The sequence below is a fragment of the Sphingobacterium phlebotomi genome, from assembly GCF_008180195.1.
Taxonomy (GTDB): domain Bacteria; phylum Bacteroidota; class Bacteroidia; order Sphingobacteriales; family Sphingobacteriaceae; genus Sphingobacterium; species Sphingobacterium phlebotomi.
Window position 1 is genome coordinate 403,701 of record NZ_VTAV01000001.1, and the last position, 115,343, is coordinate 519,043.

Genomic DNA, 115,343 nt, shown 5'->3' on the forward strand with positions numbered 1-115,343 from the left:
TAATTATTTATCTAAGCAAGGTTACGATTTGCGAAAGGCGACGGAAGATTTGGAAGATCGTAGAAAGAGCATGATCCCCTAATTGTTTCAAATAGCGTTTTTAGACGCACGTCCTGATATAGTTCTAACGAACAAGAAACATCTCCTTATAAATAGGTAGATGTTTTTTTTTGTTATTGCTTGATTGATAAGTCAATAAGTTGCATAAACACGATAAAATACTACAAAATTTATTTTTTTAGTTTCTGTAGTTTTGATATGTAAACCTAGGATACGCATATAAATTGCTGATAACATTCGGACTGCCAAAGCGGATACGTGTTTAAAGCCAGTATTTACAGTTATAAACGAAATTCTACATGAAAACATTTTTTTCTTGGAAAGGATATTTGCCTTTTTTCTTGATGATGGTGGGGTTAGTGGGGTGTCAAAAGGACGAAACCGGAGACAACACCTTACCACAACCTATTGACAACTTGCGACACGTCGTCCAAGGTGAACATGCGAAAGTAGCATGGGATACCCCTGCAAACTTATTTTCCCACTACATTGTTGAGCTATCGAGATTGTCAAATTTTTCGATTATCAACCAGTCAACGACAGTGGATAACAGTGCGCAAGAATATGTGTTTTGGAAGCTTGATCCAGGGGAAGATTATTATTGTCGTATTAAAGTCGTTAATGAAGATCGAGAATCAGATTGGACAAGCATTCATTTCAATACCAGTCAAAGCAATATTCTGTTGCCTATTCAAAAAGATGATATTGCGGGAGATAAAGTGCAAATTCGCTGGGATCCTATTTCAACGGAGATAAATCTTTCCAAAATTTCATTAAAGCCGGTGTTGGGTGTCAGTCAAGAACATATGTTGACCACTAACCATGTAGAGAATAAATCCATAAGCATTGAAGGTCTAGAAACTGATATGGCGTACGAAGTCAGTTTGTACGATGGAGATTTTGTGGTAGGACGAACCTCATTCGTTACGCTCGCTGTTCCGGTTAATGGTGTCTGGAATTTATTTCCGCATAGTGATTTGCTAACAGCCATTGAGACGAGTACGACGGGAGATCGATTGGTTTTAAACCCAGGGGTGTATGATTTGAGCATAGTAAACCCGCAAATTGCTAATAAATCGATTGTGCTGGAGGGGGTGGATGAAAATGATATACCTCTTCTATACGCACGTAACTTTCGTCTTACAGGAGAACGATCTGGTATATCCTTTAAGAATCTTAATATTTCAGGATCCCGTATCGATGAATATAACCAGGAGCTGACCAACAGTCAAGATCACTTATGGAATACTTGGCTGGTGTCGCTGGATGAAACATCAGCCAATTTCGAGGCAGTCGTTTTTGAAAATTGTGTGATCCGCAACTATAATGCTGGTCTTTTTCACCTGAATGACAATAATAGACCACCGCATAAAGTGGGTAATTCGGTCGAAATTAATAATTGTATTGTGTACGATTTAGGTGTTGATAACGAATCCCCCACGCTACGTGTCAATGCAGCCCAAATATTGAAAATAGATGTCGTTAACTCGACTTTTTACAGAACAAATAGATTGTTTGTGAAAATCGATGCAGAGCGAAATCCTGCTAATGTCGTTGAATTCACGTTTCGGAATAATACCGTGCACGATAGTTGGGCGGGTGGCTCGTTCGATTTTCTCGCTGTCAAGGCCCCTTCGAAGTTTTTGTTCGAAAATAACAACCTGTCCAGTATGACATCAAGCGGAAACTTCTTTCCCAATTTTGCGTACGTAGCCAACGATTTCGATAAACGGATTATTAATTCCAACTTTTTTAATATACTTTCCAAATCAACGATTTATGGGAGCAACATGTCCAATATGCCGGTCCATAGCTGGGAATTGCGACATCCAAACACCATATGGAATGATGTTGTCCCCGCATTTATCATGAATGACGCCAACCATGAGAATCCCAATTCCATATCCTCTTACCCCGTGTCTATAGACCCCGGATTTGCAGACCCGGAAAATGGAGATTTCACGGTGTCGACAGGTAGTGCATTAAGAACAGTAGACGGCGGAAGTCCGATAGGAGATCCACGGTGGTGGTAGAACAGAAGGTATAAAGATTTAGATAAAATAAGATGAAAGACTATATCGCAAAAATAGTATGGATAGTGTGTATGTTTTGTACCGTACTGTCCGGTTGTAAAAAAGATCCTCAAGAAGTTGATGAACCGTTAACAGAATCACCTGCCCAGTTGGTGTATATCTTGCAGGGATCGAATATTCAGATAAGTTGGAAGAAGCCAGCTGAAGTTTTTGACTATTATCTTATAGAACTTTCCAAAGTGCCGGATTTTTCTGTTCTGGACAGGCAAGAGCAAGTTACGGCAGATAATGAGGCTGTCATTTTGAGAGGTTTAGATTTGGCTGAAAATTATTACGCGCGTATTCGAACAGCCAGGACTACACCAGAATCTTTTTCCGGGTGGGTAGATTTAACGATCGTGACTAATCCTTCGGATATTTTGTTGCCTATAAAAAGAGAAAGTATAGATGGAGACCGTGTTACGGTTTCATGGGCGTATCCGCAAACCGACGAGGGAACAAGTAATTTGGTGACGCATATCACTATGATTCCGACTTTTGGACTCGCTCGTGAAATACGTTTGTCCGAGGAGCATAAACAAGCGCAAACCTTGACGATAGACGACCTGGAAAAAGATATGGAATACGAAGTTCGCATTTATAACGATTCTTTCTTGCGAGGAAGCCAGTTTTTCGCTACGCCTGCTTCGCCCATAAACGGCGTTTGGACCTTAAATCCGCATAGCGATTTGAAAGATGCGGTGGAGAGAAGTGCGGAGGGTGACCAAATATTGCTGAATCCGGGGATCTATAACTTTTGGAATGAAGAAATCTATGTAGATAGTAAAACGCTAACCATCAGGTCGGCGGATGAACGTGAGGGAGCAACCGTATATGTTAAGGCTTTCGTTATACAGGGCGGAAATGCCGGCGTATATTTTTCCAGATTGGATATTTCTGGATCCCGAATAGACCGATTTAAACAGGAGATCCCCAATACACCAGATACACGGTGGAACAGTTGGTTGATCGAATTAGCGAGTGAAGCAACAGGGTTCGGCCATGTTTCATTCGAATCCTGTACGATAAGAAACTATTATACAGGATTGCTGAACATGTCAGAAGGACAGCTAGGCGAAGAGCTTACGATCGAAAATACCCTCGTCAGCGCAATGGGAAATGATGGTTTACATCCGTTTATTAACGTTGGTGCTGCACGGATAAAGAAAGGCGTGTTTACCAATTCGACTTTCTATAACACCAACAAAATGTTTATCAATGTGGACCGTGAGAAAAATTTAGAAAACGATATCGATTTCTTATTTAAAAATAATACAGTCGATAATAGTTGGAGTGCTTCTGCATTTGATTTCAAGGCATCTAAACTGCCGACAAAGGTCAGATTGGAAAATAACATTTTTTCGAATATCAATTGTGCTGCAAACTTTTTTAACAACTTTGCACATGTGGCGAATGATTTTGATAAGCGTTTAATAAACTGCAACTTTTTCAACGTAACATCGAAATCAACTATTTATGGTAGTAATTCATCTAACATGCCTGTCGATAATTGGGAGTTAAGGCATCCAAACAATAGGTGGAATGAAGTGGTCCCCGCTTTCGTAATGAATGATGAAAACCATGAAAACCCCAATTCTATACAGGAATACCCACTCGCATTCGACCCTAAATATACCGATGCAGACAATGGTGACTTCACCATTGGACAAGATAGCGAATTAAGAAACCATGCTGCAGCACACCCAATTGGGGATCCACGCTGGTGGTAACACACTTATGAAAAAGCGTGTATTGCCAGGTTTGGGAAATGTAAATGTTAAAGACAATATTGTATAATAGTTGGTGAAGATAATATATGTATATGATGTTTTATATCGTGAATTTTGACATCTAAATATTTTATTGTAATGTATTATCATCTCATTTACATATGAAAAAGAAAGCAATAGTACTATTTGCGACGATTTTTAGCTTAGTCGCTATAGAAACAGCGAAGGCACAATACCCCAAGATTCCAGCGGATGTTCAAAAGGCTTCCAATGAAATGATGGAGAAAGCGCGTCTGCAATCTGATATCGCTTGGAGCAAAGCGCTTCCGGTCATTGAAGCGTATGCAAAACAAGGTAAGCCTTACATTCCTTGGGCATCCCGTCCTTCTGATTTGCCACAAGCAGAGATTGCTGCTTTTCCTGGTGCAGAGGGTGGTGGAGCATATGCTTTCGGAGGTCGTGGCGGAAAGGTCTACGTGGTCACGAGTTTAGAAGACAGTGGTCCGGGGACATTGCGAGAGGCCTGCGAACAAGGAGGCCCGCGCATTATTGTGTTCAATGTTGCTGGAATCGTTAAGCTAAAAACGCCCCTGATTATCCGTGCTCCGTATATTACCATTGCAGGTCAATCTGCTCCGGGTGATGGCGTATGTGTCGCTGGCGAATCGGTATGGATCGATACGCACGATGTGGTTATCCGACATATGCGCTTCCGCAGAGGGGAAACCTATGTAGGTCGTCGCGACGATGCGATTGGTGGCAATCCCGTTGGAAATATTATGATTGATCACGTGTCTGCCAGTTGGGGTTTGGATGAAAATATGTCGATGTACCGCCACATGTACAACGACAGCACCGGGTCGCAGGAAAAGAAATTTGGAACAGTAAACATCACGATTCAAAATTCAATCTTTTCAGAAGCCCTCGATACCTGGAATCACGCGTTTGGTAGTACCTTAGGAGGAGAGAATTGTACTTTTATGCGTAATCTATGGGCAAACAACGCGGCAAGAAACCCATCTATCGGATGGAACGGCGTGTTTAATTTTGCCAATAACGTCGTCTACAATTGGGTGCATAGAGCAATCGATGGGGGGGATTATACCGCCCAATATAATATCATCAACAATTACTTTAAACCCGGACCAGCGACGCCGTCAGGCGAGCCCATCGGTTATCGTTTGTTAAAACCGGAATCTGGACGTAGTAAATTGCCATATGTCGTATTCGGAAGAGCACACGTGAACGGAAATATTGTAGAAGGTAATGCCAACGTCACAACAGATAACTGGAACGGGGGCGTGCAGATTGAAAACAAGGAAGGGAATCTCATGTCTTTTGAAGAAGCAGAACCTTATTTTGCGGCTATGAAGGTAAATAAACCAATTCCCCATGCCCCATTTCAGCTTACTTCAGCTGAAGATGCGTACGCACATGTTCTGGCAAATGCCGGTGCTACCTTGCCTCAGCGCGACCCTGTAGATCAACGTATTGTAAAGGAAGTGCGGGATGGAAAGCCTACGCCACTGAAAAATGTGACATTACCAGAGAAGGATTTCGAACATAGAAGATTACCAAAAGACTCGTATAAAATCGGGATCATCACCGATATTGCACAGGTAGGTGGTTATCCTGAATACAAAGGTAAGTCCTATAAAGATTCGGACAACGATGGCATTCCGGATAAGGAAGAGGTCAAAATGGGACTTAATCCCAATAATGCAAATGATTCGGCGGAAATTACCGAATCGGGCTATGCAAATATCGAGATCTATTTGAACAAACTAGCGGCAAAGTAAACTTGGGCGTATCTATGTATATCCCCCTATGGTTGTTGCAGACAATCATAGGGGGATATTTCGTTCAGATAATATGATACAATCAATCGTGAAGATATTATAGATAAAGTGTTTTCTATATCCCTAATTTTGAGAAAGCTAATATCGATTAATAGGTTATCTGCCTGATATTATCATAAAACTTATGTGTATGAACAAAAGATTATCATCGTTATTTGTGGCTCTTTTGAGCCTATTCATTATAGAGCACGTACAAGCTCAATACCCCAAAATCCCAGCGGATGTCAAAAAAGCTTCCAATGACATGATGGAAAAAGCACGTCAGCAATCTGATATTGCATGGGGTAAAGCGCTTCCAGTTATCGAAGAATATGCAAAGCAGGGTAAACCTTACATTCCTTGGGCTTCAAGACCAACGGATTTACCGCAAGCAGAGATTGCTGCTTTTCCAGGCGCAGCGGGTGGCGGAGCATATGCTTTCGGCGGTCGTGGCGGCAAAGTCTACGTCGTCACGAGTTTAGAAGACAATGGTCCCGGCACATTGCGAGAGGCTTGCGAACAAGGAGGCCCACGTATTATTGTGTTCAATGTTGCTGGAATCATCAAGCTCAAAACACCATTGATTATTCGAGCACCTTATGTCACGATTGCAGGTCAATCAGCGCCGGGGGACGGTGTCTGTGTGGCTGGTGAGACAGTATGGATCGACACGCACGATGTAATCATCCGACACATGCGTTTCCGAAGAGGAGAAACCTATGTGGGGCGTCGCGATGATGCGATTGGTGGTAATCCGGTAGGAAATATAATGATTGATCATGTTTCCGCAAGCTGGGGGTTAGATGAAAACATGTCGATGTACCGACATATGTACAACGATAGTACCGGCTCACAAGAAAAGAAATTTGGAACAGTGAATATCACGATCCAGAACTCTATTTTTTCAGAAGCATTAGATACGTGGAACCACTCCTTGGGAAGTACACTAGGGGGAGAAAACTGTACGTTTATGCGGAATCTATGGGCAAATAATGCGGGAAGAAATCCGTCTATCGGATGGAACGGGATCTTTAATTTTGCAAATAACGTAATTTATAATTGGGCGCATCGTTCAATTGATGGCGGTGATTATACTGCGCAATACAATATCATCAATAATTATTTTAAACCAGGACCAGCGACTCCGCAGGATGCACCGATACGATACCGTATTCTTAAACCAGAAACTGGACGTAGCAATTTGGATTACAAAGTTTTCGGACGTGCGCACGTGACCGGAAATATCATCTCCGATAATCCCGAAGTAACGGACGATAACTGGGCAGGCGGTGTACAGTTTTATGAACAAGTGGACTACCAACAAAAATTGGTAACCGGGGAGGCCTATAAAAACTATATGCTGAAATCGAAAGCTGATAAACCTTTTCCCATGGCAGAAATGCATATTATGCCGGCAGACCAAGCTTACGAACATGTGTTGACCAATGCAGGAGCAACTTTACCAAGACGGGATCCCGTGGATGTACGTGTTATAAAAGAAGTTCGCGACGGCAAGCCGACACCGTTACAAAATGTACAATTGCCGGAAACTGAATTTAAGCACAGGAGATTACCGAAAGACTCCTATAAAATGGGAATCATCACGGATGTATCACAGGTAGGAGGATACCCGGAGTATACGGGGACACCTTATAAAGACACCGACAATGACGGTATTCCTGACGATGTTGAAGTAAAAATGGGATTAGACCCCAATAACCCTGACGACTCCGCAGTGATTACCGAATCTGGATATGCAAACATCGAGATTTATTTAAACGAATTAGCTTCAAAAGGATAATATTATGCATACGAAAATAAAAGTACTTATTCCTGCGCTGTTCCTGTTTCTCCCGTTTTTGTCCTTTGCGCAATACCCGGTTATTCCTGATTCTTTGCAAAAGATAGCCGATGCACGGGATAAAGCAGAAGAACAACGGTTGGAGAAAGCATGGGAAGCGGCGAAAGCCGTTATGGATCAAGAGGGAAAACCGTATATTCCCTGGGCAGCAAAGCCAGAAGATTTGCCACAAGCGGATATACTGGCGTTTCCTGGTGCAGAGGGCGGAGGAGCCTATACGCCGGGGGGAAGAGGTGGTCGCATATTTGTGGTGACTAGTTTAGCCGATAGCGGACCAGGCACATTGCGCGAAGCCTGTGAAGCAGGTGGTGCGCGGATTATTGTATTCAACGTGGCGGGAATCATCCAGTTGGAGAAACCTATTATTGTGAAAGCACCGTATGTGACGATTGCGGGACAAACTGCTCCTGGAGATGGTGTTTGCGTGGCAGGTGAATCTTTTTTGATTGACACGCACGATGTCATCGTACGATTTATGCGCTTTCGTAGAGGTGTAAATGAAGTCACGCGGAGGGACGATGCATTAGGTGGAAATGGCGTAGGCAATATTATATTAGATCATGTTTCTGCAAGTTGGGGACTGGATGAAAATATGTCAATGTACCGTCATGTCTATGACAGAGGGGGTAAAGATTTAAAGTTGCCAACTGTAAACATCACGATACAGAATTCTATCTTTTCCGAAGCGCTGGATACTTATAATCATGCTTTTGGTAGTACCATAGGTGGTTTGAACAGTACATTTATGCGAAATTTATGGGCTTCGAATATCAGCCGTAACCCGTCTGTAGGGATGTATGGCGACTTTGGGTTTGTTAATAATGTGGTATGGAACTGGTGGAACCGGAGTGCGGATGGAGGCGATCACCGTTCCGAATATAATTTCATTAATAACTATTACAAACCAGGGCCGATAACGCCTTTGGATAAACCGATATCCTATCGTATCCTCAAGCCGGAATCTGGCAGAAGCAAAGAAAATGCAAATATGTTTGGAAAAGCGTATGTGCATGGAAATATCGTGGTAGGAAATAAGCGTGTAACGAAAAACAATTGGGATGGCGGTGTACAACCGGAGGCTGAAGGGGATCCAAGTGCGCTTTTAGCAAAAATAAAAGTGGATAAGCCGTTTTCACTTTCCAATTTCGGGAAAATATTAACCGCTCGAAAAGCATACGACTATGTGCTGAAAAATGTAGGAGCTACGCTACCGAAGCGTGATGCGGTAGACAAACGCATTGTCAAGCAAGTGAAAACCGGCAAAGTGTTTTATACAGAGCCTGCCGAGCCATTGGCACCATCACCCTATGTGAAACGCAGGTTACCGGTAGATTCTTATAAGCAGGGAATTATTACGGATGTTAACCAAGTGGGCGGCTATCCCATCTACGAAGGAACACCGTACAAAGATTCCGACAATGACGGAATTCCGGATGACGTGGAGGTAAAAATGCATTTAGATCCAAAGAATTCGGCTGATGCCGCTCAAATTAGTGACAACGGATATGCACATATAGAAAATTACCTGAACAGTGTCGTTCCAGAAAAGATTGTTAAGCCTTTTTAACCCCTTTAAAGGCTTTCTTTTATTAGTTTAGTTAGTTTGGTAGGCTGTTGCATAATTTCGTGCAACAGCCTTTTGGAAGCCGTTTACGTTCATTATAAGCCACCGTTTACACCTATTAATATTAAGAAAATACCATGCATCTGAAAAAATCAACGTATTTAGGTAGTTGTTTGCTAATTAGTATACTTTGTATCACGGTGGTTTTTGCTCAAGACAAGAAGCAATTAATCGTTAGCCACATTCATGAGGGTCCAGTGATTAATCATCACCATCCGGATGTGATAGCGAGTGGAAATAGATCAGGATTTGAAACAGGACAAATGGTAAAGGTGGCGGATACATATCATATGTTCATTAACGAGATGTTCGACCGCCCGCATCGCGATATGCGTGTCGCCCATTGGAGCAGTCCAGATGCTGTAAACTGGACGCGCGCATCGACAATTGTGGAGAGCATTCCAGGAAGAACGCCCTTCAACCCCCGCTCCGAGGTTTGGGTAACGGGTGTTGAATTCAATGAGGAAGAAAATGCATGGAATATTTTTTATGTGGCCTATCGGGCAGGAGACAAAGAAAAGGGTGAAATTGAAGCCAACGACTACGAAGGACGTATTTGGCGAGCGAAATCGGTTACGCCGGGAATGGACGGCATTGCGGGACCATATGCCGATATGACGATCGTTCTGCAGCCCGATGAAAACAGCCAAACTTGGGAAGGTCAACAGGCGGTAGCTGCCTTCAATCCTTATCGTGTAGGCGATAAATGGTATGCTTTTTATGATGGACACAACCATGTGCCCCAAGGAGATTGGCCACTAGGAATGGCAACCGCGCCTGCGCTAAACGGCCCTTGGACGCGTATGCCGGAAGGACATAACCCGGTTCCTATATCACCGGAATTCAATGAAAATGTACAGGTTACAGAATTGAAATCGGGAGGGTACCTGGCTATTTTTGATTCCTTTGGCGACCACGAAATAGCTTATAGTTTGTCCGATGATGGCATACATTGGGATAAGGAGACCCGCCTAAAAGTACAATCTGAAAATAATTTATGGGCGGATTTCGGCGATCATGCCACCCGTACACCTCTCGGTGCGGTAGAGGAAGAAGATGGCACCTTCACCGTTGTATACACCGCGCGGTATGACAACGACGGAAGAATCTTCTTTGGTCTGGGGCATGTGGTTTTATCCTGGAAATAAAAATCACTTGAAACTTCACTTTGCCTTGATAGCCAGTTTATTAATTCGGTAAGATATTAGAAGAAAGCGTAAAAATGATATAATAAATAATCTACAAAGCCTACTACATTTGAATAAACGTTATGTTCAAAGATGAAAAAATCTTTACTATTAATTTCGTTCATTATAGCGTCGTTGGCAGTTTTTGCCCAACATACACCCGTGGTAAAAATCGATCTTAACGAAAGTAGCCGCCGGGTTGCTGAAACAAATGAAAGTGGCTATTCCTCCTGGCAGATAAAAGCTGGTACCTCCGACTGCTTTAGTGAAGGTAATGTAAAAATTACCTTGACAAAAGTGGATTCGGATAACGGTGAACTTGCTTCTGAATGGTACAAAGCTGGTATGGGTTCACCTCATTTTGCCTATCTGATTTCCGACGGAGTAACGTTGAAAGACGGAGATGCAACAGGGAAAATTGAAATGCGTATCAGCGGGCTACCCGAAGGGGAGAACACTTTACTTACCTATCACAACATTCCCCATAGTCCGGAGGGCAATATATTTAGTCCTATTGTGATTTCGCACAACGGTAAAAAGCAAACGGTGCAACCTAGTGTAAGGGCACTCAAAACGGCAGACGCCGTAACAGCCTATACGCATTTAAACGTAAAACAAGGCGAGGATGCAATTGTGGTATTTGAAGCAGGAGATCAAACGGCTTCTGTTAGGAAAGATTTGGCGATCAATGCTTTTGAAATTAATACGCCTGATGCCGCAAAGCAGGCTCATTCACCATCACCCGGTAATGCCGATGAACATGTGGAGTCGCAAAACAAAGAACTTACTTTAACTTGGGAGGCAGCCCGCGGTGCAACAAGACACGAGGTCTATTTTGGCTTGGATTCGACCGCAGTTGCAGATGCTACGCCCTCCTCTCCCGAATTTAAAGGGGAACAACGTGCAACCGAATTTACAGCCACAGGTCTTTACAGCATGGATACATATTACTGGCGGGTAGACGAAAATACCAATAACGGTAAAACGAAAGGTGATGTTTGGTATTTCAGACCGGCGCAGTTGGCGTTTCCGGAAGCGGAAGGGTACGGACGCCACGCACGCGGCGGGCGTGGGGGAATCGTAATGGAAGTAACCAACTTAAACGATGACGGACCGGGAAGTCTGCGTGCAGCGGTGGAAAACCATACTGGTCCCCGGACCATTGTCTTTGCGGTTTCGGGCATTATCCATCTGAAATCCCGTCTGGTTGTAAACCAGCCTTATGTGACTATAGCGGGACAAACAGCACCGGGAGAAGGGATTTGTATTGCAGGAGCTCCTTTTGGATTTACGGGAAATGATGTGGTAGCGCAGCATCTGCGTGTTCGTTTAGGGGCTGGGAAAACGGCAGACGGCATGGGCTTAACAGGCGCGAATTATAGTATTGTCGACCATTGTTCTATCAGTTGGACGATAGATGAAGCGTTCAGTTCGCGTGGAGCAAAGAATATTACATTACAGCGCACCTTAATATCCGAGGCATTGAATTCGGCTGGTCATAGCAAGTATGGTAAAGGAAAGATGCACGGATATGCTGCAAGTATCGGTGGGGAGGTGGGAAGCTTCCACCACAACTTGCTCGCACATTGCTACGGCAGAAACTGGAGCCTAGCCGGAGGCTTGAATGGTGACGGGTTTTATAGCGGTAAACTGGATCTTCGTAACAATGTGGTTTATAATTGGGGAACCCGAGCAACAGACGGTGGAGCTCATGAAGTCAATTTTGTAAATAATTACTATAAACCCGGTGCGGGAACGACGCAGTTCTTTGCGTTCATCGGAGATCATGAAAATGTCGGAAAAGGGATGCAACGGTGTTATTTCGCTGGTAATGTGATGCCGGGGCATTTTGATGAACAAAACCAGGAAGAGGGTAGGAAAGCAAGGTATAGCAACGGAGATTCCGAAAAATATGAAACGTTTGTCGATCAGCCGTTTTTCGATTCGAAAGTGACAACCCATAGTGCACGGCTGGCTTATAAACTGGTGCTGTCTGATGTAGGTAATAACCGGCCTGGGTTGGATGAACACGATCAACGCATTATTCAAGAAACGATCGATAGCACGTATTCAGCAACAGGGAATATATCCGGTAAACCAGGTTTTCCCGATCATCAAGATGATGTGGGAGGTTACGATAATTATCCCGAAGTAAAACGTGCCGCGAATTGGGACAGCGACCATGACGGATTACCGGATTGGTGGGAAAACCATCGCGGGTTAAACCCAGATTCTCCGAAAGGTGATTTTTCCGATACTAATCTGGATAAAAATCGCGATGGTTACACGGAATTAGATGAATACCTGCAATGGATGTCTAAAGCATACTTTAGTGCTGCGGCGGGAGAACCCATAGAAATAGATCTTAGGACGTTGGCCAGAGGATTTACACAAAACCCGATGTTCAAGGCAAGTAACGTAGAGAACGGCATGGTATCGATAGAAAGTGGAAAAGCTATTTTCAAACCGGTTGCTACTGGCGTAGGTTCGTTTGAATTTACCGTTATGGATGTCGAAGGTGATAGTATGACTCGTACGGTTAATATTTTTAGTGGGAATATAATAGAATGACTAATCTAATGAACAGCCCTTTTACCTTTTATGACGCCGGAATAATCTAATTTTCTTTTTCCGAATATCGAATTGAGCGTATAGGAACCCACCATTTTTTTGATATATGGATTAAGTATATGGTCGAATGATAATATGTTATAATAAAAAGGTAATGCGATATAATATATGTGTAACGATTATTATCAATTTTGTTACAACGACTAGCGATTATATATTTAAGTACGGGATATTTCTTAGTTCTATGTTTAATATGAGAGGGTGACTAATAAAAATAAGATTTGAAATATCACGAATATTGCAAAAAATGTGAAAGCCGTAATGTGTACTTTGTACAATATTAACAGCGAGATAAGAGGGGTGGTTAATCATTTTTGCGGTATAAACTAACTGACAAATTACATCATAGTCTTTAACATTTCAAATAATGTAAAATTGCTTGCTGCTATATGATGATAGCGAAGCAGGAGAATATAGATGAATTTTTTATAACAGTTTACGTAGTAATTTAAATAGTAACAAATAACCTAAAAAGATGAGATTAAAAAAGTTTACAAGCCATGTCATTTCATTTAACCGAACAGGACTGCTGATGCTTTTGATAGCTTCGATCTATGCGTGTAATAAAGATAGCGTGACAGGACCTCCGACAAGTTTGACCGAAATGACGAGTGGTGTTGCCATTGCGCATGCGGATACATCCCTCGTCCTGAGTTGGACTCCCGGCATAGCTGCTTGGGAAGGCGACAGCCGTCAGGCGGTATTGTCCTACGAGGTGCAGGTTTCTTCTGACTCTACATTTAATGACGCTGCTCAAAATGTATTCGATTTTGTCACCGATTCTACCTCACTTTTCTTGAGTGATCAAGAGCTTACGCCGTTGGAGCCGTACTTTGCTCGGGTGCGCACCGTCTCGAGTACTGGAACAGGAGATTCCCCTTGGATGCGTACGTCACGCTTCCAAGTGAGGCCAATCGAGCTGTTTACGCCAATCAAAGTCTGGAACTTATCCCATGATGCGGTAGTACTGAACTTTGTAAGACATGGCGAACTGACAAAAATGGTGGTGGAAAAAGCAGACGGAACCGATTCCCAGGAGTTTGATGTGTCCCCTGATGACTTGATTACCATGCAATTGGATGGGTTGAATTCAAATACCGACTATGTAGCTCGGCTTTTCCGTCACGATGATCGATCATTGGGAAAACTTGAATTTAGTACAAAACCAACTGTAGAGGAGGCGGGATATATTGACCTCAGAGGGAATTCCGATCCGCAAATTCTGCAAAACACGTTGAATACGGTGCCTGATGGAAGTGTTATTGCGCTGAAGCGGGGTATGACCTATACCATGGGGGGCTTTACGTTGGATCGTGGCGTAACCTTGGTGTCTGAGCCGGGATTCGGGCCGCAGGCAACTATCGAAATGGAATCTTCCTTTAACGTGGAAGGAACCATGGCTTTGATCAAGTTTGAGGATGTACATTTTACCGGCGATATCGGTGGTAGTTACGTGTTTAACATTAGTAGAGAGGCTACGGTAGAAAAAATCGCGTTCGAAGCGTGTAGGATCTCCGAACTTCGGGGCGTGATGCGCCTACAATCCGCAGGGCCGAAAACGGTGAATGAGTATGTGATTAACAACTCCATCGTGCAGAATATCGGTAATTACAATGCCTTGACGGTTGACCATAACGATGTTACTATACGCGATGTGCGATTTACCAATTCTACCTTCATCAACCTGCAGTGGATAATCCGCCACGGTGGGGGGATAAGACCCACCCTGAACGCCGTACTCTTCGAAAATCTTACCCTTTATCATTCACCGTGGGATAATCGCTACATCATCGACGCGAGCACTGGCGAGCTTGGCAGTTTGACGGTTCGTAATACACTCATTGGTTACACATCGGGCGCACGGTCCTTTAATAGCCGGATGCCGAATTCGATTACCGTGTCGAATAGTTTTGCTACGTCTGACATTCGCTGGGGAACTTCAAATACGCAAAGGATGATACAGGGTGTCGTCGCTTATGGCGGTGCTTCTGAGCAGGTTTTTGCGGCGCCGGATAAGACAAACTTCGCCAATAGCGATTTGACAATTATCGATGAAACGTTGTTTACAGTTGGCGATCCACGTTGGAGACCGTAAGTGGAGGAGAGAACAAAGGAAAGAAACCTATTTTAGAATGAATAAACTTAAAATGAAGTATATGAAGAGTCATGCTGATATGCCCCAAGCTTTTCTAAGGGGAACGCGAAATGTGCTGCTGGCCTGTTTGTTAGTCACTCCTTTCACGGGAGTGGAAGCGGCCAAGACACCTGCTCGAGAGCTGACGAAAATCGAGAAACTTGTCAATATAACGGGTACAGTTATTGACCAGGATGGTAACCCAGTCGTTGGTGCTACCGTTTTGGTTAAGGGTACAAAGTCCGGGGTACAGACGGATGCAGACGGGGTTTTTAGGATAAATTTACCGGAAGGGAATACCGTTATTGTTGTAACTTATATAGGTTATAAAGTGCAAGAGGCCAATGTAGGAGGGATGACTAATATTACGATTACGTTGGAATCTAGCGATGCCATCGAAGAAGTTATTGTGACGGGATATGGCACACAAAAACGTTCCGAAATTGTAGGGTCTGTAGCGACGATAACGGGAGAGGAACTGATGGATATTCCGGCCCCGAATATCGCCGGGGCATTGCGGAATCAAATCGCAGGGGTAGGAGTGAGCGAAACCTCCGGGCGTCCTGGCGCACGGATTACGCTAAACATTCGTGGAGCTTCGACTAGCGAGCAGGGAGCCGCAATTAATGCAACATCCGAACCGCTCTATATTATTGACGGTATTACGGTATTAAGTGATGTGTTTGATGCGTTGGACCCTTCCATGGTCGAAAACATTACCTTTCTGAAAGATGCCTCAGCAGCGATATATGGTGCCGCTGGTGCAAAAGGGGTAGTACTTGTCACTACAAAACGGGGAAAACAGGGAAAGCCCAGTGTTTCCTATAATGGTTATTTAGGGGTTACGGATGCCGCGCGGAAGCCAGATTTTCTCTCGGCATACGAGTTGGCACAATTTCTTAATGAAAGTGCCTTCATGGGCAATAAGCCCGAAAGCGATATGTTCTCCGAAGCAGATCTGGCTTATCTGAAAGGGTTGGATACAGAAAGTTGGTATGATCAACTCTGGAAGCCGGCCGTCATGCAACGCCATAACCTGAGTATCTCCGGCGGGGGGGAACGTACAACTTTTTTTGTGGGCGGAAGCTTCCAAAATCAGAACGCCAATTACGCCGGCATGAAAGAAGATAAATATACATTGCGGAGCGGTCTGACAACCACCATCATTGATGGTCTTAAGGCAGATATCGCTTTTAATCTCAATCACAACCTCCGCGAAAGCCAGAATCAACTTGGTAACCAAACCGATGCTACTTTTTTTGAAACGATGATAGCTACACCAGACTGGGTTCCTATGTACATTGACGGACTTCCCGTAAATATTAATGGTAGAGGTAGCAATCCATTAGCTATACTAAATTCAGGCTACCTCGAAACGCGAAAGTCACAGGATTATAACATCAACGCTAGTCTGACCTATTCTCCTTCTTTTTTGAAAGGTTTTTCGGCGAAGGTTCAGGTTTCGCAGCGAGGAGGAAACAGCAGTAATGAGCAATATACAGCACCGTATCAACTCTGGGAATTCCAGCGGATGGGGAATAATAGGCAACTGTATTCAAACAGTTTGGCAGCAATGGATGATCCTTTCATTTGGGCAATCCCTGCATCAGGGGCCAACTTGACTTCAACCCTAGCGAATAATGGCGGTTACCAAGGATTTGTGACCTTAAGCTACAACGAGACCTTTGCGGATCACACGCTTGGAGTAATTGTGGGCGGCGAACAAACTGTTTCAAATAACGAAGATTTGGGGCTGCGATGGGAAAATCAGCTGATTCCGGGTTCGATGGACTACTGGGCTTTCGACCAAAATTTGATGCAACGCAACTCTCGTGACATATTCAAAACGACCAAGCGATCAGCTTTTGGACGCCTTAGCTATGATTATAAGAAAAGATATATCCTACAGGTCGTTACGCGTTTAGACGCTTCATCCAATTTTGCGCGGGGCGACCGTTGGGGATGGTCACCTAGTGTGGGAGCAGGTTGGATTGTGAGCCAGGAAAATTTCTTTAAAGATAATGTCTCGTTTATAAATCACCTGAAGTTGAAAGCCAATTGGGGTATTACTGGTGATGATCGGGTGGCAGCACGCCTATGGCAAGAACGCTTCGCTCTCGATATTAACAATGGTTATATGTTTGGCGATGGAAACTATGGTGTCGGTCTCAATCCGGCGTCGTATCCGAACCTATTTATTACCTGGGAGAAAAAGCGTTCCTTTAATTTCGGGGTCGAATCCACGATGTGGGACAACAAATTGAATGTGGGTATGGAATTCTTCCAAAACAAGACCTTCGATGGCTTCGACAAAGGGGCTAATGAAATGAATCCATTGTATTCGGGTTTAATCGCGCCGACAGTCAATTATCGGGAAGTATACAATTGGGGGTCAGAATTCACGATTGGTTACAATACCCGAATCACGGAGGATTGGCGTATAAATGCGGGAATGAACTTCGGCTGGGGAAATTCGGTTGTGTCAAAAATGCTCTATAATCCGAATGGTTTACTTGAAAAGGATCGTACAGATGGCGATTGGGCGGGAACGAAGTTTGGGGTGGATCCGCGTAAATACAATACGTCGAATATCGGCTATCACACGCAAGGGATGTTCCGTACGCAAGAACAGGTGGATGCTTTTTTAGCAGAAAATCCTAACTATACGATTAATGGTCAGGTGCCGCAAGTAGGTTGGATGATCTATGAAGATACGAATGGAGATGGCGTAATTAACCATTTTGACAAAGATATTCTGTTCAATCGTACAGAACCCGTGTTCTCAACCGGGATTAATCTAGGAGTGCAATACAAGGATTTTAATTTACGTACGAATATCATGGCGCGTTTCGGGGGGAAGGTCTTTGTGGATAGTAGAGCCCGAACAAAGCCCGATTATGATACGAATGTGCCGATTTTCTGGCGCGATCGTTGGACACCGGAAGATCCAATGAACGGAAAGTATCCGCGGGCGGATGATCCATACGTCAACGATGCAGCCGATATATGGGCGCTGAATGCGACAACGATCCGCGTTAACAATATGACATTGAGCTATTCATTACCTGCTAATGTGGCACGTCGCGCTGGTTTGGTCAATGCTCGCATTCTGTTGACGGGTAATAACCTTTGGACGTTGGTGAATCCGTTCAATTATAAGGATCCTTATACGTCGATCGTGTATGATTATCCAACAGTACGAACGATATCGGTAGGTTTAAGTGCTAGTTTATAAGATTAATAAGAATAGACATGAAGAAGAATATATATACAAGGATTAAAAATGGACTGTTTGTGACCGTGTTCTCCGCGATGTTATTTTCCTGTAATAACGATGATTTCTTTATCTTGCCCGATAGAGGAGGTATGGATGCAGAGGGGTTATGGAATACTGAAGGAGCTGTAAATATGCACCTGAATAAAGCCTATGAGTTGATTATTCCCAGATTTCCCTGGCAGACAGTTCCATCCCGTTTCGATATCCATTTGGTAAGTGATGAGCATTTTTTTGCATCAAACGGATCATACGGTGCTCAGGCATTGGGAATTGCTGGTAACCCCTTAATTAATCACGATGTGCGTTATACAGGAAATAGTTATAATCAAAATTACTTAGATAACCGTTATATGGATATTGCGCGTTGTAATAACGGGATTAAATATTTACCCGAAAGTACGATTCCTGATGACGTTAAATATCCGTTGTTAGGGCAGTTTTATGCCTTGCGGGCTATGGTTTATCTGGAAATGGTGAAAGTTTACGGAGGAGTGCCATTGGTGTTGGAACCGCAAGACCCCGATAACGTGATGACGGATGGTCGTTCGAGCGCTCGTGCTTGTTTTGCACAGATTGTGGACGACCTTAACCATGCTATGCAATATTTGGAAGGTGTGACGTGGGCGAGCGATAACTGGGGACGGATAACCTATGCGGCCGCCGCAGCTTTGAAAGGGAAGACGTTGTTGTATTGGGCGAGTCCACAATTTAACCCTTTAGATGACCCGAAACATCCTTATGATGCTTCACGTTGGGAAGAAGCCCTGGCTGCCAATAAAGAAGCTTATGATATTGGTCTGGCAGCGGGTCATCGTTTGATAGAAGATTATGGGAAGATCTTTCAAACTGATGGAATAGCCAATACGGAAGCGCTGATTTCTCGGCCATATTCTAGTACCGAGCCGCGTCGAGGTCATGATGAAGAAAGGAGATCACGTCCGCGTTCTGAAAATCAAAATGCGGGACCACATAATGCATATCGTGCTACCGTGAAGTTACTGCGCGCTTACCCTATGAAAGATGGTAACCGTATTGATGAAACTGGTGATTATACCTACGATGATGTGCTGTTTTGGAAAGATCGGGATCCACGTTTCGAAGCAACCATGGCGTATAATGGTAGTCTGTGGCCATTAAGTGGAAAGACGGATCGTCGGCAATGGAATTATGAAGGTGCGACGAACAACGGCCGAGCAGAAAGTGCGAATTGGGCGGTCTATTGCAAGAAGTTTAGCACACCTGGTTTAGCGGAATCGTCCGTGCCTTATTCCAATAACATTGGTGGTAGTGGTATGGATTGGATTGAAATGCGTTTCGCTGAGGTGATGTTAAACTATGCGGATTGCGCCAATGAAACTGGTGATATGGGAACCGCTAAGGAAATGGTACGTCAGATTCGTCAGCGTGCAGGCATTGAACAGGGAAGTAACGATTATGGCTTGGGCCGGATTGCCAGCATCGAGGAAATGCGGGAATTGTTGCTCAACGAACGAATGGTAGAATTTTCTTTTGAAAACAAACGTACTTCTGATCTGCGCCGTACCCGGAACTGGCACAAATTAACCGGAGAATTTCTGGAAGTCTACCAAGTCCAAGTAGTAGGTGAAACTGATCAAGAACGACAAACTACCATTGGCAAATTGGAAGCCATTGATCCGGGAACTGGCAAACCTTTTCGCGACGGTTTGGATCTGAATGATCGTGACACCTATCGGGAGTATTTTCGTCCACATGTTATCTTGCCACAACAGAACGGTTTCCGGGCGATGAATATCCCGGAGTACCACAATTTTTATACTTTCCATAACGATTTTGTGCGAAGAGGTGTAAACATTGAAACAACTATCGGATGGGAAGGTGGAACTTTTGATCCGTTGGACGACTAAGTATGGAGATGAAAACCAATGGAAAAAAACTATTAATAAGAAAAAAGATGAAAATAGCAAGATTGATCCCTCTTTTCGCGATATTGCTGGCGTTCAGCGCCTGTAAGAAGGAATCGGAAAATATATTTAACATGTTCGACGATGTGAAGGTTACTTTTCACAATAACAGCGAATATGCTATTGTGGAGGATGCAGTCGTCAACGATGGCGACAGTGTACATATCCATTTCACCGTTACGTCCGCTAAGGAAGAGATGATGGCCGTGGTTGTAGATAGTACAAATGGGACAGGGACCTGGTCTACGCGTCAAATACTGGTGACAGGCGCGGACCGCCATTCCTATTCTGGGGTCGTTAAGTTTAAAATGCAACGTGATGGGAAAATGACGTTCCGTTTTTATGCGCTGAACGATATGAATGTGTATATAGGCGATGGATATACGTCGATTACGGTGGAAGGCGCGCCGAGCTATACGCTTTTTGCAGACAGGAGACTATATGCGCCAGTTGAGGGAGAAGATAACCCTAGCTTCTTGTCATTGAGTACGGGTAAAACCTACAGCTATAGTGAGGCAGCTGCAGTTTCTGATCAGATTGACTTTGGGATTGACACGATATATGATACGCGTGATATTTACTCGACGTATTTGGTTTACAATTTATACGCACTGACTGTAGAAAATTATCCAGTACCTTATTACAATGTTTCAGGCTGGACTAAGCGCGAAACGAAGTTTAGCGCGCCAATCACTGCCTCGAATGCATATACTACTTTTACCCGCACGTTGGTGTCTTCGAGTAAAATCGAACAACAAGCTTCAAGTCAAGCCATCAACCGACAACAAACTGACGGAGTGATCTACACAGAAGGATTGGCTGCTGCACGTATGATCTATTTTCAGACTCCGGAAGGAAAATATGGGGCTATTTATGTAAATCAGGCTACTCGAGATCAACAAAATCGATACTACGTGAGCTTGGATGTCAAAATTCAGAAATAAATAAGATAGATTCGATAAACTTTATAAAAATCCGAGCATGTTTCTTCCATGCTCGGATTTTTTTTGAAACTTTAAAGAGATAACGAATTTCGACAAATGATTCCCGTTTGGAAAAGATATATTAATAGGGTGTGGTAATATGATATAATGATAAGGTAATGCGATATAATATTATCAGTCAGTTTTTTATCAATTTTGTGATAGAGGCTGACAGTTATAGATTAGTTTATGGTTTCTATCCATAATTGACCGATAAAGACAACGTAAATAAATAATGTTGATGTATAATATTAGCATGTTGGTTAACTAACTACTAACTAGGTTTCTAAAAAATGGATTTGGGCGACCTCATGTGCGTCGGCACTGCTTTTTACACTGCCTATGCCGGGGCAAGCGCGTGTCTCGACGGAGGAGTGCCAACAAACGGAGATCCAGGCCTTAGACGCCAATAAACATACGGTACGCCCGATTCCACAATCGTTCTTGGATGCTATTGCAAATCCACAAGAATTTGGACAGAATCTGAATTACTAGTTAATCACAACCACCGTCGCTAGCCGACCGATAAAATGATACAAGAGCCGGAGAATATATTATAAGTACGCTTCGGCTCTTTTACCTAGATTTGTCGATATAAATCGAATGCAAAAATAAATAGTATATGATGATGACCAATAAAACATTTCCACATAAATCGTTGAAAAAAAGTCTGCTTTTTATAGCGCTTTTGTTGGCGGGAACGGGTGTTGACGCACAGCAAACACAACCGGAGCGTGGACAGATTCCGCCTCATCCGCCGCGGTTGCCCGAGGGTGCTATCCCCGCATTTCCGGGAGCTTGGGGAGGTGGTATGTTTACCACCGGCGGACGCGGAGGTAAAGTGATAGCGGTGACTAATCTTAATGACAGTGGCGAGGGTAGTTTACGTGCCGCTTTAGAAGCGAAAGGACCGCGTATAGTTATATTCCGCGTAGCGGGCACAATCGATATTGAGGGCGACCTGAATATCAACCATCCCGATATCACCATCGCGGGACAGTCTGCACCCGGTGATGGTATTTGTATTGCCGGAACCTTGAACATCAATACGCACAATGTCATTGTACGGCATCTACGTGTACGTCGAGGTGTTCCGGTAGGTGGACAAGGTGATGATAATATCGGAGGAAATCCGCACCATCATATTATCATTGACCATTGTTCGACAAGTTGGGGTATGGACGAGAATATTTCCCTTTACAGACACATGAGGCCGTCGTTGGATGGAAGTACCCAAATAAAAGATCCCGCGGAACATATCACCATCCAATGGACAATTTCCAGTGAAGCACTCGATGCGAAAGGCCATGCTTTTGGCGGTACTTGGGGAGGCAATCCCTCTACATTCCATCACAATCTTTTCGCCAGCAACACGGCTCGAAATCCTTCCATCGGTATGTCGGGAGCTTTTGACTTTCGATACAATGTTATCTTCAATTGGCGCCATCGGACGATAGATGGTGGCGACGAAACGTCGCAGATTAACCTCATCAATAATTATTTCCGCCCGGGACCTGCTACGAATGAAAACATGCGCGACGTCTTCGCTCGCATCGAACAGCGTAGCATGTATTCACCTGGCAATGCTTGGGCAGCTGGCGATTGGTATGCTAAAGAACCAAACCGTCCCGGCAAGTGGTATGTTGCGGGCAACATCATGCACGATAATGAAGAAGTGACCAACAACAACTGGGCGGGTATGCGCGTCAAAGAAACGAAAGGATCGATCATTCCGGATGCCAGTGAAGCTGAAAAATACGCACGTGTGTATACGCCTTTTGAAGGTTGGCCGGTGGCACCACATCAGACAGCCGATGCTGTTTTCGAGTCGGTACTCGCAAAAGCCGGGGCAACATTACCGAAACGTGATGCTGTGGATACCCGCGTGGTAGAAACGGTGCGTACAGGTAAGCCAACAGTGGGAACGGGTATCATTAAGGACATCGCTGAGGTGGGCGGTTATCCGGATCTGACCTACGATCCTGCGAAGGTACTTGTCGATACGGATGGCGACGGTATGCCCGACGAATGGGAAATAAAGTACGGCTTGGATCCGAATGATCCTACGGATGGTGCAAAAGATGCTGACGGAGATGGTTATACAAATGTGGAAGAATATCTGAACGGAACGAATCCGCAAGAGAAAATTGATTACCGGAATCTGGGTAATAACGTTGATCAGATTAGTTAGTTTAGGCTAAATGCTGCCGATAAAATGATACAATAGCTAGAGAAAATACTACAAACATAGCCTGACCTGTTTGACTATGTTTGCATAAGGGATATGAACACTAAACATACATATAGTCCATTATTTCAAGGCAGATTCTTGTTTGTCGTTGTCTTGCTTGTTGCTGGCTATTTTGTAGGATATGCGCAAAAAGGACATGATCCACTGCTTTGGAAAGAAGGGAAATTAATTTATCAGGCAGATTCCCTGGGCAATCGTATTCCCGACTTTTCCTATGCGGGTTACGAAGGCGGTAATAAAGCCATCCCGGAAGCCTCTGTGAAAATCGTTGTACCGATAGAAGAGGGGGATGCCACGACTCGCATTCAAGCTGCTATTGATTATGTTTCGCAATTGCCTTTAGATAAACAAGGCTTGCGAGGTGCTGTGCTGTTGCAACCTGGCGAATATGTCCTGTCTGGATCCTTAAAATTGCATACTTCGGGTGTCGTGTTGAGAGGTTCGGGTTTTACAGAAAATGGTACCGTATTGATAGGTGAAGGCAAGACTCGAGAAACCTTGATTCGTATCGCAGGAAAACGTGATATGGTGCGGGAAGGGCAACGGCAGGTGCAGGAGGAATATGTCCCGGTGAATGCAAGAACTTTCCGTTTGAATAACACCAATGGTCTCCAAGTGGGTGATCGGATTATGGTCACGCGTCCGGCTACGGAGGAATGGATTAAAGCGTTGAAGGCAACCGAATTTGGCGGAGATATGTCATTTTTAGGTTGGAAACCAGATGGTTGGAACACGACTTGGGATCGTACTATCGTTCGAATAGTTGGTCATGAGATTGAAATAGATGCACCGCTCACGACGGCATTAGACCGACGTTTTGGTGGCGGGATCGTACAAAAATATACATGGAGTGGTAGAATTGAACAGGTTGGTATAGAAAATATACAGTTGGAATCTACCTTTGACGCGAAGAATCCGAAAGATGAAGATCACCGATGGATGGCGATCACTGTGGAAAATGCACAGAATGTTTGGGTTCGTCGTATGCAATTTCGCCATTTTGCCGGTTCGGCTGTATATGCGCAGGAAACGGCGAGTAAACTGACCGTGGAAGATTGTATCTCGCGAGATCCGGTGTCTGAAATCGGAGGACAGCGAAGATATACTTTTTTTACGCGTGGGCAGCAAACGTTGTTTCAACGTCTATATTCCGAGAAAGGATATCATGATTTTGCTGTCGGTTTTGTCGCAGCAGGGCCAAATGCCTTTGTGCAGTGCCAGGCAGTAGAACCGCACAGTTTTAGCGGGGCGATAGATAGCTGGGCCTCGGGTGTGTTGTTCGATGTTGTTGACATTGATGCGCAGGCATTGAGCTACAAAAACCGGGGCCAGGACGGAAAGGGTGCAGGCTGGACAGCGGCAAATAGCGTGTTTTGGCAGTGTACGGCAGCAATGATAGAAAGTGTTCAGCCTCCTACTGCGCAGAATTGGGGATTTGGTCTTTGGGCACAATTTCAAGGCGATGCTTACTGGACAGAGTCTAACAGTCACATCAATCCTAGAAGCTTATATTATGCGCAACTGGAGGAACGTATGGGAGATCATGCCAAAGAGAGGCGCATATTATTACCTATGTTAACCGATGCATCCAGTAGTCCGACGATAGCCGTAGCACAGAAATTGACGGAAATAGCAAAGGAATTACCTTTACAGTTGAAGGATTTTATCAGCCAAGCTGCACAACGCCAGCCTTTGGATATAGAAACGAAAGGTGTAAGGTTGTTGGCGGAGAAAGATATACCGAAGCCCGCAGCAATCATAAAAGCTCCGGATATGACGATCCTAAACGGTTGGCTGGTGCGAGGTAATGAGATCCTGGTTGGTTTTAAGAATGACGTGCAGTGGTGGAACGGTAATATCCGTCCGCTAGGTTTAAAAAATGCAAAGCCCCATATTACGCGTTATGTTCCGGGAGAAATAGGAACGGGGCTGACCGATGACCTCCACGAAGTGGTGGATAGTATGGTGGCAAAAAACGTATTGAGCATGGATCATAATTACGGGCTTTGGTACGATAGACGAAGAGATGACCACGAGCGTATTCGACGTATGGATGGCGATGTATGGCCACCATTTTACGAATTGCCTTTTGCGCGAAGCGGACAAGGGCTAGCGTACGATGGTCTATCGAAATATGATTTAACGAAATACAACCCTTTTTATTGGAGCCGTTTAAAGCAATTTGCGGATTTGGCGGACCAAAAAGGATTGGTATTGCTGCACCAAAACTATTTTCAGCACAATATTCTAGAGGCTGGTGCACATTACACCGATTTCCCTTGGCGTACAGCGAATAATATAAATAACGTCGGCTTTCCCGAACCTGTACCGTATGCTGGTGATAAGCGAATTTTTATGGCGGAACAATTTTATGATGTTTCCCATCCTGTACGGCGCGAGTTACATCGGGCGTATATCCGCCAATGTTTAGAAAACTTCAAAGAAAATACAGGTGTCATCCACTTGATCAGCGCGGAATACACGGGGCCTTTGCATTTTGTTGAATTTTGGATTGACGTAATTAAGGAATGGAAAGCGGAAACGGGTTACAGTCCCCTTATCGGACTGAGTGCCACGAAGGATGTGCAGGACGCTATATTAGCCGACACAGAAAGAGTAAAAGAGATCCAGGTAATTGATATCCGTTATTGGTATTACCAAGAAGATGATGAGGCCTATGCGCCGCCAGGAGGAGCGAACTTAGCACCGCGTCAACATGCGCGTCAGATGAAATCGAAAAGAACATCGGCGGAGCAGGTATATCGCGCGGTTTCTGAGTACCGGACGAAATTCCCAGACAAAGCGGTGATCTATAACAGCAATAGCTACCCCGAGCAAGCATGGTCGGTGTTTATGGCTGGCGGGTCGATGGCAAACCTGCCACAGATAGCACATGTCGATTTTTACAAAGAAGCCGCCGCTATGCAAACAGAAGTGCAACAGGGTGTATGGGCATTACAGGGAAAAGATGCCGCTATCTTTTATAACTCAGATAAGAAGCCTGTACAAGTGGATTTAACCGCATGGAAGGGAAATTACAATGTATACCATATTCATCCTAAAACCGGTGCTATTTTGGCATCAGAGAAAGTCAAAACGGGACAGAACGTAACGATAAAGAATTTTAAAAATGCCCCAGAGATTATCTGGATAACCAAGAAATAAAATAATAATATGAAGTCTATTCGTAAAAAATTATTGCCGTTTGTATTTGCAGGAGCCCTATTTTCTTCCTGTACTTCTACTTCTGATCAAGAAGCATCATCTACGGGAATGCCTGCATTGAAGGTGTCGGAAAACGGAAGATATTTGACCACCGATGAAGGGAAACCGTTCTTTTGGCTTGGCGACACAGGTTGGTTATTGTTCAATAAATTGGATAGGGAAGAAACAGAGCAGTACCTAGAAGACCGGAAACAAAAAGGATTCAATGTGGTACAGGCGATGGTGTTACATACGGTGCCCTCTGTCAATGTGTATGGCGATTCGTCTATGGTGAATAAGGATATTTCACGGCCATTGGTTACAGAAGGCAATAACCCCGAAGTAGCTGAGGAATATGATTACTGGGATCATATTGACTACATTATTGATAAAGCGGCCGAAAAAGGGATTTACATGGCGCTTGTACCTGTATGGGGATCGCCGGTAAAAGACGGTAAAGTTTCCGTTGAACAAACAACGAAATATGCTACTTTTCTAGCCGAGCGTTGGAAAGATAAACCCAATATCATCTGGTTGAATGGTGGTGATATTCCGGGATCCGATTCTACGGCTGTTTGGTTAGAAATGGGAAAAACCATTAAAGCCATCGATCCAGATCATCTAATGACATTCCATCCACGAGGTCGAACCGCTTCTTCGGATTGGTTCCATAACGAACCCTGGTTAGATTTTAACATGGTGCAGTCTGGTCACAGAAGATATGACCAGGACACATCGAGTAACGAAAAGAAACATTACGGTGAAGATAATTGGCGGTTTATGGAGGTAGACTGGGCGCTAGATCCCGTAAAACCTACCATCGATGGCGAACCGTCGTATGAAGGTATTCCGCAAGGTCTGCATGATATCAAAGAACCCCGTTGGCAGGACCACGATGTGCGCCGATACGGATATTGGTCCGTATTTGCCGGTGCTTTCGGATATACGTATGGACAAAATTCGGTGATGCAGATGCATTCCGCGACCGATTCTACCACCGCTTACGGATCAACGGAACTGTGGACAGAAGGGTTAAACGCATCGGGTGCGTCGCAAATGCAATACTTAAAAGATTTGATGTTGTCCAGAGATGCCTATTTTGACAGAATTCCAGACCAAACGCTGGTTGCGGAAAATGGAGAGAAATATAGCCGCTTGTTAGCGACGCGGACAGATAATTACGCCTTTATCTACAATTATAGCGGTAAGGAGATGAAAATCAATATGGGGAAAATTGAAGGTGATAAAGTAAAAGCCTCCTGGTTCAATCCGCGCAATGGAGAAGAAACGGTTATTGGTGAGGTAGAAAATACAGGTGTACAAACGTTTAAGCCCGAGGGTGAAGAGAAGGATGGAAACGATTGGGTGCTGATTTTAGATAGTTTGTAATGAAGGCGAATTTAAAACTTTTAGTTGTTGTGTTAGTAGCATCCCTATTGGCTTCATGCCAAAGGGATGTCTATATGTTTACTTCTTTTCGTGAGCCTGCAGATGAAGGACTGCGCTATCTGTACAGTGAAGATGGTTATTCCTGGAAAGCGATTGAGGGTATCTTTCTAAAGCCCGAATTGGGTGAGCAAAAAATCATGCGGGATCCTTCGATGGTGCGTGGTAAAGATGGAGTGTATCATCTGGTATGGACCATCGGCTGGCAGGGGAATGAAGGTATCGGATACGCTTCTTCTAAAGATCTTATCCATTGGGAAAATAAAAAGATCGTACCGGTTATGGAGCATGAAGCGACTACGGTTAATATATGGGCGCCGGAACTATTCTATGACGAGGACGAAGACCGGTTTATTATTATCTGGGCATCGACTATTCCGGAGCGCTTTCCGAAAGGGGAAGAAGAAGAAAGAAATAACCATCGGATGTATTACACCACAACCCAAGATTTCGAAACGTTTACGGAAACGAAACTTTTTGCAGATCCCGGATTCAGTATTATTGATGCGGTGATTGTTAAGAAAGATAAAGATGATTATGTACTGGTGCTAAAAGACAATACCCGGCCTAATCGAAATTTGAAAGTTGCTTTTGCCGATCATCCATTAGGACCCTACGAAAATGTTTCGGAGCCGTATTCTGACTTTAAAACAGAAGGACCTAGTGTCATCAAAGTAGACGATGAATGGTTAATCTATTTTGACTCGTATGGCAGCAAAAGCTATGAAGCTGTGTCGACCAAAGATTTTAAAACGTTCAAAAAAACGAACGATAAGATTAGCGTTCCGGAAGGACATAAACATGGAACGATCTTCAAAGCCTCCAAAAAGGATTTGAAAAGGTTGTTAAAGGAAAAAAAATAAGAAAATGAGATCAACGATATTAGGTATAACGCTATTATGTGCCTCCTATTACGCCACGGCGCAGGACACGATGATGTACGTCGGCAAGACCTTATCCAATGTAGACTATCACCATGGACAACTAAAACCTGCTGTCGGTACACACAATATACAGACCTTTCGGGCGAATAGAGCTTTTCCCGAACGTGCAGGCGGACTGAATTTTACCTATAATCACCAGCCGTTTTTGGCCTATTGGAATGATACTTATTATCTACAATTTCTGAGCAATCCGGTGGGTGAACACGTTGCCGAGGGCAAAACCTCGCTTCAAACCTCCAAAGATGGCTATACGTGGTCAAACCCGATAGAGCTATTCCCGCCTTATCTCGTGCCGGAAGGTTTTAGTAAACCGGGCAGAACCGATAAAGCTGGGAAAGATTTGTATGCGATTATGCACCAGCGGATGGGTTTTTACACCGCCAAAAACGGCAAATTGCTGACGATAGGGTACTACGGTGTTGCACTGGATGCGAAGGATGATCCGAACGATGGCAATGGTATTGGTCGGGTGGTTAGGGAAATAAAAAAAGACGGTTCGTTTGGTCCGATTTATTTTATTCGTTTCAATGCATCGTTTGATCAGAAGCTAGCAAAATTTCCATTTTATACCAAAAGCAAGGATAAGGCTTTTGTTGCAGCCTGTAACGAGTTGATGGAACAACCGTTAATGATGCAGCAATGGGTCGAGGAAGCGGATCGCAACGACCCCTTGATACCTTTCCAACGTCCTTTGAAAGCCTTCGCTTACTATACATTAGACAACGGTGATGTGGTCGGTATGTGGAAGCACGCATTGACATCGGTCAGTAAAGATAAAGGCAAAACTTGGGCATACGACCCCTTGCGTGCCCCCGGTTTTGTAAACAGTAATGCTAAAATATGGGGCCAACGGACAGCTGACAATCGCTTTGCCACCGTTTACAACCCGTCAGAGTTTCGTTGGCCTTTAGCGGTGTCGACAAGCGACAATGGCTTAACCTATACAGATTTGCTCTTGATTAACGGTGAAATCACCACGATGCGCTATGGCGGCAACTATAAATCATATGGTCCGCAATATCCAAGAGGCATACAGGAAGAAAACGGAGTGCCACCAGATAATAATATGTGGGTGACGTACAGTGTGAATAAGGAAGATATGTGGGTAGCAAAAGTGCCCGTTCCGATTACATCGACAGTAGCAGGAAATGTTCACGATGATTTTTCCGGCAATGCAACCGAAACATTTAATAAATGGAATATTTATAGCCCACTATGGGCGTCGGTCAAGTTGGAAAACAATGCCCTGATGTTAAGGGATAAGGATAAGTTTGATTATGCGAAAGCAGAACGGGTAATTGAGGCATCGGAGAAGGTTAAAATCGCTTTTACGGTTACACCACAGCAAGCTGACCACGGTAATCTGCAAATTGAATTGGTCAATGATGTAGGGCAGGCAGCAGCACGTCTTGTTTTCGATGCCGACGGGCAGATGAAGAATAAAGCCGGTTACCGGATGTCTGGAGTACAATCCTATGAAGCAGGAAAAACCTATGATATCGTGTTAACAGTAGATGTGCACACACGATCGTATCAAGTCAGCATCAATGGAACGAAAAAAGGAACACGGTTGTTTTTCCAGCCGGTCAGTGAGATCAGTCGTGTATCCTTCCGGACGGGAGATGTACGCCGATATCCGGATGCCGATACACCAACGGATCAAGATTTTGATGTGGAAGATGCGGATGGCGTAGATAAAGAAGCTGCGTATGCGATCTCACTATTTCAAGCAGATAAATTGAATTAACGGATAACCGAGAAAATGAAGAGTAATTTTAGATACGTATGGATGTTGTGCTTGTGGCTGATGGGTATTTCTTTTTTAAGTGCGCAAACAACACAAGTGAAATACCTGTCGGGAAAGGGAAAAGATGATGGGATATTATGGGACTTTTTCGTAACCGAAGGAATGAACGCGGGGAAATGGTCGAAAATTCCGGTGCCTTCCAACTGGGAATTGCAGGGCTTTGGCAAATACAACTACGGATTTGATAAAGAAGAAAAGAAAGGGAAAGAAAAAGGGCTGTATAAGTATACATTTACCGTTGATAAGGCTTGGAAAGGACAGGTTATAAACCTCGTGTTTGAAGGCGTGATGACAGATGCAGAAGTCAAAGTAAACGGGAAGTCCGCCGGAGAGATTCATCAAGGATCTTTCTATGTCTTTAAATACGATATTTCAAAGCTATTAAACTACAAAGGGAAAAACCTATTGGAAGTGACTGTCGCGAAGCATTCGGAAAATAAATCAGTGAATGCGGCAGAACGGGAAGCCGACTATTGGGTATTTGGGGGTATCTATCGCCCTGTATATCTGGAAGCGTTACCACAAAGCCATATTCATCGCGTATCAATCGATGCCAAAGCAGATGGTCAATTCAGATCTATCGTGGAAAAAAAAGGTGATGCAGACGAAATACAAGTGCAGCTTAGCCACGCTAATGGACAACCTTATGGCAACGTCCTATCCGCTCGTTTCCAGGGAAATAAAACGGAACTGAAAGGTCAGTTTTCTAATCCTGATTTATGGTCTTCCGAATTTCCACATCTTTATCAAGCACACATTTCTCTCTTAAAAAATGGAAAAAAAATACAGGAGAAGACACAGAAATTTGGTTTCAGGACGGTCGAAGTAAAGGAACGGGACGGCGTCTACATAAACGGGATGAAAATCAAATTTAAAGGTGTCAACAGACATTCTTTTCATCCGGAATCGGGACGTACAACCAGCAAAGAAATCAGTATCCACGATGTGAAGCTGATGAAGGAAATGAATATGAATGCTGTCCGAATGGCACATTACCCGCCGGACAACCATTTTCTGGAAGTGTGTGATTCTTTGGGTTTGTATGTGATGAATGAGCTTGGTGGATGGCATGGCTATTACGATACGCCAACAGGCACGAAACTTCTAAAAGAGATGATGGTGGTTTCAGAGAATCACCCGTCGATTATTTTCTGGGCGAACGGCAACGAAGGCGGACACAATCCAGAGCTAGATAGTATCTTTTTTGCTTACGATATGCAAAAACGCCCATTAATTTATCCTTGGGCAGTGTACGGCGGTTTTGAAACAACCCATTACCGGGAATATAATTACGGTATCGGTACGTATGACCACGGACATAATATTGTAATGCCAACCGAATTTTTACACGGTATGTGGGATGGTGGTCATGGTGCAGGAATCGAGGATTATTGGAAAGCCATGTGGGCAAATCCACTATCTGCCGGTGGCTTCCTTTGGGATTTTCAAGATCAAGGTCTGGTAAGAACGGATAAAAACAATATCATCGATACCGATGGTAATCACGGTGCCGACGGCATTGTCGGCCCTTATTATGAAAAAGAGGGTAGTTTCTATACAATTAAAGAGGTTTGGAGTCCTGTTTTCTTCGAGAAGAGAGAAATGACCGCCGGATTTGATGGCGCATTTCATATCGAAAACCGGTATGCCTTCACGAATATTAACCAATGTTCGTTCAGTTATGAGCTAAAGAAGCTAGGACAGTATGGGGAAGACAAGGGGAGTACAACCGGGACAATCAATGCACCTGCTATCGAACCCTATCACCCAGGTATTTTAAAAGTTGACTTTCCGACAGATTGGCAAGACTATGATGTATTGTATATCACTGCGAAGGACGTAAATGATCTGGAAATTTATACATGGAGCTTTCCGATCAGTCGCCCGAACCAAGTGGCAGAGCATCTTCTGCGAACAACGGGGGAAGCAGTAAACGTGGAAGAAACAGCTTCCAGTTATGTGGTTTCTGCAAACGGGATTACGGTAGACATTAACAAAGAAAACGGCTTATTGGAAGAGGCAAAAAATGCAAAAGGTGTTATCCCTTTTAACAATGGTCCGACGATACAGGAAGCCGTCACCAACTTCAAGAATTTTACACTCAAGCGGGAAGAGGATAAAGTCGTCATTGCTTCTACATTCGATAAAAAAGAAAGTTATAATACGTTGACGTGGGAGATCTACCCATCGGGACAGGTGAAAATGCATGTGCAATACTTCCCACAGGAATACTTCACCAAATTTGTCGGTGTCAACTTTTCTTTTCCGGAAGATAAAATGAAGGGTGTAGAATACATGGGCATGGGACCTTACCGGGTGTGGAAAAACCGGATGAAAGGAAATCAATTTGGTGTGTGGAAGAAAGATTATAACGACGCGGCAACGGGTGAAATTCCATTTGAATATCCAGAATTTAAGGGATATCACAGCAATATGTATTGGACGAAATTTATAACGGACGAGCAGTCGTTCTATGTGTTCACCGATAGGGAAGATGTGTTCTTGCGGTTGTTTACGCCGAGAGAACAACAGGACACCGACTGGAAAAATATGGAACCGACTTTTCCCAACGGCGATATTTCGTTTATGAATGGTATTTCCGCAATCGGTACAAAGACACAAAAACCGGAAACGACCGGGCCAATGGGTATGAAGCACGTGTATTATGATTTTGAGAAAGAACCAATCCGTGCACTGCACATGGTGCTGTATTTCGATTTTTCGGTGCAACAATAAAGAACAATGAAAAGTAAGGTGAAGATAACAGGATTGATCGTTTGGTTGTTTTTAAGCGTAACAGCTTTTGCACAGCCAAGTGTGGACGCTCTGCGATGTGAATTGCTAACCAATCCGTTGGGTATTGATAAAATGAACCCAAGGTTGAGTTGGCAAATACAGGCGGATGCCCGCAATGTGGTGCAAACCGCGTATCATATCCTCGTGGCGTCATCACCAGAAAAGCTGGCACAAAATGTAGGAGACCTATGGGATTCGGGTAAAACGGAATCCGATAATTCAATCGCCGTATTCTTTGATGGAAAAGCTTTAAAAAGTGATACGGAGGTCTTCTGGAAAGTAAAAGTCTATACCAATAAAGGGGAATCTGATTGGTCCGCATCAGCCTCGTGGCGGGTAGGTCTGCTCTATTACAAGGATTGGAATAGACGTTGGATTGGGTTTGATGGCTACTTTGATAGCGACGATAAAGAGGCCGGCTATCTCAGTGCGCGCTATTTCCGAAAGGAGATTTCCATCACAAAAGAAGTGCAGGAAGCAACTGCGTATATCATGGGTCTCGGTTTGTATGAGTTGTATATCGATGGCCATAAAGTGGGCGATCAAGTGTTGGCTCCCGGCTTAACCGATTATACCAAAAATGTAAAATACAATGTGTTTGATATCACCGAATTACTAAATGGAGAAAAACACACGTTGGGTGTGATCTTAGGTAATGGACGTTATTACGCCATACGGCAGGAAAAACCATACAAGGTGAAGAACTTCGGTTTTCCCAAAATGCAGATGCAGATCCGCATCACCTATACGGATGGCTCCCGACAAACCATTCATACGGACGATACGTGGAAAGGGACGACAAACGGCCCCATCATATCCAATAACGAATACGACGGGGAAATATATGATGCCCGTAAGGAATTGAAAGATTGGGCGAAGGTGGGATACGATGATGCTACATGGAAAAGAGCCGAGTATGTACAAGAGCCGGGAGGGAACTACGAAGCACAGATCAACAACAACATGAAAGTGATGCAAGACCTTAAACCGGTTTCCATCACACCGAAATACGGTAAGTATATTATTGATTATGGACAGAATTTTTCGGGTTGGGTGAAAATGCGTGTGCAGGGTGAACAAGGAACGAAAGTGACCTTGCGTTTTGCTGAATCCCTAAATGAAGATGGTACACTTTTTCGAGACAATCTACGCGCTGCGAAGGCGACAGATGTGTATGTTTTAAAAGGCGGTGGTGTAGAGGAATGGGAACCTCGCTTTACGTATCATGGGTTTCGGTATGTAGAGATAGAAGGTTATCCAGGAGAAGCGACCGTGAACAAATTTATCGGACGGTTAGTATATGATGAAATGGAGACTGTGGGGGCATTTACCTCCTCCAATGCGTTATTGAATCAGATTCATACGAATGCTTGGTGGGGAATTGCCTCGAACTACAAAAGTATTCCGGTGGATTGCCCGCAACGTAACGAGCGTCAAGCTTGGTTGGGTGACCGACCAGGTAGTGCCTATGGCGAAAACTTCCTGTTTGATAACGCAAATTTCTATAGCAAATGGTTGGAGGATATTCGCTTGTCCCAAAAGGAGGATGGGGCTATCCCCGATGTTGCACCGGCTTTTTGGCGGTATTATAGCGATAATATGACCTGGCCCGGTACATACTTGATTGTGGCGGATATGTTATACCAACAGACGGGGGACGTACGTGTACTGGAACAACATTATCCGGCCATGAAGAAATGGATGCAGTATATGCAGGCGCTCTACATGGATGATGAGGGTATCATCACCAAGGACAGCTATGGCGATTGGTGTGCGCCACCGGCAACGATTGAGGAAGGACGTGGTAAGAGTGCGGATGTCAAACGTCCGAATCCCCTCATATCCACAGCATACTACTATCATTTGTTACAGGTAATGGCCCGTTTTTCCGAATATACAGGAAATAGCCAAGACCGCGTAGGATTTGAAAATCGTGCCGCCAAAATGAAGAAGGACTTTAATAAAAGATTCTATAATCAAGCTAGTTACTACGGTAAAAATACATTGACGGAGAATTTACTGGCGATGTATTTTGGTCTGGTTGAAGAAGATGAGAAAGAGAAGCTAGGGCATAGAATTGTCGAGATTATCGAAAAAGAAAATAACGATCATTTGAGTACCGGACTGGTGGGTACGCAATGGATTATGCGTACACTAACGGACATAGGACGTGCTGATTTGGCGTACAAATTGGCAACGAATACCACCTATCCCTCGTGGGGTTATATGCTGGAGAATGGTGCGACAACGATATGGGAATTGTGGAACGGGAATACAGCCCATCCGCGGATGAACTCTCAAAACCACGTCATGATGCTAGGCGATCTATTGGTGTGGTATTACGAGCATCTGGCGGGAATTAAATCGAAGGATAATGCATTCCGAACGATTGTTATGAAACCGGAATTGATCAATGGATTGGAACATGTGGATGCGAGCCATAAAAGTGTATACGGTATAATTACCTCTTCCTGGAAACGTAAAAAAGATACGTTTGAATGGGATATAACGATTCCGGTCAACGCAAATGCACAGGTATATATACCCGCTAAAGAGATCAAATCCATTCGCGAGCAAGGAAAACCGATTGTAGAAAATAAAGAAATAAAGGTGATAGGACAAGAGAACGGACGGGTACTGATAGAACTGGGCTCGGGGACATATCGGCTTTTATCTACATTTTAAATAACGAAGTATATGAATTTACATGTAACAGCTATACATACTTTTCTTCTATGTCTTGCACTTGTATCAAGTGCGTCAGCACAGCAAAAAAATGACTTGCATAAATGGCAGAAAGGTATCGTAAAAGATGAGTTTATTTACGATAAGGCCGCTTTCCCGTCTTGTCATTCTGCCAGCATCGTCGAAACAACGGCAGGAAACTTGGTGTACACATTCTTCGGCGGTACGCATGAACGCCATCCCGATGTAGAAATTTACATCTGTCGATATGAAAATGGGCAATGGACAGCACCGCAATCGGCTGCTGATGGTGTGCAGGAAGACGATAGCAGATTGCCGACATGGAATCCGGTATTGTATCAAATTCCAGATGGTGACTTATTGTTATTCTATAAAGTCGGGCCAAAGCCTTCTGAATGGTGGGGGATGTTAAAGCGCTCTACAGATGGTGGAAAAACCTGGTCGGAAGCCGAAAAACTTCCTGAAGGATTTTTGGGTCCCATCAAGAATAAACCTGTTTTGTTGAGCAATGGCAATTTGATTTGCCCAACCAGCACCGAAGGAAACGGTTGGAATATTCATTTTGAAATTACATCCGACTTCGGAAAGACCTGGCGTAAGGTTGGACCGATTGCGAGAGGAGAGGATGATATCAATGCGATTCAACCTAGTGTGTTGGATCATGGGAATGGTAAATTACAAATTTTGGCAAGGAGCCGTAATTGGGCTTTGGTGGAATCATGGTCGAATGACTACGGTGAAACCTGGACACCTCTACGTAAATCAACGTTACCAAACAATAATTCCGGTACCGACGCGGTGACGATGAAAAATGGGACGCATGTGTTGGTGTACAATCATGTTTTGCCTCCACCGGAGAATCCGAAAGGTCCACGTACACCGTTAAATGTTTCTATCTCGAAAGATGGAAAGAAATGGGATGCGGTATTGATCCTGGAAGACTCACCGATCAGTCAGTACTCCTATCCCGCAGTTATACAGACAAGCGATGGTCTGTTACATTTTGCTTATACCTGGCGAAGGGAAAAGATGAAGCATGTTGTTGTGAATCCTAAGAAATTAAAGAAAAGAGCAATAAAGAACGGTGTTTGGCCTCAAGTAAAAGGATATGAGCTGCCTACATTAGAAACCTATAAAGCAGAAGAAGAGTAAGTAGATTATCGAAATTAAAGTATGTCAATAGATCGGATATTACAGGTTAGCTTTCCAGGGAAATTGATTTTTGGAAATGGTGTGCTGCAGCAGTTAACCGAAGATGTTGTGGAACAGGGATACAAAACTGTCGTTATCATGACGATTAAGCCATTGTTGGATCAGTTAACTGATTTTACAGCAGCATTGGAAAGAAATAATATAGAAGTGGTTGTCGATACCAGTATCGAGCAGGAACCGTCGTTTTCGGATGTCAAACAACTGTTGCAAACACTGACGTCTTTCTCTGTAGAAGCGGTTATCGGTATCGGAGGTGGAAGTGTATTGGATGTGGCGAAATTGGTCGCTGCACAGTTGGATAATACACAATCGTTGGAGGAAATTGTAGGAAACGGTATGTTAAATGGACGAAATAAGGCGCTTATTTGCGTGCCGACGACATCCGGCACGGGAAGTGAAGTGTCTCCTAATGCTATTCTGGTAGACGACGAAAATCAGAAAAAGGGTGTCATCAGCCCTTACTTGGTTCCAGATAAGGTTTATGTAGACCCCTTGCTTACGATCGGTGTGCCACCTGCTATTACAGCCGCTACCGGTCTGGACGCGTTAACACATTGCTTGGAAGCTTACACCAATAAATTTTCACAGCCTTTTATCGATATGTATGCTTATGAGGGTATGCGTTTAATTGCAGCAAACTTGGAAGAAGTTGTTCGTAATGGGACGAATGAAGAAGCGAGATATCAAGTGGCGATGGGAAGTATGTTGGGCGGCTTCTGTTTAGGACCAGTGAACACGGCTGCTGTACACGCCCTGTCTTATCCGCTGGGAAGCATGTTTCACTTGGCACATGGGCTTTCCAATGCGTTATTATTGCCCTATGTGATGGAATATAACTATGTAGCATCACCAAAAAAGTATGCTGAAGTGGCTATTGCATTAGGGTGCGACCGTTTAGCTACCGACGAAGAAACTGCCCGGGCTGGTATTGCTAAAATAAGGGCTTTGATTAATGCCTGTGGTATCCCTGCTCGTTTACGCGATGTGGAGATCCCCAAAGAAGCTATCCCTCAAATGGCAGAGGATGCCATGAAAATTACACGGTTGTTGGTCAACAACCCCAGAGAAATTACATTGCAAGATGCCATATCGATATTTAATGCTGCTTACTAAAATGAAAGAGATAACAAGAAAGAAAGAGACTATTGTACCAGTCGTTGCGCCACTGAAAAAGGATTTGAGTTTGGACCAAGATGCTGTGGCTCGGATATTTTCGTATTTGTACGCTCAGGGTGCCACGCCCTTTATTTTAGGAACTACAGGCGAATCAGCATCCCTGTCCAATACCTTTAAAGAAGAATACCTAAGAGCAGCTGTCGTCAATAAGCCGGAAGGTGAAAAGCTATATGTGGGGATTTCATCCAATATTCTGGAAGATTCCATATCGTTTGCTAATTTGGCATTCAATTTAGGTATTTCCGAAGTGGCGGCTACGTTACCCACCTATTATAAACTATCGGATACACAGATAGAAAAGTACTACCTGGATTTAGCAGAGGCGATTGCACCTGATCTGATCGTATACAATATACCGGCGACCACACACATGTCTATACCGCTTAATCTGTTGGATAAACTGAGCCATCATACTAAAATTGTGGCTGTGAAAGATTCTGAACGTAACATGGAACGGTTGGACCAGTCGCTGGACTTATGGAAACACCGTACAGATTTTAAATATTATATGGGCTGGGCGGGAGCGTGTGCGCATTCGCTGATAAACGGTAGCGATGGAATTGTGCCGAGTTCAGCTAATTTTGCACCCGCAATATACCGGGATATGTGTCTTGCCGTAGAACAGGGGGATTTGGAAAGTGCTTACGCGTTACAAAAACAATCCGATGATTTAGGAGCGTTGTATCAATCCAACAAATCATTGGGCGAGTCATTATGGGCGCTTAAAGTATTGATGAAGCAATTGGGCTTGTGCGAATCATATATGATGCCACCTTTGTATGCATTGGGAAAACAGGAAGAAACGCATATTGTGGAGGCATTTCAAGCCTTGATAGTAAAGGACAATATTAAACTGAATTTAGTTAGTCATGTATAAACCGATTGTTGGTATTACCATGGGGGACCCGGCGAGTATTGGCCCCGAAATCGCATTAAAGGCATTGTTGGATACACGTGTGCAAGATATTTGCAGACCTATTTTAGTTGGGGATGCGGCGGTCTTTCAACAAATAGCATCGCTGCTGCAGATCCCTATCCGTATCCGTAGTATCGAGCAAGTAGCAGAAGCGGAGTTTATACCCGGAGAAGCAAATGTACTCGACCTGAAACATACGGATCTATCTAAAATAACATTTGGAGAGATATCTGCAGAAGCGGGGAATGTTTCTTTTGAAGCGGTTACAAAGGTGATAGACTTGGCCTTAAAAGGAGAAGTAGATGCCACGGTAACGGGACCGATAAATAAAAAATCGGTAAATGAAGCCGGACATCATTTCGCAGGGCATACGGAAATCTATGCACATTATACGCAAACAAAGAAATACGCTATGCTTCTTGTGGAAGAAAATATGAAAGTTATTCATGTGTCTACTCATGTATCGTTGCGCCAGGCTTGTGATTTAGTGAAGAAAGATCGTATTGTAGAAGTGACGGAATTACTACACCAAGGACTGGTTAGTTTGGGGGAAACCAATCTTAAAATAGGCATAGCGGGTCTTAATCCACATGCCGGAGATTCGGGATTATTTGGTACGGAAGATGACGAAGAGATTGTTCCCGCGGTAGAAGAAGCGCGACAACGTGGTTACGATGTAGAAGGGCCTGTACCGGCTGATACACTTTTCTCAAAAGCCGCTACAGGGTATTATGGAGGGATTGTTGCGATGTATCATGACCAAGGGCATATTCCGTTTAAGCTCACAGGCTTTAAATGGAATGCGGAGAAAAAACAAATGGATAGTGTGAAAGGGGTGAACATCACGATGGGTTTGCCTATTATCCGGACGTCTGTAGATCACGGAACGGCGTTTGAAATAGCAGGGAAAGGTGTGGCAAGTCCGGATGCAATGGTATTAGCCATTGAATCGGCTGTACAATTGGCTTTGAATAAATAATGTGCATGGCGATATTGGTAATTGCAGATGATTTGACAGGAGCCGCCGAAATAGGCGGAATAATCTTGCGTCACGGATTATCGGTAGAGATCGTACATACGTTGGAAACATCAACAAATAAAGATGTTCGGATTCTGAATACAAATACACGGTCGTTGAAAGAGAAGGAGGCGCTTTCCCATCTGAAAGAACTGTTCTCGACAAACCCAATACTCAAATGGGATTGGATATACCTGAAATTTGATTCAGCTCTTCGTGGACATATTGCAGCGGAGATTTCGTTTTATTGCAGGGCTTTTCAAAAAGATAATGTTGTGTTTTGTCCTGTAAATCCTACGTTGGGGCGTGTGATTGAGGATAATGGATGGTATTGGGTAGACGGTAAGCCGATTGCAGAAACGGATTTTGCCCAGGACCCGGAGTTTCCCATAGAGAAAAGTGGTGTATTGGAGGTACTTGGAGGTGATTATTGGCATTTGGTAAAAGATGTACAAGGATTATCGACAGAAAAATCACCTTATATCGTTGCTGCGGTCAACGATCTAGAAGGTTTACATAAATGGGCATCTACAGCTACATCGTTTGGAATCTACGCGGGAGCAGCAGCTTTTTTTGAGGCTTTGCTTCTTCAACGGAAAAAGGCGCTTCCTATGACGAAAGATCTGGAACCCTGGCCACAATCACCCATTTTATATGTTTGCGGTTCCAATCACGAAAACAGTATCAAGCGTATTGCTAAAGTTGATGCTAATAAAGTGGTATATTGGCAATCTATTGGCGAGGAAAATAAAGTGGCCATGGATGTACTCGGTAAAATAGAGAAATTTGGTAAAGTGATATTGACGGTAGCACGAACAGTCTCCCATGATGCGCAGACGATTAGAGCGTGCATGGCAGAAATAGTAGGTATAGTTCAACAAACTTGCCCATTGCAGGAGCTCGTCATTGAGGGAGGAGCGACAGCAAGAGCGGTGTTGGAAGTATTGGATATTGATACGCTCCTGCCCGTACGGGAATATGGGCCGGGCGTGATTCGGAACCATGTACCAGGAGTAACACTAGCAGTAACATTAAAACCGGGGAGTTATCCTTGGACAGAAAATTTATGGGTATTTTAGCCCAGCCGGGCTGACGACCAAATAACGAGAGAGAAACCTTATGTTAAGTATACTTGATTACGGAATAATTATAGCCGTTTTATTGATTACGTTATACTTTGGACTTCGATATGCGAAAAACCAGAAGTCTACCGAAGCCTATTTTTCTGCGAAAGGACGTGTTCCATCTTGGGCAATAGGGATGTCGCTATTGGCGACCTTAATTAGTAGCGTTACCTTTCTGGGATACCCAGCCGAAGGATATGCCAATAACTGGATATTGCTGGTTCAAGGATTGATGGTGCCTATTGTACTGCTCGGTACTGTGTGGTTTATTGTACCACTTTATCGAAAAGTGATTGGACTGAGTACCTACGAATACTTTGAAAAGCGTTTCGGCAATTTTGCGCGCTATTATAGTTCCATTGCATTTGTACTGCGTCAGTTCTCAGGAATGGGAACAGTATTGTATCTCTTGGCGGTGGCATTATCGAGTATGACTAATATCAATACCTATTGGATTATACTCGTTGTGGGAAGTATTATTGTTATTGTCAATCTGTTAGGAGGGATAGAGGCAGTTATTTGGTTAGATGTATTTCAGGGATTTATGCTCTTTGCCAGTGGGATTTTATGTTTGCTCGTTATTATCTTCTCTGTAAATGGTGGACTCCCGGAGGTATGGCGTGTCGCATCCGAGAACGGGCGGACCGGGTTTGGACCATATGATCTGGATTTTACACGATTGACTTTCGTGGTCATGGCCATCAACGGGATGTTTTATGCTATTCAAAAGTATGGTACAGACCAGACAGTCATTCAGCGTTACCTGACTGCACGCTCGGACAAATCGGCGATTCGTGCTTCGTTAATGGGAATTTTATTAACAGTTCCTGTATGGTCACTTTTTATGTTTATTGGTACAGCGCTTTTCGTATACTACACGCAGCAGCCGCTCCCAGATAATATCGGGCCGAATAGTGTGTTTCCTTATTTTATTATGACGCAATTGCCCGTGGGGGTAGTGGGATTTATCCTGGCAGCAATGATTTCTGCAGCAATTTGTAGCCTCAGCGCCGACCTCAACTCGCTGGCAGCGGTGGGAATTGAAGATTATTATAAAAAGTTCCGTCCGGAGAAAGTAGACAACGAATACCTGCGTGCAAGCCGTTGGATGGTCGCAATTGCTGGGGTTATCTCGATGCTTATCGGCTTCATATATGTAGAGTTAGGTAGTGAAAGCATCCTGGGCATTATCTTCACATTGTACGCTATATTCTCGGGAGGAATTGTAGGTGTCTTCTTGCTGGGGATTTTCACTGAACGTGCAAATCGGCAAGGGATCAATATTGCTATCATCGTGTGTGTCCTCTTTACGGCTTATGCGTTTTTAACGAGCACGGAAATTGAATTTCGGGGGAATACATTTTTTCTGTTGGATTTAGGAGAATATAATTTTACACATCATAAAATGATGCTCGGGGTATATAGCCATTTAGTCGTTATCGGTGTTGGCTATCTGGCCAGTTTATTCTTTCCAAAACCCACATTGGATCCTAATTTATACTATAAAGGTTGGAAAAGAAACCGCAGACTTGATCGAGAAAGGGGAATAGAATCATGAATAGAATCTTTGTTATTACCATGGTATGCTTATGCTGTTTTGTCCATTTCAGCCGGGCGCAAGATTCGGACGACCGGTATCGAATGCCGTTAAAGGACGTGATTGGTATCTTGGAAGAGCGATACCATATCCATATCAAATACGATGAAAATCAAGTGGAGGGCAAATGGTTACATTATGCTGCTTGGCGGTTCCGTACGGATGTGGATGAAACTCTTCGGAATATATTGGCTCCGCTAGATCTGAAAGTAAATAAAGAAGGCGAGGGGAAATATAAGCTAAAAGAATATGAATATTACCGATGGGAACCACAGGACGGTTGGGATTATCTGAACAAGTTGGCATCGCAATATCATGATAAGGACAGTTGGGAACAGCGGAAGGAGCAGATTCGTCCGGATTTGTACAAGGCGGTGAAATTGTCGCCCATGCCTGCAGTGCCACAATCGGCCCCCTTAGTAACGAAAAAACGGAAATTTAAGGATTATACAGTAGAGAATTTCGCGCTGGAGATTATGCCCGGGCTGTATGTTAACGGCTCTATTTACAGACCGTTAAAATCAAAAGACAAAACACCGCTGATGTTGAGTCCGGATGGGCATTGGGGGGGGCATCGTTTTCGGAAAGATGCACAAATCCGTTGTGCTATGACCGCGCAAATGGGAGCTGTTGCGGTAAGCTACGATCTTTTTGGTTGGGGCGAATCGACCTTGCAGTTTGATTCGAAAGACCATCGTAGAAGCTTGGCATTGACTGTGCAGACGTTGGGCGCTATCCGGATATTGGACTGGATGTTGCAAGATAAAACGATCGATGTACAGCGTGTGGGTATTTGTGGTGGTTCTGGTGGGGGAAGCCACGCGGTGCTCCTGACGGCATTGGACGATCGCATTACATTGAGCATACCTGTGGTGTCTTTGTCTTCCTATTTCTACGGCGGCTGTCCTTGTGAAAGTGGGTTGCCGATTCATGGGAGCGCGGGAGGAACGAACAATGTGGAATTGGCGGCTATGGCAGCACCTCGACCGCAGTTAGTTATCTCCGATGGTAAAGATTGGACGGCTCACATGCCGCAACATGATTTTCCTTACCTCCAGAAAGTGTATGGCTACTATGGAAAAACGGAGTTGGTGGAAAACGTACATCTCCCTGAGGACGGTCACGATTTTGGCTACTCCAAGCGCAAACCGGTTTATGATTTTATCGCGAAGCATTTTGGCTTAGATACCAGTGGATTAAAAAATGCAGCAGGTGATTACGACGAGTCAGGCTGTGTCATCGAAGACGAAAAGACGTTATATGCTTTTGGACCCAATGGAGAGCTTTTGCCGTCCAATGCAATACAAGGCTATGAAAATTTGGAAAAACTATTTAAAGATTAACACCATATGAAACCATTAAATAGAAGAGAATTTATAACGGCAACTGTTTTAGGTGCGACAACCCTGATGCTGCCAAAATCAACTTGGGCGTTTGCTCCAAAAAAACAACGTTATAAAGTGGCGGTCATCGATTTGATGATTTTGAAAAGACAGAAACTTGGAGCCGTTAAATTGACTAGTGAAATCGGTGCCGACGGGCTGGAAGTGGATATGGGAGGCTTAGGCAATCGAGATACGTTTGATAACAATTTTTTCGACGAAGCATTTAGAACAAATTATAGCAACGAGTTAAAGGAATACGGTATAGAAGTGGCCTCGGTCGCGATGACGGGTTTCTATGCGCAATCTTTTGCAACGCGACCTACATACAAGCAAATGGTAGGTGATTGTTTGAAGACCTGTCAGCTACTGGGCGCTAAGGTGGCGTTTTTGCCTTTAGGCGTACAGGGTGATTTAGTGAAGAATCCAGAATTAAGACCGGCGATTGTGGAGCGTTTGAGAGACGTTGGTGCAATGGCAAAAAAAGCTGGAGTTATCATCGGTATTGAAACCGCTTTAGACGCCCGTGGTGAAGTCGAATTGTTAAAGGAAATTGGCGCTAAGAATATACAGATATACTTTAATTTTTCTGATCCGTTAAAAGAAGGTCGGGATTTGATTGAGGAGTTGAATATTTTAGGAAAAAAACGTATTTGCCAGATTCACTGTACGGATGAGGACGGGGTTTGGTTAGAAAACAACACTCGTCTCGATATGGCAAAAGTGAAAGAAACCTTAGACAAAATGGGCTGGAGAGGGTGGTTGGTGATTGAACGGTCCAGAGATGCAAATCTATCGCCCCGTATGGTGAAAGAGAATTTCGGAGCAAATACCAGATATGTAAAATCTATTTTTCAAAAATAAAAAGGCCTTATCGCCATTTAAAAAACTATAATTGTATGAAAACGATATGGATTGGTTTGATGGCGCTTTTGTGTGCTGCTTGTGCCTCGACCTCTTTGCAGGAAAGATTAGATAGCAACTTGCCACAATATGACGAAGTCGGTGCTGCTGTGATGCCGGATGTAATTGCGCCTGTACAATCACCCTATTTTGAGTACGACTTCAATCGTCCCAGCTTTCCGGAACGTATCGATTCGCTATCCCCTGGCGAGGACGTTATCCAGAAAGGCATCGAGCAATTGGCATCTGCAGGAGGTGGAACATTAGTGTTGACCGAAGGCGACTACCTGTCGGGGAGAATTGAATTAAAATCAAATATCAACCTACATTTACAAGAGGGGGCTGTGATCACGTTCAAAAGTGAAATCGCAGATTTCTTGCCGGTGGTATATACGCGAAATGAGGGGATAGAGTTATACTCGCTGGGGGCATGTATCTATGCGAACGACGCGGTGAATATTGCCATTACAGGCAAGGGAAAACTGGTTGGCCCAGGGGAAGGATCAGTACGCGAGCAGACGATGACGCACGACGTAATAGAAAATATTGTAAGTAGCGATATACCTATCGAACAGCGAATATACGATGGTAAAACGACAGATTTTATTTTTCCGCCAGCGATGATCGCGCCGATCAACTGTAAACAAGTCTTTATTGAAGGACTCACCTTGGAACGCTCTGCTTTTTGGAATGTCGTACCGACCTTTTGCGAGGATGTGATTATTCGCGGGGTACAGGTGTATTCTAAGGGTATTCCACGCGGCGATGGGATAGATATTGAATCGTCCAAGAATGTATTGGTCGAGTATTGTAGTCTGTATACGGGCGACGATTGTATCGCTATCAAAGCAGGTCGGGGATATGACGGGCTTCGTGCAGGCAAGCCTTCAGAAAATATTGTTGTACGTTACTGTTTAGCCGGCGAAGGGCACGGTGGTATCACTTTGGGCAGTGAAACAGCGGGTATGATTAAAAATCTATATGTCCACGACTGTGCGTTTGATGGCACGGATGTGGGGATACGCTTTAAGACCCGCCGTCCGCGAGGGGGTGGCGGACATGATATCGCGTTTGAAAATATCCGGATGAATGTCATCCATTCCGCTTTACGTTGGGATATGTTGGGAAGTGCGACGCACGTCGGGCAGCAGGCAAGTCGAGACTTTGCTGTGGAGGTCAATGCATTGACACCGGCGTTTTCTGATGTTAACATAAACAATATATTGATCGAGTCGGCTACACATTGCATCAATGTGGAAGGTATTCCCGAATCGAGATTGAAGAATGTGGAGATTTCTAATCTATACGCCAAGGGCAAACATTATCTAGCAATAAAAGACGCAGAACACTTCGTGGTTAAAAACAGTGAAGTGCTCTGCGAGGAATGTGCTATCGACAGTGTACACGTGGCGGGGTTAAAACAAGAGCATGTACAGGTAACACGACGGTAGAATAACAATCTTCGGAACTTTCCAGCCGGTCACTACGTCCATATGTTTAATGTCCCGAGGAAATTGGCCCCGTATTATCCCCTCCGAGATTTCTTTTCAGACAGTAGTAGCCGAAAAAGGCAATATACAGGTAACAAAGTACCGGAAGTAAGAAAGACTCCTGTAATCCGATTTGATCAGCAAGGGCACCTTGCAACAAGGGGATGACTGCTCCTCCGAGAATCGCCATCACCAGTAGGGATGATCCTTGGCTGGTATATTCTTTCAGTCCTGATATGGCTAGCGTGAAAATATTAGACCACATCACGGAATTAAATAATCCGATAGCCAGTAGCGACCATATCGCGATGGTGCCGGAACTGAATACAGCGACTAAGACCAACAGAATATTGATCATCGCAAAGAGCAAGAGTTTTTGTGAGGCAATGGATTTGCCGATATGGAATGCGATTACATTACCGAGGACGAGCAAGGCAAATATCCACATCTGGGAGAAGGAAAGATCAACTACGCCAAAGATGAGTAGGTAGATGGCTGCCGCTACGAGCAACATGTAGCTGGATTTTTTGAATGCCCCCAATTGGCTGCTGGCGGAGATTGCACCTAAAAACCGCCCAATCATGGAACCGCCCCAGTAGAGCGAAAGGTAATTCTTTGCCAAATTTTCGGAGATACCCATGGTTTCGGGAAGCATCATGAAATTAATCAGAAAACTACCAATGGCGACTTCCGCGCCTACGTAGCAAAAGATGCCTAGTGCACCTAACTTGAGCTGCGGGAATTGCAGTGCACCTAAACCACCACGGTGATCTTCATCATTTTTAAATATCGGCAACTTGACGAGTCTGACGATCACAAACAGCAATAGGAAGATAATGCCGAAGACCAGGTAAGGGATTTTCGTTTCCTCACCCGATATTTCATGTCCATGTGCAAAGAGATCAAATATCAGGTAGCCGCCTACCACCGGTGCCAAGGTCGTTCCGAGCGAATTAAAACCTTGCACCATGTTTAAACGAGCCGATGCGGTATTGTCGCTACCAAGCAACGCCACGAAAGGGTTGGCTGTGATTTGCAGCAGGGTGAAGCCTAAACCTAGAATAAAAAAGGCTGATAGAAACAAACCATATTGTGCGGATTCCGCTGCCGGATAAAACAGAAAACAACCTAAAGCGGAAACCAGTAACCCCATTAGGATACCATTTTTATACCCCAATCGGTTGATCGGATCGGAATAGAAGTAGGAAATCAGGAAGTACACCAACGAGCCGATAAAATAAGCCCCGAAAAAACAAAACTGTACCAACATTGCCTGCAGGTAATTTAGGCTAAACATTTCTTTGAGATGTGGGATGAGTATATCATTCATACAAGTGATAAATCCCCACATAAAGAATAGCGATGTTAATGTCACCAAAGGAATGGTATTGTTTTTCTGACTTTGATTCGCATTCATATGATATTGATAATTAATTTGAAATATTTAATAATGTCACGAAAGGAGTTTAGGGTTGTTCTGATAGACTTTCCACAGGAGCTCCGCGAAGATGGTATTTGCCCAAGCAAACCATGACCTTGTGAATTCTGACGGATCGTCTTTATGAAAAGATTCGTGCATGAAACCGGTTCCTGCATGTGTATTTTGCAATGTTTTTATACAGAATCGTATTTCATCGTCATCTTGGCTCGTCAGTCCTTGCGCTACCAGCGCAATAGGCCAAATTCTGTCGAAACCCGTATGTGGACTTCCGATTCCTTTACCGGCAGAACCATCAAAATAAAACGGATTGGACTCCGATAGTACAAATCTGCGGGTATTTTGATAAATAGGGTCATCCACTCGAACAGCGTCCAGATAGGGTAGAGCCAGCAGACTAGGGACATTTGCATCGTCCATTAGATTATAGCTCCCAAATCCGTTTACTTCATATGCATAAATATCGCCAAACGCTGCATGGTGGACTACCGCATGTTTTTGTAACGCTTGCTCTACTTCTAATGCCAAAGCCATGAGTTCGTCCGCTGTTGTGTGGTCTTTATTGATCGATTTGATCATTTCTGAAGCTTGCTTTAGGCTGACGACGGCGAAGAAGTTTGACGGAATTAAAAAAGGAAAAATAGTAGCATCATCGCTGGGTCTAAACATGGAACAGATTAGACCTACCGGTTTGACTGGGTAGCCATATCCTTCCAAAGGAATACCGTCTGTTGCCCAGAACGTATTCCGTTGAAAACGATAGGGACCTAGGTTTTCTTTACGTTGTTGCTCTCTGAATGTTTTTAAGATAGCCTTAATCGATCCCACCCAATCCTGGTCGAAACAACGGGTATCGCCCGTCTCTTTCCAATAGTGATATGCCAAGCGGATAGGATAGCATAAAGAGTCGATTTCCCATTTTCTTTCATGTATACCGGGTTGCATATCGGTAATGTCGTCTTTCCATTTTCCTAATTTATTGGGATCATTATAAAAGGCATTAGCGTAAGGGTCTTGGAGGATATAAGCGGTTTGCCTGTTGATAACGCCAGCGATGAGCTGGCGGAGCTTGCTGTCCTTTTTCATAAAAGGAAGATAGGGCCAGACTTGGGCTGTACTGTCTCGCAACCACATGGCATCGATGTCACCCGTGATAACATACGTATCTTCCTTTCCATTTTTTAAAGTGAAATTTACAGTGGTATCCAAGGTATTCGGAAGGCAGTTGCCGAATAACCAAGCAAGTTCCTTGTTTTTTACCTTTTTACTAAATTCTAAGATAGCCTGTTCGATTGCCGGACTGGTAAAATGACGTTCAGCAAGTGGAGTCCTTACGTCTTTAAAAGTCGGTCCCGGAGTATAGGCTAAGATATCACCCACATATAGCGCCCCACTGACCAGCCCCATATTTTTAATAAATGTTCTTCGCTGCATAATTTCGTAATTTTAGGTAAAATAGTTGTATAATGATAATTATTTGATATAAAAATTAATAGGGTTTCCCTGGTACCTCCCGTTCTCATAATATTTTTTCATATTTTTTCTTTTTTCTTTGTTTGTTTCGTTTTATTTTCGATATTTAACACTGATAAGAATATCAGATTGCTAAATAATTATGCTGCCAATACAACGAAGGGAAAAAATATTAGGCTTACTGAAAGAAGACGGAGCGGCGAAAGTCATAGACTTAGCGAGTCTTTTTAAGGTAACAGAAGCGACTATCCGCCAGGATTTGGAGAAACTGGAAAAAGAAGGGCTCATCTCGCGAGATCATGGGGGAGCCTATTTGCGCAATATAGAAGATCAAGTTCGTAATTTTTCATTAGCGCATCAACACGAAAATGTGGGTAAAAAAGAACAAATCGCGTTAAAATGTGCGGAGCTTATCGAAGATGGGGATACCATCATCCTGGATTCGGGTTCTACCACCACAGAGATTGCTCGCAAAATAAAGGGAATCAAGAATTTGACTGTTATAACGAATGCCCTGAACATAGCACTTATGCTCGGTGCCGAACCGGGTATAGAGGTAATTATGACGGGTGGCGAATTTAAGCCGCCAACATTGTCACTCACGGGACAGAAAGCAGCAGATTTTTTCAAGGGTATCAATGTCCAAAAGCTTTTTCTGGCAACCGCTGGCGTGTCGTTGAAGGCCGGACTTACCTACCCGAGTATCAGTGATATTGTGGTCAAGAAAGCGATGGTTGACGCAGCGGAGATCACATGCCTAGTAGCAGACTCCACGAAGATAGGAAAGACATCCTTTGCCAGCTTAGGGGCGATGTCACTTATTGATGTTCTGGTGACGGATGCTGAAATTGAGGAAGTGCACAAAAATGTATTTCGGGATCATGAAATTGAGATTATTATAGCGGGTTGAGGAACGCTGTAGTATAGGCAGATTATAAAACTACATAGAGAGAGAAAACAATGAATACAGGAGTGCTAGGTGTAATTTTTGGGAACAGGGATTTTTTTCCTGACCATTTGGTGGGAACTGCACGAAAAGAAGTGATGCGTGCGTTAGACAAGTTGGGCCTGGGGTATCGCATGCTGGAGGAGTCTGATACCAAATTGGGTGGTGTGGAGACTTTTGCAGATGCCCAAAAATGTGCCAACCTTTTCAAGGCGCACCGAGAAGAGATGATGGGCATATTGGTCGTGTTGCCGAATTTCGGAGATGAAAGAGGTATAGCAGAAACGATTCGATTATCGGGACTGGACTTGCCGGTTCTCGTACAGGCTTACCCCGACGACCTAGATAAACTGGACGTTGCCCGCCGGCGTGACGCTTGGTGTGGCAAGATATCTGTCTGCAATAATTTATACCAATATGGTATCAAATACAGTCTTACTGAGCAACACGTTATCCGACCGGATAATGATGGTTTTGTGCAGGAAGTGAAGGACTTTGCAGCGGTGTGTCGTGTTGTTCGTGGACTTAAAGGTATGCGGATAGGCGCTATTGGTGCCCGTCCGGGCGGTTTTAACACCGTACGATACAGTGAAAAGATCTTGCAGCGACAGGGTATTACGGTTGTGACCGCAGACCTTTCCGAGATTTTAGGGCGTGCAAACCGTATCAAGAACGATGATACTATCGTAAAAGAACGTATTGAAAACATGTTGAACTATGCCAAACGTGGATTAACCCCGGATGATGCATTGATTCAGATGGCGAAATTGGATTTGGTGTTGCAGGAATTTGTGGAAGAACATGCGCTGGATGCTACGGCATTACAATGTTGGACGTCTTTGCAAGAAAACTACGGATGTAACGTCTGTACCTCCATGAGCATAATGAGCGAAAATATGCTCCCTAGTGCATGCGAAGTGGATGTTACGGGCACTTTGACCATGTACGCTATGCAACTGGCATCAGGATCGCCAAGTGCATTGGTGGATTGGAATAATAACTACGCCGAAGATCCGAATAAAACGGTGTTGTTTCATTGTGGGAATTGGGCAAAAGCTTTCTTACCCGATATAGAGATTAGCAATGCGCCTATTCTGGGGTCATCGCTGGGCGTGGAAAATACTTGGGGAGCTTTAGACGGACGAACACCGGCATCACCATTGACTTACGGTAGAATTAGCACAGACGATGTGCAAGGCAAGGTAAAAGTGTATTTAGGAGAGGGAGAGCTTACAGACGACGAGCTACATACATTTGGTAATCGTGCTGTCGCTCAGATACCGAATTTGCAAGGACTTATGAAGTATATATGTCGGAATGGCTTTGAGCATCATGTCGTTATGAATGCTTCCAAGACCAGTAAGATATTGGAAGAGGCATTAGGGAACTACTTCTCTTGGGAAGTGTATAATCATGATAAAGAGTGATGGAAGAATCTTTAGTAAAAAAATCTATTGCATACCGCAAAAGTATTTTAAAATATATCTATAAGGCGAAAGCAGGGCATACGGGAGGAAGTTTATCGTGTGTGGATGTATTGAATGTGCTGTACAATAGGATTATGAATGTAGGTCCGACAAACTTTGATAGCCCCGATAGGGATCGTTATGTTCAAAGTAAAGGACATTGTGTAGAAGCGTTGTTTGTTGTATTGGCGGATCAGGGATTCTTCCCTGAATCCGAATTGGAAACACTTTGCCAATACGACTCTCACTTTATAGGGCATCCTACGCGAAAGGTTAGGGGAGTAGAGCAAAATACAGGCGCACTGGGACACGGTCTTTCGCTCAGTGTAGGGATGGCTATCGCTGCAAAACTAGACAATAAAGATTATAAGGTTTTTACGTTAATGGGCGATGGTGAATTGGCCGAAGGATCCAATTGGGAAGCAGCGCTGACGGCGTCGCACTATAAACTGGATAACTTATGTGCTATTATAGATTATAATAAATTGCAGATTTCTGCCCCGACGCGGGATGTATGTAATACAGATCCAATAGCGGATAAATTTAAGAGTTTTGGCTGGGAGGTGATTGAGGTGGATGGACATGATGTTGATGTTTTGGAAGAAACATTTCGCTCGCTCCCGCTGGCAGCGGGTAAACCTAGTCTGGTTGTCGCTCATACGGTCAAGGGGAAAGGTATCAGTTATATGGAAAATGTACTAAAGTGGCATCACGGTGTTCCTAGCGAAGAACAATATGCGCAAGCGCAAAAGGAACTGGATGAAGCTCTTTTGATGATTTAATTTAGCATAGGGGTTGGATATGGATAAAGATATGAACATGGGGAACGCAAATTTAGAGGTCTTTTCAGAAACCTTACAGGAAATTGCGGAGACGAATCGTAATTTGTTAGTTGTTACCAGTGATTCCAGGGGGTCTGGTAAATTGGTGCCTTTTGCACAGCGTTTTCCGAATCAGCTTGTTGAGGTTGGGATTGCCGAACAGAATTTGGTTGGCATATCAGCAGGTTTGGCATCCACCGGAAAGCAGGTGTTTGCGGTGTCACCAGCTTGCTTTCTGACAGCGAGGTCGCTTGAGCAAATAAAAAATGATGTTGCTTACTCGAATAATCCAGTGACATTGGTGGGTATTAGTGCTGGTGTGAGCTACGGTGCCTTAGGTTCTACACATCATAGCTTACATGACTATGCTGCGCTACGTGCTATCCATAATATTATTATATGTGCACCGGCAGATAACTTTGAGACACGGGAAGCTGTTCGATTGGCGGCGGCAACGGATCATCCTGTATATTTGCGTTTTGGGAAGCGTCCGACGCCATTGCTCCGGGAAGATGTGCCGTTTGCATTCGGGAAAGCTCGCGTATTACGGGAAGGTAAGGACATCGCCATTTTAGCAACAGGCGAAACGTTGCACCCTGCATTGGAGGCAGCGACGTTGATGCACGAATCACTAGGTGTGGATGTTATGGTTATCAGTATGCATACGGTGAAGCCGTTAGATACCGAGTTATTAGCAAAAGTAGCTGCTACAGGTGTGCCCATATTAACCGTGGAAGAGCATCATGTGAATGGGGGAATGGGAGAGGCATGCGGCTCGTTTTTATTGCAGCAAGGGTTCCACAATCGCTTTCGCATCATAGGGATACCGGACGAATATACCGTAACGGGTTCACAACAAGAGATATTTGACCATTATGGTCTCCATGGACAGGGAATAATGGAAATTGCCCAACAATTATTGGGCATTTACCAAGAGAATAGATAAGGGTGTTTGCCTGCGCCCAATTATAAACAGATAAACCGATTTTATTATGCACATCATATACAGGTGTTTATGGGTAGGAGTGCTGTTATCGCTATGGATTGCATGCGGTGGCGAAAAATCGAACGAGGACAAGCCTAAACAGCTTGCCATCATCGTCTCCACGTTGAACAATCCCTGGTTTGTGTTCCTGGCAGAAACGGCTAAGGAAGAGGCACAAAACCGAGGTTATGTGGCACGTATTTTTGATTCGCAGAACAATACGTCGTTAGAATCGGACCATTTCGAGAATGCCGTTGCGTTAGGTTATGACGCGATCCTGCTCAATGCCACTGATTCCGATGGTTCTATAGCGAACGCCCGGAAAGCAATGGAAGCGGGTATTCCTGTTTTTTGTATGGACAGGGAGCTAAACAATCCTGATGCTGCTACCTCGCAGATTGTGTCCGATAGTTATTCGGGCTGTGTGGAATTGGGTGGTTTGTTTGTTCGGTCGTTGGGACAAAAAGGCAAATATGTAGAGTTGCTTGGGTTGGTTGGTGATAACAATACTTGGAATCGGTCCAAAGGATTCCATGCGGTGGTAGATCACTTTCCGGAAATCCAGATGGTGGCACAGCAAAGTGCGGATTTCGATCGAAATAAGGCGATGGAAGTACTGGAGTCCATCTTGCAGGCACATCCCGATGTGGATGCTGTGTTTTGTGGGAATGATGCGATGGCAATGGGTGCTTATCAAGCATTGGTGGCAGCGGGGAAGGCGAAGGATATCCAGGTTTTCGGGTTTGATGGGTCAGAGGATGCGGTGCGATCTATCCAATCCGGCGGTCTTTCCGCGACGGTGATGCAGTTTCCCCAAAAGATAGCAGAAACGGCCGTGGTGTTCGCAGGTGAATATTTTGAGGGAAACACCGAATTTTCCCCGAAAACCTTGGTCGACGTGGAAATGGTGACACCCGCAAATGTAAGTATATATTCAAGCTATGGCAAAGAGTGATAAAGGTATGCAGCCCCGAAAACGAAAAGCCCTAAAGTATGGGATTGTTGGACTGATCGGTATTTTTTTAATGTACCATTTTTTCTATGTGGTATCGCTGGACTCGCGTGCGCGTGATACAGCTGATGAGGACATGACCCAGTTGGCAGCGTCATATTTTTCACAGACGTTGCCCGAGACGTTAGAAAATGCACCTGCTCCCTGCACATTGCTAAGTACATTATCGAGGCCGGAAGACAATGATTGGGCAGCTTACGGCAAACAAACCAATATCGGTAACCGATATTATTTCCTCGTTCGGGGAGAAGGGGTGATTGAGGAGATCGAAAAAGATTTTATAAGTGTGGCCTTTGGAAAGACAGAAGAAGCCTGTTTGTTGCGCATTTCCACGGTCTACATTTTCGGAAACGAGATTAGGGATGCATCCGGCAAACTGTTATTGCAAGATGTTGGTGAATTGTCGAAATTCAATGCTATTTCTGAATCGATTAACAAAAAAGTGCGGGATGAAATTGTGCCAGATTTTTTGAAACAGGCCCAAGTAGGTATGAAAGTACAGGTTGACGGTGCATTTGCACTAAATCGGCGCATAGGTGTGACGGATGATTTGGAAGTTATGCCGATACAATTGCAAATCATAGATTAAAAAAGCAATATGGTCTCCTTGAGGAATATAACAAAACAGTTTAACGGTGTTTATGCGCTTCGTGATGTCAGTATTGAATTTCCTGCGGCCAAAGTGATCGCATTGGTTGGGGAGAACGGCGCAGGCAAATCGACCTTGATGAATATATTGAGTGGTGTGTATGCTGATTATGAAGGAGAATTGGTTTATCAGAATGATGTCGTGCGGTTTCAAGGTCCGCGTGATGCTCAAGATTACGGTATTACGATTATACACCAGGAGCTTAATCTGATCCCCTATTTAAGTGTCGTCGAGAATATTTTTTTAGGTCGGGAACTGATTACGCCCTGGGGTGCTTTGGATACGCCGAAGATGAAGACTGTAGCGAAGCAGTTGCTCTCCCGTTTAAAACTGGAACTGGATTTGGATACACCGGTATCACAACTTAAAGTGGGCGAATGCCAGCTGATCGAAATAGCGAAAGCATTATTGGTGGAAAGTGAAGTGGTGATTATGGATGAACCGACCTCTGCAATCAGTGAATCGGAAGTGTATGCCCTATACGATATCATTCGTGATTTAAAAGCATCGGGAAAGACTGTGGTGTACATCTCCCACAAGATGAAGGAGCTTTTCACGCTTGCGGATGAGTATGTCGTATTACGGGATGGGCAGGTGGTTCAACAGGGGCTCATGGCAGAGGTAAACGAGCAACAGCTTGTGAACATGATGGTGGGTAGGACATTGGCGGAACGCGTCGAATGCGGGGAACGTGTGACAGATAAAGCGGTGCTACGGGTCAATCATTTGTCTTTACTGCATCCTCTGAAGGAGGATATGTTGCTGGAAGACCTCTCGTTTGAGCTTTGTAAAGGTGAGATATTGGGTATTTTTGGATTGATGGGCGCCGGAAGGACGGAATTATTGGAAACCCTGTTTGGTTTGCGGGGTAAACCAGCAACCGGAAGCTTTTCTTTCGATGAGGAGGAAGTATCTTTCTTCAGTTCCCCAAATGAGGCTCTCCGTTGGGGGTTGGCATTGGTGCCGGAAGATCGAAAGTCGGATGGTTTGGTATTGGGCATGGACGTACGTTCCAATCTAACACTTTCTGTATTGTCAAGCTTGGAAAAGCTGGGTGTACTGGCAGATGTGCAGGAGAAAGAGCTGTGTAGGCAATATGTGGAAAGATTGCGTATCAAAACCGCTACTGACCAACAATATGTAGGTCATTTAAGCGGCGGTAATCAACAAAAAGTAGTACTCGCCAAATACTTGGCAACCCAACCTAAAGTGTTGATGTTGGATGAACCGACCCGGGGGATAGATGTGTATGCGAAGGGGGAGATCTATGATTTAATACGGGAGCAAGCGGCAGCGGGCTTGGGGGTTATTGTGGTATCGTCTGAATTGCCCGAGTTATTCGCGGTTGCCGATCGTATCCTGGTGATGTGCGATGGTAGGATCACCAAACAGTTTAAAACAGAAGAAGCCACAGAAGAATCTATATTACAGGCAGCATTGCCGGATAAATAATATTGTATATGAATATGACCATCACATCATATAAAAAGCGGTTGCAACAATTGCAACCCTTGATTGCGTTGTTTTTATTGTGTTTGATCATCGCCATTTTTTCCGATCGGTTTATGACGGTGACGAACCTCTGGAATGTGATGCGCCAAATTTCGGTGAATATCTGTATTGCGGTGGGAATGACCTTGGTTATCATCTCGGCAGGAATAGACTTGTCTGTGGGATCAATTTTGGCATTTGCCGGAGCTGTCACGGCATCTTTCCTGAGTATGGGTGCCGAGATTCCGTTTTTTGGCATCTATATAGGTTTTACGCCGCTGGGTGCGATCCTTGTCGGTATTACCATGGGTGGTGTGCTGGGACTGGTGAATGGGTGGGTGATTACCTATTTCAAGGTACAGCCATTTGTAGCCACATTAGCGATGCTGACGATCGCACGGGGATTGACCATGTTGTGGACGCAGGGTTACCCCATCAGCTCACTAGGAAAGGAATTTGCAAGTCTAGGTACGGGATGGTTCTTAGGCGTTCCGATTCCGGTGTGGATAGCTGCTATCGTTACCCTGTTGGCGGTCTTTGTGATGAAAAAAACAAGATTTGGCCGCTATATCTATGCTATTGGTGGAAATGAACGTGCCGCACGTTTATCAGGTATCAAGGTAAACCGCGTAAAGACATTGGTGTATATGCTTTCGGGGATGTTGGCAGCGGTCGGTGGTATATTGGTCACCTCCCGGTTGGATTCGGCACAACCCAATGCCGGGATGGGTTATGAGCTGGATGCGATTGCCGCGGTCGTTATTGGAGGCACTTCGTTGTCTGGCGGACGGGGCTTAATTATGGGGACGGTGCTTGGAGCGATTATTATCGGTGTGTTGAATAACGGTTTGGTGCTCTTAGGTGTTTCGCCGTTCTGGCAACAGGTGGTCAAGGGACTGGTGATTTTAATCGCCGTTATTATTGATCGTTCACAGCATAAAGACAAAAAGTAAGATGGGAAACGAACAGTATATTTTGGCTATAGACCAGGGTACCAGCAGTACAAAAACCCTCGCGTTTGATGAATCTGGTCGTGTGATAGCTCGAGGAAGTGCCAAGCTGGACATCCAGTATACAGGTAATTTTGTGGAACAAAACCCCGAAGATATATACCGAAGTGTACTGCAATCTGTTGCGGCATCTCTCTACGAGCTGGAACAACAAAGTATATTTCCCAGCCAGATCGTATCGGTGGGATTGACCAATCAACGAGAGACATTTGTGCTTTGGGATGGTGATGGAAAGGTGTTATATAATGCTATATCTTGGCAATGCAAGCGCTCTTCGGCTATTTGCGATCGCTTAAAAGAAGAAGGCATGGAGGAACTAGTAAAAGAGAAAACGGGCTTGCCGATAGATCCCTATTTTTCGGCAACCAAACTGATTTGGTTGGTCGAACATATTCCGGCCGTCGCGGCGGAACTGGAACGGGGGAATGTATTCTTTGGAACGGTAGATACCTGGATACTGTATCGGCTGACAGCGGGTAAATGCTACTTGACAGATCATACCAATGCATCCAGAACCATGTTATTCAATATTTATGAACTAGGATGGGATGAGATGTTGTTGAAAGAACTAGGTTTGCAGGGATTGAAGCTTCCGGAGGTACGTCCTTCGGCTTATGTATATGCGGCTTCCAACTTTGAAGGATTGTTTCCTGAGTCGTTGTCTATCTGTTCTGTTATTGGAGATTCCCAGGCCGCTGCATTGGGTGCTGGATGTTTCCAAAGAGGAGAGGCAAAAGCGACATTGGGAACTGGGAGCTCGATTATGATGGCTGTTGGACAAGACTTGGTATATAAGGGACAAAACACAGTCGATGCGATCTATTACAGCACCGAACAGGGCGTGGTTTATGCCGCCGAGGGGATCATTGTTTCCTGTGGTGCTACAATAACCTGGATGAAAGAACAATTAGGGTTATTCGGAAATGAGGATGAATTGGAGCGAATAGCCAGGGGAGTGCCGGCAAATCATGGCGTTACGGTAATACCGGCCTTTAGTGGTATGGGAACACCTTATTGGAAAAAAGACGCAAAAGCGGCTGTCATCGGTTTGACTTTTGCCAGTGATCGATCTCATTTAGTACGTGCAGCTTTAGAATCTGTCTGTTTTCAGATAAAGGACGTTATTACGGCAATCGAAAGTGAGCATCAGCTGTTCCTATCTCAATTAGTAGTCAATGGTGGAATGTCTGAAAATACCTTTGTGGTGCAGCTTCTTGCGAATGCACTGGACAAGCCTGTATCCTGTAGTGCAATGGCTGATGCGTCAGCATTGGGTTGTGCACGTCTGGCTGGCATAGGTGTGTGGGACAAACCGTTACATGAAATTTTATCGCAAGATCAGGTGGGGATGACGATATATTACCCGGATTCCTCACGAGCTGTGGTAGAAACAAGCTATAAACACTGGCTTAATACGATAAATCGTTATCTTTAATTTGTGTTTATTTTCGTAATTTTTTATTTTCTTTTGCTTTTTATTTTTGTTTGCTATATTTGAGTGTTAATCAGAAGTAAACAAAAATACAGCTATGTTATTTTTTATGTCTTGTAATTGACACAAAGTCCGAGATATACACCATAAATAATAGAATAGATATGAAGAAAATAGGACTGATCCATACGTCGGCTACGCTCGTACCCGTGTTTCAACAATTGTTTAATGATAAATTGATTCAGGCGGAGGTGTTTAATATTGTCGATGATAGTTTAATTAAAGATGTAATTGCTAAAGGTCGATTGGAAGATAATACGGCACAGCGTGTGATGAACTACGTCGCTTCAGCAGAAGATGCCGGTGCCGATTTAATCGTGGTCACATGTTCATCGATCGGTAGGGCGGTGGAAAAGGCGGCGGAAAAGGCGGGTGTGCCTGTTCTTCGTGTTGACCAGCCGATGGCTGATCGTGCCGTTGCGGAAGGCAAGCGGATAGGTGTGGTGGCGACATTGCCCACTACCTTAGAACCGACGAGCGATCTTGTTCTCCGCAGAGCGAAAAAGGCGGGAAAAGAAGTGGAATTAGTAAGCCGATTATGCGAAGGTGCTTTTGAAGCTCTTATGGGTGGCGACGCAACAAGGCATGATGAAATGGTGAAACAGGCGCTTCAAGAGTTGTCAGAACAAGTTGATGTGATTTTGTTGGCACAGGCATCGATGGCTCGTGTGGTAAGCCAGATGCCGGAAAGTGAGCGGAAAGTGCCCGTATTTAGCAGTCCGGGTATAGCGGTAGATTATGTTGCAACATTATGCAACGAATCTTCAATAGGTTAACGGAAGCGATATGAGCAAGTTGAGGTTATGGAGTTTAGGGTTGGCCGGTATCGGTTTTGTATTAGCTGGTGCAGGGCTTTTGATGGATGGATTTCCTTATTTTCGACAAGCATTACTGGCGGCAAGCATTTTTGGAGCTATTGGACTAGGGGCTTTTCAGGCGACCAAAGGTTATCAATATACAATGTGGATTATTGTCGCGGTGGTTGCAGGTATGACGTTTCCCGACCGTATACTGCATGTCGGTGAGTTCGATATGCGAAATAAGTGGCTCATCTTGGTAGTTATCCAGTTAGTGATGTTTGGTATGGGAATACAGATGAAGGTGCAGGATTTTACGCGGATTGGTGTGTCGGGAAAGGGCGTCGCCATTGGTTTGGTAACACAGTTTACCATTATGCCGCTGGTCGGTTTTCTGCTCACGAGGGTTTTTGATTTTGAGCCGGAGATTGCTGCGGGCGTCATTTTAATAGGCTGTTGTTCCAGCGGACTAGCATCTAACGTGATGGCATACATTGCCAAAGCTAATCTGGTGCTATCCGTAACGGTAACGGCATTAACCACGATAGCAGCCCCTATTATGACACCTTTCATGATGAAAGTGTACGCGGGTACGATGGTAGAGGTGGGCTTTATGGAGATGGCCATGGAAATTATAAAAATCATGATCGTACCCATCGGGGCGGGCTTATTGCACGATTATTTAAAGTCGGCTCCGCGTTCTGTTTATAAAGCTATAGGACGAGCATCTGCCATTCTTCTATTACTGCTGGCCGTGCTCGTCGGTGGTTTTTGGACATTTTTCACCAGCTCATTTACATCGGTGGGAATGGCTATCATGGAGGCGTTTTGTTTTATGTTAGGCGCTATACCGGTAGGTTTTGGTTATCATCTATTGACGCAAAAACTTCCGTCGTTGGATAAACGTATGCCCTATTTTTCTATGTTTGGAATTGTATACTTTACGGCGGTGACCACAGCGGCAGGTCAACAATATCTGTTGGAAATAGGTGCCGTATTGTTTCTTGCGGCGGTTATTCATAATGGAGCGGGGTACTTTTTTGGTTATTGGTTTAGTAAAATGTTTGGACTGAACGAATACTCTGCTCGCGCAATGGCACTAGAGATTGGACTGCAGAATGGCGGTATGGCAAGCGGATTGGCAGGAAGTATGGGTAAATTGGGTACCGTCGGCTTAGCGGCGGCAGTATTTAGTCCTTGGATGAATATTTCGGGGTCTATATTGGCTAATTATTGGAGGAGAAAACAAGAAAGAGAAGATCGGTTGAATAATCTCGTAAAGGAAGACCGAAGTAACGATAAAAAAATAGACGAAGAGCATGGATAGAATTGAAGCGACTTATTATGTAGAGACACCATACCCGCTGGCAGATGCCGCAGCGGTAATGGCAGGGGAACAGTCGTCGGGTACGTTTGTAACGATACCGGGTGAAACCGAAGAATTGAAAATGCACTATGCGGCGCGTGTCGAGCAGATCGAGGAATTAGAAGTGGTATCACAACCATCGCTATCGGGCGAACAGCTACATTTCGAAAAATATTACCGCGGTACCATTACGATTTCTTGGTCGTTGGCTAATTTTGGGACAAACCTACCCGTATTATGTTCAACGCTGATGGGTAACTTATATGAGCTGCGCCAGTTTACGGGCATTAAGTTGATCGATGTTCAATTGCCGGACAATTACACATCACATTTCCGCGGACCTAAATTTGGTATTCGTGGAACGGCGGAACTTATTTCAAATGAAGCAAAGACACCCTTGGTGGGGACCATTATCAAACCAAGTGTCGGTTTAACAATCGCTGACACCGCTGATTTGGTCAAAAAACTGACAGAGGCCGATATTGATTTTATCAAAGATGACGAATTGATGGGGTCTACTCTCAACTCTCCGTTTGCAGATCGCGTGCAAGCTATCATGGAAGTACTGAACAGACACCAAGATAAAACCGGCAAGAAAGTAATGTACGCGTTCAACATCAGTGATGAAATGGACAATATGCTCCGAAACTATGACACGATAGTCAAAGCAGGTGGAAGCTGTGCGATGGTAAGTTTATATAGCGTCGGACTGACTGCGGTAAAACGCATCGCAGATATCGGGCATCTCACTATCCACGGGCATCGCAACGGTTGGGGAATGTTAAATAGGCATCCGCTGCTGGGTGTGTCGTTTTCCGCTTATCAGAAGCTGTGGCGGCTGGCGGGAGTAGACCAACTACACGTAAATGGTATTCGTAATAAATTCTGGGAATCAGATGAATCGGTTGTAAGCTCGATAAAAGCATGTTTAACACCGATGGCAGGTGTATTACCGGCATTACCGGTGCTTTCTTCTGGGCAATGGGGTGGTCAAGCGATAGATACTTATAAACTGACACAGACTACGGATTACCTATACCTTGCGGGTGGTGGTATCATGGCACATCCAGGTGGCATCAGTGGCGGGGTTTCAGCCATTAAGCAAGCTTGGGGAGCTGCGGTAGCCGGATTGACGTTGGACGAAGCAACACAAAAATATCCCGCTGTACAACAGGCAGTAGAGAAATTTGGAAAATCCAAATAATAGAAGCGTTATGGCATATAGAATAGCTTTTTTTGGAGATGATTTTACAGGTTCTACTGATGCCCTAGAGACATTGGAAGAGATGGGTTTGAACACCGTGCTGTTTACGGAAGTCCCCACGGTGGATCAATTAAAGGCTTTTGGAAATAAACAGGCCGTCGGTATTGCTGGCATGACGCGGACGCTACCGACCGGAGAGATTGAAAAGCAGCTAAAGAAAGTGTTCGATTTATTTGCGACAATTGCAGTAAAACACTTCCATTATAAAGTATGTTCCACATTTGACTCTTCACCAGTGGTGGGAAGTATAGGCAAAGCTATCGATGTAGGAGTAGAGGCATTTTCTGTCGATGTTGTTCCGCTGGTTGTTGGAGCCCCTTATCTCGGTAGATTTTGTGCTTTTGGAAATCTATTTGCCCGGATGGGAACAGGAAAAACAGGGGAAGTCTTTCGATTGGATAGGCACCCCAGTATGTCCAAACATCCGGTTACGCCAGCAAAGGAAAGTGATCTTCGGCACCATTTGGCGCAGCAGACGAAAAAAAATATAACCGTAGTTGATGTAACGCAATTAGACGGTTCAGTGGAGGATATCGTTTCCCAAATGGATAGCGATAGGCGGGAGGACACAACGGTTGTTTTATTTGATGTGATGACGGAACAACATCTGGAGCGGATAGGAGAAGTGCTGGAGGAGTTATCCGGGCGGCACCAACCGCTTTTTTCGGTAGGATCGTCGGCCGTATCGAAAGCGCTATGCGCGGCATGGAAAAAGACGGGTGTGTTATCGTCACGTGCAGACTGGCCATCGCTTAAACCAGCGAAGCCTCTTTTGGTACTGTCGGGTAGTGGTGCAGTGGTTACGGGAAAGCAAATTAAGTATGCTTTTGAAAATGGGTTTAAGGGAGTAGCTATAGATGGAACAACGTTGGCGTCTAATCCAGATGCATACAGCATATCATCGGTGACGGAAGAAGCATTGCAATATATGCGTCAAGGACAGAGTGTTATTGTGCATACAAGTATTGGAGCAGATGATCCCCGGATGGAAAAGACGCGTGAAATTTTACGACAGCGGGGGTTGGATGCACTTGAAATCAATGCGTGTACGGCGACATTATATGGGAAAGTTTTGGCACAGATTGCGGATTATATAGCGCAATCATTTGTACTAGAGCGGTTGGTGATAGCAGGGGGGGACACATCGAGCTTGTTTGCCCGACACTTAGGTATTGAAGCTGTCGAAATGGTCGCTCCGATTGTGCCGGGCGCGCCGCTCTGTCGAATATATGCCCAAAAACCGCATATCCATGGTATGACGGTCAGTTTTAAAGGAGGACAGGTTGGTGATTTGGACTATTTTTTACGGATGGAAAGAGGAGGCTGAAGTTATGTAACAAACAGGATGCTACAGGACGGCAAATTATTCGCGTTTTAATACTTTCACCAGAATCTGACGTTTATTTTCCTAGTCTTCGGAAAGCGTGATAAGATGATATAAATAAATGAAAATTTCATATAAAATGAAGGATCTTAAAATTTATCAACGTGTATTTTTTCACATATTTATCACCTTTATTTTGATAGGACTATCCAATTGTTCCGCGTCAAAGAAATTACGTGTGGAACGTGTGTTGATAGAAGGACGTGAAAATCCGATGGGTACTAACACCCTGACACCTTCATTCAGTTGGCAGCTCCAAAGTGATGGACATGACATTATGCAGGCCGATTATAGAATCACGGTCAGCACAAATAAGGATCTGTCGAAGAAACAAGATTTTTTGTGGGATTCCGACTGGGTGTCTACAGATCAATCGTTATATAATATATACGCAGGACAGGAGTTGCAAGCAGGAACAACCTATTATGCCCGTGTTGAGGTAAAAGATAACCGCGGGAATGTCGCAGAGAGTGCGGTACAACGTTTTCATACGGGATTGCTAACAGGAGCGGATTGGGGAGATGCTCAATGGATTACGAAAGAAGTGTTGCCGGACTCGCTCGTGAACCCGTTGCCCCTAAGTTCTAGTAAACTCCGTATCGATAAAAATTACGACTTACCCGTTTTTCGGAAGAATATAGAGCTGGATAAAAAGTTGGTGTCTTCTATCGCCTATATTTCGGGACTTGGCCACTATGAATTGTTCTTAAACGGCCAACCAGTTGATGATGCTGTTTTGCAGCCCGGCTGGACCAAATATGACAAAGAAGCTTATTATGTCGTCTACGATTTGACCGAGCATTGGCACAAAGGAAAAAATACCGTTGGTGTCATGCTCGGGAATGGATTTTATTATATCCCACCCATTAAGGGACGCTATCAAAAACATAAAGTCGCTTTTGGATTACCAAAGCTAAAAATGAAGATAGTCAATCGGTATGCTGACGGCAGCGAAGAAGTAATCGATAGCAATACCAGTTGGAAAGTACATCAGTCGCCGATTACATTTTCGAGTATGTATGGCGGTGAAGACTATGATGAACATGTGTTACAGGGGAATTGGAGTGAACCAGACTTTGACGATAACGCATGGGATACCGCGTTGTTAGTGGATGGCCCTAGCCTCCGCCTGCAGGAAACAGAGCCTGTCCAGATTATGGAGCGATTTAAATCGCAGTACGTAAACCAGATTGATGAACGCTTGCAGGTATATGACTTTGGACAGAATGCTTCGGGTATTGTGCGTGTTAAGATGAAAGGTCAACAAGGGGATACCGTACGGATTTATCCTGCGGAGTTACTGAATGAGGAAGGGCGTGCGAATCAAAAGCATTCCGGAAGCCCTTACTATTATCAATATGTGTTTGCGAAAGATGGCGAAATTCATTGGCGTCCACGTTTTACCTATTACGGATTCCGCTATGCAGAAGTCCGGTTGATGCCTGCTCACAACCAAAAGATTACGATAGAAGAGATTACGGCGGAACATATTCGGAACGGCGCGCGCCAGATAGGAAGTTTTCAATCATCCGATACGCTGTTCAATCAAATACACACCTTGATTAACTGGGGAATAAAAAGCAATATGGTCAGTGTGTTCACGGATTGTCCACATCGTGAAAAACTAGGTTGGCTGGAACAATTACATCTCATGGGACCTTCTGTTCAGTACAACTTTGATGTGGAACGTTTATTTGCCAAGTCTCTGGGCGATATGCGTCAGTCACAAACCGAAGAGGGGTTGGTACCGGAAACTGCACCGGAATATGTGCATTTTGATTGGGGGGGCGATGTGTTCCGTGATTCACCGGAATGGGGTTCCAGTTCAATTATATTAGCATGGTATGCCTATCGATGGTATGGAAACAAAACGTTCCTCACCGATAATTACGACATGATGAAAAAATATATGCATTACCTCCAAGGTAAAGCAAAAGATAATATCCTTTATCAAGGATTGGGGGATTGGTACGATCTCGGACCGGAACGCCCGGGCTTTTCTCAACTGACAACACCGGGTATTACAGCAACGGCAACATACTATTATGATTTGGAGATAATGGCTAAGATTGCCGAACTGTTGGAGGACAACGAAAAGAAAATCTATTATGATTCGCTGCGAAATGAAGTCTATCGGGCGTTCAACGAGAAATTCTATCAGGAAGATAATGCGGTGTACGGATCAGGAAGCCAAACTGCCCTCTCCATGGCGTTGTACATGGGGTTGGTAGATAAAGCTAATAAAGATAAAGTACGGGCCAATTTGATAAAGGATATTGCAGACAGAGATACGAGCTTTACAGCAGGTGATATTGGTCACCGTTATTTGCTACAGACCCTGCAGCAGGCGGATCGCGACGATCTGATCTACGCGATGCACAAGGACGATACCCGACCAGGCTACGGTTACCAGATACGTCAGGGAGCAAAAGCATTGACAGAATCATGGGCGGCTTTACCGACGGTCTCCAACAATCATTTTATGCTAGGGCATCTGATGGAATGGTTTCACACGCGATTAGGAGGATTAGGGCAGGAGGAAGGATCTATTGCGTATAGGCACCTGCGTATAGAACCGAAGATGTTAGATGTTGTAAAACAAAGAACTGTAGCCTTTGAAAGCCCATATGGGCCGATACGGTTCGAGCATAATGGAGAACGCTATCAAGTGGAAATTCCGGTGAATAGTCGTTGTACGTTGGTACTTCCGCCGTCTTCCGATTATCAAATCAACGGGAAAACATTAGAGAGACATGAGCATACATTAACAGACGCTGGTATAGAAATTCAACTGGGGTCGGGGATTTACGATATAAAAAGCAATAAATAATGAAGAAAATAGGGTTACTACTGTGTATAGTATGGGTCGCGAAGATGGGCTTGGCACAAACCACAACCGTTTCCGAAGTCGAAATGGAGCAACTCTATCAAGAGATCAAAACACCTTATAAATATGGACTGGTATTGACGCCTAACCATAAAGGAAATTTGATGGATTGTCCGACTGTATACCGCGAAGGGAAGAACTGGTATATGACCTATATTGTCTTTGATGGAGAGGGGTATGAAACCTGGTTGGCTGAGAGTACGAATTTATTGGAATGGAAGGTTTTAGGCAAGCAAATGTCAAAAGAGGAAGGCGATAAATGGGATAGTAAACAACGTGCCGGATACAATGCCTTGATTGATACCAAATGGGGTGGGAATTACAAGCTCCACACTTACGATGGAAAATATTGGATGTCCTACTTTGGAGGAGCATCTGTTGGCTATGAACCGGAGCCGTTGGCGATCGGTATGGCTTATACCCAGGAAAGACCTACCAAACCGATGGAGTGGCAGCGATTGGATAAACCTGTTTTAACGAGTGAGGATAAGGATGTGCGTTGGTGGGAGAACCGACATAAATTGTTTAAAAGTTATGTCATTGAGGATAAGAAAAGAAATTCTGGACATCGTTTTATCATGTATTACAATGCTGTAGGCGATTCCTTGGAGAACAATAAACCGACGCGCTGGTACGAGCGTATCGGCATGGCTGTTTCCGATGATATGAAAAATTGGAAACGTTATCTGGAAGGACCTGTTGTACATCATCCGGTAGGGATTACGGGCGACCCCATGATCCAACGTATCAATAATACCTGGGTGATGTTTTACTTTGGTGCGTTCTGGAAAGATCGAGAAGGTGCATTCAATCGATTTGCGGCGTCCAAAGATCTTATCCATTGGACGGATTGGCAGGGCGATAATCTTATCGAATCTTCAGAAGACTTCGATAGCCAGTATGCTCACAAATCTTTTGTCATCAAGCATAAAGGTGTCGTTTATCACTACTATTGCGCTGTCGACAAGGATGGAAACAGAGGTATAGCGTTGGCGACCTCCAAAGATAAAGGGAAAAGTAAATTAACGTTTGAATCGAAATAAATAAACCGCATTATATCTATGTTTAGTAAGTTAGTATCTTTTCTAGTTTTGTTCGTTGCGGTTATGCCTAGTATGGCACAACCACGGGAAGCAATTGATTTTAACGGAGATTGGTTTTTTACGTTAGAAGACGATTTACAGTTCAGACGCGCAGATTTCTCTCCTACAAACTGGAAGAAAGTATCGTTACCACACGATTGGAGTATAGGTTTTGATTTTGGCGAGGAATACCCCGCAGGCAATGCGGGAGGTGCACTTCCCGGTGGAGTGGGCTGGTATAGAAAAACTTTCCAGTTGCCGAAAAAAGATAAAGGAAGTCATCATATATTATATTTCGGAGGGGTTTATCGCTACGCGGAAGTGTGGATTAACGGAAAGTATCTAGGTGAAAATATAAACGGTTATCTTTCTTTTGAACACGATTTGACACCCCACTTACGCTATGGAAGCGAACAAAATGTCATCGCTGTGCGCGTAGATAACAGTCTGCAACCCAATTCCCGTTGGTATACCGGTTCGGGTATATACCGGGACGTGCGTTTGGAAAAACGTTCTTCCGTTCATTTGTTGCGTGAAGAAACCTTTATCACGACACCGGAGGTATCTACTGGGAAAAGTTTGCTTCGTGTGCAATCTGCATTCAACCAAAAGACAGCTGGCCAAGCAAGAAAGGTAGCCTTGAAATTACAAGATAAAAACAAGAATATTGTTGCTAAAAAAACGATAACCTTATCCGATAACCAGTTTGAAGATCAGCTAGAGGTGTCTGGGATTGCACTGTGGACACCAGACAACCCGACGTTGTATGACTTGCATATTACGGTCTTGGATCATACAAACAAGGTATTGGATGTGCTACAGTATCAGGTTGGTTTCCGCTTTTTTCACTTTGACGAACAAAAAGGGTTTTCCTTAAATGGGGAATCGTTTAAGCTATGGGGAGTATGCCTTCACCATGATTTAGGGGCGTTGGGAGCAGCATTCAATAAGTCGGCGGCTAAACGACAGTTGATGATGATGAAAGATATGGGGGTTAATGCCATACGTACCGCGCATAATCCGCCGGCAGAAGAATTTCTAGACCTATGCGATGAGTTAGGTTTTTTGGTACAGAACGAAGCCTATGATATGTGGGCAAAACGCAAAAATAAATTTGATTATCATATTGATTTTAAGGAACACCATATCGACGACCTGATTAGCTTGGTGAAGCGTGACCGTAACCATCCTTCCGTGTTTATGTGGAGTATTGGTAATGAGATCCGTGAACAATTTGATAGTACAGGCATCGCCTTTACGAAGAGGATGACGGAAGTGGTGAAAAAACTTGACCCGACTCGTCCGGTGACGGCAGCATTGACAGAAACGAATTATGATAAAAACTTCATCGCACAGGCACAAGCTTTAGATGTGTTGGGATTCAACTATAAGTATTTTGATTACGATAGACTACCAACGGAGTTTAAAGGTGTGCCATTGATTGCATCCGAGACGACATCCGCGTTGCAAACCAGGGGTGTGTATGATAGCGTGCAGGATACCATTCAATTGTGGCCGGCTTCGTCCCAAGATAAATTTGTGACGAACGGCAATCCCGATTTTACTGTTTCGGCCTATGATAATGTAGCGGCATATTGGGGAACGAGTCATGAACGGGCATGGCTAGAAGTGAAGAAGCGGAAGTTCTTAGGTGGTATTTTTGTGTGGACAGGCTTTGATTATTTGGGAGAACCGGTACCATACCCGTACCCTGCGCGCAGTTCCTATTATGGTATAGTCGATTTGGCAGGCCTTCCGAAAGATGTCTACTATATGTACCAATCGGAGTGGGCAGATACCGAGGTGCTGCATCTTTTGCCGCACTGGAATTGGAAAGAAGGCGAGCAAGTGGATGTGTGGTGTTACTACAATAACGCAGACGAGGTGGAGTTGTTCCTAAACGGACACAGTCTTGGGCGCCGGTCGAAAACAGAAGACAAGTTGCATGCGGAATGGAAAGTGCCGTTTGAAGCAGGCGAATTGAAAGTGACGAAAATCAAGGATGGTGCGGTGGTGCAGGAGATTGTAAAGAAGACAGCCGGCAAACCGGTTGACATTGTCGTAAATGTGGAACATGATCGCTACGCTGTAGATGGAAAGACAGACCTACATTTTCTGACTGTTTCGCTCGTCGATGAAAATGGAATTGTTGTGCCAGATAACGACGTGGAATTGTCATTTATTCCCCAAGATAATGTAACAATAGCAGGTACGGATAATGGTTATCAGGCAGACCTTAGTTCTTTAAGTAATACAAAACGTAGTACCTATAAAGGACTAGCCGTAGGGATAGCCCGAAAACATAATCCAGAAAAAGAAGCAAAAATAATGATCAAATCAAACACAATCGAGAAAGAAATACGGATAAAATAACTCCGTTTTTAGAAGCTAACCCAAAAAATCATTAAAAGACAAATCTACTCAAGATGAAAACCCTAAGTCTTATGCTAAGAAAATGGCGACTGGACAATTATCCAACCGCCATGGCGCTCATGTTGCTGTTAAGCATCTTGTTGCTGCCCATTCAACCAGCCTTTTCGGCTGCACAACCGCAATATCAGGTGACAGGACTGATATTGGATGAGGGAGGTAAACCATTAGAAGGTGTTACCGTATCCTTATCAAATTCTACGGTAAGCACGCTAACCGATCAGGATGGTACCTTTTCTATTCGTTTGGTTGCGCCCACGGGTAGTTTGCTGTTTACCGCAGTAGGTTATTTAGATCATACATTAGAAGTGAAAGCTGATGATAATGTAAAAGTTTCATTGACACCGGACGACCGGCAGTTGGATGAAGTGGTGGTTATTGGATATGGAACGGTAAGAAAACGGGATTTGACCGGATCGGTAACCTCCGTCAAATCCGAAGATATTGTTCGCTCTCCGGCACACAATCCGCTAGAAGCCATTCAAGGGCAAGTACCGGGATTGGATATTACCCGGAATTCGGGCAGCGCGACCTCCGGCGTGAACATGAATATCCGTGGAAAAAGATCGTTATCTACCGCGGAAGATGAATACGGAAATGCTATCGCCAACAATCCCTTGGTCATTATTGATGGTATGCAAGGTGGTAATATTAGTGATATCCATCCGCAAGATATTGAGTCTATCGAAGTGTTAAAAGATGCTTCGTCTACGGCTATTTACGGTTCACAGGGTGCGAATGGGGTTATTATCGTAACAACGAAAAGAGGAAAAACCGGCGCTCCTAAGATTAATTTTAATACCTATGTTGGGGTGAATGGTTGGGCGCAATATCCCGAAATGCAAACAGGTGAGGACTATATACAGCTAAGACGAGAGGCTGCTAAAGCAGCAGGGCAGTGGGAGGATTCCGACGATGATCAATCGTTGTTTACCGCCGGGGAATGGGCTGCGCTGCAAAACAATCAGTGGGTCAACTGGAAAGATGAAGTTTTTAAAAACGGCGTTGTACAGAATCATCAATTATCTATCAGTGGTGGAACGGACAATACAACCGCTTTATTATCCGGTGGATATTATCGGGAGCTAGGTTCGTTTAAGAATGACGCCTTAGACAAATTTAATCTGCGATTGAATGTAGATCAGAATATCGGAAGCTTTGTGAAAGTAGGAACGTCTAGTCAAGTAACGCACTACGACGGTAGCAATCGGGCGGATAATGTACTTTGGCGGGCAACGACCAATGTGCCGCTGGGTTTACCCTACGATGACGAAGGAAACGTCATCTTATGGCCTTTGGGGCGTGAAGGGAAAGTGAGTCCACTTGCGGACGAAGCCAATGAATATACGGCACAACATCGAATCGCAAATACGAATCTTATTACCAATGGATTTGCGGAAATCAAACCTTTTAACGGTTTTTCGGTGCGTTCCAATTTGGGCGTGAATCTGTTCTATAATAAAAACAACGATTTTGAGAGCCAAAGTTCAATTGATCGCGCGGGAGAATTTCCGGATTCGAAAGCTTCTATCCTAAATACGAATAAATCATTTATTACCTGGGATAATATCATCAATTATACTTTCGATGTGGCGAAGCATAACGTTACACTTACCGCGCTTTCTTCCTGGACACAATCAAAATTTAATTCTTCCTATATGGAAGGGACCGGTCAGTTGGTTGCTGAACAGTTGTGGCATAACATTGGCGCCAACGAAAAAGAATCGTATGTAATCCGTTCGGGCTATACACAAAACCAAACCATGTCGTATGCCTTTCGTGCCAATTACTCCTATCAAGGTAAATATTTATTAACCTTATCCAATCGTTGGGATGGGGCTTCTCGACTTTCCACGGGCAATAAATGGGCAATGTTCCCATCAGTAGCAGCAGCGTGGCGTGTTAGTGATGAAACTTGGTTTACCGTGCCAAAAGTAGACGATTTCAAAATCCGCTTGAGTTATGGACAAACGGGTAACTCCGGTATCAGTCCTTACGGTACGCAATCAGGACTAACGGCATTTTCTAATGCAGGTTTTCAAGATCAAGGGTTTACCTATTATACATACAACGCATTGATTGGAAATCGAGATTTAGGATGGGAACGATCGGCTTCTTGGAATCTTGGAGCAGACCTCCGGTTATTTTCCAATCGGATAAACCTCGTTGTTGACTTATATAATACGAAGACAACGGATATTTTGTTGCCAAGAACCTTGCCTACTTCTATGGGGTCGGGAAATAATAATCCTTTTCAGATTTATCAAAATATAGGAAGCTCGCGAAATCGAGGTGTTGAGGTTGTCCTGAATACCAAAAATATCGACAAAACATTTAAGTGGAATAGTGACTTTACATTTGGCGCTAACAAGGAGGAGATTCTGGACTTAATTGATGGCAGGGATATTATTGGTGCAACAACCCGGGAAACAGAAAGTTTGTTGATTGGCAGACCGTTGCAGTCTTTCTATACATTTAAACGACTTGGTATCTGGCAAGCACATGAAGCAGATGAAGCTGCGACTTATTTTAAAGATGCCGCCAAGACACAGCCCTTCCAACCGGGAGATATTAAGCTTGCTGATCTCAACGGAGACAATGTTATCGACGATCTCAACGACGTAACCTATATCGGAACGACATCGCCTCGTTGGACGTTAGGATTCAATAATAGCTTTTCCTACAAGAACTTCGACCTCAATGTGTACGCTATTGCACGTTGGGGGCAAATGATGGAATATGATTTTACGGCTTCTTACGATCCACAAGGAAAAGGAAATCACCCGGCTTATTTAGATTATTGGACAGCGGAAAATCCATCAAACGACTTTCCACGTCCAAATTTGACCAACTTCTATAACTATCTAGGGTATCAGTCGTATAACTATATCGATGGATCCTACATCAAATTGAAAACGGTGACAGTGGGTTATCGTTTGCCGAAATCCTTTACCGAGCGGGCCGGTCTGAATGGTGTCAGGCTTTATTTAAGTGGAAACAATCTGTTTTCCTGGGCGAAGAGCGATTTTGTACAGGACTACGACGCAGAGCGCGGCGGTTCAGCGAAGAGTCCATTGTTGCGTCAATTTGTGTTTGGTATCAATTTGGATTTATAAGGAGGAATTTATCATGAAGAGTTTATATAAATATATTATAGGAATAGGGTTAGCAAGTACTTTAACAGGATGCAGCTTAGAGGAGCATAACCCGGGAGGAGCCACAGCCGATGTCGTTTTTTCGACTGAAAACGGAATCAATGCCTTGGTCAATTCCGCCTACGTGAACTTCGCTTCACAGTTTTACGGACGTGAAGATATCTTGATGCTAACGGAAGGTGGAACTGATCTTTGGATTAATATTGCCAATTCTGGTTATGGTAGGCAGATGACTAAATACGAGGAATTGGTTGCTACAACGGGACAAATACGGAATACCTGGAATAGGTTATACGAAATTGTCAATTATTGTAATGCAGGTTTAGAGCGCGTTGTTGAAGTTCCATTTACCAATGAAGAAGAAAAGAATGCCCGTATCGGCGAGTTGTCGTTTCTAAGAGCATATGCTTATTGGCATTTGGTCGAACAATTTGGTGATATCGACTTGCGTACCGAAGAAACCAAAACAGCTGTTCTGACGGCGAATAGATCGCCAATTTCCGCATTTTATGATTTGATGCTGAGCGATTTGGATGTCGCTATAGCGAATTTGCCTATCACACCCATTCCGGCAACCGATCAGGGGCGTGCCACAAAAAAAGCAGCCTATGGACTAAAAGCCCGTGTGGCAATAACCAGAGTAGCTTATGAGTCGTCTGTATCCGAAAAAGACATCTATTATAAAATGGCGTCGGAGGCGGCACAATATGTGATCAACAACCAAGCGGAGTTACAGGTAAGCTTGTATGACACTCCGGAAGAGGTTTTTCGGCCGGCAAATAACAAAAATAATAAAGAAGCCATGTTCTTTATTACACATTCTACCATCAATTCGCTAAATCCACAACCGAACAATCCCAACCGTCTTCATATTTGGTTCAAGGCGAAATATTCTGCCAAAGCGGGTATGGCCGTGGATTTGCCGTATGGAGCAGACCGTAATTCAAAATCGGGGAGTATGTGTTTTATGCCTACAAGACATTTGTTAGAACTTTACGATGAAGAAACGGACAGACGATACAGCGATTGGTTTCGGGAGGAATACTATTTGAATGTCAATAGCTATACCTGGACGGCGGACGATCTTGCAGCTTTTGAGAAACCGGCAAGTATGGCAGGGACAACAACGTTGAACCGGGGGGATCTAGCCCTTTTGTTTACCAAGAAAAAAGTAAGCGGAGAAAAAAGAAATCTGCCTTACGCATTAGTGGATATTGATGATACGTATAATGGCGACCGTGTAACCACGAATGCCCGGTTTAATGTACACTTTCCCGCACTGATGAAACATGATGATCCGGATTTACCGGAAGCTAATTCGCAAGCAGGTTCTAAAGATGTTATTGTGATGCGGTTAGCAGAAATGTACCTCATTGCAGCAGAAGCAGAAACGTTGATGGGCGGAGGGAACAAAACGTTAGCGAAAGATTTGGTAAATGTGCTGCGTGAAAGAGCCGCGGTACCGGGTAAGGAAAACGATATGTTGATAACAGAAAGTGATTTGGATATCGATTTCTTGTTGGAAGAACGTGGCAGAGAGTTGTGTGGTGAACACATCAGATGGTTTGATTTAAAGCGTACAGGTAAACTATTTAGTTATGTACAAGCGTATAATAAAGATATTACGACGATGCAGCCATATCACGTGAATAGACCTATTCCACAACAGTTTTTAGATGTGATCACCAACCCACAAGAATTTGGTCAAAATGATGGATATTAAAATAAAATATGAAGATAGGTAATAAGATCGTTTGGTTGATATGGATGCTTTTCGCTACTGTTTCGGTAAAAGCTGCGGACATCTACGTGGGAAAAAATGGCGGAAATACGCTCCGAGAGGGTTCGATGGAGAGCCCCTATAGTTCTTTGGAAGACGCGATACGTCATGCGCGGGAGCTTCGTAGACTGAACGATCCTAGTATTTCCGAAGGAATCAATATCTGGATCAAGCCAGATGTTTATTTTCCCGACCAGACCATTCAGCTTCGTCCGGAAGATAGCGGCACAGCAACAAGCCCCACCAGGATACGATCATTGGAAGGAAAAGCGGTGTTCTCCGGGGGAAGGTCAATACATGGCTGGTCAAAACTGGGAAAACACCGAGATATTCCATCGGCTATAGCGCGGCATATCTACGTGGCAGATGCCCCTAAAGTAAGCGGAAAACGGGTTAATTTTCGTCAATTGTGGGTGAACAATAAAAAAGCCATTCGTGCGGAAAGTCACGGGGATATGGAACTGCCGCGTATTTTAAACTGGAATTTTGAGAAACAAACGGCTATTATTCCGAACGTATTCGAGAAATTCGAGTTTACGCAAGGGATGGAGTTTTTTATCCATCAGTGGTGGGCTATCGCACAGTTGCGTGTTAAAGATGCCGTAGTGCATAAAGATAGTATAGAGATCTCTTTTTACCAACCCGAGAGCAAGATACAAAGCGAGCACCCGTGGCCAAAGCCTTGGCTCTCCAAAGAATCGGGAAATTCAGCCTTTCGGTTAGTCAACGCTTTGCAGTTTCTGGATAAACCCGGTGAATGGTTTTTGGATGAGGATTCCGGAAAGGTCTACTATTATGCACGGGATGGAGAAGACATGGAGCGTGCGGAAGTCATATTTCCCTATCTGGAAACCATTTTGGAGATAACGGGAACATTAGAAGATCCGGTTTCCTACGTACAAGTAGAAGGTTTGGCCTTCGAACATGCCGCTTGGTTTAGACCGAATACACATGGGCATGTAGCATTACAAGCTGGGATGTATTTTCATGAAGCATACAAATTGGATAGACCAGGTACGCCAGATAAAGCCGGCCTCGAAAACCAGGCATGGGTAGGGCGCCCTGCGAGTGCTGTTGTGCTCAAGAATACGAGTTACGTAGGGTTTCAAGGATGTACATTTAGCCATCTGGCATCTACAGGATTTGATTTTTATGCAGGCAATCTTCGTGACCGTTTAGAAGGTAATACTTTTTATGATATTGGTGGAAACGCAGTGCTTATCGGTCGATTTTCTGACGATCAAGTAGAGGCGCATTTGCCTTACGTGCCTAAAGATGAAAGAGAAATAACACGAGAAATTGTTGTGCGCAATAACCTTATCCAGAATACGGCTAATGAAGATTGGGGAGCGGTGGGTATAGGAGCAGGTTTTGTGCAAGGTGCCGATATTTCCCATAATGACATCAGTGACGTGGCCTATACTGGAATCAGTTTAGGTTGGGGATGGACACCAACGGTGAATGTCATGAAAAACAATATTGTCGAGCGGAACAGGATAACACGTTATGGTAAGTTTATGTATGATGTCGCCGGCATTTATACGCTTTCAGCACAACCGGGTACCAAGATAAGGGAGAATGAGATAGATAGCATATATGTTTCACCTTATGCACATATTCCGGACCATTGGTTCTATTTATATACCGACGAGGGTTCTGCGTATATGGATGTGTCCAATAACTGGTTTCCCGAAAACAAGATTTTAAAAAATGCCAATGGTCCGGGCGTCATTTGGAAAAATAACGGACCCGAAGCGGATAAGGCGACGTTTCATGCAGGTTTGGAAGAACCGTTTCGCGACCTGCTTAAAAGGAAAGAGCCAGTCAAAGACGGAGCTACATTTAATCAATATGTTCCGTTTTCGAAGCCGGTATTTGTACAAATCTACGATAACCAAAAATCGCTCTCGAAAGATGCATTTGCTGTTTTTGCCAAAGGCCAAGGAATAGAACAACCAGCAATATATACATGGGGAGATTACATGTTGTTGATGACAAATGATGAACTGGCGAAGAAATTGACAAGTGCGATGCTCGCGAATTTTCCCAACCTTTCCATTAAGATGTTCAATGACCTGTTTTATACGTTTGACCAGCAACATTGTGGTACGCAAGAGGAAACGGACGATGTCGATTTTGTGATTTTGACGGCACGATTGGTAGCAGATGAACATAAGCAAAAAGAATACTTCGAATACCATGAAAATCAGTTCGAAGAATGGCCAGAAGTAGCGGCAGGTTTTTGTCAAGCGGGTTTTCAAGAGGTGCTTTTATATCGCCATGAAAGGCAATTGCTACTCTATATCTCCTTCCCTAAAGGACAGGATTTTAAGGAGATTGATGCCTTGACAGCAAAAGACAATCCGAGGGTAGATGAATGGAATAAACGCATGCGTACCTATCAAAAAGGAATTGAAGGTACAGCTGCAAACGAAACGTGGATTTTTTATAAGAGATAACAAAATGGAGAAATTAAGATTAGGTATACTCGGGCTTGGTGAAGGAAGAAGTACCATGTCCGCTGCTCTGCAAAGTGAGTATATAGAATTAGTACAGATTTGTGATTTGAATGAAGAGCTGGGGCGCAAACGTATAAAAGAATTTGATTTTCATGCGTATACGCAACGCTATGAAGATCTGTTGGAGAATCCAGCTATTGAAGCCATTGCTATTTATACACCAGATCATCTACATGCCACGCATATTAAGCAGGCGTTGGAACACAATAAACATGTGATATGCACGAAACCTTTCATTGACAATCTTGCTGATGCGAACGAACTGTTAGCGTTAGTCAAACGAATAGGAAAACGTGTTTTCGTTGGACAGAGTTCCCGTTTTTTTGAACCGATGAAAAAGCAGCGCGCGGACTTTGAAGAAGGCTTGATCGGCGACTTAATTACCATCGAAGGGTATTACCATGCCGATCACCGTTGGTTTCTGGAAAAGCCTTGGTCTTTGCAATCATCTTTTAAGTGGTTGTATGGCGGGCTTAGTCATCCCGTGGATTTTATCCGCTGGTATCTGCCGGATATAGAGGAGGTGATGGGGTATGGTATGTTGAGTGCAAACGGGCGAAAGGGAGGTTTGCAAAATGCCGATACCATGCATTTTATATTCAAAGCTACCGATGGTCGGGTGGCACGGGTAAGCGGTGCCTATACCGGACCGGTGCAACCCGTTACCCGTGATAGCGAGATGAGTTGTATCCTGCGGGGTACGGAAGGTTGTAGCCAGGCGGATTATATGGATTTACGTTACGCTATCACCGATCGTACGGGAGAAGAGAGAATGTTGACCTGGGAACATAAATTGAAACATTATTTCCGTTTTGAAGGCAAAAGCCATCACGCGGGTGAGTATCAGAATTATCTGGAGCATTTTGCGAAGGCCATTCGAGAAGATATAGCGGCATTTCCTGACATCAAAGAAGGAATCGGCACGATAGCTTTGTTGCAGGCGATGGATGAATCGCTGGCTACGAATAAACCGGTTCGACCAAAAGATTTATTAGCCGAATATAGCATAACGTTGTAATAAAACCTATGAACAACCTACTGGACAAATTGACGATATATGATTATGTAATCGTCGTCGTATATCTCGTTGCCTTAATTGCCATCGGTCTGTTTTCTTCTCGAAAGAAAGAAGAAGGAGCAGCACATTTCTTGGCTGGGAAATCGTTGAGTTGGTACAGTATAGGATTTAATATGTGGGCGACGAATGTCGGTCCGTCAATGCTGTTGGCTTTTGCTACGGTGGGTTACACAACAGGTATTGTAGCGGTCAATTTTGATTGGTATGCGTTTGTTTTTCTCTTTTTGCTGGCTGTCGTGTTTGCTCCGCGGTATTTAGCTTCTGGCGTACGTACGCTTCCCGAGTTTATGGGAAAGCGATACGGTACGGGGACACAAACGATCCTGGCGTGGTATTCATTAGTTAAGATGTTAATCTCTTGGTTGTCATTGGGTTTGTTTGCCGGCGGTTTTCTGGTACGACAGATATTGGGTGTTCCGATGTGGCAGTCTGTTATTGTACTTGTTGCGTTGGCCGGACTTTTTGCCTATACCGGCGGATTGCGAACGGTGGCAAAAATCAATATTTTTCAGATGATTCTCTTAATCGGTGTCTCGGCGCTATTGACTTTTTTAGGTTTATCGAAGATCGGCGGAATACAACCTTTGTTGGATAACACACCGGATGGATATTGGTCACTGATTAAACCAGCAGCTGACCCAGATTATCCTTGGTATGCCATTGCACTGGGATATCCTGTTGCTGCCATTGCTTTTTTCTGTACAGATCAGGCGATGGTACAGTCGGTATTGGGAGCAAAAAATCTGGAACAAGGGCAATTGGGCGTGAATTTTATTGCCTGGTTGAAAATACTCTCGTTGCCTCTTTTTATTTTAACCGGTATTATCTGTTATATCTTGTTTCCAGATCTGGATGATCCTTCGCTGGCTTACATGACCATGGTGACCAATCTTTTCCCGACAGGTTTAAATGGGTTAGTGATTGTCGTATTAATCGCGGTATTGGTTGGTACCATCGGTTCTTCGCTGAACTCGCTAAGCACCGTCTACACGATGGATATTTATTTAAAACATATCAATCCCCATGCCGATAGCCGGCAGGTGACACAGGTTGGACGTTATACGATCATTGCAGGCTGTTTCATTTCGGTACTGATGGCTATTGCTATCGACCAAATAAAAGGGCTAAATCTCTTTGATGTATTTCAATCTATTTTAGGGTTTATAGCTCCGCCGCTTGCGGTCATCTTCCTGTTGGCGGTGTTATGGAAACGTACCAACAGAGCAGCTGTCAATACGTTGTTAACTTTTGGAGCCGTATTAAGTCTCGGAACAGGTGTATGTTATCTATGGGTTTTGCCCAAAGATGTGTATACGTTTTGGCCACATTATCTTATGCTGTCCTTTTATCTTTTCTTAGCTTTGCTGGTACTGGGGATACTCGTGTCGTTGCTCATACCGAAGTCCGCCTATGAAAAAGAAAATGAAATGGCTTTCCGTTTTCAGATGGAAAAACCGACGGCTAAAGTAAAATGGGCTTGGGGGATATTGTTTGTGGTGATGGTGGGATTGTATATTGTTTTTAACTAACGATTTTTGTAAATAATTTGTTGAAATAAGTAAGATGAGAAAATATGTAATAGTTGCTTTACTACCCATCCTCTTGATGGCTTGTGGGCAAAATCAAAATAATAAAGCCACGTTGTGGTCTCATAAAATGGTCGATTCACATGGCCTGGGTGATTTTTACTGCAATAGACATTACCAGTCGAAATTGGATTCGACGGGATGGGATTATGTGTCGGGATTAGTGGCTGGTGCTGTACTGGAAACCTGGAAACAATATCCGGAGAAAAAAGCGTACTACCAATCTGTAAAAGCTTTTGCTGATTTGAATCTAAATGAAGACGGTACCATGATTATCAACAGCAAAGGTGGATCGGCCCTTCGTCCCAGCAATATTGATGATCTTCCGGCAGGGCGTATTTACTTTACTTTGTATGAAGAGGAATTACGGAAAGGCAATACAAAGGATGCTAATCGATATCGTAATGCTGTGGATTTGATCCGAAACACCTTAAAATACAACCATTCCAGAATTGCAGCGGGGTTGCCGGGAGCAGGAGGTTTCTTTCATAAAGCCATTTACCCCAATCAAATGTGGCTTGATGGACTGTATATGGGCTCCCCGATATACGCGCAGTGGGAAAGTACATTTGGGAAAACCGATTCTGTTGAATTCAACAGGAGCTGGGATGATATTGCGCTGCAATTTAAAACCATTCATCAGAAAACATATGATGTAGAAAAGCAACTGAATTACCATGCATGGTCAGCCACTCCAGCCGACTCCAATTCTTTCTGGGCAAATCAGCAAGATCCGTTTCTCGGTAGTAGTCCAGAATTTTGGGCGCGTGGTATGGGGTGGTACTTTGCGGCCCTAGTCGATGTGCTTGAATTTATGCCGGAAGATCATTCCTCCTATCGGGAAATAGTAGATATCGCTAATCAGGTAGCTGCTGGACTAAAGCGTTGGCAGGATGACGGATCGGGGCTCTGGTATCAATTACTGCAATACGACGCCGATATGACTGCTGATGGTAAAGGAGATCGTGTTGCCGGAGAGGTGTACAATATAGGACATGCTGCAAATTATTTGGAGTCATCAGCTTCCTGTATTTTTACTTATGCCTATCTCAAAGGTATTCGTCTAGGATTACTGGACAAAGCAACGTATCTCCCTATTGCGGAGAAAGCTTATCAAGGTATATTGGAAACATTTATAAAGGAACAGCAGAACGACTCAAAAATTGATATTGTACAAATTTGTGCTTCTGCTGGACTCGGCCCTGCCAAAGATCCGTCGCGCACGGGAACAATCAACTATTACCTTGCCGGCAAGGATGTCACTGTTGTCGAAAATGAAGGAAAGGCCATAGGAACGTTTATCCTCGCTTCTCTGGAATATGAACAAATGAATGACATCATTCGTTAAGGCAGAGACGCCAATCCGAGATTACTTTCAACTTCCTTTTTGCACGTGAGCAGTGTTTGGATAATGTAATCGTGTGAGGGCTCGTTTTCATCTTCTAGCGTGAGCAGTTTAGAAACAGTAAGACAAGCCGTAATGCCGGACGATGGGTGGCCTATGGGTACAGAAAAATCAACGATGCCTTGTGCATACGAACTGGGCATCTCGGTGTAACCCTGTTTATGGATATGTATGAGTTCCTTTTGAAAATCTCTTTTTTGAGTTTTGGATAACTTTTGATAGCTGGGGTCCTGATGCAATATCTGTTCTCTACTACTCTCATCCAAAAAGCTAAGTAAGGTCTTTCCCGATGCTGTGGTCAAAATATTGTATAAATTTCCTTCCTCAATCATCACGGCTATTGGACGGGGGCTTTTGCTGTAAGCCACCACCAAGACCTTATCATTGAACAATACCGAAAGATGGCAAGGTTGCCGTATAGCAGCGGAGGTTTGTCTCATGGGTTGCAATGCTGCCGAACGCAGCTTTTCCACTAAGGAATGCCGATGGGATAAATAATAAAGTTTGAGTGTGAGGGAATATTTCGAAGAAACGGGATCTCGCTGTATGTACCCCCTGGTTTCTAAAGACGCCAGCATACGATAGATCTCATTCGGACTTTTCTCCAAGCCAATAGCAATTTCCGATTGCGATTGGGCCGAAGGTTGTAGCGCCAGGTATTCAATAATGGCCAAACCCTTTTCTAGCGCCGGCGCTCTGTATTTATCGGTATTGTTTGATGACATGATCTGCTGTATGATTATCGGATAATGTTAAAGATATAAAAAAATGCCTACTTCCTGTGAATAGAAAACTAAATGAAAATTAAAGGTTATATTTTTATATTCAAATATTGTATTTATATTTGAATATTATAAATCATGTTTTCTGATGTGTTTAACATTTCGAAAACGAAGGGGAGTAAAAAATTATAAACACGTTTAATTATGGTAACATCAACAAGAAGATGGCTTTTGTATGCGACATGTGCTACCGCATGGAGCGTTTCTATCCCTGTGCTCAGTATGGCTAAAATCTCCATACAGCAAACACAAGATTTTATTAATGTGAGCGGACAGGTGCTGTCGTCTCAGGGTGAAGTAGTAGCAGGAGCTACAGTTCATTATGACGGAGCATCGGCATCCGCTGATCAAAACGGCCGTTTTACAATACGGTTAGCAAAACCGGGGGAAGTCGTTTTTTCAGCTATTGGATATACGTCGAAAACGCTTCGGGCAACCCAGGATACTGTCCTAACAGTCGTGTTGGATGCCGATGCGTCTACGTTGGATGAAGTAGTTGTGGTCGGATATGGTGTACAACGCCGATCGAATGTTTCGGGATCTCTGGCTACTGTTGACGGGAAGACCCTTAACGAACGCCCAGTACCGAATGCTGCTAACATGTTGCAGGGTAGGATCCCGGGATTGCAGGTAACCCAACCTTCGGGTGAGCCGGGTAGAGATAACCCAAACTTGTTAATTCGGGGAAAAGGTACTTTTGGCAACAATACCGGCCCGTTGGTTTTAATTGACGGAGTAACTGGTTCATTGGATGCAATTTCTCCTGGAGATATCGAGAATGTAACGGTTTTGAAAGACGCATCTTCAGCAGCGATATATGGATCCAGAGCGGCGAATGGTGTAATCTTAGTGACCACGAAAGGTGGAAAAAAAGGGGCGACGACGGTTAATTATCGTGTGAATGTCGGTCGGCATACGCCAACAGCTTTACCCGATTTTATTACCAATTCAGCAGAGTATATGGAAATGTATAATGGAGCGGCAAAACGATCGGGTATTGCGTTTGATTTTAAGCCAGAACAAATTGAGGCTTATCGTAATGCTACGGACCGTGAGCAATATCCAAATTTTGATGCGGTGGACTATTATATTAATCCGGCTACCGTACATCACCATAATTTGTCTATAAATGGCGGTGGGGAAAGAGGTGCTTTTAACGTTTCCCTAGGTTATCTGGATCAAAAGGCGATGATTAAGGGCTATAATTTCAAACGTTACAATGCACTATTGAACTATACGAATGAGCTTTCAGATTACGTGAAGGTGGGGACAATTGTCAATGCGACCTATCGCGATAGACAGGAGCCTCCTTTCACGGGAGAGAACATGGCTTTGGCCATTTATGCATCTGGCCCATTGTATGGTCCGTTTCTACCGGATGGAAGTGGACGAGTGGTATCGAAGGCATACGAAGGTGAAGGTCGAAACCGTAACCCGCAGGAATATTACGCGATGGGAAATCAACTAACAAAAGATTATAGGGTGAACGCGCAGGCATTTATCGATGTTAAACCGTTCAAAGATTTGGTATGGACGACGAAATTTGCGCTGAACTACGAGGACCAGTATTATAAGATGCATCAGGTTCCGTACGATGCTTTCTTGTTACAGGAGCGGGATTCTAAAACAGGAGACTACAAGCGTTCTACATTCGGGCCGGATATTGTTGGGGTAACTGACCAATATACGAAGACCTTGACACCGACGATTTACTCGGTTTTAAACTATAATACGCAGTTTGGCAGCGATCATAATTTCTCTGCTTTAGCGGGTTACGAGCAAGTGTCCTATCGCACACAAAGTCTGCGTGGACGTAGAATGTCTAGTGTTTATCCAGACTTGCAGGATATAAGCGGATATTTACCTTCGGGCGAGACGTTATATTTTAACCATCCACGCTTACCTGGTTTAATTTACCCGACTGAGTGGGCTTTACAATCGGTGTTTGGTCGTGTAAGTTATAATTACCAAGAGAAGTATTTCTTGGAATCTAACCTCCGCTATGATGGAACATCTAAAGTATCGCCTGAATACCGTTGGGGGGTTTTCCCTTCGTTCTCGGGAGCTTGGCTGGCATCTAGGGAAGAGTTTGTGCAAGCAGCATTACCTTGGATTTCCCAGTTGAAGTTACGTGCTTCTTATGGTATCCTCGGAAATCAGGATATTGGCGCTTATGCTTACCACAATAACTTGGATCTAAGTGGTATTTATTATTCCTTTGATAATGAGCAGTTAAGCTCGGGGGCGATATTGAGCAGTTTCCGGGACCAAAGTTTACGTTGGGAGTCGACGAGTATATTTAATCTCGGATTTGATTTTGCTTTGAAAAACCGTTTGTTGGAAGTAAATTTCGATTGGTTTAATAAAACATCCTATGATATCTTGGCAGCACAACCGGTTCCGGCAAGTTTAGGCCTAAAAGAACCAACAACCAATGATGGGAAATTACGCAATAAAGGTATAGAGCTTGCCTTGTCGCACCACAATCGTATTGGTGGCGTGACGTACAGTGTAAACGGGATGATTTCTACGGCGCGCAATGAATTGTTGCATATTCGGGTGCCGGAATATAAGACCCGTATAAAAGAAGTTGGACAAGCCTATGATGCACACTACCTGTATGTGTGGGATGGAATCTTTCAGGAAGAAGACGTTTTGCCGGGATCTAATGTACCTGCGCATGAGTTAAACCCAAACCCGCAAGCGGGCGATTTAAAAATGAAGGATATTAATGGAGATGGTGTAGTCAATGCAGACGACCGGGTCGTGGTGAATGGTGCTTATCCAAATTATATGTACTCATTTGGTCTCAATGTCGGTTATAAAAACTTCAGTTTAAGCGCTTTTTTCCAAGGTGTTGACGGATTGAAAAATAGGGTAGAAAACTGGGGCATCGATCCTTTCATGCAAGGGACGCCGCCGACGACCGAATGGCGGAATGCCTGGACAGCGGAAAACCGGAGTAACGAGCTGCCTGGTATCTATGTTGCCGGCTATCAAGGTGTAGCTAACTATAAAGGTTCGACATACTATTTGCGCGATGCTTCGTACTTAAGGTTAAAAAACGTCATGCTTTCTTATGATGTACCTACAAACTGGATACAATCGGCCAAATTGAAAGGTGCACAAGTGTATGTGTCCGCCGATAACCTCTTTACCCTTACCGATTATAAGGGTTCGGATCCGGAACGTGCATCTACATCTGGAAATTATGCACAGTATCCACAAGCGAGGATCTTTAATATTGGAGCTAGTATTAGATTTTAGACGCGACGAAGCGTAAATTTTATTAAATGAATTTATACCATGAAAGGTTTTAAAATATTAACATGCGCAGCGGCTGCCTCACTGATATTATTAGGTGGAAGTTGTAATAAGGATTTTTTAGATAGAAATCCGGAAAATAGTGTGTCTGGCGAAATTTTTTGGAAAAGTCAGGCTGATGTGGAAACAGCCTTGGCAGGTGTATATTACCGTCTGCAGGAGAATTTTTTGGGATACGAGCGGGTATATATGGATGCATTGACTGATAATGCATTTCCAGATCCGGGAAATAATACACAGTCCAATTTAGGAGCCATGACGATTGGTGCGATTTCACCAGGCTTGAACGGTGTCTTGGAAAACTTATATAATACACCTTACAGGTTGATATCCAGCACGAATTATTTTTTGGATAATATTGATAAAGCCGGCTTGGGTGAACAGACCGCGAATATATATAAAGCGGAGGTCCGGTTCCTCCGTGCGCTGGCTTATTTTGATTTGGTACAATCTTTTGGTGGTGTCGTGATCTATCGTAATTTCTTATCGAAATTAGAGGATGCTCGTATCGCCAAGTCATCTGAAGAAGAAGTGTATGCTTTCATTCACGAAGACTTAGATTTTGCTATAGAACACTTGCCGAAAGCTGCTTATAGTGGTCATGCGGTTAAAGGGAGTGCGCAAGGTATCAAAGCACGTGTTTATATGACGCAGCAAAACTGGTCTGTAGCCCGTATGATTTTAGAAGAAATTATTACAGATAATATCTTCGCTTTAGCGGATAGTTACGATGATCTATTCACGACTACCGGACAAGGGAAAGCGTCCGTAAACCGTGAAATCATGTTCGCAACCCAGTACTTAAGCCCCAATAGTGTACATCGTCTTACTCCGGGAGCAGGAGGGTTAGATATTGAGCTGGGGTGGTATGCCTTGATGCAACCCTATAAAAATCTAGTGGACGATTATGAAATGAAGGATGGTAAACGCCCAGCCGAATCGGATTTATATGATGCGAATAAACCTTATGAAAACAGAGATCCCAGACTTTATGCTACTGTACGGCTTCCCGGCGATGTGTGGACGAATCCAGTTACGGGGGAAATATGGGATGCTACATATAATACCTATACTGGTTTCCATACGAAGAAATGGGTGGATTTAAGACGCGTTCCTATTACCACTGCTACGGCAGCACAATCAGATCAAGACTATATACACCTTCGTTACGCTGATATTTTGTTGATGTATGCGGAAGCCGTCAACGAGCTAGATGGACCGGTAGATGTGGTCTACAATCAGCTTAATGCAGTACGTGGAAGAACCGGTGTGAATTTACCCGAAGTGGATCGATCAAAATATGATTCAAAAGATAAACTACGGGATTATATCCGCCATGAACGACGTATCGAGTTTGCGTTGGAAGGGCATCGCTATAATGATTTAAAACGTTGGAAAATAGCGCATACGCTATTGCCTATGTTGAAAAATCCTTCTGGGGTATCGTATGTATTTAGAGAGCATAACTATCGATTGCCGTTTAGTATCACAGAACTGGATAACAACCCGCAACTGACGCAGAACGATGGCTATAATTAATTTTTCGTACTGATAAAAAAACAATAATTTTAATACATGAAGAAAGAGAAAATCCAACTGAAAGGGATTACATGGGGGCATACGAGAGGATTTGTGCCGATGGTTGCGACAGCGCAACGTTATGAGGAATTACACCCGGAAATCGAAATCGTTTGGAAGAAGCGTACATTACAAGAGTTTGCGGATAAGTCGGTTACAGATTTAGCGATGGAATATGACTTGATGGTTATCGACCACCCGTGGACAGGACACGCAGCTGCACAAAAAATGGTGATTCCTTTTGATGATTTTCTTCCAGAGACGTTTTTGGAAGATCAACGGGAAAACAGTGTCGGAGAATCGTATGCGAGCTATAACTTTGAAGGAAAACAGTGGGCACTACCTATTGACGCCGCGACACCTGTGGCAGCAAGCCGCCCGGATATTTTGCAAGAATTGGACGTTTTACTTCCCCGTACCTTTGACGACCTTTTAGCACTGGCGCAAAAAGGACGTGTTGGATTTTCTTTGTTACCCATTGATGTATTAATGAGTTTTTACATGTTCTGCTGTTCATCGGGGGAAGTTCCTTGTCAGAACGATGAACAGGTCGTGCGCGAGGAAACTGGAGTGCGCGTATTAAAACTTTTTAAATCGCTTGCCGACCATATCGACGAACGTTTTTATGCCAAAAATCCGTTTAAGGTATTTGAAGACATGACCCAGCATGACGAGATTGCTTATTGTCCGTTTGCATATGGTTACTCCAACTATTCCAGACAGGGATATGCACGGAAACTGTTGCATTTTCATGATTTGGTAGCTTTGAAAGCAGGAGATGAACCAATGACAAGCACGTTGGGCGGCGCGGGTTTAGCTGTCTCTTCGCAGAGCAAACATATCGATGTTGCGGTAGATTATGCCCGTTTTGTAGCATCGCCCGAAATACAGGAAACCTTATATGTGGAAAATGGTGGGCAGCCGGGACATTTACGTGCGTGGAAAAACACGCAGGTCAATGCCTTAACGGCAAATTACTTTGTCAATACACTACCTGCTTTGGAGCGCGCATACCTACGTCCGAGATATGATGGACATCTCCATTTCCAAGATCACGCCGGAGATGTCGTGGTTCATTACTTGAAAAATGGTGGAGATGAAAGAGCCGTATTGGCGGAATTGAATACGATGTATCGGGAATCATTAGCGTGGGAAGGAGTCCATGGATAATAAACCTTTAGCTGGATTATTGGTTTTGGAATTCTCCCAATTCATGGCAGGACCCACCGCAGGATTACGTTTAGCGGATCTGGGCGCCCGTGTCGTTAAAATTGAACGTCCCGTTAAGGGTGAAGGAGGACGCCAGATTGCCATTAAAAATATTTTTGTCGATGAGAGCAGTTTGGTGTTTCATACGATAAACCGAAATAAGGAATCGTACGCGGCTGATCTAAAGAATGAACAGGACCTAGCGGATATCAGCGCATTGATAAAAAAAGCAGATGTCATTACGCATAATTTCCGACCCGGTGTGATGGAAAAAATCGGACTGGACTACGAAAGTGTGAAAGTGCTTAATCCAAAGATTATCTATGCTACGGTAACGGGCTACGGAAACGAAGGGCCTTGGGCCAAAAAGCCGGGACAGGATTTATTGGTACAATCGCTTTCTGGACTTTCCTGGCTATCGGGAAGTGATAAAGATGGTCCGGTGCCTTTTGGTCTGGCGGTCGTGGATATGTATTGTGCTACCCACCTCACCCAGGGAATACTGGCGGCGTTGTTAAAACGTTCGCAAACAGGACAAAGTGTTCTGGTAGAGGTGAGTTTGTTGGAATCAGCTTTGGATATGCAGTTTGAGGTGTTGACTACTCATTTTAATGACGGAAAGAAACTACCCCAACGATCAGGTGTTCGCGGTGGAGGGCATGCGTATTTAAGTGCACCTTACGGATTATATAAAACAGCGGATGGATATTTGGCGTTGGCGATGGGCGATGTGCAAAAAATAGCCAGCACGATCGGGCTACCCGGTGAGCGGTATCAAGATGCATCTGTTTGGTTTTCGCAAAGAGACCAGATATTGGCTAATCTTGGAGAGGTGTTGTGTCGGAAGCGTACGGATGAATGGGTGAAGCTATTGGAGGCCGTAGGAATTTGGTGCGGACCAGTGCAGGATTACCAGACTTTTTTACAGGAAGATGGTTTTGCACAGACAGCGATGTTGCAAGAAGTTCGCTTGCAAGATGGAACAGCGCTGCAGACCACCCGTAGCGTATATGGTATTGATGGGCAGTATTTGTACGGGGATAAACCGGCGCCGAAAGTAGGGCAGGATAATAAAACGATTGTGGAAGATTATTTAAGAAGTTAATATGTTGCCGTTAGCAGGTTTTACAGTAATAGATTTTAGTCAATTCCTATCGGGACCATTGGCAAGCCTTCGCTTGGCAGATCTCGGTGCCCGGGTTATCAAGATAGAGAAGCCTGGAACAGGCGATATATGTCGGCAGTTATATACATCGGAGACCGTTTTAAATGGTACATCCACAGTTTTTCATGCGATCAACCGCAATAAGGAAAGCATCGTACTCGATATGAAAAACGACGCCGATTGCCGTGTGATTCGTGATTTGCTCGCGAAAGCCGATGTGGTCATGCATAATTTCCGTCCGGGTGTGATGGAACGTTTGGGATTTGATTATACGCGTGTGCGGGAAATCAACCCTACGGTGATTTACGGAGAGATTTCGGGTTATGGTAAAGAGGGCGTTTGGGTGGGCAGACCCGGACAGGATCTGTTGTTGCAATCCCTCACGGGCATGACCTGGCTGAGTGGCGATGCGAAGAACGGACCTGTTCCTATGGGACTATCCATCGTGGATATGTTTGCCGGAGCGAACCTATGTAGCGGTATACTAGCTTGTTTATATCGCCGTGCTATACAGAAAATGGGTGCACACGTCCATATCAGTATGCTTGACTCCGCCGTCGATATACAGTTTGAAACGGTAACGACCTATTTTAGGGACGGTCAGTTGTTACCGCAACGTAGCGAAGTGAGTAATGCCCACGCGTATTTAGCGGCACCGTATGGTGTGTATCGAACGAAAGACGGCTTTTTGGCTTTGGCGATGGGATCGATTCCATTTTTAGGAAAACTGTTGAACTGTCCGGCATTGGAAGATTATGCGGACGGTGAACAGGCATTTAAAGAACGGGACGCCATCAAAACGATTTTGACACAACATCTGGCGAGCGAACCGACGTCCCACTGGCTTGGCATTTTGGAAGCCGCTGACATATGGTGCGCGGATGTGCTGGACTGGAACCGATTGACGGCACATGACGGCTTTAAAGTATTGGATATGGTACAGAAAGTCGCTATGGGAGATGGATTCACGTATGAAACAACGCGCTGTCCTATCCGCATAGACGGCGAATTGCTAACATCCACAAAGGGCTCGCCGAAATTAGGGGAGCATACAGAAAAAATATGGGAGGAGTTATATGGATAAGTTACGTTTTGCTGTTCGGAAATTTGATCCTTTTGAAAGCGCGTTGGAAAAGTGTTGGGAAGCTTATCAAAATCAGTATCCTTCGGATGTACAAATGGAATTTGTACCGTTGGATTTGGAACAATTAACGGATACGTTCTTTGAAACGGACAGCCTTCATAATGGTGATTGGGATATCGTGCATATCAATACCGATTGGATAACCCGTGCTTATGATACGCAGGGTTTGCTTGCATTAAATGATTTCCTGCAAGCAAACCCGCCGGAAGATTACGATAACGCCTGGTCGGATAGCTTAACCAGCTTGCAAAATTTTGACGGGCGTATATATGGACTTCCTTTTCATGATGGGCCGGAGTGCCTAGTTGTACGGAAAGATTTATTTGAACAGGAGGAAGAGCAAATCCGTTTTCGCGAGCGTTATGGAAAAGCATTGGAATTCCCGAAAACCTGGGATGATTTTTTGACTGTTGCCGAATTCTTTACCCGGCCGGAGGAAAATCTATACGGTACTGTATTTGCCGGATACCCCGACGGTCATAATGCCGTATTTGACTTTTGTATACAACTATGGTCCCGGGGAGGTGAACTTTCCCATGGCGATAAAGCTGTTAATCTAGACCAGCCTATAGCCGTGGAAGCGTTGGATTTCTATAGAGCTTTGTTTCGAAATCAATCCAGTCTGCACCCAAAATCGGTTACTTACGAATCCGTGCAGGCTGGTCAGGCTTTTGCCCGAGGAGAAGTGGCGATGATGGTCAACTGGTTTGGTTTTGCATCATGGGCACAGATCGATGGTGCATCGGCGGTCAAGGGGAAAGTGGATGTTGCGCCCATTCCGACAGCTATAAAGGGTATGCCGCCCTCGTTGAATGTCTATTGGTTGTATGCTATTGCGCAGGGCAGCCGTCACCAGGCATTAGCATACGATTTTATTCGATTTGCCGTGAGCAAGGCAAACGATAAGTCGTTGACTATGGAAGGTGGTGTAGGATGTCGTTACTCGACATGGCATGATGTCGAAATCAATCAATCTATTCCTTTTTATAACAAACTTGCTCAACTGCACCAAACGGCACGTACATTGCCGAGATTGTCCCACTGGACGGAGATTGCACATATCATAGATGATACCGTCACGGCTGCGATTCAAAGCGAAGAAAGCAGTTTGTCCTTGTTGACAGAAGCACAACAAAAGATAAATACATGGATATGATACCTATTAACTATCAAACAGTATTGCCGAAATCTTCGTTGCCTATTGTTATTGTTGGCGCAGGTGGTATTGTAAAAGATGCCCATCTGCCCGCTTATCGTAAGGCCGGTTTTGAGGTGCATGGCATTGTGAACCGAACGAAAGCGAAGGCAGAAGCTTTGGCGCAGGAGTTTGGTATTCCATATGTCTACGATTCGGTAGCCGATTCGGTAGCACAAGCACCGGAAAATGCGGTGTACGACATTACGATTATGCCCAATAAATTTATCGAAACCTTGGAGGCCTTGCCTGATGGTGCAGCCGTTTTGATTCAAAAACCCATGGGCGATTATTATCCTGAAAGCGAAGCTATTTTGGAGGTTTGCCAACGGAAAGGTTTAGTGGCGGCGATCAATTGCCAACTTCGTCAAGCGCCATTCGTTAACGCCGCACGTTGGCTCATCGAACAGGGGTATATGGGTGAGGTTTATGATATGGAGGTACGTGTAAACTTACATACACCTTGGCAACTGTTTCCCCATGTGATGGTACATCCACGTTTAGAAATTCTGTATCATAGTGTGCATTATATTGATTTGATCCGCTCGTTTTTGGGGAATCCACACTCGGTATATGCGAAGACATTGAAGCACCCAGCAAAAGATCTATCGTCGAGCCGAACGACACTTTTATTTGATTATGGCGATACATTACACGCCGTTGTCAATACCAATCACGATCATGATTTCGGGCCAAAACACCAAGAAAGCTATATTAAATGGGAAGGGACAAAAGGTGCCATAAAAGCTACGATGGGCGTATTAATGGACTATCCGCATGGTGTCCCTGATGTATTTGAATATTGCATTAAACCAACAGACGGAAGTGCACCACAATGGGTGAAATATCCGATCGAAGGCACCTGGTTTCCCGATGCATTCATTGGGAGCATGGGAAGTTTAATGCGCTATAAACTTGGCGAAATAACCGTGCTGCCCGCAGCTGTAGAGGATGTTATCCATACCATGGCGGTCGTGGAAGCCGCCTATAAGAGCAGCGAAGCCGGTGGTCAACCAATCGATTATAAAGTTTAACTTTCTAACTCATAAAAACAAACATCATGCATTTTGAATCTATTTTTTTTGAAGACTATATATTAGAAGATAAGCGGACGACATTAGGTCGAACCATTACGGAAACCGATTTTGTGGTTCATGCAGGGCACACAGGCGACTTCTTTCCGCACCATATGGATGCCGAATGGTGTAAAACACAGCCGTTCGGGCAGCGGATTGCACACGGCACGATGATATTTGCGATTGGCATTGGACTCACTGCGTCGATCATCAATCCCGAAGCATTTTCCAAAGGCTACGACCGCTTGCGGTTTGTGAAACCTGTATTTATTGGTGACACGATACATGCGGAAGTGACGATTTCCGAAAAGTCGGACGCGAAAAAGCCTGAATTTGGAACTGTCGTGGAACATGTAAAAATGATAAATCAGCATGGGGAGGTGGTTTTGGTAGCAGATCATATTTTGCTTGCTAAACGTAAGGAGATAACAACTCAATCTATTTAACTCATGGAAATTGGCACAAAAGACAATATCACATTAACCAATGGAGAGTCTAAAAGTTATCTATTTCCTTTTATTCTAATTGTCAGTTTGTTTTTTTTATGGGGGATGGCGCACAATCTAAATGGCGTTTTGATTCCGCATTTGAAAAAAGCCTGTCAGTTGGATAACAGTCAATCCGCTTTAGTAGACACCTCTATTTTTCTGGCGTATTTTATCATGGCGCTCCCCGCAGGTTATCTCCTCCGCAGATGGGGTTATAAGTTATCCATTATTATGGGATTGATCGCTTTTGCGGTAGGGGCGTTCCTGTTCATCCCTGCGGCAGATTACCGCATGTATGAATTGTTTTTACTGGCTTTGTTTATAATTGGATGCGGTTTGGCGGTGTTGGAAACAGCAGCTAATCCGTATGCCGCTATTTTGGGTAAGCCGGAAGCGGCTACACATCGTCTTAATCTCGCGGCGTCATTCAACGGTTTGGCGGCGATGGTGGCACCGATTATAGGAACCATGTTTATTTTATCTGGTAAAAGTTATTCCGAAACGGAGCTGAATGCCATGGTGGAGGTCGAACGGACGGCGTATCTGATGGAAGAAGCATCATCCGTCAAAACACCCTATTTAGTGCTGGGCTTGATCTTGCTGCTCGTGGCCGTCGTATTTATGTTTGTGAAGCTGCCAGAGATAAAAGAAAGTGGCACCGAGGACGAAACGGGTAAAAAACGTAGTTTTTTTGCCGTGCTTCGTCATAAACATCTAGCCTTTGCCGTCATCGCGCAGTTTTTCTATGTCGGTGCACAAGTTTGCGTGACGAGCTTTTTTATCCGTATGGCGCAGCAGGGAGCCGGTGTAGATGAAAAAACAGCGGGCTACTATTTGGGCATATATGGATTGCTTTTTATGGCGGGAAGATTTGTAGGAACATTCCTGTTACGCTATACAACAGCAAATCGCTTATTGGCCTTGTATGCCTTGGTTTGCGCAGTATTGGCCGCGACAGCGGTACTGGGGTCCGGTATAGTGGTCTTGTATGCATTAGGTGGTTTAGGATTTTTTATGTCAATTATGTTTCCGACCATTTTTTCGTTAGGCATTAGTGGCTTGGGCGAAGAGACAAAGCAAGCTTCTTCCTGGTTGATCATGGCTATCGTTGGGGGAGCGATCTTCCCTTATATGACGGGCGGTATTATAGACATCTCGAATGACAATACGCAGATGGGGTATATCGTGCCCTTTGTATGCTATGTGGTTATTCTTTGGTTTGCACAAAAAGGATATAAACCTGCCCATCTGTAAAGGGTGTGGCAACATAATATAATAGCTGGAGAAAATATTATAAGGTCTCGGCTTACTTTTAAGGTATGTTTGTAATTGGTGCTAAATGTGCCAAAAATAACGGTATTGCATCTAGTCAACGTTGTGACAAGCTGTAATGCCTTATACGATATTAGCATGAATACGTTTCAACCATTATAAAGAATAGGATGAAGAAATTAATTTTAGTTGTAGGCTGTTTAGTTGCAACAGTCACATCATTTGCGCAACAGGCGAGTACCTGGATTTGGTACCCGGGAGATTTTGAGGTGTGGCTCAGTAATGATATGCAAAACCGTAGAACAGAGCGAGGTACCTTCTTTCCGCCTTTTTGGAAGATGGACAGCCATTATGTACTTGTCGAATTCAACAAGCAATTTGATTTGCCGGAAGCCGATGAAATCACGATACACGCCGAAGGAAAATATAATGTAAAAGTGAACGGCAAGATGTTGCCCGGCATGCCTTCCAACGTAAAATTGGAAAAGGGAAAGCAACAGATCAATATCAAAGTATATAACCAAGCGCATGTACCGGCGCTATTTGTGACCGGCAAATACGTGCATACCGATAAAGATTGGTTGGTGACATTTGAAGATAAAGAATGGATTGATGAAACGGGAAAAGCTTCTGACCAATCGGGAACCACGTATGTCAAAGCAGGCTATTGGAATATGGATAATCCAAACGAAAAACCATCCCAATTTAAGCTGCCTACGCGACCGGAACAAGCGGTGCGTAAAATTGCGCATGACAAAGGTTTTCTGATTGATTTTGGGAAGAATACATTTGGTTTTTTAACACTGCACCAATTACAGGGACAAGGAAAGCTGTCGATTTATTATGGCGAATCGAAAGAAGAAGCGTTGGCAACAACGACTTGTGAAACGCTGGATATATTGGAAGTTGCACAATCTGCGGCAAGAGATAGCACCTTGGAGCTTTCCAAAGCATTTCAATATGTCTATATAGAACCTCAGGGAAACGTACAGTTTGACGAAGTTTCGATGCAATATGAATATTTGCCTGTCGAAGATAGGGGCATGTTTCGCAGTTCCGATGAAGAGTTGAATAAGATATGGGATGTTGCGAAATATACGATGGAACTGACGTCACGCGAGTTTTATATTGACGGTATCAAACGCGACCGTTGGATATGGAGTGGCGATGCCTACCAGTCGTACGCCATGAACTATTATTTGGGTTTTGATTCCGAGACCGTGAAACGTACTATTCTAGCATTACGTGGCAAAGAACCCACCATCACACATATCAACACCATTATGGATTATACGTTCTATTGGTTTTTGAGCATATACGACTATTACCGCTATACAGGTGACAGGGAGTTTATCGAATCCGTATATCCGAGAATGCAGACGCTGATGGAGTTTTGCCTGGGTAGAAGAAATAAGGATGGTTTGATGGAAGGTTTATCTGGAGACTGGGTATTTATCGATTGGGCGGAAGGGTTGAGTAAAAAAGGAGAGGTCAGTTTTGAGCAATTGCTGCTATGCCGTAGTCTAGAGACGATGGCGTTATGTGCAGATTTGCTGCAAATCCCGGAAGACAAAAGTTTTTATGCGAAAGAAGCCGACGCGTTAAAGCAGAAATTCTTCGATTTTTACTGGAACGACCAGAAAACCGCTTTTGTCCATAGCCGCATCGACGGAAAGCAAACGGATGAAGTGACGCGTTACACCAACATGTTTGCGATCTTTTTCGATTACCTATCCGCAGAACAACAGCAAGGCGTCAAAAAGAATGTGTTGCTGAATGATAATATCAAAAAGATCATGACACCCTATATGCGTTATTACGAACTGGAAGCGCTTTGTGCATTGGGCGAGAAAGATTATGTGATGGACGAGATTAAAAGCTATTGGGGTGGTATGCTTAAATTGGGAGCCATCACCTTTTGGGAAGAATATAACCCCGAAAAACAAGGTGCAGAACACTACACCATGTATGGCCGGGAGTTTGGCAAGAGTCTTTGTCACTCCTGGGGTGCAAGTCCAATCTATTTGTTAGGTAAATATTATTTAGGCGTAGAGCCGACGTCCGCGGGATACGAAACGTATACGATCGCACCTTACCTGGCTTCGCAGGAATGGATGGAAGGAAAAGTGCCGACACCGGCAGGCGAAATTGAACTTCATGTTTCCAAAAGCAAAATCAAAGTGAAATCACCGATTGGAAAGGGAACATTGAAAATTAACAGCACATCGTTGCCCCGGACAAACCACGGGAAAGTAAAGAAGGTATCTGAAAATACGTATACACTGGAATTGGAAAAAGGAATTGATTATGAAGTGGAATATAAAGGGTAGTGCTTTAGGCTTGTTATGGTTGCTGTCGTTCGCGTACGTACAAGGGCAAACCGTCGATGGCAAACCTGCCGTGATTCCGCCTGTTCCAGATGGGAAGATAGCGTCTGCTTGGGAAGACCCTACGATAACGGCAATTAACAGGGAGCCGGCACGTGCTACTGCATATTCCTATGCTTCAATAGCGGAAGCGCTTCAAAACGAACGCGAAACAAATAAACGTTTGTTATTCTTGAATGGTGAATGGAATTTTAAATTTGCTATCAAGCCGGCTGATGCACCGAAGGATTTTCATTTGACGGAAGTAACCGGTTGGGACAAGATTGCTGTACCGTCTAATTGGGAGATGAAAGGGTACGACATCCCCATCTATCGTTCTGCCGTATATCCATTTCTACCGATCGACCCACCGCGTATACCGACAGATTATAATGCCGTCGGTTCGTATCAACGGACGTTTGATTTACCCGTAGATTGGGATGGCATGAATGTCACCTTACATTTTGGTGCCGTTTCTTCCGCCTATCATTTATGGATAAACGATCAATATGCCGGATATGCAGAAGACTCACATCTGCCTTCCGAGTTTAACGCCACACCTTATCTGAAGCCCGGAAAGAACCGGATTTCGGTGCAGGTCATCCGGTGGAGTGATGCCTCCTATTTAGAAGATCAAGACCACTGGCGGATGAGCGGTATACATCGTGATGTATTCTTAATGGCGGAACCCAAAGTCCGGATTGCCGATTTCCATTGGCAAGCTACCTTAGATTCCGCGTATCGCGATGCCAAATTCTCGTTAAGACCAAAGATTGATAATTTTTCCGGCGATAGCATCAACGGGTTTACGGTGAAAGCACAGCTTTATGATGAAGAGGATAACCCACTTTTGCCTCAAGAGCTACAACGAGATGCGGGAGAGATTTTTGACGAGATTTATCCCCGACTGGATAATGTGAAATTTGGATTATTAGAAACAAACATTAGCAATCCCAAGAAATGGTCGGCAGAGGAGCCTAACTTATACCGACTGGTTATTACCTTGTATGATAAGCAAGGGCAATTGTGGGAGGCCAAGAGTTGTAACGTGGGCTTCCGAAGTATCGAAATTTCGAAAGAAACCGGTGCCTTTTTGGTCAATGGTAAACCGACGAAACTCTATGGTGTCAATAGGCATGACCATCATCCGGAACGCGGGAAAGCGTTAACACGGGAAGATATGGAAGCCGATATCCGACAGATTAAACAGTTTAATTTCAATGCAATACGTACGTCGCATTATCCAAACGACCCGTATGTTTATGAGCTTTGTGATCGCTATGGTATCATGGTGATGGATGAGGCGAACCTGGAAACACATGGGCTAGGCGGAAAGTTGATGAACGACCCAGCTTGGTTAGCCGCACATATGGAGCGTATTACACGCTTAGTGGAGCGCGACAAGAATCACCCCTCCGTTGTCATTTGGTCGCTCGGTAACGAATCGGGTCGTGGCCCTACTACCGCGGCAATGGCGGCCTGGGTGCATGATTTTGATATCACGCGCCCGCTGCATTATGAACCGGCTATGGGAAGTCATCAATTGCCGGGCTATATCGATCCTTCTGATCCACGGTATCCTAAGTCAAATGCACATGCCTATCGGTTACAGAATATCAAGGACCAATATTATGTCGATATCGTGTCGCGGTTTTATCCCGGTATTTTTACACCGCAATTGCTGTTGGAACAGGATAACGACGATAACCGTCCGATTCTGTTTGTGGAATATTCCCATTCAATGGGAAACTCTACCGGAAATATGAAAGACTTCTGGGATATTTTTCGCTCCCATCCCCGTTTAATCGGTGGTTTTATCTGGGATTATAAAGACCAGGCACTCGTACGGCAAGATTCGATATATGGTAAAGTCCTGGCGTATGGAGGCGACTTTGGCGAGAAAATCCATAACGGCGCGTTCAGTTTGAACGGTATCGTGGATGCCTGGAACCGTCCGAAAGCGGCCATGTACGATAATAAAAGAATTTATCAACCGGCGGAGGTTATCCTGTTGGATGCGAAAACAGCACGAATTAAGATAAAGAACCGGGCAGTGGAACGTAATCTGAATCACTACCAACCCGTCATGCTTACCCGAGAGAATGGGGAGGTGGTGAAAGAAGTGAAATTGCCTAGTATTGATTTGGTAGCGGGCGACTCTATAGACATGGATTTGCTTTCGTATATCCCGGTAAAGCCGAAGAAAGAAAAAGAATATCAACTGGATATACAATTTCGTTTAAAGGCGGACGAACTTTGGGCGTCTGAAGGTTTTGTAGTTTCTTCCTCACAGGTGCGATGGCAGGAGTTGGGAACCGTAATGAAACCGTTGAAATCTGCTGGAAAATTCTTAAAAGTAGAAGAAAATGAGACGGAATACCGCGTTACAGGGACAGCATTTGAAGCCGTTTTTGCCAAATCTTCTGGCGCGTTACAACGATTGGTCTACGAAGGTCAGGAAATTATCAACGGAGCGGTATTGCCGAATTTCGTACGGCCTGCAACAGAGAACGACCGTCGGGGATGGAAACCGGATCGAAAACTGAAGTATTGGTATAACGAGACAAAATTAGTCAGCATGAGCATGCGAAAAGAGGCGGATGCGGTACATATACAGTCGCATTATGCGTTACCGGGCGATTCGGCTAATGTGACCGTCAATTATGCCGTCAAGCAACACGGTATCGTGTCTGTCAACTACCAGCTAACGGTAAAAGACGGTTTACCAAATATACCTAAAGTCGGCTTACAGCTAGGCATCAACCCTACGTTCGAACAAATTCAATATTATGGATTGGGCTTTATGGAAAATTACCCTGATCGGGCTTATGGATTTGACCTTGGGGTATATGCGATGGATATCGATGAATTTATGGAACCATATTTAGTTCCACAGGAAAACGGTAATCGGATGGATGTGCGGTGGTTTCAACTGCATCATAAGAAGCAAGGTGGTCTTTTGGTTATGGGCGATCAGCTGTTGTACATCAGTGCATGGCCCTATTCCCAAAAAGCAATAGAAGAAAATAAGCATTGGTTTAAGCTCAAAAAGGAAGATAAAATAACGTTGAACGTGGATTTGAAGCAGATGGGGGTAGGCGGGAACGACAGTTGGACAGCTGTTTCGGCACCATTGGAAAAATACCAAGTGCCTGCAAAAAATTATAGCTATTCGTTTCATCTGATACCGATGGGTGGAAAAGCAGATGTAAAACAATATATACAGTAGAGGCAACATGAGATTAAGGTTTTATATCAGTATAGGCATATTATGTAGTTGGTTTCTGGGACATGCCCAAATAAAAGGTATCCCGGCCCACATTGTTCCGCTTGCCGCAGATTCTTATGAAAAAGCGAAACCCTGGGTGGTCTGGTACTTTATGCACGCCAGTTATTCAAAAGAAGGTATCACGGCCGATTTGAAAGCGATGGCGGAAAATAATATCGCCGGAGCCTATTTTACGCCTATCAAAGCGAAGACAGATCCGCCCTTGTTTGAGCCGGCAGCGGAAACATTAACACCGGAATGGTGGGAAATGTTTCGGCATCTGGTAGCGGAGGCTAAGAAATATGGTATACAGATCGCGATGTTCCCGAATGATGGATTTGCTACTGCTGGGGGCCCTTGGATCACACCGGAAAAATCAATGCAAAAAGTGGTTTATGCCGATACGACCATAACTGTCAACCGTCGGAGTAAGGTCAACATTCCGTTACCACAACCGGAAAAGCTACACAACTATTATGAGGATATTCAGCTTTTTGCTATCCCGGTCGCCAAAACATATAGACGTAGTGATGAGGAGTCTCCGAAAGTAACCAGTAGCTACGATGAAGATGTACAGCATTTGGCACAAAAGGGTAATGATAAGCGTTTTGCGACATCCCAACCCGGATGGATCCAATATGCGTTTGAGCAGCCTTTCCCTTGCAATGCATTGAAAGTAGACCGCCGGGCAAATAATTACGGCGCGAACAGATTAAAGATATTGGTGAGTGATGACGGCGTTAACTTTGATGAATTGACGCAGCTAAAATCCCCGCGAACGGGTTGGCTTGATTGGGATAACGGTGTCACGCATACCATTCCGTATACCGAAGCAAAATATTTTCGGTTTGTGTTCGACCCAGCCAATTTTGAGCCGGGAGCGGAAGATTTAGATGCGGCTAAATGGAAGCCGTCTATCAATCTTTTAGGGATTACCTTGTTCGAAGAACCTCGTGTCCATCAATACGAAGGTAAGACAGGCGAGATTTGGAGAGTTGCGCTGCCTACGCGGGAAGAAGAAGTAAATTCGGCGTATGTTATCGATAGCAAAAAAGCAATTGCGCTGGATCCAACGGCTGTCCGTGGAGAAGAGTTAACGACAGCATTACCAGCGGGTACCTGGAAAATCCTGCGGATTGGACATACCACAACCGGGCATAAAAACGAAACGGCGGGTGCAGGGAAGGGGTTGGAATGCGATAAGCTGAATGTCGAAACGGTTGCTTTCCAGTTTGAGCAATGGTTTGGAAAAGCTTATGAAATGGTAGGACGGGAATTAGCCAAGGATGTGCTGACCGTCTATCATATTGACTCCTGGGAATCGGGTAGCCAAAACTGGACAAAACGGATGCCGGCGGAATTTAAAGCGCGGAGAGGGTATGAAATATCACCCTATCTACCGGTTTTGGCGGGTTATATTGTCAACAGTGTAGAAGAATCAGAAGCTTTCCTGCATGATTTCCGGAAAACGATCGCGGAACTACTGCAGGAGAAAGGTTTTCAGACGCTCCGTAACAAATCGGACGAGTATGGTGTGGAGTTCACGGCGGAAATGACGGCTCCGGTGATGATGAGCGACGGCTTTGCACATTTTGGTTTTACCGATAGGCCGATGGGTGAATTTTGGTTTAGAAGCCCGTCGCATGATAAACCTAACGATATTTTGGATGCTATTTCGGGTGGGCACATTTATGGAAAGAATAACATCATGGCGGAAGCGTTTACACAAATCCGTATGGAATGGGACGAACATCCACGTTTGTTGAAATCTCTCCAGGACAGAAATTTTGCATTAGGCATCAATAGTCTGGTATATCATGTCTATGTTCATAATCCGTGGATGGATCGTAAGCCTGGGATGACATTGGACGGAATAGGGCTTTATTTTCAGCGCGACCAAACCTGGTGGAAACCGGGAAAAGCTTGGGTTGATTACGCCATACGGGCACAGCAGTTGCTACAAACCGGAAAACCGGTACGTGATATCGCCGTATTTATTGGTGAGGAAATGCCGAGGCGGTCGATCTTGCCAGATCGTTTGACAAAAACATTGCCGGGTATTATAGGACAGTCCCGTGTCGAACGGACAGACTCGCTGAAGCGTAATGAAGGATGGCCAACACAGAAAATAGCCGGCGTGACAACGAGCGCGAATATGTATAATCCGGCGGATTGGGTGGATCCGTTGCGTGGATACGCGTATGATTCCTTTAACCCGGATGTGTTGCTACATCATGCGAAAGTAGAAGACGGCGCTGTCGTGTTTGCTGACCATATTGCATACCGCTTGTTGGTTGTTCCCGGACAGCACCTGATGAACCCGAGACCAACGCATTTTTCATTGACGGTACTGAAAAAGTTGGCTGATTTGGTAGAACAGGGAGCGACCGTTTTGTTCAACGAGAAACCGACGCATTTATATGGTATTGGTACGAAGCAGGACTCCCTGGCTTTTCAAGCGTTGGTCGACAATCTGTTTGACCAGATTCAAACGGTCGATGGTTTGCAACATAAAATGTTCGGGAAGGGTAGGATATACCTAGGAACATATCATGCGGAGAGCTTTGCCGCTTTGGGAATCGAAGAAGATGTGCTGATCAATAACAAAAATAATAACGCTATTTCGTGGAATCACAGAAGTTTTAATGGTGGAGACAGTTATTTTGTTGCCAATCAAGACAGTATAACGCAGGAAGCGCACTTCTCGTTTCGTACAATGGCACCGTATACTTATTTATATGATGTATTACAAGATAAGCTATTGCCCATTGCATCGTTACAAAAAAATAACCGTACAGAATTGACCCTATCGTTTGCACCTTCGCAATCCTTTTTTGTGCTGTTCAGCGAAAACCAGATCGATATACCAGACTGGAAACAGACAAAAACCCAGACGTTAACAGGCAATTGGCGTCTACAGTTGACCGATGTGCAACATGAGCCAATGATCGAGCAGAAGCCCGACTTTTGGACGGCTTCCGACGTGGACGAAGTAAAGTATTATTCCGGCGCAGGAACATACACACTCACTTTTGATCAACCGCAGCGGGTCGGCGAGCAGCGCGTTAAGTTAAAACTAGAACGTGTAGAGAGCCTTGCGGAAATTGTGCTGAACGGAAAGGATGTGGGGGTAATATGGACAGATCCGTTGGAGATTGATGTAACGGATTATCTAAGGCGGGGAAAGAACCAACTGGAAATAAAGGTATATAATACCTGGGGTAATCGTTTCTGGTATGAAACACATAAAGAACCGAAGGAAAAAATAATCAAAACCATAGCAACACCGAAATTCTTGAAAGGGCTGCAGGCGTCCGGGTTACAAGGTGATGTTAAATTGATATGGTACCAAAAAAACGAATGAGATGAGAGCAACAAAGAAAAGTCTACTTCTATTCGCTGTATCCACTTTGCTGACAGGGCAGATCCATGCACAGGAAAAAGCGATTACGAATACCGGAGATAGTCCTTTTGCGGTACAAAAAGCCATTAATATGGGTGATGTATCCTGGACGAAAGGTTTTTGGGCAGAACGTACCGAAACCTGTTATGAACAGATGGTACCGCATCTCTGGGACGTATATACCCGTGCAGACATCAGTCATGCATATCGGAACTTTGAAATCGCAGCGGGTCTAAAAGAAGGGGAACATAAAGGCCCATCCTTCCACGATGGTGATTTTTACAAGACGTTGGAAGCGGTATGTGCATTATATGCGCAAACGAAAGATAGGAAACTTTTGCAAATGATCGAAGAAGTGATCCCGGTAATTGCAAAATCACAACGCGCCGATGGTTACATCTATACGAAAGCAACAATCGACCAACGTAATTCTGGTGAGGATATCGAATTTCAGGATCGTTTAAGTTTTGAAGCGTATAATATCGGTCATTTAATGACCGCAGGCTGTATCCATTACCGGGTTACCGGAAAAAAGGATTTGTTGGATATTGCGGTTAAAGCGGCGGATTATCTGCATGGGTTTTATGAAAAATCGAACCCTACGCTAGCGAGGAATGCCATTTGCCCGTCCCATTATATGGGAACGATCGAACTTTACCGGACGACCAAGGATCCGAAATACCTGGAGTTGGCTAAACACCTGATCGATATTAAAGGAGAAATCGAAGACGGTACGGACGACAACCAAGACCGGGTTCCGTTCCGTCAGCAGAACAAAGCCATGGGGCATGCCGTGAGAGCGAGTTATCTCTATGCCGGCGTAACGGATTTGTGTACAGAGATACAAGATACCACGTTGAGCAATCGGCTTCTTTCGATATGGGATGATGTGGTAAAACACAAAATGTATATCACAGGAGGTTTGGGTTCGCTCTATGATGGTACGTCACCAGACGGAACATCTTATGATCCTGCGGATGTACAAAAGATCCATCAGGCGTTTGGACGCGATTATCAATTGCCTAACTTAACGGCGCACAACGAAACGTGTGCGAATATCGGCAATATGCTTTGGAACTGGCGGATGGCGACATTGACGGGCGATGCGAAATATATTGACGTGCTTGAATTGGCACTTTATAATAGTGTATTGTCCGGGATTAGCTTGGATGGTGATAAATTTTTGTATACCAATCCACTAAGCTATTCGTCTAATTTGCCTTTCCAACAACGTTGGTCTAAAAAACGTGTGCCCTATATTTCACTGTCCAATTGCTGTCCACCGAATGTGGTCCGTACCATTGCGGAGGTTAGCAGTTACGCCTACAGCGTTTCCGATGACGCCGTATGGGTAAATCTATTTGGCGGAAACGTACTGGATACGGAATATAAAGGGCAAAAGATTAAGATTACGCAGACGTCTAATTATCCATGGGACGGCGATGCTTCGTTTGTCATGGAGGAGTTGCCGGCAAACTATGCGTTGAAACTACGTATACCCGGATGGGCAGACGGAGCCGAAATTACCAAAAACAACGAGAAGATAACATTTCAGACGGAAAACGGGTATGCTGTATTGTCAGATGGGTTTAAAAAAGGCGACCGTATTACCTTGCGCTTACCTATGAAGGTCACGTTTATGGAGGCTAATCCGTTGGTAGAGGAAACGAGGAACCAAGTGGCAGTAATGCGTGGACCGGTGGTCTACTGTCTGGAAAAAGCGGATGTCCCGGAAAATGTGGATATCTTTGATCTGAAAGTAAATGCGTTAGATAGCTTCCAGCCGGTACAAGAAGCTGTACTAGGTCAATCTATCGTTTTCCTAAAGGGGAATGCGTATACCGATAACACGGAGAAATGGGGTTCGTTATATCGAAAAGTCTCCGCAGACGAACAACAAGCCGTTTCGGTGCGTCTTATTCCTTATTTTGCTTGGGGAAACCGTACGTTTGGCGATATGGCCGTTTGGCTACCGCGTAAGAAGTGAGGCAGTATCTAAGAAATAACCTGTCAACATTATATAAAATGAAACCATTAATTACTGTATTCCTCTTATGTATCGCTGTCGGTTTACATGCCGAAGTGCGCCTTTCTGCTATTTTTACCGATGGGATGGTCTTGCAGCAGCAAAAAAACGTTCCGATTTGGGGTTGGGCAGGGAAAGGGGCAACCGTATCTGTAGGAACTTCCTGGAATCAGAAAACATATAAGGTCAAAGCAAATGAAAAGGGTATTTGGCGTGTATTTATTCAAACGCCGGAAGCAGGAGGCTCATATAATATTCAGGTTTCTGAAGGCAATACCATAACGTTACAGGATGTATTAATAGGGGAGGTATGGTTGTGTTCGGGACAATCCAATATGGAAATGCCGTTGAAGGGTTATCCCGCACAGCCCATCATCGGCAGCACGGAGGCTATTCTCGAATCGCAGGATGAACAGCTACGCCTATACACGGTGCCGCGAAATCCTTTGTTGAAGCCGGCAGACGACAGCAAACCATCGCAATGGAAGAAAGCTAGTCCGGAGGATGTCGCTAATTTCAGTGCGACAGCGTATTTCTTTGGGCAACGGCTACGGAAAATATTAAAGGTACCCGTAGGGCTTATCCATAGTAGCTATGGCGGCTCCAATATAGAAGCGTGGATGGATGCAGCGTGGTTGGCAGATCTAACAGATATAGAAATTCCACAGCAGGAAGAAGGACTGAAAGATAAAAATAGGCAACCGACGATGTTGTATAACGGGATGATTAACCCCATAGCAGGTTATGGTATAAAAGGTATCATCTGGTATCAGGGCGAATCGAACTATGAAAGACCCGATCAATATGAGGTATTATTTCCGAGAATGGTCGTCAAGTATCGGGAGTTGTGGGGGGATGATACCTTGCCTTTTTACTATGTGCAAATCGCCCCCTTTGACTACGCATCCCTACCACCGTACTATGTTGGCGGAAAATATAATTCTGCTTTTATAAGGGATGCACAACGGAAATCTCTAGCTAAAATACCGCATTCGGGGATGGCAGTCACCATGGATTTGGGAGAACTTAACTGTATACACCCGGCGAAAAAGAAAGAAGGAGCCGACCGTTTGGCATTACTAGCTTTAGGTGATACCTATGGTATCAACGGATTGAATCACAGAAGTCCGGTTTATGAGCGTACGGAGGTACAGGGTAGCACCGTTGTCGTACAATTTAATGATGCGCCTTTGGGACTGACCTCGTTTGGAAAAGAAATAAAGACCTTTGAAATTGCGGGGGAAGACAAGGTCTTCCGACCAGCAAATGCCATTGTGAAGGGCAAGGCCGTGATTGTATCCTCACCGCACGTCGCTAAACCTGTCGCCGTGCGTTATGCATTTAAGGATTTTGTAATGGGAGATTTGTTTGGTGTTAATGGTCTTCCGGTAAGTTCATTCCGAACCGATGATTGGTGATTTTTTTTCCACTTTTGACCGCAAAAGTGGAGCAAACCGAGCGAAGCGAGCTCATGAACACCCAAATGAAAACGTGTTCATAAACTCGTCACTTCGGATATTTGACAGGAAGGGATAGTACTAAGGATGAGTTTGTGCAGTTGTCAAATATCCGGAGGTGACTTTAGGTGTTAATTAGGGTTTATTGCAATGCCTTGTAAGGTTTTTTTTTATCAAGAAAGGAAGATGCGTGATAGGTGAAGGATACAAACAATGAAATAGTATAAAATGAATCAATTAAGATATATAGTTATTTTGATATGTTGTATCCTGCTGGCTGCTAAAGTACATGCACAGGAGTTTAAGTGGGAAGATTATTATATCACTTGGGATAAACCGAGTAAACATTCCGGAGAATCCATGCCATTGGGCGGAGGCGATATCGGGCTGAATGTATGGGTAGAAAATGGGGATATTCTTTTTTATTTAGGCAAATCGGGTGCGTTCGATGAAAACAACACGTTATTGAAGCTCGGTCGGGTACGGCTAAAACTTTATCCGAACCCGTTTGAAGGTAAAGTATTCAAACAACAACTGCAGGTTGACAAGGGACAGGTGGTTATTTCAGGCGAAAGCAACAGTGCAAAGGCGGAAGTAACATTATGGGTGGATGTGGAGCGTCCGAATGTCTATGTGGATGTACACGCGAATAAAAAGATTGACGTAGAAGCATCCTATGAAAACTGGCGGCATAAGGAGCGTTATCCTAAGAAACGGGAAAATAACGCAAACTCCTGGAAATGGGCACCTCCACACGAGGTGGTTACGAAGCGTGATAGTGTTAATGCTGTAGATAATAAGGTTGTCTTTTTTCATCAAAATACCGATAGTACCGTGTTTGACATTGTTGTGCGGCAACAGGGTATGGAAGCGGTTAAGGATTCTTTGTATAATCCGCTGGCGGATTTGGTATCAGGGGGTATGTTGCAAGGGAAGGATTTTCATTTTATCGAACAACGCTCCGGCAAATATATGGATACCGATTACAACGCTTGGGTACTGAAAAGTAAGAAACCGGTGACGAAACATGATTTACAGGTCTCGTTACATGTGGCAGGGCCTGTATCTATAGCCGAATGGCGGCAAGGGGTGGATGTCTTGTCGAATCCTAGCGAATCCAAAGCCCATATCAAGCGTAAAAACTTGAACTGGTGGCGTGCTTTCTGGAAAAGGAGTTATATCCGGATACAGCCTACGAAACCTCATGCGGAAAATGAAAGTTGGCAGGTCGGACGTAATTATCAACTTTTCCGTTTTATGCTGGCAGCGAATGCGTATGGCGAATATCCAACAAAATTTAATGGCGGACTATTTACGTATGATCCATCGTCTATTGACAGCACGATGAACTTCACACCCGATTTCCGAAATTGGGGAGGAGGAACACATACGGCACAGAATCAGCGTCTGGTGTATTGGCCGATGTTAAAAAGTGGCGACTTTGATATGATGCCCGCGCAATTTAAGTTTTACCAACGGATACAACGTAATGCAGAATGGCGATCGAACATATACTGGGGGCATAGCGGAGCCAGTTTTACGGAACAGATAGAAAATTTCGGACTACCTAATCCAGCAGAATATAATTGGAAGCGACCAAAAGATTACGATAAAGGGCTGGAATACAATGCTTGGCTAGAATACCAATGGGATACCGTATTGGAGTTTTGCATGATGATGTTGGAAACAGCAAATTATCACGATGCAGATGTGCGTCCCTATATTCCTTTTATAGAGAGTTGTCTGCGTTTCTTCGACGAGCATTATCAATATCGAGCTCGTCAACTAGGAAGTAAAATTTTAGATCAGAACGGTCATTTGATTTTTTACCCCGGCTCTTCTGCAGAAACCTATAAAATGGCGTACAATGCATCGACGACGGTAGCTGCATTGCAAGAAGTTACCCGAAGGATGTTGTCACTTTCCGCAGCAGTGGTAAATGATTCATTACGAACTTATATGGAGGAATTCCAGCGAAAGATACCGCCTTTACCCACTAGAGTGCTAAATGGGAAGAAAATGTTGGCACCGGCTGAAATATGGGCTCGAATTAATAATACAGAAGCACCACAGCTATATGGTGTATATCCCTGGGGAATCTATGGGATTGGCAAACCGGATATAGACATAGCGCTGAATACCTTTCATCATGATCCCGACGTTTTAAAATTCCGAAGCCATGTGGGGTGGAAACAAGATAACATCTTCGCCGCACGCCTGGGACTGACCGAGGAGGCTAAGAAATTTACGACACTTAAATTAAAAAATGCGGATCGGCGATTTCCCACCTTTTGGGGGCCGGGTTTCGATTGGGTGCCGGATCATAACTGGGGAGGATCGGGCATGATTGGTCTGCAAGAAATGTTGTTGCAAACCGCCGACGACAAACTCTATCTTTTTCCGGCATGGCCAGCAGAATGGGATGTTGATTTCAAACTTCACGCACCAAAGCAAACCACGGTCGAAGGCAAACTACGGAATGGAAAGTTAATCGATTTACAGGTGCTACCAAAAGAACGAACAAAAGATGTCGTTAACATGCTAGAATAGCGTTAGGCAGTCTCTTCTCGGGTTCATTGCTCGTCATTCATCACCCATAGCTGTTTATACATGACAGAACAGAACAGTTTTCTATAATATTCCCTTTACCTTAGAAAATTGTTATATATGATCTATACTATTATAATACATAATTTATGAATGCATTAGCAGGTGTTTTATTCCATTTTATTGGTGGTTTTGCATCGGGAAGTTTCTATGTTCCCTATAAAAAAGTAAGAAATTGGTCGTGGGAATCGATGTGGATTCTGGGTGGACTGTTTTCCTGGATTATCGTTCCGCCATTAGCAGCTTGGTTGACCATACCAAATTTCGGAGACATCATTCGGGAAGCGGGTTCTTCAACACTTGGCTATACATACTTATTTGGGCTGCTTTGGGGAATTGGTGGTTTGACCTATGGACTCGGTGTCCGCTATCTCGGTGTTTCGTTAGGAAGCAGTGTGATGTTGGGTTTGAGTATGGTATTTGGTTCGCTGATGCCGGCTATTTATTATTTTTTCAATCAATCACCTGGAAAGCACGGTATTGATTATTTCTTTACCACAAATGCCGGGATTTGCGTGATGGTGGGCCTTCTGGTCTGTGTTGTGGGGATATATCTCTGTGGTCGAGCTGGTTTCCTCAAAGAAAGAAGCTTAGCCACGCTCTCTGCTGAGGCAAAATCAGATTACAATTTTGGGGTAGGTATTGTTGTCGCTATCGTTTCGGGTGTATTGAGTGCCTGTTTTAACTTTGGTATCGAAGCCGGGAAACCGATGGCAGATGTTGCTAATCAGATTTGGAAGGCGGCAAACCCGAATCAGGGAGAATTTCTGTACCAAAATAATGTAAGTTATGTTGTCATCCTGTGGGGAGGTTTCACGACCAATGTCATTTGGTGTCTCTACTTATTGACGAAAAATAAAACATTCTCCGATTATACCAAGAAAACTGCTCCACTGCGAAAGAATCTTTTATTATGTGCTTTAGCTGGAACAACATGGTATCTGCAGTTTTTCTTCTATGGTATGGGGGAAAGCCGTCTTGGAAACGGAGCAAGTTCCTGGATATTGCACATGGCATTTATCATCTTGATTGCCAATGCCTGGGGTGTGATCTTAAAAGAGTGGAAAGGCGTAAATAAATCAACCTATACCGCTATTATAGCCGGTATCGTGACGATTATCCTGTCTATTTGTATCGTCGGATTAGCAAAAACATTAGAATAATAAAATAATATCAAAATTTATAGAGCCGTGAAAGAATACAAACATGTAAACTATCTATGGGATGAACAAAAAGCAAAATCATTAGAAGGTGATGAAGTTGCTTTATTGTTGTATCGCTCCAACTTGTTGGGGTCAGATTTACGAATTACAAATTATGGCGGTGGAAATACATCGTGTAAAACAATTGATAAAGATCCATTGACGGGCGAGGAAGTGGAAGTGATGTGGATCAAAGGTTCCGGTGGAGATATCGGTACACTAAAGAAATCTGGATTAGCCGCGTTGTATGTGGAGCGTTTGCGTAATCTGGAAAATGTATACCGTGGTATCGAGCACGAAGATGAAATGGTGGAGCTGTTCAACCACTGTATCTATGATTTGGCCTCAAAAGCACCGTCGATTGATACACCATTGCATGGTTTTCTTCCGTTCAAGCATATTGACCATTTGCATCCGGATGCAGCAATTGCGATTGCGGCGGCAAAAGATGGAAAGAAAATTACGCAAGAGCTTTTCAGTGGTACGATTGGCTGGGTAGAATGGCAGAAACCGGGATTTGATCTAGGATTGCAATTACGAGCTTGTTTGGAAGAAAATCCAGGTATTCGTGGCATCATGTTAGGTTCACATGGACTGTTTACCTGGGGTGATACGGCTTATGAAAGTTATGTGAACTCACTGGACGTTATTGAAACCTGTGCGGAATATCTCGCACAAAACTACGGTAAAACGAGGCCGGTGTTTGGCGGACAAAAGATCGAAAGCCTTCCAGCTGACGCTCGTCGGGAACAAGCTGCAAAATTAGCGCCCGTTTTAAGAGGATTCTGTTCGAGCGAACGTCACATGATCGGTCATTTTACGGATGATGAAAAAGTACTCGAATATATCAATTCAAACGATTTGGAGCGTCTAGCTCCGTTGGGGACGAGCTGTCCGGATCACTTTTTACGGACAAAAATACAACCCCTTATCTTAAACTTGGATAAAGGTGCAGATTTGAGCGATGTAGAAGCTGTAAAAGCTCAGCTAGAGCCGTTGTTTGAAGACTACCGGGTGATGTATACCGAGTATTACGATACTTGTAAGCACCCAAATAGTCCGGCTATTCGCGATAGGAACCCAGTTATTATCTTGTATCCAGGTGTAGGTATGTTTGCCTTTGCAAAAGATAAGCAAACGGCACGGGTAGCAGCGGAATTCTACATCAACGCGATCAATGTGATGAAGGGATCTGAGGCTGTCAGTGAATATACATCATTACCTAGACAAGAAGCCTTTAATATCGAATATTGGTTATTGGAAGAAGCGAAACTACAACGTATGCCGAAGCCGAAGGCATTATCCGGCAAGATTGCGTTAGTTACGGGAAGTGCAGGTGGAATTGGTAAAGCGATCGCGAAAAAATTCGCGAATGAAGGTGCCGTCGTCCTATTGAACGATTTAAATGCAGAACGACTTGAAGGGGCTAAGCAAGAATTTATCGATTTGTTTGGAAAGGATGCGGTAGCTACCGCTGTGTTAGATGTTACCAACCAAGAGCAAATAGAGGAAGCATTAAAAGAAGCTGCTTTAGCTTTTGGTGGCGTGGATATTGTGGTAAACAATGCCGGCTTGTCTATTTCTAAATCCATCGAAGATCATACACAGAAAGACTGGAACTTGCTATACGATGTATTAGTGAAAGGTCAGTTCTTAGTGACACAAGGTGCTACAAAAGTATTAAAAGCCCAAAATGTTGGTGGGGATATTGTCAATATCGTTAGTAAGAATGCCTTGGTAAGCGGACCGAACAACGCTGGGTATGGTAGTGCAAAAGCTGCACAGCTTCACCTTAGCCGTTTAAATGCAGCAGAACTGGGAGCAGCGAAGATTCGTGTGAACGTGGTGAATCCAGATGCGGTTATCTCTGATAGCAATATCTGGGCAGGTGGATGGGCAGAAGGCCGTGCCAAAGCTTACGGTATTACGGTTGAGGAATTACCAGCATACTATGCAAAACGTACTTTATTAAACGAAATTATTTTACCGGATGATATTGCCAATGCTTGCTTTGCCTTTGTCGGTGGTAACTTGAATAAATCGACAGGTAATGTACTCAACGTTGATGGCGGTGTAGCGATGGCATTCGTACGTTAGTTTTTTTACTTAATTTTAAAAGATGAAGCTAGATAATCAAACGATAGAACAACATAATCGGCAATTCGTGGAGAAGCACCAACGTGCTTTCTCCTATACCGCTGAAAACATAGCCAATGCCGAAGAGATATTGGATAAATTGCAACAATTCCAGATTGCTATACCCAGTTGGGCGTTAGGAACAGGTGGAACGCGCTTTGGCCGTTTTTCGGGTAAGGGTGAGCCCGGAACGTTAGAGCAGAAGATTGAAGATGTTGGATTATTGCACGCACTGAACCGTTCTAGCGGGGCTATTTCACTCCATATTCCATGGGATATTCCACAAGATGCCGAAAAGATAAAAGCACTTGCAGCTTCCCACGGTTTGGGTTTTGATGCAGTAAACTCCAATACGTTTCAAGATCAGCCTGGCCAAGAGCACAGTTACAAGTTTGGCTCTTTGCACCATGTTGATCCCAAAGTTCGTAAACAAGCGGTCGATCATAATATCGAAGTGATCAAACATGGTATAGCATTAGGATCAAAAGCATTGACCGTTTGGTTGGCTGACGGTTCTTCCTTTCCGGGCCAGCTCAATTTTCGCGAGGCTTTCCAAAATACGTTAGAAAGTTTGAAAGAGATTTACAAACATTTGCCAGACGATTGGAAAATGTTCGTCGAATACAAGGCTTTCGAGCCACATTTTTATTCGACGACTATTGCAGACTGGGGACAATCGCTATTACTAGCGAGTAAATTGGGTGACAAAGCTTATACGCTGGTGGATTTAGGGCATCACTTGCCTAATGCCAATATTGAGCAAATTGTTTCCTTGTTGTTGATGGAAGTCAAACTAGGCGGTTTCCATTTTAATGAT

At 44.1% G+C, this 115,343-nt stretch carries 72 protein-coding genes (2 of these 72 cut by a window edge); 69 read left to right on the plus strand and 3 right to left on the minus strand.

What is annotated here, in order from left to right; all coding sequences use genetic code 11:
- The 29 genes from FXV77_RS01475 to FXV77_RS01610 form a co-directional block, all read left to right on the plus strand.
- Positions 1–82 carry the 3' portion of a DUF3826 domain-containing protein gene (locus tag FXV77_RS01475; protein ID WP_148917445.1) on the plus strand. 1,094 nt of this gene lie to the left of the window's left edge, so 82 of the gene's 1,176 nt are visible here — the last part of the coding sequence; its start codon lies off the left edge, out of view; its stop codon occupies positions 80–82.
- A gap of 277 nt (positions 83–359) precedes the next feature.
- Positions 360–2,093, plus strand: a complete 1,734-nt coding sequence (locus FXV77_RS01480) for a DUF4957 domain-containing protein (RefSeq protein WP_148917446.1) — start codon at positions 360–362, stop codon at positions 2,091–2,093.
- A gap of 32 nt (positions 2,094–2,125) precedes the next feature.
- Positions 2,126–3,862, plus strand: coding sequence for a DUF4957 domain-containing protein (locus tag FXV77_RS01485; protein WP_148917447.1), 1,737 nt, complete (start codon positions 2,126–2,128; stop codon positions 3,860–3,862).
- A 161-nt stretch (positions 3,863–4,023) separates the two neighbouring features.
- Positions 4,024–5,661: a polysaccharide lyase gene (locus tag FXV77_RS01490; protein WP_148917448.1), complete on the plus strand. Its 1,638-nt coding sequence runs from the start codon at positions 4,024–4,026 to the stop codon at positions 5,659–5,661.
- 190 nt (positions 5,662–5,851) lie between these two features.
- A complete protein-coding gene (locus tag FXV77_RS01495; RefSeq protein ID WP_148917449.1) occupies positions 5,852–7,501 on the plus strand; it encodes a polysaccharide lyase in 1,650 nt (549 codons plus the stop codon).
- 4 nt (positions 7,502–7,505) lie between these two features.
- Positions 7,506–9,128 carry a pectate lyase family protein gene (locus FXV77_RS01500; protein ID WP_148917450.1) on the plus strand — a complete coding sequence of 541 codons (1,623 nt, stop codon included), beginning with the start codon at positions 7,506–7,508 and terminating at the stop codon, positions 9,126–9,128.
- A gap of 134 nt (positions 9,129–9,262) precedes the next feature.
- Positions 9,263–10,333 (plus strand): glycoside hydrolase family protein, encoded by a 1,071-nt coding sequence (locus FXV77_RS01505; RefSeq protein ID WP_187443969.1) that lies wholly within the window; start codon positions 9,263–9,265, stop codon positions 10,331–10,333.
- A gap of 132 nt (positions 10,334–10,465) precedes the next feature.
- Positions 10,466–12,943, plus strand: a complete 2,478-nt coding sequence (locus FXV77_RS01510; protein ID WP_148917451.1) for a T9SS C-terminal target domain-containing protein — start codon at positions 10,466–10,468, stop codon at positions 12,941–12,943.
- A 535-nt stretch (positions 12,944–13,478) separates the two neighbouring features.
- A complete protein-coding gene (locus FXV77_RS01515; RefSeq protein WP_148917452.1) occupies positions 13,479–15,098 on the plus strand; it encodes a DUF4957 domain-containing protein in 1,620 nt (539 codons plus the stop codon).
- A 37-nt stretch (positions 15,099–15,135) separates the two neighbouring features.
- Entirely contained in the window at positions 15,136–18,372 is a 3,237-nt protein-coding gene (locus tag FXV77_RS01520; protein ID WP_246162149.1) for a SusC/RagA family TonB-linked outer membrane protein, read from the plus strand.
- Between the two features lie 17 nt (positions 18,373–18,389).
- A complete protein-coding gene (locus tag FXV77_RS01525) occupies positions 18,390–20,300 on the plus strand; it encodes a RagB/SusD family nutrient uptake outer membrane protein (protein WP_148917453.1) in 1,911 nt (636 codons plus the stop codon).
- A gap of 47 nt (positions 20,301–20,347) precedes the next feature.
- Positions 20,348–21,301 (plus strand): hypothetical protein, encoded by a 954-nt coding sequence (locus FXV77_RS01530; protein ID WP_148917454.1) that lies wholly within the window; start codon positions 20,348–20,350, stop codon positions 21,299–21,301.
- A 381-nt stretch (positions 21,302–21,682) separates the two neighbouring features.
- Entirely contained in the window at positions 21,683–21,835 is a 153-nt protein-coding gene (locus FXV77_RS21980; protein WP_187443970.1) for a hypothetical protein, read from the plus strand.
- Between the two features lie 127 nt (positions 21,836–21,962).
- Positions 21,963–23,531, plus strand: a complete 1,569-nt coding sequence (locus FXV77_RS01535; protein WP_148917455.1) for a pectate lyase family protein — start codon at positions 21,963–21,965, stop codon at positions 23,529–23,531.
- 93 nt (positions 23,532–23,624) lie between these two features.
- Entirely contained in the window at positions 23,625–26,756 is a 3,132-nt protein-coding gene (locus FXV77_RS01540) for a DUF6298 domain-containing protein (protein WP_148917456.1), read from the plus strand.
- A gap of 9 nt (positions 26,757–26,765) precedes the next feature.
- Complete coding sequence (locus tag FXV77_RS01545; protein WP_148917457.1) at positions 26,766–28,184, plus strand: glycoside hydrolase family 140 protein; 1,419 nt, start codon at positions 26,766–26,768, stop codon at positions 28,182–28,184.
- Positions 28,184–29,104, plus strand: a complete 921-nt coding sequence (locus tag FXV77_RS01550; RefSeq protein ID WP_148917458.1) for a glycoside hydrolase family 43 protein — start codon at positions 28,184–28,186, stop codon at positions 29,102–29,104. Before FXV77_RS01545 ends, FXV77_RS01550 begins: the two co-directional genes overlap by 1 nt.
- 4 nt (positions 29,105–29,108) lie before the next feature.
- Complete coding sequence (locus FXV77_RS01555; RefSeq protein ID WP_148917459.1) at positions 29,109–30,932, plus strand: sialidase family protein; 1,824 nt, start codon at positions 29,109–29,111, stop codon at positions 30,930–30,932.
- Positions 30,933–30,947: 15 nt separating this feature from the next.
- Positions 30,948–33,728, plus strand: coding sequence for a glycoside hydrolase family 2 protein (locus tag FXV77_RS01560; protein WP_148917460.1), 2,781 nt, complete (start codon positions 30,948–30,950; stop codon positions 33,726–33,728).
- Between the two features lie 6 nt (positions 33,729–33,734).
- Entirely contained in the window at positions 33,735–36,473 is a 2,739-nt protein-coding gene (locus FXV77_RS01565) for an alpha-L-rhamnosidase (protein ID WP_148917461.1), read from the plus strand.
- 12 nt (positions 36,474–36,485) lie between these two features.
- Positions 36,486–37,646 (plus strand): sialidase family protein, encoded by a 1,161-nt coding sequence (locus FXV77_RS01570; protein WP_148917462.1) that lies wholly within the window; start codon positions 36,486–36,488, stop codon positions 37,644–37,646.
- A 21-nt stretch (positions 37,647–37,667) separates the two neighbouring features.
- Entirely contained in the window at positions 37,668–38,819 is a 1,152-nt protein-coding gene (locus FXV77_RS01575) for an iron-containing alcohol dehydrogenase (protein WP_148917463.1), read from the plus strand.
- Between the two features lies 1 nt (position 38,820).
- Positions 38,821–39,759, plus strand: a complete 939-nt coding sequence (locus tag FXV77_RS01580) for a dihydrodipicolinate synthase family protein (protein WP_148917464.1) — start codon at positions 38,821–38,823, stop codon at positions 39,757–39,759.
- Entirely contained in the window at positions 39,752–40,777 is a 1,026-nt protein-coding gene (gene pdxA / locus FXV77_RS01585) for a 4-hydroxythreonine-4-phosphate dehydrogenase PdxA (RefSeq protein WP_148917465.1), read from the plus strand. Before FXV77_RS01580 ends, pdxA begins: the two co-directional genes overlap by 8 nt.
- A gap of 5 nt (positions 40,778–40,782) precedes the next feature.
- On the plus strand, positions 40,783–41,895 hold the full coding sequence (locus FXV77_RS01590) for a four-carbon acid sugar kinase family protein (RefSeq protein WP_187443971.1): 1,113 nt from the start codon (positions 40,783–40,785) through the stop codon (positions 41,893–41,895).
- A 40-nt stretch (positions 41,896–41,935) separates the two neighbouring features.
- On the plus strand, positions 41,936–43,498 hold the full coding sequence (locus FXV77_RS01595) for a sodium:solute symporter (protein WP_148917467.1): 1,563 nt from the start codon (positions 41,936–41,938) through the stop codon (positions 43,496–43,498).
- Positions 43,495–44,880, plus strand: a complete 1,386-nt coding sequence (locus tag FXV77_RS01600) for an alpha/beta hydrolase family protein (protein WP_148917468.1) — start codon at positions 43,495–43,497, stop codon at positions 44,878–44,880. The genes FXV77_RS01595 and FXV77_RS01600 overlap by 4 nt, the downstream gene beginning before the upstream one ends.
- A gap of 6 nt (positions 44,881–44,886) precedes the next feature.
- On the plus strand, positions 44,887–45,783 hold the full coding sequence (locus FXV77_RS01605) for a sugar phosphate isomerase/epimerase family protein (RefSeq protein ID WP_148917469.1): 897 nt from the start codon (positions 44,887–44,889) through the stop codon (positions 45,781–45,783).
- A 35-nt stretch (positions 45,784–45,818) separates the two neighbouring features.
- Complete coding sequence (locus tag FXV77_RS01610) at positions 45,819–47,273, plus strand: glycoside hydrolase family 28 protein (RefSeq protein WP_148917470.1); 1,455 nt, start codon at positions 45,819–45,821, stop codon at positions 47,271–47,273.
- Positions 47,274–47,319: 46 nt separating this feature from the next.
- Here the strand turns inward: FXV77_RS01610 and FXV77_RS01615 are convergent, their stop codons facing one another.
- Positions 47,320–48,729: a sugar MFS transporter gene (locus FXV77_RS01615; protein WP_246162151.1), complete on the minus strand. Its 1,410-nt coding sequence runs from the start codon at positions 48,727–48,729 to the stop codon at positions 47,320–47,322.
- 36 nt (positions 48,730–48,765) lie between these two features.
- Entirely contained in the window at positions 48,766–50,184 is a 1,419-nt protein-coding gene (locus FXV77_RS01620; protein WP_148917471.1) for a glycoside hydrolase family 125 protein, read from the minus strand.
- 181 nt (positions 50,185–50,365) lie between these two features.
- Between FXV77_RS01620 and FXV77_RS01625 the strand changes: the two genes are divergently transcribed.
- The 22 genes from FXV77_RS01625 to FXV77_RS01730 all read left to right on the plus strand — a co-directional run bounded on the left by FXV77_RS01625 (position 50,366) and on the right by FXV77_RS01730 (position 82,771).
- Positions 50,366–51,133 (plus strand): DeoR/GlpR family DNA-binding transcription regulator, encoded by a 768-nt coding sequence (locus FXV77_RS01625; RefSeq protein WP_148917472.1) that lies wholly within the window; start codon positions 50,366–50,368, stop codon positions 51,131–51,133.
- Between the two features lie 50 nt (positions 51,134–51,183).
- Complete coding sequence (locus tag FXV77_RS01630; protein WP_148917473.1) at positions 51,184–52,596, plus strand: L-fucose/L-arabinose isomerase family protein; 1,413 nt, start codon at positions 51,184–51,186, stop codon at positions 52,594–52,596.
- On the plus strand, positions 52,596–53,417 hold the full coding sequence (locus FXV77_RS01635) for a transketolase (RefSeq protein ID WP_246162152.1): 822 nt from the start codon (positions 52,596–52,598) through the stop codon (positions 53,415–53,417). Before FXV77_RS01630 ends, FXV77_RS01635 begins: the two co-directional genes overlap by 1 nt.
- A gap of 37 nt (positions 53,418–53,454) precedes the next feature.
- The gene (locus FXV77_RS01640; RefSeq protein ID WP_246162154.1) at positions 53,455–54,402 is read left to right on the plus strand and encodes a transketolase family protein; all 948 of its coding nucleotides are present in this window, start codon (positions 53,455–53,457) and stop codon (positions 54,400–54,402) included.
- Between the two features lie 46 nt (positions 54,403–54,448).
- Positions 54,449–55,396, plus strand: coding sequence for a D-ribose ABC transporter substrate-binding protein (locus tag FXV77_RS01645; protein ID WP_148917476.1), 948 nt, complete (start codon positions 54,449–54,451; stop codon positions 55,394–55,396).
- On the plus strand, positions 55,383–56,042 hold the full coding sequence (locus FXV77_RS01650; protein WP_148917477.1) for a DUF2291 family protein: 660 nt from the start codon (positions 55,383–55,385) through the stop codon (positions 56,040–56,042). Before FXV77_RS01645 ends, FXV77_RS01650 begins: the two co-directional genes overlap by 14 nt.
- A 9-nt stretch (positions 56,043–56,051) precedes the next feature.
- Positions 56,052–57,554: a sugar ABC transporter ATP-binding protein gene (locus tag FXV77_RS01655; protein WP_148917478.1), complete on the plus strand. Its 1,503-nt coding sequence runs from the start codon at positions 56,052–56,054 to the stop codon at positions 57,552–57,554.
- A gap of 8 nt (positions 57,555–57,562) precedes the next feature.
- Positions 57,563–58,546, plus strand: a complete 984-nt coding sequence (locus FXV77_RS01660) for an ABC transporter permease (RefSeq protein WP_148917479.1) — start codon at positions 57,563–57,565, stop codon at positions 58,544–58,546.
- Position 58,547: 1 nt separating this feature from the next.
- Complete coding sequence (locus FXV77_RS01665) at positions 58,548–60,038, plus strand: FGGY-family carbohydrate kinase (RefSeq protein ID WP_148917480.1); 1,491 nt, start codon at positions 58,548–58,550, stop codon at positions 60,036–60,038.
- A 161-nt stretch (positions 60,039–60,199) separates the two neighbouring features.
- Positions 60,200–60,871, plus strand: a complete 672-nt coding sequence (locus tag FXV77_RS01670; protein WP_148917481.1) for an aspartate/glutamate racemase family protein — start codon at positions 60,200–60,202, stop codon at positions 60,869–60,871.
- A gap of 10 nt (positions 60,872–60,881) precedes the next feature.
- Complete coding sequence (locus tag FXV77_RS01675; protein ID WP_148917482.1) at positions 60,882–62,219, plus strand: bile acid:sodium symporter family protein; 1,338 nt, start codon at positions 60,882–60,884, stop codon at positions 62,217–62,219.
- Complete coding sequence (locus FXV77_RS01680) at positions 62,212–63,462, plus strand: ribulose-bisphosphate carboxylase large subunit family protein (protein WP_148917483.1); 1,251 nt, start codon at positions 62,212–62,214, stop codon at positions 63,460–63,462. Before FXV77_RS01675 ends, FXV77_RS01680 begins: the two co-directional genes overlap by 8 nt.
- 10 nt (positions 63,463–63,472) lie before the next feature.
- The gene (locus FXV77_RS01685; RefSeq protein ID WP_148917484.1) at positions 63,473–64,849 is read left to right on the plus strand and encodes a four-carbon acid sugar kinase family protein; all 1,377 of its coding nucleotides are present in this window, start codon (positions 63,473–63,475) and stop codon (positions 64,847–64,849) included.
- Between the two features lie 136 nt (positions 64,850–64,985).
- Positions 64,986–67,736, plus strand: coding sequence for a family 78 glycoside hydrolase catalytic domain (locus tag FXV77_RS01690; protein ID WP_187443972.1), 2,751 nt, complete (start codon positions 64,986–64,988; stop codon positions 67,734–67,736).
- Positions 67,736–68,836, plus strand: a complete 1,101-nt coding sequence (locus FXV77_RS01695) for a glycoside hydrolase family 130 protein (RefSeq protein WP_148917486.1) — start codon at positions 67,736–67,738, stop codon at positions 68,834–68,836. The genes FXV77_RS01690 and FXV77_RS01695 overlap by 1 nt, the downstream gene beginning before the upstream one ends.
- Before the next feature lie 18 nt (positions 68,837–68,854).
- On the plus strand, positions 68,855–71,248 hold the full coding sequence (locus FXV77_RS01700) for a glycoside hydrolase family 2 TIM barrel-domain containing protein (protein WP_148917487.1): 2,394 nt from the start codon (positions 68,855–68,857) through the stop codon (positions 71,246–71,248).
- Positions 71,249–71,319: 71 nt separating this feature from the next.
- On the plus strand, positions 71,320–74,421 hold the full coding sequence (locus FXV77_RS01705; protein ID WP_148917488.1) for a SusC/RagA family TonB-linked outer membrane protein: 3,102 nt from the start codon (positions 71,320–71,322) through the stop codon (positions 74,419–74,421).
- 13 nt (positions 74,422–74,434) lie between these two features.
- Positions 74,435–76,183: a RagB/SusD family nutrient uptake outer membrane protein gene (locus tag FXV77_RS01710; RefSeq protein WP_148917489.1), complete on the plus strand. Its 1,749-nt coding sequence runs from the start codon at positions 74,435–74,437 to the stop codon at positions 76,181–76,183.
- Between the two features lie 8 nt (positions 76,184–76,191).
- Positions 76,192–78,699 carry an L-rhamnose mutarotase gene (locus tag FXV77_RS01715; RefSeq protein ID WP_148917490.1) on the plus strand — a complete coding sequence of 836 codons (2,508 nt, stop codon included), beginning with the start codon at positions 76,192–76,194 and terminating at the stop codon, positions 78,697–78,699.
- A gap of 4 nt (positions 78,700–78,703) precedes the next feature.
- Positions 78,704–79,777 (plus strand): Gfo/Idh/MocA family protein, encoded by a 1,074-nt coding sequence (locus FXV77_RS01720; RefSeq protein WP_148917491.1) that lies wholly within the window; start codon positions 78,704–78,706, stop codon positions 79,775–79,777.
- An 8-nt stretch (positions 79,778–79,785) separates the two neighbouring features.
- Complete coding sequence (locus tag FXV77_RS01725; RefSeq protein ID WP_148917492.1) at positions 79,786–81,366, plus strand: sodium:solute symporter family transporter; 1,581 nt, start codon at positions 79,786–79,788, stop codon at positions 81,364–81,366.
- 34 nt (positions 81,367–81,400) lie between these two features.
- Positions 81,401–82,771 (plus strand): glycoside hydrolase family 88/105 protein, encoded by a 1,371-nt coding sequence (locus FXV77_RS01730; RefSeq protein ID WP_148917493.1) that lies wholly within the window; start codon positions 81,401–81,403, stop codon positions 82,769–82,771.
- On the opposite strand, the gene FXV77_RS01735 is transcribed toward FXV77_RS01730, so the two are convergent.
- Entirely contained in the window at positions 82,768–83,553 is a 786-nt protein-coding gene (locus tag FXV77_RS01735; RefSeq protein WP_148917494.1) for an IclR family transcriptional regulator, read from the minus strand. The genes FXV77_RS01730 and FXV77_RS01735 overlap by 4 nt on opposite strands.
- 201 nt (positions 83,554–83,754) lie before the next feature.
- Between FXV77_RS01735 and FXV77_RS01740 the strand changes: the two genes are divergently transcribed.
- The 18 genes from FXV77_RS01740 to FXV77_RS01825 all read left to right on the plus strand — a co-directional run.
- Positions 83,755–86,877 carry a SusC/RagA family TonB-linked outer membrane protein gene (locus FXV77_RS01740; protein ID WP_148917495.1) on the plus strand — a complete coding sequence of 1,041 codons (3,123 nt, stop codon included), beginning with the start codon at positions 83,755–83,757 and terminating at the stop codon, positions 86,875–86,877.
- A gap of 39 nt (positions 86,878–86,916) precedes the next feature.
- The gene (locus tag FXV77_RS01745) at positions 86,917–88,473 is read left to right on the plus strand and encodes a RagB/SusD family nutrient uptake outer membrane protein (RefSeq protein WP_148917496.1); all 1,557 of its coding nucleotides are present in this window, start codon (positions 86,917–86,919) and stop codon (positions 88,471–88,473) included.
- Between the two features lie 36 nt (positions 88,474–88,509).
- Positions 88,510–89,682, plus strand: coding sequence for an ABC transporter substrate-binding protein (locus tag FXV77_RS01750; protein ID WP_148917497.1), 1,173 nt, complete (start codon positions 88,510–88,512; stop codon positions 89,680–89,682).
- Complete coding sequence (locus FXV77_RS01755) at positions 89,675–90,826, plus strand: CaiB/BaiF CoA transferase family protein (protein ID WP_148917498.1); 1,152 nt, start codon at positions 89,675–89,677, stop codon at positions 90,824–90,826. The genes FXV77_RS01750 and FXV77_RS01755 overlap by 8 nt, the downstream gene beginning before the upstream one ends.
- Before the next feature lies 1 nt (position 90,827).
- Positions 90,828–91,970, plus strand: coding sequence for a CaiB/BaiF CoA transferase family protein (locus FXV77_RS01760; protein WP_148917499.1), 1,143 nt, complete (start codon positions 90,828–90,830; stop codon positions 91,968–91,970).
- On the plus strand, positions 91,963–93,186 hold the full coding sequence (locus FXV77_RS01765) for an extracellular solute-binding protein (RefSeq protein ID WP_148917500.1): 1,224 nt from the start codon (positions 91,963–91,965) through the stop codon (positions 93,184–93,186). Before FXV77_RS01760 ends, FXV77_RS01765 begins: the two co-directional genes overlap by 8 nt.
- Positions 93,183–94,259 (plus strand): Gfo/Idh/MocA family protein, encoded by a 1,077-nt coding sequence (locus FXV77_RS01770; RefSeq protein WP_246162156.1) that lies wholly within the window; start codon positions 93,183–93,185, stop codon positions 94,257–94,259. The genes FXV77_RS01765 and FXV77_RS01770 overlap by 4 nt, the downstream gene beginning before the upstream one ends.
- A 26-nt stretch (positions 94,260–94,285) precedes the next feature.
- The gene (locus FXV77_RS01775; protein WP_148917501.1) at positions 94,286–94,747 is read left to right on the plus strand and encodes a MaoC/PaaZ C-terminal domain-containing protein; all 462 of its coding nucleotides are present in this window, start codon (positions 94,286–94,288) and stop codon (positions 94,745–94,747) included.
- Positions 94,748–94,750: 3 nt separating this feature from the next.
- Positions 94,751–96,043 (plus strand): L-fucose:H+ symporter permease, encoded by a 1,293-nt coding sequence (fucP, locus tag FXV77_RS01780; RefSeq protein ID WP_148917502.1) that lies wholly within the window; start codon positions 94,751–94,753, stop codon positions 96,041–96,043.
- 188 nt (positions 96,044–96,231) lie between these two features.
- Positions 96,232–98,391 carry an alpha-L-rhamnosidase-related protein gene (locus FXV77_RS01785; RefSeq protein ID WP_148917503.1) on the plus strand — a complete coding sequence of 720 codons (2,160 nt, stop codon included), beginning with the start codon at positions 96,232–96,234 and terminating at the stop codon, positions 98,389–98,391.
- Positions 98,369–101,656: a glycoside hydrolase family 2 TIM barrel-domain containing protein gene (locus FXV77_RS01790; RefSeq protein WP_148917504.1), complete on the plus strand. Its 3,288-nt coding sequence runs from the start codon at positions 98,369–98,371 to the stop codon at positions 101,654–101,656. Before FXV77_RS01785 ends, FXV77_RS01790 begins: the two co-directional genes overlap by 23 nt.
- Before the next feature lie 7 nt (positions 101,657–101,663).
- Positions 101,664–105,059: a glycosyl hydrolase gene (locus FXV77_RS01795; RefSeq protein WP_148917505.1), complete on the plus strand. Its 3,396-nt coding sequence runs from the start codon at positions 101,664–101,666 to the stop codon at positions 105,057–105,059.
- Between the two features lies 1 nt (position 105,060).
- Positions 105,061–107,085 carry an aceric acid hydrolase gene (locus FXV77_RS01800; RefSeq protein WP_148917506.1) on the plus strand — a complete coding sequence of 675 codons (2,025 nt, stop codon included), beginning with the start codon at positions 105,061–105,063 and terminating at the stop codon, positions 107,083–107,085.
- A 38-nt stretch (positions 107,086–107,123) separates the two neighbouring features.
- The gene (locus FXV77_RS01805) at positions 107,124–108,542 is read left to right on the plus strand and encodes a sialate O-acetylesterase (protein ID WP_148917507.1); all 1,419 of its coding nucleotides are present in this window, start codon (positions 107,124–107,126) and stop codon (positions 108,540–108,542) included.
- 267 nt (positions 108,543–108,809) lie between these two features.
- On the plus strand, positions 108,810–111,131 hold the full coding sequence (locus FXV77_RS01810) for a DUF5703 domain-containing protein (RefSeq protein WP_148917508.1): 2,322 nt from the start codon (positions 108,810–108,812) through the stop codon (positions 111,129–111,131).
- Between the two features lie 146 nt (positions 111,132–111,277).
- Entirely contained in the window at positions 111,278–112,351 is a 1,074-nt protein-coding gene (rhaT, locus tag FXV77_RS01815; RefSeq protein WP_148917509.1) for an L-rhamnose/proton symporter RhaT, read from the plus strand.
- Between the two features lie 27 nt (positions 112,352–112,378).
- Complete coding sequence (locus FXV77_RS01820; RefSeq protein ID WP_148917510.1) at positions 112,379–114,487, plus strand: bifunctional aldolase/short-chain dehydrogenase; 2,109 nt, start codon at positions 112,379–112,381, stop codon at positions 114,485–114,487.
- A 22-nt stretch (positions 114,488–114,509) separates the two neighbouring features.
- A protein-coding gene (locus FXV77_RS01825; protein WP_148917511.1) for a TIM barrel protein crosses the window boundary here: on the plus strand, positions 114,510–115,343 show its 5' portion. It continues 441 nt past the right edge of the window; 834 of the gene's 1,275 nt are visible here — the first part of the coding sequence; the start codon lies at positions 114,510–114,512; its stop codon lies beyond the right edge, outside the window.

Bases quoted from the DNA above. Each gene is read 5' to 3' on its own strand.
- FXV77_RS01480 (WP_148917446.1), top strand. From the start codon at position 360: ATGAAAACATTTTTTTCTTGGAAAGGATATTTGCCTTTTTTCTTGATG.
- FXV77_RS01485 (WP_148917447.1), top strand. From the start codon at position 2,126: ATGAAAGACTATATCGCAAAAATAGTATGGATAGTGTGTATGTTTTGT.
- FXV77_RS01490 (WP_148917448.1), top strand. From the start codon at position 4,024: ATGAAAAAGAAAGCAATAGTACTATTTGCGACGATTTTTAGCTTAGTC.
- FXV77_RS01495 (WP_148917449.1), top strand. From the start codon at position 5,852: ATGAACAAAAGATTATCATCGTTATTTGTGGCTCTTTTGAGCCTATTC.
- FXV77_RS01500 (WP_148917450.1), top strand. From the start codon at position 7,506: ATGCATACGAAAATAAAAGTACTTATTCCTGCGCTGTTCCTGTTTCTC.
- FXV77_RS01505 (WP_187443969.1), top strand. From the start codon at position 9,263: ATGCATCTGAAAAAATCAACGTATTTAGGTAGTTGTTTGCTAATTAGT.
- FXV77_RS01510 (WP_148917451.1), top strand. From the start codon at position 10,466: ATGAAAAAATCTTTACTATTAATTTCGTTCATTATAGCGTCGTTGGCA.
- FXV77_RS01515 (WP_148917452.1), top strand. From the start codon at position 13,479: ATGAGATTAAAAAAGTTTACAAGCCATGTCATTTCATTTAACCGAACA.
- FXV77_RS01520 (WP_246162149.1), top strand. From the start codon at position 15,136: ATGAATAAACTTAAAATGAAGTATATGAAGAGTCATGCTGATATGCCC.
- FXV77_RS01525 (WP_148917453.1), top strand. From the start codon at position 18,390: ATGAAGAAGAATATATATACAAGGATTAAAAATGGACTGTTTGTGACC.
- FXV77_RS01530 (WP_148917454.1), top strand. From the start codon at position 20,348: ATGAAAATAGCAAGATTGATCCCTCTTTTCGCGATATTGCTGGCGTTC.
- FXV77_RS21980 (WP_187443970.1), top strand. From the start codon at position 21,683: ATGCCGGGGCAAGCGCGTGTCTCGACGGAGGAGTGCCAACAAACGGAG.
- FXV77_RS01535 (WP_148917455.1), top strand. From the start codon at position 21,963: ATGATGATGACCAATAAAACATTTCCACATAAATCGTTGAAAAAAAGT.
- FXV77_RS01540 (WP_148917456.1), top strand. From the start codon at position 23,625: ATGAACACTAAACATACATATAGTCCATTATTTCAAGGCAGATTCTTG.
- FXV77_RS01545 (WP_148917457.1), top strand. From the start codon at position 26,766: ATGAAGTCTATTCGTAAAAAATTATTGCCGTTTGTATTTGCAGGAGCC.
- FXV77_RS01550 (WP_148917458.1), top strand. From the start codon at position 28,184: ATGAAGGCGAATTTAAAACTTTTAGTTGTTGTGTTAGTAGCATCCCTA.
- FXV77_RS01555 (WP_148917459.1), top strand. From the start codon at position 29,109: ATGAGATCAACGATATTAGGTATAACGCTATTATGTGCCTCCTATTAC.
- FXV77_RS01560 (WP_148917460.1), top strand. From the start codon at position 30,948: ATGAAGAGTAATTTTAGATACGTATGGATGTTGTGCTTGTGGCTGATG.
- FXV77_RS01565 (WP_148917461.1), top strand. From the start codon at position 33,735: ATGAAAAGTAAGGTGAAGATAACAGGATTGATCGTTTGGTTGTTTTTA.
- FXV77_RS01570 (WP_148917462.1), top strand. From the start codon at position 36,486: ATGAATTTACATGTAACAGCTATACATACTTTTCTTCTATGTCTTGCA.
- FXV77_RS01575 (WP_148917463.1), top strand. From the start codon at position 37,668: ATGTCAATAGATCGGATATTACAGGTTAGCTTTCCAGGGAAATTGATT.
- FXV77_RS01580 (WP_148917464.1), top strand. From the start codon at position 38,821: ATGAAAGAGATAACAAGAAAGAAAGAGACTATTGTACCAGTCGTTGCG.
- pdxA (WP_148917465.1), top strand. From the start codon at position 39,752: ATGTATAAACCGATTGTTGGTATTACCATGGGGGACCCGGCGAGTATT.
- FXV77_RS01590 (WP_187443971.1), top strand. From the start codon at position 40,783: ATGGCGATATTGGTAATTGCAGATGATTTGACAGGAGCCGCCGAAATA.
- FXV77_RS01595 (WP_148917467.1), top strand. From the start codon at position 41,936: ATGTTAAGTATACTTGATTACGGAATAATTATAGCCGTTTTATTGATT.
- FXV77_RS01600 (WP_148917468.1), top strand. From the start codon at position 43,495: ATGAATAGAATCTTTGTTATTACCATGGTATGCTTATGCTGTTTTGTC.
- FXV77_RS01605 (WP_148917469.1), top strand. From the start codon at position 44,887: ATGAAACCATTAAATAGAAGAGAATTTATAACGGCAACTGTTTTAGGT.
- FXV77_RS01610 (WP_148917470.1), top strand. From the start codon at position 45,819: ATGAAAACGATATGGATTGGTTTGATGGCGCTTTTGTGTGCTGCTTGT.
- FXV77_RS01615 (WP_246162151.1), bottom strand. From the start codon at position 48,729: ATGAATGCGAATCAAAGTCAGAAAAACAATACCATTCCTTTGGTGACA.
- FXV77_RS01620 (WP_148917471.1), bottom strand. From the start codon at position 50,184: ATGCAGCGAAGAACATTTATTAAAAATATGGGGCTGGTCAGTGGGGCG.
- FXV77_RS01625 (WP_148917472.1), top strand. From the start codon at position 50,366: ATGCTGCCAATACAACGAAGGGAAAAAATATTAGGCTTACTGAAAGAA.
- FXV77_RS01630 (WP_148917473.1), top strand. From the start codon at position 51,184: ATGAATACAGGAGTGCTAGGTGTAATTTTTGGGAACAGGGATTTTTTT.
- FXV77_RS01635 (WP_246162152.1), top strand. From the start codon at position 52,596: ATGGAAGAATCTTTAGTAAAAAAATCTATTGCATACCGCAAAAGTATT.
- FXV77_RS01640 (WP_246162154.1), top strand. From the start codon at position 53,455: ATGGGGAACGCAAATTTAGAGGTCTTTTCAGAAACCTTACAGGAAATT.
- FXV77_RS01645 (WP_148917476.1), top strand. From the start codon at position 54,449: ATGCACATCATATACAGGTGTTTATGGGTAGGAGTGCTGTTATCGCTA.
- FXV77_RS01650 (WP_148917477.1), top strand. From the start codon at position 55,383: ATGGCAAAGAGTGATAAAGGTATGCAGCCCCGAAAACGAAAAGCCCTA.
- FXV77_RS01655 (WP_148917478.1), top strand. From the start codon at position 56,052: ATGGTCTCCTTGAGGAATATAACAAAACAGTTTAACGGTGTTTATGCG.
- FXV77_RS01660 (WP_148917479.1), top strand. From the start codon at position 57,563: ATGAATATGACCATCACATCATATAAAAAGCGGTTGCAACAATTGCAA.
- FXV77_RS01665 (WP_148917480.1), top strand. From the start codon at position 58,548: ATGGGAAACGAACAGTATATTTTGGCTATAGACCAGGGTACCAGCAGT.
- FXV77_RS01670 (WP_148917481.1), top strand. From the start codon at position 60,200: ATGAAGAAAATAGGACTGATCCATACGTCGGCTACGCTCGTACCCGTG.
- FXV77_RS01675 (WP_148917482.1), top strand. From the start codon at position 60,882: ATGAGCAAGTTGAGGTTATGGAGTTTAGGGTTGGCCGGTATCGGTTTT.
- FXV77_RS01680 (WP_148917483.1), top strand. From the start codon at position 62,212: ATGGATAGAATTGAAGCGACTTATTATGTAGAGACACCATACCCGCTG.
- FXV77_RS01685 (WP_148917484.1), top strand. From the start codon at position 63,473: ATGGCATATAGAATAGCTTTTTTTGGAGATGATTTTACAGGTTCTACT.
- FXV77_RS01690 (WP_187443972.1), top strand. From the start codon at position 64,986: ATGAAGGATCTTAAAATTTATCAACGTGTATTTTTTCACATATTTATC.
- FXV77_RS01695 (WP_148917486.1), top strand. From the start codon at position 67,736: ATGAAGAAAATAGGGTTACTACTGTGTATAGTATGGGTCGCGAAGATG.
- FXV77_RS01700 (WP_148917487.1), top strand. From the start codon at position 68,855: ATGTTTAGTAAGTTAGTATCTTTTCTAGTTTTGTTCGTTGCGGTTATG.
- FXV77_RS01705 (WP_148917488.1), top strand. From the start codon at position 71,320: ATGCTAAGAAAATGGCGACTGGACAATTATCCAACCGCCATGGCGCTC.
- FXV77_RS01710 (WP_148917489.1), top strand. From the start codon at position 74,435: ATGAAGAGTTTATATAAATATATTATAGGAATAGGGTTAGCAAGTACT.
- FXV77_RS01715 (WP_148917490.1), top strand. From the start codon at position 76,192: ATGAAGATAGGTAATAAGATCGTTTGGTTGATATGGATGCTTTTCGCT.
- FXV77_RS01720 (WP_148917491.1), top strand. From the start codon at position 78,704: ATGGAGAAATTAAGATTAGGTATACTCGGGCTTGGTGAAGGAAGAAGT.
- FXV77_RS01725 (WP_148917492.1), top strand. From the start codon at position 79,786: ATGAACAACCTACTGGACAAATTGACGATATATGATTATGTAATCGTC.
- FXV77_RS01730 (WP_148917493.1), top strand. From the start codon at position 81,401: ATGAGAAAATATGTAATAGTTGCTTTACTACCCATCCTCTTGATGGCT.
- FXV77_RS01735 (WP_148917494.1), bottom strand. From the start codon at position 83,553: ATGTCATCAAACAATACCGATAAATACAGAGCGCCGGCGCTAGAAAAG.
- FXV77_RS01740 (WP_148917495.1), top strand. From the start codon at position 83,755: ATGGTAACATCAACAAGAAGATGGCTTTTGTATGCGACATGTGCTACC.
- FXV77_RS01745 (WP_148917496.1), top strand. From the start codon at position 86,917: ATGAAAGGTTTTAAAATATTAACATGCGCAGCGGCTGCCTCACTGATA.
- FXV77_RS01750 (WP_148917497.1), top strand. From the start codon at position 88,510: ATGAAGAAAGAGAAAATCCAACTGAAAGGGATTACATGGGGGCATACG.
- FXV77_RS01755 (WP_148917498.1), top strand. From the start codon at position 89,675: ATGGATAATAAACCTTTAGCTGGATTATTGGTTTTGGAATTCTCCCAA.
- FXV77_RS01760 (WP_148917499.1), top strand. From the start codon at position 90,828: ATGTTGCCGTTAGCAGGTTTTACAGTAATAGATTTTAGTCAATTCCTA.
- FXV77_RS01765 (WP_148917500.1), top strand. From the start codon at position 91,963: ATGGATAAGTTACGTTTTGCTGTTCGGAAATTTGATCCTTTTGAAAGC.
- FXV77_RS01770 (WP_246162156.1), top strand. From the start codon at position 93,183: ATGATACCTATTAACTATCAAACAGTATTGCCGAAATCTTCGTTGCCT.
- FXV77_RS01775 (WP_148917501.1), top strand. From the start codon at position 94,286: ATGCATTTTGAATCTATTTTTTTTGAAGACTATATATTAGAAGATAAG.
- fucP (WP_148917502.1), top strand. From the start codon at position 94,751: ATGGAAATTGGCACAAAAGACAATATCACATTAACCAATGGAGAGTCT.
- FXV77_RS01785 (WP_148917503.1), top strand. From the start codon at position 96,232: ATGAAGAAATTAATTTTAGTTGTAGGCTGTTTAGTTGCAACAGTCACA.
- FXV77_RS01790 (WP_148917504.1), top strand. From the start codon at position 98,369: ATGAAGTGGAATATAAAGGGTAGTGCTTTAGGCTTGTTATGGTTGCTG.
- FXV77_RS01795 (WP_148917505.1), top strand. From the start codon at position 101,664: ATGAGATTAAGGTTTTATATCAGTATAGGCATATTATGTAGTTGGTTT.
- FXV77_RS01800 (WP_148917506.1), top strand. From the start codon at position 105,061: ATGAGAGCAACAAAGAAAAGTCTACTTCTATTCGCTGTATCCACTTTG.
- FXV77_RS01805 (WP_148917507.1), top strand. From the start codon at position 107,124: ATGAAACCATTAATTACTGTATTCCTCTTATGTATCGCTGTCGGTTTA.
- FXV77_RS01810 (WP_148917508.1), top strand. From the start codon at position 108,810: ATGAATCAATTAAGATATATAGTTATTTTGATATGTTGTATCCTGCTG.
- rhaT (WP_148917509.1), top strand. From the start codon at position 111,278: ATGAATGCATTAGCAGGTGTTTTATTCCATTTTATTGGTGGTTTTGCA.